The sequence below is a fragment of the Providencia sp. PROV255 genome (assembly GCF_028478065.1).
Classification (GTDB): domain Bacteria; phylum Pseudomonadota; class Gammaproteobacteria; order Enterobacterales; family Enterobacteriaceae; genus Providencia; species Providencia rettgeri.
The window spans coordinates 1-115,343 of sequence record NZ_JAMPMI010000005.1 but is presented as its reverse complement, the minus strand read 5'-3'; the positions used below and the strand labels follow the sequence as shown (position 1 = coordinate 115,343).

Below are 115,343 nucleotides of genomic sequence, written 5' to 3'. Positions count from 1 at the left end.
TCCCTAGCCACCAAGGGATGCAAAGCAGGCTCGTAGACTGGTAGTAATTTTGGCGTCTTCCCTCATTTTGTGGCTGACGCCAAACCTTGATTATTTTGCATCACTGCGCAGTATAACCACCATCAATAGGAATAAACGCCCCTGTTATAAAGCTACTCTCTTCTGATAACAAGAAAGCGACAACATTAGCAATTTCTTGCCGAGTAGCCATTCTACCCATTGGATGAGTTGAAGCCATCCATTGCTTCGTTTCCTGTGGTAATACGCTAATATTCGGTGTTTCTACATAGCCGGGGCCAACCGCATTGATACGAATACCTTTTTGAGCGTTTTCTAAGGCTGCTGAACGCGTTAACCCCAGTACCGCATGCTTTGCTGCGGTGTAAGGTGCTATGCCCGCTATCCCTGTTACCCCATTGCAAGCTGATAAATTCACGATAGCTCCCCCACCACTGCGCAAAATCGCAGGAATACTGTACTTCAAACCATGAAATGTTCCTGTTATATCGGTCTCGATCACCTCATGCCAAGCCTCTAAAGGATAATCTTCAATATTGACGCCATGAGGCCCAGTGATCCCTGCATTATTCACCAAGTAGTGCAATGCACCGTATTGTTGCTCAATTTTTTCAACTGTTGTTTTAAAGTCTTGTGCATTTGCGACATTCATTTTTATGGCATAGACACGTTGTCCTGTTGGGTCTATTTCTTTAGCGGCTTGTTGTAAAGCTGCCTCATTACGCCCCGTAATTACCGCTATTGCGCCAAGTGAATACAGCTTTTGTGCAATAGTGAAACCGACACCTGTCGATGCCCCTGTTATAAGCGCAACTCGCTGATTAAATTTACCCATAGCTCACCTCAATTATAATTAACTTTAGTTAACTATAATTAATTAACTAAAGTTAATCAACTGGTCGTCTTATTATTAAAATCAATATATACTCAACAGATTGAATATTACGGGATCGTCATAATGCCAAATTCTCTTGAAGATGCGCTTTCTCTACTGCAATGTACGCTAGTTGCACGCAGAGTTAGCTTTACCCCTGAACAAATAACTTGGGGCCAATATGATGTGCTAGAGATATTGAGATTAAAAGGAGACTTAACACCAAGCCAGTTAAGCCAAGCACTTGGCCTTTCTCGCCAAAATTTATCGAAGTTTCTTCGAGTTCTGAAATATTATGAATTTGTCGAGCAATATCAATCTGAAGAAGATAGACGGGAACTGATCACCCATTTAACCGACAAAGGGCATCATTTTTTGCAGCGTGCAGCCACAGGACGTGCTGAAAACGCGGCTAAGGTCAAAGCAGCATTAACCCCCCAAGAGCAAAAGTTATTTATTACTTTAAGCCAGAAGATTACTCACGCACTAGGGCACAATTAACCTCGCTTTAAAGGCTTTACTAGCCCTTCTAAGCCTTCTATTTTTAACCCTAGGGTCATCTCCATTAACTGCCCTAAACGTCCAGCAGGAAACTCTCCTTTCTTATAGAACCATAATAAATATTCTTCAGGTAAATCAATTAATACGCAGCCTTTATATTTACCAAATGGCATATAGGTATTGGCGATATCAATGAGATCTTGTTTTTCCATTATAAGTTCTCTTTTGTGTCAAAGCATAAAAAAACGGCGCTCATTTGAACGCCGTTTCTTAATTTAGCATGTTTTAGTGGATTACAAAACTAACCCGACAACGGCTGCAGATAAGAAGCTAACTAGGGTTGAACCGTACAGTAATTTCAAACCGAAGCGAGCCACGGTATTACCTTGTTTCTCATCTAAGCCTTTAATCGCACCCGCAATAATACCGATGGATGAGAAGTTAGCGAAAGAAACTAAGAATACAGATAAGATACCAACAGAGCGCTCAGATAACCCACCAGCAATCGCTTGTAAGCCGTCCATCGCAACGAATTCATTCGTCACCATTTTCACTGCCATAATTCCGCCAACCTGTAAGGCTTCATCGGCAGGAATACCGAGCATCCACGCAAACGGATAGAACACGTAACCTAACATGGTTTGGAAGTCGATACCGAATACGGCTGAGAAAATACCGTTAATCATCGCAATGAGGGCAATAAAACCAATTAACATTGCTGAAACGATAATTGCTACTTTAAACCCTGCAAGAATATATTCACCTAACATTTCAAAGAAGCTTTGCCCTTCATGCAGGTTGCTCATTTGAATATCTTCTTCACCTTCCGGTGGATACGGGTTAATCAGTGAGAGTACAACGAAAGTACCAAACATATTCAGAACCAATGCAGCGACCACGAAACGTGGCTCTAACATGGTCATGTATGCCCCAACGATAGACATAGATACCGTTGACATGGCTGTTGCGGCCATGGTGTACATTCTGCGGTCTGACATCCGGTTCAATTGGTCTTTATACGCAATAAAGTTTTCTGACTGACCCAATAACAATGAGCTGACTGCGTTAAATGACTCCAATTTCCCCATACCATTCACTTTCGATAGCACGGTACCGATGATACGGATCACGATAGGAAGAATTTTGACGTGCTGTAAGATCCCGATCAACGCAGAAATAAAGATGATTGGGCATAATACTTGTAAGAAGAAGAACGCTAAGTTGCCTTCAATCATACCGCCAAAAATAAATTTGGTCCCTTCTGCTGCATAGCCTAGCAAGTGGGTAAATACCCCTGCCACACCAAGAACAAATGATTCGCCAATATTCGATTTTAAGAACAGATAAGCTAATGCAATTTGAATAACCAGTAGTTGAACAACATAGCGAGGGCGGATCCCTCTACGGTTACTACTGGCTAAAATAGCAAGAGCAGCTATTACTACTAAAGATAAAACGAAATGCAGGATCGAGGTCATATGCGACTCCAACAAATTTAAGAATCAGTCTATGTGCATATTCTATGTAATAGACAACATTTAAATGAGACGGAGGTCACATTAATATGAAAGCTTACTAGGTGTATTTTGCAAAAAGAAGAAGGGGATCACGTTTCAACTATAACAAATCCTAGTATTCGCTTTTTTTGCACAGAAATTTTACTGAGAATTTAAGTTAAGACTTACAACAACCTGCGTACAAAATTGTTGCCTACAGAGATTGTAGGCAACTAAGCCAAATTGAATATAGTTCACTATTGAATATTCAGCAAACGAATCAATTCATTTTCATCTATAACACGTATGCCAAGTTCATTTGCTTTCGCTAATTTAGAACCTGCAGCCTCACCAGCAATCACCAAATCTGTTTTTTTAGAGACGCTTCCTGAAACCTTTGCACCTAAAGCGACTAATTTGTCTTTGGCTTCATCACGCGTCAAGATACTCATTGACCCTGTTAGCACTACCGTTTTACCTGCAAATGGGCTATCAATTTCTGCACTGTTGACGACTTTTACTTCAGGCCAATGAATATTTGCCTTAGTCAGTAAATCTTCAATCACCGCTTGGTTATGAGGTTCGCGGAAAAAATTGACCACATGCTTCGCGACCACATGACCAATATCTTGAACCGTTTTTAGTGACTCTTCATCTGCCGCCATCACGGCTTCAAGTGTGGTGTAATGCGCGGCTAAGTTTGCCGCCGTTGCTTCACCAACTTCACGAATTCCAAGGGCATAAATAAAACGAGCTAACGTCGTTTGTTTAGACTTATTGAGTGCATCAACCAGATTTTGTGCCGATTTCGGCCCCATTCTATCCAAGCCTGTTAAGATACCCGCACTTAATTGATATAAATCTGCCGGCGTTTTGACATACTCTTTTTCAACTAATTGGTCGATAATTTTATCGCCCATGCCATCGACGTCCATTGCTCTGCGTGAGACAAAATGTTTCAGTGCTTCTTTGCGTTGTGCCCCACAAATAAGCCCACCTGTACAGCGCGCTACCGCTTCGCCTTCGATTCGTTCGATATCAGAGCCACATACTGGGCAATGAGTTGGAAAAACAATTTCCCGGCTATCTGCAGGGCGGTTATCAACCACAACACTGACGATTTGCGGAATAACATCTCCGGCTCGACGAATAATAACCGTGTCACCAATATGCACACCAAGGCGTTCGATTTCATCGGCATTGTGTAAAGTCGCATTGCTGACAACGACGCCTGCAACTTGCACGGGCTCTAAACGCGCGACAGGCGTGATAGCCCCGGTACGCCCGACTTGAAATTCAACATCTTTTAATAATGTCACTTGTTCTTGCGCTGGAAATTTAAACGCGGTCGCCCAGCGAGGCGCTCGAGAAACAAACCCTAACTCTTCTTGAATCGCAATCGAGTTAACCTTAATAACCACACCATCGATATCAAAGCCAAGGTCAGGTCGAACTTGCTCAATTTCATGGTAAAAATCCAATACTGCCTGATGACCAACACGTAATTGAACATAATCACTAACCGGTAAACCCCATGCCTTGAATTGCATTAAACGGTCATAATGTGTATCTGGTAAAGAGCCTCCTTCCACAAGCCCCACACCATAACAATAAAAAGTAAGCGGCCTTTTAGCGGTAATACGTGGGTCTAATTGGCGTAAAGAACCTGCTGCTGCATTACGTGGGTTTGCAAAGACTTTGCCATCCGTTTTGCGTGCTTGCTCATTAAGCGCTTCAAAGCCTTTTTGGGGCATAAAAACTTCCCCACGGATCTCAACGCGATCAGGAATATTGCTTCCCGTTAAACGCAATGGGATAGCACGAATGGTTCGAACATTCGCAGTAATATTTTCGCCTACGGTTCCATCGCCCCGAGTCGCGGCCTGTACTAGCTCACCGTTTTCATACAGCAAACTGACCGCTAACCCATCTAACTTGAGCTCACAACAAAAAGTCAGTTCTTGATGATTTTTCAAGCGATCCCTGACTCGCTTATCAAACGCAAGATAGCTTTCTTCATCAAAAACGTTATCTAGCGACAACATAGGAATTTCATGGCGTACGGTATCAAACGCAGCTAATGGTGCAGCACCAACACGTTGAGTCGGTGAATCACTGGTGACAAGTTCAGGATGCTGCGCCTCTATCTCTTTTAGACGTTGCATTAACTTGTCATATTCCACGTCTGGAATTTCAGGCGCATCTAATACATGGTACTGATATTCATGATGACGTAACTGCTTTTTTAATTCGTCTATTTCTTGTTTGGTAGTCATGATTCACTCATACAGATAAAAAACCCCCAATTAATGGGGGTTTTGTTCAATGTTTACTTAACTTAGTGTGTTTCTAATTCGTGCATGATACACCTCTATTTTTTGAGGTGTCAGCATTTTGCGTTCGTCATCAAGAACAACCCCTCCCGTATCTGATGCGATACGTTGAGCCGCTTGCAACATCAGTTTGAAATTTTGCCCTGCATCACCGTAAGACGGTACCATCATAAACATGGAAACCCCTGGGGTGGTAAAGTCCGCCATTGTCTCAGGGTCAAATGAGCCCGGCTTTACCATGTTAGCTAAGCTAAACAGCACAGGCCCTGTACCAGACGGATTCACATGACGGTGGAATATTTTCATTTCCCCAAATTGGAAACCGGCTTGTAAAATACTCTGCAGTAACAATTCACCTTGAAGTTCTTGTCCTTGAAGAGCGGCTACGTGAAGTACCAGGACTGTCTCCTTGCTACTTGTTGTAGCAGAATTTTCCTGCGGCTCAGCTTTCTTCTCAATATGCTGCGTCTCTTGTTCATAGGTACTCGGCTGAGGCTCTTCGCTCAATTTAGTTGAATCAATATGCGGCTCAGCGGCAGTACCAATGACTGGCTGAGTACGAACTTCTGGCTCAATAGCCACTTCCTCACTCATATTAATGGTGAGTTGCTCAGGTACATGAACAGGTTCAGTACGTTGGTGCATCGTAGGCTCATTATGAACTGGCGATTTAGCCTCTGGCTCCATATTCATAATAATGCCAGGTTCAACCGATGCCTGTGGCTGTATATTAGGTTCAACTGGAGACTCATTTTTTACCGGATATACAGGCTCAGTCGCAGCGGGGTGAACAGGCGCTTGCTGAGTAGGTTGATTTTCAGTAAATAATGCGGAATCATCATATTCTGATGAATTCTCTTGCATATCGTTTTTTCTACGTTTTACGGGTCTATCGCGAAATAACTTTGAGCGCTCTTTACGGCTGGTCCATAAACCATGCAGTAATAAAGCGACAATCGCTATCGCACCTACGACCACTAATATCAGACGCAAATCCTGCATCGCTGCTATCTCTAGTTGATGAATGATAATGCCAATACGGCGGAAACTACCCTAAGATTATTTCTCAATTGCTCTAAGTGCAACCCCCAGAACGATTTTCTTACAAGAAAGAGAATATTCCGCTTTCATTTGCTGCTTTTTTAAGCGAATAATGGCTAGTCAGCCTAATTTCATATCTATATGATACATGGTCAACCGAAAAGGAGAGAACAAGAAGTATGACCCAATCGACATTTTCGACACAAAAAGACCATTCCGGTTTTTATTATTTTACACAAGGGTGGAGATTAATCACTCGTCCCGGTATTAAACGTTTTGTTATTTTGCCCCTATTAGCCAATATTTTATTCTTAGGCGGCGCATTTTGGTGGTTATATACCAAGCTTGGTGGCTGGATAAACCAAGTGATGAGTTACGTTCCTGACTGGCTACAATGGCTCGACTATGTTATTTGGCCAATCGCCGTTATCTCAATACTGCTCGTATTTACCTATTTCTTTAGTACGGTTGCTAATATTATCGCGGCGCCTTTTAACGGTTGGCTATCAGAGAAACTCGAAGCTGAGCTAACGGGTAAACCATCGCCAGATACGGGTGTGGCTGAGTTATTAAAAGATGTTCCTCGTATGATAAAACGCGAGTTTGTCCGAATCGGTTACTACTTGCCTCGCGCTATTGGGTTATTAATCCTATTTTTCATACCTGGTATTGGCCAAACTGTCGCTCCGGTACTGTGGTTTTTATTTGGTGCTTGGATGATGTCAATTCAATATTGCGATTATCCGTTTGATAACCATCGTGTTGGTTTCAGTGAAATGAAGCAAGCGCTTGCCAAAGAACGAATGAGAAATGTTCAATTTGGTGGTGTCGTTAGCCTGTTAATGATGGTGCCTTTTGTCAACTTAGTGATCATGCCTGTTGCTGTCTGTGGTGCAACATTGATGTGGGTTGACCGGTATCGTGAGCGTTACGCACGTTACTAATTTTATCAATAATTGGTATACAATAATTGCGCAGGCTTATCGCCTGCGCCTTTCTCTTATCGAATACTTCACTTCTTTTCAGCGAAATTTCTTAGAACAATTGGATCTAAAATAGCATTACGTTATAAGCTTATACTCAAATCATATTTGCATTAATTTGTTCTTAACGTATGTTGAATCCATCTCATTATTTTTTTATTAATACCGATTACATTACCGGCTAACCGATTTTAAGGATATCCCATGAGCAAAATTTATGATGATAACTCGTTGACCATTGGCCACACCCCTCTTGTCCGTTTAAAGCATTTTGGTAATGGCAATATTTTAGCAAAAGTGGAATCTCGCAACCCAAGCTTCAGTGTTAAGTGCCGTATTGGTGCGAACATGATTTGGGATGCAGAAAAAAAAGGTATCCTCAACAAAGATAAAGAATTAGTTGAGCCAACCAGTGGTAATACGGGTATCGCTTTAGCCTATGTGGCTGCGGCAAGAGGTTATAAATTGACGTTAACCATGCCTGAAACTATGAGCATTGAACGCCGTAAACTGCTCAAAGCATTGGGTGCCAACCTCGTTTTAACCGAGGGTGCAAAAGGCATGAAAGGTGCGATAGCTAAAGCTGAAGAGATAGTGAATAGTAACCCTAAAAAATACCTATTACTTCAACAGTTTAATAACCCAGCAAACCCTGAAATTCATGAAAAAACCACAGGGCCTGAAATTTGGGAAGATACCGATGGCAATGTAGATGTTGTAGTCGCAGGTGTCGGTACGGGTGGGACAATTACCGGTATTGCAAAGTATCTGAAAAATACCAAAGGTAAAGATGTGACTATCGTCGCTGTTGAACCCGAAACATCTCCTGTCATTACCCAAGCTTTGGCGGGCGAAGAAATTAAGCCGGGTCCTCACAAAATACAAGGGATCGGCGCTGGGTTTATTCCAGGTAACTTAGATTTAAAATTGCTTGATAAAGTCATTCAAATCAGTGATGACGAAGCGATTAAAACCGCACGCGAGCTGATGGAAAAAGAAGGTATTCTCGCAGGGATTTCATCAGGTGCAGCAATTGCTGCTGCCACTAAGATTGCCGCTGACCCTGCTTATAAAGGTAAAAATATTGTCGTTATTTTACCTTCTTCAGGTGAGCGTTATCTGTCAACTGTCCTGTTTGCTGACATTTCCGCTGAATAACATAATTTCGTTACAATATCGTTAAAAAAGCACCTAAATGGTGCTTTTTTTGTGGCATGGATCAAACTTTAGCACGGATGGAGATGATTTCTAATTCGGGGTTTAGTATTAAACATAGTAATTATTTTGCACCTCGAAATTAATCACTTTTTAGCCAACCTCTAGGCCAAGTAAAATAATTTGCCAACGAGAAAAAGTCACGAGTTCGCAAGAAAAGCAGAAAAAGGGTTGATACCGCACAAAGTAGGAAACCTTTTTTCAAGTTAATAATCTAACTTATACGCAAACCTAGTCTATTTCATCTACAATTGGCTGGGTAATTAAAAAAACGAAAGTTATTGAGGAAATACTATGTTTCAGCAAGAAGTTACTATTACGGCACCAAATGGTCTACATACTCGTCCTGCAGCTCAATTCGTAAAAGAAGCAAAAGCATTCTCTTCCGATATTTCTTTAATCTCTGGTGGTAAATCCGCTAGTGCGAAAAGTTTGTTTAAATTACAAACCTTAGGCCTAACACAAGGCACAGTAGTGACAATTTCAGCTGAAGGCGAAGATGAAAAAGAAGCCGTTGAGCATTTAGTTAAACTGATGGGCGAATTAGAATAATTTCGCACGAATATAGCGTTTACTGATTTCATTCAATGTCCCTGAGTGATCTCATTCGGGGACATTTGTATAATCAGCTATATTTATTGTCGTCTCTGCAACATCAGAACTCCCAGCACTAGCAGCAGTAAGGTAATATTATGATTTCAGGAATTTTAGTATCCCCGGGTTTTGCTTTTGGTCAGGCTTTAATCCTCAAAGAAGATCCTATCGTTGTTAGCACAAAGAAAATCGCTGACGATCAGGTTGATAAAGAAATCGCTCGTTTTATTGAGGGTCGTAACAAATCAGCCGAACAACTCAATTTGATTAAAGAGAAAGCCGAAAAAAATCTTGGAGCCGAAAAAGCTGAGATTTTTGAAGGTCATATCATGCTGCTGGAAGATGAAGAGCTGGAACAAGAAATTGTCTCTTTAATCAAAGGTGATAAAAAAACTGCTGATGCAGCTGCATATTCCGTTATTGAAGACCAAGCCCAAGCACTTGAATCTCTTGACGATGAATACCTTAAAGAGCGTGCCGCTGACGTACGCGATATTGGTAAACGTTTATTAAAAAACATCTTAAATATTCCTATCGTTGATTTAAGTGCAATCAGCGAAGAAGTTATTTTAGTCGCTGCGGATTTAACCCCTTCAGAAACCGCCCAGCTGAATTTAGATAAAGTATTAGGGTTTATTACTGATTTAGGTGGCCGTACATCGCATACCTCAATTATGGCGCGTTCCCTTGAGTTACCTGCCATTGTCGGTACGAGCGATGCCACCAGTAAAATTAAAAATGGCGATTTCATTGTGTTAGATGGTGTCAACAACACTATCCACTTGAACCCATCTGAAACCGAAATTGACAAACTGAAAGCCTTCCGTGATGAATATCTTCAAGAAAAAGAAGAGCTCGCAAAATTAAAAGATTTGCCAGCTATCACCCTTGATGGTCATCAAGTTGAAGTTTGTGCCAACATTGGTACCGTGCGTGATGTTGCCGGAGCAGAACGCAATGGCGCAGAAGGCGTTGGCCTCTATCGTACTGAATTTTTATTCATGGATAGAGACTCTCTTCCTACTGAAGAAGAACAATTCCAGGCATATAAAGCAGTTGCAGAAGCGATGGGCAGCCAAGCCGTTATTGTCCGCACTATGGATATCGGCGGTGATAAAGACCTGCCATACATGAATTTACCGAAAGAAGAGAACCCATTCCTCGGCTGGCGTGCAATTCGTATTTGTCTTGATCGCAAAGAAATCTTACACTCACAATTAAGAGCTATTTTAAGAGCCTCTAAATTTGGTAAACTGCGTATTATGTTCCCAATGGTCATTTCCGTTGAAGAAGTTCGTGAACTAAAAGCAGAGCTAGAAATGCTAAAAGCTCAGTTACGTGAAGAAGGTAAGGCTTTTGACGAGTCAATTGAAGTCGGTGTGATGGTTGAAACGCCAGCAGCTGCTGTTATTGCTCGCCATTTGGCAAAAGAAGTTGATTTCTTTAGTATTGGGACGAACGATCTCACTCAATACACTTTAGCGGTCGACCGTGGTAATGAACTGATTTCTCATCTTTACAACCCGATGTCACCTGCTGTCCTAAACTTAATTAAGCAAGTGATCGATGCATCACACGCTGAAGGTAAATGGACTGGGATGTGTGGGGAGTTAGCTGGAGATGAGCGTGCAACCTTATTGCTACTTGGCATGGGGCTGGATGAATTTAGTATGAGCGCAATTTCAATTCCACGTATCAAAAAGCTAATTCGCAATGCGAGCTTTACTGATACTCAAGCTTTGGCTGAACAAGCACTTGCTCAACCAACAGCGGATGAATTGATGAAACTTGTAGATACCTTTATCCAAGAAAAAACGTTATGCTAAGAACAGCACATTAGTTCGGTCCCATATAAAACGATTAGGAGAAGGTCCATGGGTCTGTTTGACAAACTGAAATCACTCGTTTCGGAAGACAAAAGTAGCAGTGGCAGTATTGAGATTATCGCGCCTTTATCGGGTGAAATAGTCAATATTGAAGATGTTCCAGACGTTGTGTTCGCAGAAAAAATTGTAGGTGACGGTATTGCGATTAAACCCGCAGGTAACAAAATCGTTGCCCCTGTAGACGGTACAATTGGTAAAATCTTTGAAACTAACCATGCGTTTTCTATTGAATCAGATGATGGCATAGAACTATTTGTTCACTTCGGTATTGATACTGTTGAGCTTAAAGGTGAGGGTTTTAAACGCATCGCCGAAGAAGGTCAAGCAGTGAAAAAAGGTGATTTAATCATTGAGTTTGATTTAGCACTATTAGAAGAGAAAGCAAAATCGGTTCTAACTCCGGTTGTCATTTCTAATATGGACGAAATCAAAGAGCTAAACAAACTGACGGGCTCAGTGACAGTGGGTGAAACTGTCGTCATGCGTATTAAGAAATAACTCAACTACCCATATTTAGTTTAAACCATCAGGCTTGCCTGATGGTTTTTCATTGATGGGGTACTTTATTGCACGCCAGTGGCAATTAAATTATCTCACTCATTAAATACACCTGTTGATAAATATCGGTCTCCTCGGTCGCAAATGACTGCCACAATCACCGCTCCTGGGTTAGCTTGAGCCACTTTTAAAGCACCGGCAACCGCTCCACCTGAGCTCACACCACAAAAGATACCTTCAACCTTCGCTAAGGCTCTCATGGTTTCTTCGGCTTCTTGCTGGTTGATGTCCAGTACGCTATCAACTAATGAGCTATCGAAGATGCCGGGCAAGTAACCCGGTGACCAGCGCCTAATACCCGGAATTTGGCTTTTTTCAGCAGGTTGTAAGCCAACAATGTGCACGTCCGCTGACTGGGATTTTAAATAGCGGCTAACCCCTGTAATGGTCCCCGTGGTTCCCATACTCGACACAAAATGGGTAATTGCGCCGTGAGTTTGCTGCCAAATTTCAGGACCCGTTGTTTTAAAATGGGCTAATGGGTTATCAGGGTTATTAAATTGGTCTAAAACTTTCCCCTCTCCTCGCTGCTCCATTTCTTTAGCAAGATCCCGTGCACCTTCCATACCGACAACCGTACTTACTAAGATAAGTTCTGCACCATAAGCTTGCATAGAGGCTTGTCGCTCTTTACTCATGTTATCTGGCATGAGTAATTTTAATTTGTAGCCTTTTACTGCGGCTATCATCGCGAGGGCGATACCGGTATTACCGCTAGTCGCTTCAATTAGCGTATCGCCTGGCTTAATTTCACCCCGTAATTGCGCTTCATTAATCATTGAAAATGCCGCACGATCTTTCACTGAACCCGCGGGGTTATTGCCTTCAAGTTTTACCCAAATTTCAGCTTCAATCCCTTGTGTTAAACGCTGAAGTTTTACTAATGGGGTATTACCGATAAACTGTTCCAGAGCCGACACTTTACCATCCTTATAATTTTTATATATAAATAAGAAAGAATAGAGATAAGATATTACCCCAATATTGAAATGTGAAAATTGAAATCTCTTCACATTAATATTAGAAAAATAGATTATCTTAATTACCATTTCTGATATAGCTAATTGATATATTATATTACAATAAGTTTATAGAATTGCCAGTTATATTTCCCATAAAAATACAATAATTAATTATTTGATATCAAATGGTTATGCAAAAATTAAACATAGAGAGATTAGACTTAATATTTTTAATATAAAGTCTAATCATCGGAAATATACCTAGAAAGTAATAGAGAAGGTAACACCAATAATATATTTATTAGTGTTATAAATTATTGAATTTTATATTCATGCACTTTCAGCGAGTTGTGGAAAAATTAACGCCTGATCACCTTGATAAATCTTTGCCTGCTGGCTACCTAAAAAATAACGTTCACCTCGAGTGGGTATTGTTTTCTCAGACTGCCAAATCACTGACAACGGCTCTTTCCCCCAACCTAACGGTTGAACGGTTAATTGCCAAAAATGCCCTCTTGGCCCCGATTCCGTGACCCTTACAGGTAAACGGTGCTGCTCATCCACTTCAGCTTGTAATGAGATATCCCAAGGACGTAAAAATACGTCGACTTCTCCTTGTTGAACACCAGTGTGGTTCAGTGGAAAGTCATAGCCACCGATATTTAATGTTGAACCTTTGATATGGGCAGAGATTTGGTTGACTTCCCCCATAAATTCAAGGACAAATCGTGTTTCTGGGCGCTGCCATATATCACTCGGTGTGCCAACTTGCTCGATATGACCTTGGCTCATCACCACCACTCTGTCTGCAACTTCCATGGCTTCTTCTTGGTCATGAGTCACAAAAACACTGGTAAATTTTAATTCATCATGTAATTGACGTAACCAACGGCGTAATTCAATACGTACTTGTGCGTCGAGCGCGCCAAAAGGTTCATCCAATAATAAAATTTGTGGATCAACGGCTAAAGCTCTTGCTAATGCCACTCGCTGTTTTTGCCCCCCTGAAAGTTGTGCAGGGTAACGTGAAGCTAAATGACCGAGTTGAACCATTTCTAGCAATTTTGTTACTTTATCTTTAATAGCCTGAGCGGATGGGCGCTGTTTTCTTGGTAAGACAGTTAAACCAAAGGCTACATTATCAAACACTGTCATGTGGCGAAATAGTGCATAGTGTTGAAATACAAAGCCAACATGCCTATCTTTAGCATGGATTTTACTGACATCGTGACCATGAAAACGTAATAGCCCCTGACTTTGTTGCTCAAGCCCTGCAATAATCCGCAATAAGGTTGTTTTTCCTGAACCGGAAGGCCCTAATAGGGCAACCATTTCACCCGATGCAATATCCAGTGAAATATCGTTAAGTACTTGGGTTTTACCAAATAATTTACCGATTTTTTCAATTTCAATACTCATGATTAATGGACTCCTGATTCAGATTGCTGGCGACTCAAATGCCACTGCAATGCACTTTTAAGAATTAAGGTGATAATTGCCATTAGTGCGAGGATCCCTGCGGCCGTAAATGCGCCCACCGTATTATAATCCTGATGCAACAATTCAACTTGCAATGGTAAGGTGTATGTTTCACCGCGAATAGCCCCTGAAACCACCGAAACCGCACCAAATTCACCGATCGCGCGAGCGTTAGTTAGAACAACCCCATACAACAATGCCCAGCGGATATTAGGTAATGTCACACGCCAAAACATCTTCCATCCTGAGGCCCCAAGTAAAACCGCCGCTTCATCTTCTTGGCTACCCTGACTTAACATTAGCGGGACTAACTCACGTACCACAAATGGGCAAGTGACAAAAATAGTCACCAATGCCATACCGGGCCATGAAAACATCAGTTGGATGTCAAAACCTTCAAGCCATCCACCAAACCAACTGTTTGAGCCATAAAAAAGTAAGTACAGCAAACCTGCAACAACAGGTGAAACCGCAAACGGAATATCAACTAGGGTTAGTAATAATTGGCGACCAGGAAACTGAAATCGCGTCACTAACCACGCCATCATGGTACCAAAGACTAAATTTACCGGAACCGTAATTAAAGCAATTAATACTGTTAAACCAATGGCATGTAGCATATCAGGGTCTGCCAAATTCAGTAAAACAGCATCTAACCCTTTTTGAAAAGCTGTAATAAATATCCAAACAATTGGAATAACTAATAGTAAAAGTGAAAACAATAAACCTATCGCTATTAATAGCCATTTCCCCCAGTTTATTTGGGTACGACTAGCAGTATGAATGGGGGTAATTTGCGCCATTACTTGCCTCCTAACCGTTTACCGAAGCGACTTTGTACTAAATTGACACTAAATAACAGTAACAATGAAACCGCTAAAATAACTGAGGCGACAGCACTGGCGGCCGGATAATCAAATTGTTGTAATTGACTAAAAATCATTAATGAAACAACCTCGGTTTGCCACGCAATATTACCCGCAATAAATATAATGGCGCCAAACTCGCCTAAACTACGTGTAAAGGATAAAACCGTTCCGGCTAATAAGGCTGGTGAAAGCTCCGGTAATACCACTCGACGAAAGGTTTGCCAACGGCTTGCACCTAGAGTCTGAGCAGCTTCTTCGTACTCAGGGCCGAGCTCTTCCAACACTGGTTGAACCGTACGCACAACAAACGGAATACTGGTGAATGCCATTGCAACCGCAATTCCCAGCCAAGTATTAACAACTTTAATATCAAACTGGTGCAGATATTGCCCATACCACCCTGAGGTTGCAAATAAGGTTGCTAATGTTAGCCCCGCCACAGCGGTAGGTAATGCAAAGGGTAAATCCACTAAACCATCTAAAAACAAACGCCCAGGAAAGCGATAACGCGTTAAAATCCAAGCTAATAGCATGCCAAATACCGCATTAAACAGACTTGCGACTAACGCTGACAGTAACGTCACTTTATACGCAGCAACCACTTGCGGGTAACTTATGACGGCCCAGTATTGCTGCCATGTCATTTCTGATAATTGAATCACCAATGCACTCATGGGTAATAGCAAAATCAAACACGTATAGAACAGACTGCTACCTAGCGTTAGCCCAAAACCCGGCAAAAAGCGCTTTCCTGAACGATTCATTAACGGCGCCCTTCTGCCATTAATTTGTCAAATTCCCCACCAGTGACGAAATGAACATCCATCACTTTTGGCCAGCTCTCAAATTGAGATTCAACCGTAAACAGCTGAGTTTCAGGAAATTTATCCTTATTCGCATTCATTACCGCTTTATCATTCACCCGATAATTATACTGAGTGATGATTTCTTGCGCCTGTGGGCTATAGAGATAATTTAAGTAAGCTTTAGCGACGTCTTCAGTCCCATTTTTTTGTACATTTTTGTTGACCCAAGCGACAGGGAATTCTGCTAAAATATCCACTGGTGGCACAATAACTTCATAGTCTGATTCACCATACTGAGAGCGAATATTATTCACTTCAGATTCAAAGCTAATCAGGACGTCACCAAGCTCTCGCTCAATAAATGACGTTGTTGCACCACGCCCTCCGGTATCAAATACCTCGACATTTTTCAAAAACTGTTTCATTTGCTCACGGGTTTTCGCTTTATCACCTTTATTTTCTTGATTAAAAGCCCCCCATGCAGCAAGGTAGGTATAACGGCCATTTCCGGAAGTTTTTGGATTTGGAAAGATTAATTTGACATCTTCGCGGACCAAATCATCCCACGTTTTAATTCCTTTCGGGTTTCCTTTACGAACTAAAAACGCCATTGTTGAATAATACGGTGAACTATTATTTGGCAAGCGAGCTTGCCAGTCTGCTGGGATCAAATTGCCTTTATCATGCAAAATTTGCACATCGGTGACTTGGTTGTAGGTCACCACATCTGCTTTTAACCCTTGTAAAATCGCTAAGGCTTGCTTTGATGAGCCTGCGTGTGATTGTTTAATCGTTAGTTTGTCGTCAGGGTGAGCCTCATTCCACTGTTTTTCAAATGATGGGTTCAACGCCACAAATAGTTCACGTGCAATATCATAAGAACTGTTAAGCAGTTCAGCTGCAATTAGTGGCGAGCTGCCGAGTAATGAGACTGTTGCCAAACTTGCGAGTGCCGTTTTTTTCAAAAATGATTTTTTCATTCCACACCTGTTCGTAACTAAACCCAAATGGCTGACATTGGAACCACTGTATATGTTTTGGTTATAACTGTGTAGCTATCAATCACCTTTTTATATATCAAATTAGAATAACAAAGAAATGAACGTCATAAGCAGGAAAATTAACTGATTTTTTAATTAGTTAGTGATATGAATATTACTCAATGGAGGAGCATTCTATAAGTTAAATCATTACTAGGTAGTAAGTAGGCATTAATGATAACGGGCTAATAATAATAGAATAAATACAAATCATTATGTTTAAATTGCTAAGTATAAACAGTTACTCTAAATAATTTGTGTTACAGCTAGGCGGCAAGGAAGATTAGCCCTAGGAGCATACATAGAGTATGTGACTAAGGCAATCTAGCCTACCTAACAGCACTGTAACGCAAAGTATGACGAGTAAACTTATAAAGACAGCAATGACTCTATTGATGGAGCATAGTAATAACTGCCCGATACCGCTTTCGTCATTCGCAACAAATCATCGTATTTGCCGTCTTTTTCACCAAACATACTTAATAATTGCTGTTCGATATTGTGTAATCTTGCACAATAAGCCACAAAGAATAAGCCGTGCTTACCGCTTGCTGTTCCATATGGCAAGCTGTGACGCATAACTTCAAGCTCTTCACCTTCTTCTTCAATAACCACACGGGAAACATGAGAGGTAACATTACGGGCATCTTCGTCCAGCTCAATACTGTCTTTTTTCGTCCGACCAATCATTTTTTCTTGTTCATGTTCCGAAAAACGATCCCATTTTCTTAAATCGTGTTCATAGCGTTGGACTAAAACATAGCTTCCGCCTTTATCTTCACCGTCTTCGATTAATGTGACCTCCGCAATTTCTTCCCCTTGCGGATTTTCGGTTCCATCAATAAAACCACTTAAATCTCTATCATCTACCCAACGGAAGCCATGGATTTCTTCAACCACAGAGATAGATTTACCAAATGCTTTTAAAGCCGCCTGTGCTAATGAAAAGTTAATATCGTGGCGCAGTGATTGAATATGAATAAACATATCCCGTTGAGTGGCAGGAGCGAGTCCTTTACCTAGCGTGCGAAATGGTTTCAATTCAGGGGCACTATTTGTCTTACCGAGCTGTTTCCAGATGTCAGAGCCAAACGCGATAACCGCGCCGAGGCGGTCATCTGGGTATTGGGCTTGTAATTTAGTTAAAGCCTCGACAAAGCTTTTACATCCAGACTTAATTTCATCCAGAGATCCCTCTTGCACTTGCGCTTCAATAAAAATACCAAAACGGCTATGTTCTTTCAAAATACCACTTTGAGAATGAGACATACGGTAAACCTCGTAAAATGAATATGTTATATAACCTATTTCTTATATAAAACGATATTAATATCCTATCTTATCGCCATGATGTTCACCTTGTTTTAACGCAAGGGAATATAGGTTTCAGGTCTATTATAAGAAAGAAAATTTAAGAAAGGGGAAATTTCTTTGAAAACAACGAAAAAGAAGTATTAGTGGGAAGATATCGCCAGTCTGAATAGGCCCGGCGATATCATTAATGAAATAAAACTATTTATGCCAAATAATTTGCGAGATTTGCCATGTTTTTAGGTCATCATCTGGAGGCATTAAATCTTCTGGCCCTTGCCATTTACCAGTAAAACGGTAAACCACTTTACTTGATTGTGGTGAATTACATTCAATAGTCGGAACGTCATTGACTCGTTCACCTAAGCCGCAAATACCGAAGGCTTTTTGGTAAATTTCGCTAAATTCAGTACCAATTTCAGGCCCCCATTCGGTGACGATATTTGGATCACTCACCGTAATACGTGAGACATAACCGTGCTCAGGGCCCACTATTTCTAATTTTACTTCATTGTCATCCATACCTTGGAAAACTGTGACCACATCCCCACTTTCCATTTGCATACCGCTGCGTAGTGTATAACGGTCATTAAGCTGTTTCTTAATGATATCCGCTTGCATTGGTGTAAAACTGGTCACTTGGCCAAGCCCTGAGCTAGAAACTACCAACGGGCCACTAAACCAAGTCGATGGCGAAAAAACCTTCACACCCGCACACCCTGATAACAAGGCTGCTCCACAGAGTAGAGAAACCTTCAACAACGGCGATAATCCATTATTACTGTTCAACTTTGCATGTTGGGACATATCATCCTCTTTTATGAGTCGCATAATGCATATTGTGACAATCTATTTACTAAAACATTCCCATAGAAAGTTAAATAAATAGTCAATTAACTTAAAAATCCGTTTCGTGCGTTAATTTTTTCGAATAAATCAAACGTTCAGGTTGTTCTTCTTCATACAACATTTTTTCAAACATACAAATAGCCGCATCAGACTCTTCACTCACTAATAACTCTATTCTTCCGCAGCCTCTGGCTATCAGTTTTTTTTCTAGTCGACTCACTAATGCATTAGCAATACCACGACCGCGATATTCAGGGTGAACAGCAAGATAAACAGCTGTGCCACGAATGCCATCGTAGCCCCCCATAATAGTACCGACAATTTCACCGGCAACTTCAGCCACTAAAAATAAGTCGGCCCCACACTGTAATTTGCGTTCAATATCGAGTTCAGGATCACCTGAAAATTCATTGAGAGCACAACGCTCCCATAAGGTCAGGACGTCTTCATAATCACTTTGCCGAAAGACTCGTATTTCCATCTCATTTGCCTACTTAAGCTAATCTTTCTGCCATTATCTCTGCTTTTGCAACACAATCAATATTCAATATGCCTTTCTTCGAGTAAAAGGGTATACTTTAACCATTATTTTTTTGCTATGGTTCTATTATAAAACAATGAATTACCCAGATATTGATCGCGTAAAAGCCTATTTGCAGAACTTGCAAGAGACTATTTGCCAAAAAATTACTGAGCTAGATGGTAAGCAAACTTTTCTAGAACAAACATGGGAACGAACTGAAGGTGGTGGCGGTCGTAGCCGAGTACTAACGAAAGGCGCATTATTTGAACAAGCTGGGGTTAACTTCTCACATATTAAAGGAGAAAAGTTGCCAGCATCAGCCTCTGCACATCGGCCCGAGCTTGCTGGCCGTAGCTACCAAGCAATGGGCGTCTCTCTTGTTATTCACCCTCTGAATCCTTACATTCCAACTACCCATGCTAATGTTCGTTTCTTTATCGCTGAAAAAGAAGGTTGTGAGCCCGTTTGGTGGTTTGGTGGCGGTTTTGATTTAACCCCTTTCTATGGTTTTCATGAAGATGTTATCCACTGGCATACCGTTGCTCGTGATCTATGTCGCCCTTATGGGACTGATGTATATCCTAAATATAAAAATTGGTGCGATGAATACTTTTTCCTGAAACATAGAAATGAACCTCGAGGTGTTGGTGGGCTATTTTATGATGACCTTAACCAAGGTGGTTTTGAGTCTTGTTTTAGCTTCACTCAAGCGGTGGGTAATGGTTTTTTAGATGCCTATGTCCCGATTGTTGAAAAACGCCGAGCTCATTCATGGGGTGAAAGAGAACGTCAATTCCAATTATATCGTCGTGGTCGCTACGTAGAATTTAATTTAGTATGGGATAGAGGTACATTATTTGGCTTACAAAGCGGAGGCCGCACAGAGTCAATTTTAATGTCAATGCCACCGCTTGTTCGCTGGGAATACGACTATCATCCAGAACCTAATAGCCCAGAAGCTGCCCTCTATACTGAATTTTTAGTCTTAAATAAAGAGTGGGTTTCGCCATAATTGATAACACTGGTTTATAAATTAAGGTAGAAAAATAACCGTTCTACCTTTCTAACATAAAATAATAATTATTGATTATAAATCTTAAATATCAAGTAGTTACAAATCAATCACGACAGATTATGATTCCATTTCACCCAACTGAATGGAGTTGTAATATGAATCAAATTTTAGGCCGTTCATTATTATCACCTTGTTTATTAGCAAGTTTAGTCACTAAATCAGGCCACACAGACTTAAAATCAACGCTCACGCATATCAATGATATTATGAGCCGAACCTATTCACATGAAGATGCATTACTCCACCGCAATAATCTTTCAGCATGCCCTATAGATATGATAGGAAAGCGCTATAATCGCTTTATTCGCGATGCTCAACGCCCTGTCCCACATAAAAAACACTGGCATTCCGACCTGCCAATTTGTGAACGTTCAGGACTTTCACCTGATAGCCATATGCCACATGATGACTACGCGGTGATTATGCGCGAAGAAGATACTCATGCGCCATCAGAACCAGCGGGGCAAGTATTTAATTCAATTGGCATTATCCGTACCTTTTTTAAGGAAAAATTAAATATTGACCAAATTTTTGGCTGTTCTGCTGATATTAATGCGGTTATCCATTATGGAACAAACTACGCTAATGCATTTTGGAATTCTCAAGCTATTTTCTTTGGTGACGGGGATGGAATCGTTTTTGGCCCATTCTATAATGACATCGATATAATCGCTCACGAGCTGGCTCACGGCTTTATTAGTTCAAAAGCTGATTTTAGATATACTTACCAATCTGGTGCGCTCAATGAGTCTGTCGCAGATGTACTTGGGATTATGGTGAAACAATATTTAAATAATGAAACAGCCGATACTTCTAATTGGCTACTAGGCGAAAATTTATTTATTGACCAAATAAATGCGCCGGCACTACGTTCTATGATAAACCCAGGGGATGCTTATTATCTTTCTGACGATGTTAGAGACCCGCAAGTTGGTCATATGTCTCAATATCAGGATTTACCTATTTTTATTGACAATGGCGGCGTACATATTAATTCAGGTATCCCAAATAGAGCCTTTTACCTATTAGCTAAGAGTCTTGGAGGTTATACATGGGACATCGCCGGTAAAATTTGGCTTGAAGCCGTGTCTGACAATAATGTGACAAAGAGAGCCAACTTCATCGAATTTGCTAATGCAACGATCCGTGCTGCTAAGAAATTATTTGATGATAATATCGCGCAAAAAACACAGCAAAGCTGGTTAGATGTTGGACTAGTTTTAAAACTGCAATAATTTATATAAACAGTTTTAAACTAATTTAAGATTAATTTTTCTGTAAAACATAAAGGCCGATAATAAAGAGCTCAAAACAACTCTTTTATTCAGCCTTATTAATCAAACCTGCACGTTAACGTTTTTTCTTTTTTCTACCTGGTTGTGTAAACTTTTTGCGTGTCGGGTTTTCTGGTTTTACTTTGGGTTTACTTGGCGAAGTCTGCTTTGTATTACTTTTGTTAGCAGAAGCTGACTTCTGTGGCTTCTTTACTTTTACGTCTGATTCAGATTTTTCCATCATATCAAATAATTCAATCAGTTCATCATCAGTTAAATCACGCCACTCCCCGACAGGAATGCCTGTTAACTTAACATTCATGATGCGAACACGTTCAAGCTTGGTGACCTCAAAGCCAAAATGCTCACACATACGACGAATTTGACGGTTTAGTCCTTGTACAAGTGTAATTCTAAAAACAAAAGGAGCCTCTTTCTTAACCTTACATTTTTTCGTCATTGTTCCAAGAATGGGTACTCCAGCCCCCATTCCACGAATAAAGTCATCCGTTACGGGTTTATTGACCGTGACTAAATACTCTTTTTCATGAGAATTGCCTGCCCGTAAAATTTTATTCACCAAATCCCCATGGTTGGTGAGAAAAATTAACCCTTGAGAGTCTTTATCTAAGCGGCCAATCGGGAAAATTCGGGTACTATGATTAACATAATCAACAATATTATCTTTTTCACCACTCTCTGTCGTACTAACAATACCGACAGGCTTATTGAGTGCGATTAATACTAAATCTTCTTCATTACGCGGCTCTATTAATTGCCCATTAACTTTTACCACGTCACCAGCAAAAACTTGGTCGCCAATTCCTGCACGCTTACCATTAATAAATACATTACCTTGTTCAATATAACGGTCAGCTTCACGCCTTGAGCAAATACCACTTTCACTAATATATTTGTTTAAACGTGTAGAAGAACGAGTGTCCATAATTTTCCTCAATCTTTGATTCTTACCCTTACGTTCATCATGATATATGCTAGTAACGTAAGGGCGATATTCATTCTTAAAGTATTATCCAGATAATATTAAAAAGCCGTAACATAATGACTTTGTTACGGCTTTTATGCGTTCAATAGGGCTAATTAAGCTTTCATCAGCGCCTTATTGACTAGCGTTTTTTCAAATGCTGCATTAAACGCTTACGCTTACGCAACTGGGTTGGCGTTAACTTATTTTTCTTATCTGCATAAGGGTTTTCTCCCTCTTTAAACAGAATTCGAATTGGCGTTCCCATCACTTGCAATGAACGGCGGAAGTAATTCATCAAATAACGCTTATAGCTATCTGGTAAATCAGAAACTTGGTTACCGTGGATCACCACAATTGGTGGATTGTGTCCCCCAGCATGGGCATACTTCATTTTAACACGACGACCACGAATAAGCGGTGGTTGGTGCTCATCTTCTGCCATCTTCATGATACGAGTTAATAATGCAGTACCTACTCGACGAGTTGCAGACTCATAAGCTTCTTGCACTGATTCAAATAAATTACCCACTCCACTACCATGCAGTGCAGAAATAAAGTGAATACGCGCGAAATCAACAAAACCAAGACGCAGTTCAAGCATGTCTTTTACGTGCTCGCGGTCTTCTGGCTTCATACCATCCCATTTATTGACTGCAATCACCAATGAGCGCCCCGCATTGAGGATAAAGCCAAGTAAAGATAAATCTTGGTCTGAAATACCTTCGCGTGCATCGATAACTAAGAGTACGACGTTCGCGTCTTCAATCGCTTGCAATGTTTTGATAACAGAGAATTTTTCCACTGTTTCTGTAACTTTTCCACGCTTACGCACACCGGCGGTATCGATTAAAATATACTCACGCTCATCGCGTTCCATTGGGATGTAAATGCTGTCACGTGTGGTTCCTGGCATATCAAACACCACAACACGTTCTTCACCTAAAATACGGTTGGTTAATGTCGATTTACCGACATTCGGACGGCCAACGATGGCTAATTTAATCGGTAATGTTGTTGGGTCAAAGTCATCTTCTTCGTCTTCATCAAGCTCACCTTGAGCTTCTAACTCAGCCCAATATGCCGCATTTTCTTCTTCCTCGGTCAACTCAACTTCTTCCTCGTCTTCTTCCACAAAAGGTTTCAACGACTGTTCAATTAACTGAGTAACACCGCGACCATGTGATGCCGCGATCGGATGAATTTCGCCTAGGCCAAGCGAGTAAAAATCTCCGATTGCCGTAGTTACATCAATTCCATCGGTTTTGTTCGCGACTAAATAGGTTTTTTTCTTGCGACTACGAAGGTGTTTGGCAATGCCTTCATCAGCGGGCATTAACCCGGCTCTTGCATCAACCATAAACAGAACAATGTCTGCCTCTTCAATTGCTTGCAAGGACTGTGCGGCCATGTGCGTCTCTACGCCTTCCTCAGTCCCATCGATACCACCCGTGTCTATAATAATGAACTCATGCCCTTCAACTTCAGCACGACCATATTTACGATCACGAGTCAGACCGGGAAAGTCCGCTACTAATGCGTCACGGGTACGGGTTAAACGGTTAAATAACGTGGATTTTCCTACGTTTGGACGCCCTACCAGCGCTACGACGGGTATCATTTTTAGATGCCTCACAACTTTTATTAACTAAAGGAATTCTGAGGCTTTAACTCAGAAAACAAAAAACGAAACGGCTCCTATCTTCAGGAACCGTTGATTTTATCGATAAATTGGCGGTTTGTCAGAAAATTAACGTGTTAACAGGTAAACTGTTCCGTTTTTTGTCTGAACCATTAGCTTATCACTTGCAACCACTGGACGACTGTGAATACCGGAGCTGTTTAATTTGTTTTGTGCTACAAACCCGCCCGTACTCATATCTAACCAATGCAGATAACCTTCTTTATCACCGACCACAAGATAGCCATTATACATTTCTGGCGCAGATAGCCCGCGGTTTAGCAGTTCTTCCTGTGTCCACAGCGTTACACCATCGCTTTTACGAACAGATAACACGCGATCATTTTGGTCGACAAGATACAGGTTTTCACCTGACATCACCATGTCATTGATTGAGCCAAGCTCGCGTTTCCACAGAATTTGACCTGAACGCATATCCAGTGCGGCTAAAGTACCATTATAAGCAATCGCATACACTTTACCGTCATCAATAATTGGTGTCATATCGACATCATTTAAACGGCCGATTTCTGTCGAACTTGTCACTTGAGAAATACGTTGTTGCCAAATTAACTGACCTTGAGACAATAGCACCGCACTGACACGGCCGTTATCCCCACCGACAATCGCAGCACCAAAAGCAACCGCAGGAGCAGATTCACCACGTAATGACAACGATGGTGTATCCATGTTAACGGTCCACTTGATTTCACCACTATTGACATCTAAAGCTTGTAGTTGACCATTACTGGTGTGAATAATAACAAAGTCGTTACTCACAACAGGTTTAGAAAGGGCTTCGCCTGCAACTTCGACATCCCAAGCAACTTGGCCATCTTCTTTGTTCAGAGCAATAACGGTTCCGCGCTCAGTACCCACAAAAATTTTATCACCATCAACGGTTAAACCACCTGATAGCAATGCCGATAAGTTAGCAGAAAGAAAACCCGTGCGTTTAGATAAATCGACTGACCACAGTTCTTTGCCACTATCGAGTTCAAAGGCTTTAACTAAACCTTTGCGGTCTGCTGCATAAACGGCTGAACCATCCCAAACAGGTGATAATTCAGAATAAAATTGTTCAACACCATTTCCAACCGATTTATCCCAAACAATTGATGGGGTGAATTGATTTTCAACCTGTGGAAGTGGCGCCATGATAATAGAATCAGTTTCGCTGGAACAACCGGCAAGTAAAGCTGAAGCGACTAGGCCAACTAAAAGTGTTTTGCGCAACTGCATGTTTGTCGTTTCCTTTCTTCTTATGAATTAGATACGTTGTTCAACTTCAGAGTCAAAATACCTCTAATAGATTGAGAGCCTTCACTTTCTAACCCCTGAGCATAAGCGGCTTTTGCACCAGCTTTATCGCCCTTATGGAGTAAAGCATCGCCACGGACATCCTGTGCCGTTGCTTGCCATGATTTACTTTTAATATTTGCAACTGACGCTATCGCGCCATCAGCATTACCTTGGGCTAATTGCACTCGCGCTAAACGCAAGTTAATTAAATCTTGCATATCCACGGTTTTTGCCTTGGCTAGTGCATTGGTCAATGCAGTTTGTGCATTAGCTAAATCGCCTTTATCCACCGCGATTTGTGCAAGCTCTAAGCCCATCATCGCACTGTATACATCGTCGGTTTCAGCCGCGAATTTTTGCGCTGCAACAATGCCTTGCTCTGAGCCTGAACGTAATTGGCTATTTACTGCTTCAAACTTTTGAGCGCTTTCCTGCAGTACATTCGTTTTATGAGACTGCCAGTAGTTCCAACCAAATACACCACCAACACCAATTACGAGGCCAACAACTAATGCCACGCCATTATTCGCAAAAAAGCGTTTAATCGCATCGACTTGATCATTTTCGTTTGTATAGACTTCCACTTGTCTCTCCTTAACCTAATAACTCGGCGATGCGTGACGCCATAAGTTGCTGCGAAATAGTTTCTTGTACGCCTGTGCGTAAATCTTTCAATGTGACTTGGCTATTTTTAATTTCATCTTCCCCCAAGATCAGTGCAATTTTAGCGCCTTGTTTGTCCGCTCTTGCTAACTGTTTCTTGAAGTTACCACCACCGTGGTTAGTCATTAACCGTAGTGTTGGTAGTGCATCACGTACTTTTTCGGCTACTAATATCGCTGCTTGTTGGCTATCTTCGCCAAAAGAAGCAAGATAAACATCAGCAACTGAAGCATCCGCTGTAAATTCTGGGTTCACTTCTTGGACTAACAACACCATCCGTTCCATACCCATGGCAAAACCAACCGCAGGTGTTGCACGACCGCCTAATTGTTCAACTAAGCCGTCATATCGACCGCCCGCGCAAACTGTGCCTTGTGAGCCCAGTGCCGTTGTTACCCATTCAAAAACGGTGCGGTTGTAGTAGTCAAGACCACGAACTAAGCGTTGATTAACGCGGTATTTAACCCCTGCTGCTTCTAATAACTTACATAAGCCATCAAAGTGCTCACGTGATTCGACATCAAGGTAATCAAACAGTTCAGGTGCATCATTCAATAAAGCCTGAATTTCTTGATTTTTAGAATCCAAAACACGTAGAGGATTTGTATACATACGACGCTTACAATCTTCATCCAGCTTGTCTTTATGCTGTTCTAAGAAAGCAACTAAAGCCTCACGGTAATTGGCACGCGCTTCTAATGAGCCAATCGAGTTCAGCTCTAAAGTCACATGCTCACTAATGCCTAACGCTTTCCACCAGCGTGCCGTCATTAAGATGACTTCAGCATCGATATCAGGACCCGCAAGACCAAAAACTTCAGCCCCTAACTGGTGAAATTGACGATAACGGCCTTTTTGTGGGCGCTCATAACGGAACATAGGTCCTAAATACCACAAACGCTGTTCCTGATTGTACAGCAAACCATGCTCAATACCGGCACGGACACAACCTGCGGTATTTTCAGGGCGTAATGTCAGACTTTCATCGTTACGGTCATTGAAAGTGTACATTTCTTTTTCAACGACATCCGTCACTTCACCAATCGCTCTGCGAAATAGCGGGGTCTGCTCTACAATCGGGGTACGAATTTCACTAAAACCATAACCCTGTAAAATATTTTTCAATGTTGCTTCGATTTTCTGCCATACACGCGTGTCAGCTGGTAAGTAATCATTCATACCGCGAATGGCTTGGATATTTTTTCCCACTTTATTTCTCTATTTTCAGAATTACATAAGTTTGATTATAAGAGCGAAATATCATCTGGTTCAATCAACAAACACCAATTACTGATACTAATCGGGATTTATCTGTCAATTTGTACGGTGAGCGACCGATTTTAGAAAAAAATGCGGATGATTGATAGAGTGTTTGTTCTAAACATGCCAAACGACTCGGTGAGCCGCTTAGCAGTAGAATACACAAAATTAGTCTTTTAAGTTGACTTCAATCCGCTTGCTTTCATCCATCATCGCCGCTTTGGCTCGAATTTTAGCCTCTAACTGGTCGATAATGTTGTCATTATCAAAACGCTCTTTTTGTCGTTTACCGTCTTCATAAAAACCGCTCTTGGTTTTTGCCCCTGCAACGCCTAGCGTAGAAACTTCCGCTTCACCAGGGCCATTAACCACACAGCCAATAATCGATACATCCATTGGTGTAATGATATCTTCTAAACGCTGTTCTAATTCATTCACGGTACCAATCACATCAAACTCTTGCCGTGAACAAGTTGGGCAAGCAATAAAATTAATACCACGTGAACGAATTCGCAGTGATTTTAAGATATCAAAACCCACTTTAACTTCTTCAACAGGGTCAGCAGCTAAAGAAATACGCAAGGTGTCACCGATACCTTCAGACAATAGCATTCCTAAGCCAATTGCAGATTTTACTGAACCTGCACGGGCACCACCGGCTTCGGTAATCCCTAAATGCAGTGGTTGATCGATTTTATTCGCTAATAAACGGTAAGAGCCGACAGCAAGAAATACATCTGATGCTTTTACACTAACCTTAAACTGATCAAAATTAAGCCTATCTAGGATGTCCACATGACGCATTGCCGACTCAACCAATGCTTCAGGTGTTGGCTCGCCGTACTTCTCTTGAATATCTTTTTCAAGGGAGCCACCATTAACCCCAATACGAATTGGAATATTGTAGTGGCGTGCGCAATCAACAACTTGGCGAATTCGTTCTTCGCTACCAATATTACCTGGGTTAATACGCAAGCAATCAACGCCGTATTCTGCCACTTTTAATGCAATACGATAGTCAAAATGGATATCCGCCACCAATGGAACGCTAACTTGCTGTTTAATCAATTTAAATGCTTCAGCGGCATCCATGGTAGGAACAGAAACACGCACAATATCAACACCCACACGCTCAAGGGATTTTATTTGGCGAACTGTGGCTTCGACATCAGTTGTACGGGTATTAGTCATTGACTGGACAGCGATAGGAGCGCCATCGCCTACGGGTACGCTACCTACATTAATACGGGTGGATTTACGTCTTTTTATCGGTGATTCATTATGCATTTTGGTTTAATTCTCCGAACGTCCATGTGCTCTTTGTTACCGTGGTACTCTTTATTACCGTGATATTCTTTGTTACCGCGATATAGTTTTAACGATTATTTTTATACGCTCAACTATACACAAGAAAGCAAACTATAGCCTATCAAAAAAGATGTTTTCGGATATAGTTTGCTTCTTTTTACCTGTCTGTTTTTAGGCTTCAGGTAACTTCAATTTTGCTGGACGTTTCGCTTTAATGAAGCGGCTTAAATCAACAGTATTGCCTTGAAACTGTACAGTGACATTCGCTGGTGCACCAATATTCAGGCGATAAGGTTGCGGCCCATCAAGTTCCAACTTATCACCATTATTTTTGGTGCCACTAAATAAGATTTTATTATTCGCATCACGAATTTCTAACCAGCACTGGCCAGTAAAATTCAATACTAGGGCTTGACTGCTTGCAGCAACAGGTTCAGCCGTTTCTGTATTTTGTGTTCTGTCTAATGCAACTGAAGATTGCGGTGCATTAGGTAATGGAATTGTTTTGACAGGCTCGGTAATAGGGTCAGTCGCTAATACGGGCTCTTGAGTTTGTAATTCAAGAGTATTTTCCGGTACAACAGGCGCCGTGTCAGTTGAGACGACCTCTGTTGATGTCAGTAATTCAACCGGTGTGGTGTTATTATCTTGCTGGGACAAAATCAAATCATTTTGATTTGCCATTGAAACTAGCTCATTTTTTTGAGCGTTATGATCCTGCCACCACCATATGCCAACCATTGCGATAAGAACAATCACAATCAACCAAGTCAGCTTCATTAACCAACCTTCGCGCTTTTTGCGTTTTTTCCCCAAAGAATAACTTTGCATAGGAGAAACTTTGGCTAACGTAACGGTTTCTTCCGTTTTCATATACGTTTTTAATTCGCTTTCGGGTATACCTACCATACGAGCGTAAAGACGAATATAGCCTCGTAAAAATGTTGGTTCCACGCCAGCGGGAGCAATATCTTGTTCTATCTCTTTTACCGTACTGATTTTAAGGCACAATCGTTCTGCAACAACATCTTGGGTTAGCCCCATGCGCTCACGTGCTTGCGTCAATAATTGTCCTACTGTGGTCGTAGCTTGTTCGGTATTATTTTCGATAGTCATTTGCTGGCAACACTATTTCCAAGTTTAAAAGATATAAAGCAAACATTGAGCAGCTTTATTCGTCAATAATTTATCATCATGTTGAAACAACAATTAAATTTTTCTTATTGCTTCAACTATTGTAGGTGAACAAAGGCGTTTTGCCTAACTCTAAAACGCCCTAAATCATCACCTAATTCACTGATTCAAGCCTATTTATAAATCAGACTGTTTTTACCTTGATAGGTTCCCCTGCTAAGCGTTTTTTCAACGTTCGTTTTGTTCTGTCGATCACGTCGCCAGCAAGTTGCCCACAGGCAGCATCAATATCATCACCGCGTGTTTTGCGCACTATCGTGGTAAAACCATATCCCATCAATACTTTACAAAAACGGTCAATACGACTATTCGAACTTCTACCGTATGGCGCCCCTGGGAACGGGTTCCATGGAATTAAGTTAATCTTACTCGGTGTATTTTTTAAACATTCCGCTAATTGATGTGCTTGCTCAACACTGTCGTTCACGTGATCTAACATCACATACTCAACAGTTACTCGCCCTGCATTAGCATTCGATTTCGTTAAATAACGATTCACACTGTTGAGGAAGGTTTCAATATTGTATTTTTTATTAATTGGAACGATATCGTCACGGATATCATCTGTTGGCGCATGCAATGAAATCGCTAACGCAACATCAATCATATCCCCTAGCTTATCCAGTGCAGGCACAACACCTGAAGTGGAAATCGTGACACGGCGCTTAGATAGACCAAAGCCGAAGTCATCTAACATAATTTCCATCGCAGGGACGACATTATTCAAATTCAGCAATGGTTCGCCCATTCCCATCATCACAACGTTGGTAATTGGACGACGTCCACTGGATTTCAGTGAACCAATAATTTTGGCAGCTCGCCAAACCTGACCAATAATTTCTGAAACACGTAAGTTACGGTTGAAGCCTTGTTGCGCCGTAGAGCAGAATTTACATTCCAATGCGCAACCCACTTGTGAAGAAACGCACAATGTTGCACGGTCTGCTTCTGGGATATACACCGTTTCAACCAGTTGGTCACCCACTTTGATTGCCCACTTAATGGTGCCATCTGATGAACGCTGTTCATCAGCGACTTCTGGTGCACGGATTTCCGCGACTTCTTTCAGTTTTGCTCTAAGGACTTTATTAATATCGGTCATTTGGTCAAAATCATCATAGCAATAATGATAAATCCATTTCATGACCTGATCCGCGCGGAACGGTTTTTCACCCATTTGAGCAAAGAACTCGCGCATTTGCTTGCGGTTTAAATCGAGTAAATTGGTTTTTTGGTTCGTTTTTTCTGGTGTGACAGAAATAGCGGAAGAAGTTGCACATTGTGCATCTGTCGTCATATCAGACATGGTGTATTGCCTCGTTGTTACACTTTCGGCAGTGCTAGTAGTGAGTATAGCACGACGTAATTTTTGCGGTCTTAAAAATATAATCGCCCCGCTAATCATAGCAGGGCGTCGCATTGTACAAACTTTATAACAATAATGCTAATGCATTAGTTAAAGAAGTCTTAGCGTGGGCAGATTTCATCAGCAGTGAAGAAATACGCGATTTCACGTGCAGCAGATTCTTCAGAGTCTGAACCGTGAGTTGCGTTTTCAGTGAAACTGTCTGCGTAGTCTGCACGTAAAGTACCCGCTAATGCGTTATCTGGGTTAGTTGCGCCCATCAGGTCACGGTGACGTTGGATTGCGTTTTCACCTTCTAACACTTGCAGCATGATAGGGCCTGAAGTCATGAATTCAACCAGACCTTCAAAAAAAGGACGGCCTTTGTGTTCAGCGTAGAAGCCTTCAGCTTGCTCACGAGTCAAATGCATCATTTTAGCAGCGATGATTGTGAAACCCGCGCTTTCAAAACGGTTGTAGATTGCACCAATAACGTTTTTCTTCACAGCGTTTGGTTTAATAATAGAAAATGTACGTTGAACAGTCATAAATAACCTCTTAGCGATTCATTAGGCCTTTATTCTTTATTCTTCCCTGTAACTTAGGATGCAAGAACTTAAAATAGGCATGTTGTAGTTTTTTATATTATTTCTAATTCTATTGTTAGGCCTTTAGACTTCAAAAGCAACCATATCTAGGAAAAAGAAAAATAAGGCGATGATTATAGGGGCTCTGATTACAATTTCCTACAGTCACAACAACATTTTGTTAAATTTTTTATAGCAAAAAACACTATTTTTTCGGGTAAGTCACGTTTTTCATCTATTACTTCACTCTAAACCTCATTGCCGTCACTTGGCCGCTTAAATCTAATACCGAAATTTGGTAGTTCCCACTTTTATCGAGTGTCAGCAAAATAGAACCGTTTTGCTCGGTTGTATTCACTTGTTCTCCGTTTAAAAACCACCATTTCTGCCCTTGCCCACCCTGCGTGACTAAACGTAAATCTAAGCTGGTTTTCCCGGGTAGACGCTGTAAAACCTCCCCATCACGGATACCAGAAATCAATAATGGCGGCATTTCTAGCTTCATCGGTGGACACGCTAAATCCGCTTTGGGTAAACGGTTCTCACGTTTTTCACTTGATGGCAACCAAGATTCGACGGTAATAGGCCATAAATGTACTTCTTTTTCTTGGGCATTTGGGCAATCTGCCGCGACTTGAAGCCCTTTGTCATTTACCCAGATTTTTTGTCTTAATCCTAATAGTGACTCTTGATCTCGCGCCATTAAAGTAGGCGGAATGGTATTATCCAAGATCCAACTAAGACGCCTTTGGCGGCAGTTATTATCGTCTTTCAGTAATGAAGTTCCTCCCGGCCAGCAGATCACCGCTTGGCTCACACTGGCAGGTTTTACATCTTTTGGTAGTGGTTCGTGGGATTGATAGATTTTGCTCAGTAACATGCCATTAATTTGGTTCATAATCGGAATGGCGGTTGCAAAGCCTAGTTGTCCCGCAACGGGTGTCGCATCAGGCCGCCCAACCCAAACGCCGATGGTATAACGTGGATTAACACCAATCGCCCACGCATCGCGATAACCATAACTGGTTCCCGTTTTCCATGCCAAATTGAGTTGCCCTGATAAATTAGCCTCAGGAACAGGGCGTGCTTCCCCCCCCATAATACGGCGTACTATCCATGCAGCTCCCGGTGACATCAACACTCTATCGCGAATTTCATCGGCTGGTTTAAAACGTAACGGTGACACATTACCTTTTCGCGCAAATGCGCTATAGGCAGAAACTAAATCTTCCATCCGTGTGGCTGTGCCGCCTAAAATCAGCGACAAGTTTGGTTCACTACCTAACGGAAAACGTAGCTCAGTCCCAACATTGCGCAGTTGAGCCGTAAATCGTTTGCTGCCATACACATCTAACAACTGAACCACCGGTAAATTCAATGAACGAACGAGCGCATCGCTAACACTCACTGGCCCATTAAAACCACTGTCAAAGTTCCCCGGACGATAATCATTAAAGCGCCGTGGAACATCTTGTAATAACGATTCCGCATGGATGAGCCCGTCATCCATAGCTAATGCGTATAAGAATGGTTTTAACGTTGAGCCTGGAGAGCGCCAAGCACTAATCATGTCCACATGACCAAAACGGCTATCATCCTGAAAATCAATTGAGCCAATATACGCTTTCACTGCCATATCTGTATGATCAACCACCAAAATTCCCAATGATGTTTGTTTTGGTAGTTGGTTTTTCCAATTCATGACCATGTCTTCCAGTTGCCTTTGCAAACTGGCATCGATAGTGGTTTCAATGATGGACTGTTGCGTATCTTTGGTCACCCTCCTTGCAAGCAAAGGGGCTGAATGCGGATTCTTTCGCGGTGCTAACCAAATTTGTTCTTGTTTAATATCGGCAACTTTTTCAGAGTTCCAGACTTGGTATTCTTCTAACCTATCCAATACTTTATCACGGGCGGCTTGTGCCCTTTGTGGATAACGGTCTGGCCTTAAACGGCTAGGGGCTTGAGGTAGAACAGCAAAGAGAGCCGCTTCACTCGCCGTCAATTTTGCCGGTGACTTATTCAAATATACCCAGCTAGCTGCGCCAATACCTTCAATGGTTCCGCCATACGGAGCACGGTTTAAATACATTTCTAAAATTTCATCTTTCGAATAGTGATATTCGAGTTGAGCCGTACGCCAAAGCTGTTTCAGCTTACCGCCCAATGTTCTTTCATGGGGGTCAATTAACCGTGCAACTTGCATCGAAATGGTACTTCCGCCCGACACAATACGCCCTGAACTCACAAACTGCCCCGCTGCCCTAACTAACGAAAACGGGTTTACCCCCGGGTGACGGTAAAAATGGCGGTCTTCATACGTTAATAACGCTTCGATAAAATCAGGAGAAACCTCTTCGAGTGTAACAGGAAAGCGCCAAATTCCTTCTTTGTCTGCAAAGCGCCACAATGGTGTACCATCAGCTGCAACCACGGTTCGTGCCATTTCAATTTGCTTAATCGGCAACGGCCAAATTTTATCAGCAGCTAAAAAAGCCAGTGGCAAAATAATGACCAACAGAACCAGTGTGATGCCTGTGCGACGTAACCATTTTTTCATTGATGGGAGTACCGAAAATAAATTAAAAAAGCCCTTATATCTGAGTATCAATATAAGGGCTTTAGAAGGTGATTAGCGAACGATTTCTAATTGGCCATCCGAGTAGCCAGTCGCACGCCAGTCAGGGACATACATTGATTCAACTTGTGGTACCGGAATACTATACACACCCGGCGTCACCGCTCGCGCTAAGTAGACTAAGGTCGTTGGGCGGTATTGCTGAACTTCAACCGCAGCCACAAAACGGTCATCACGGTATTCCATATGGCGTATTTGCGATTGCTGCATGTCATCAATTAATTCTTGCAGGTTCGGCGCGGACTCACTCAAATTAGCGCTACTGTTCGCTAAATTTTGGTTTTCCAGTTCTAAGCCTGCGGGCAGCAAGTCAACCACTAACGCATCTGGCACACTTTGGGATGCTTGAACTTCCAGTTTAACCACCACCATTTCACCGCTTCTTAATCTATCTAACGAAATGCGATTGCCTTTCATATCATAGTAGCTACGAGTGATACCTAATACATTCGAGCTTGGTTTTGGTGAATGTTGCGGATAACCCACCACATTTAAGCGTGTATACAGAGTATTCGTTCCGCTGTTTTCGATGCTATAACCTGTCTCCAATTGATCTTTACTCAGGAATTCACTTACAGGTTTATCTGAGACCATTGGGGGTTCTTGGCCATTAATCGTAGCTTTCCACGGTGCTTCACTTTCATTTAAGTAGAAACGACCTGCTAAATATAACGCATTGCTCTCTTGTGTTGAGAAATAACGTTGAGAAGTCAAATTATTAGATAAAGTTTGAAGTTTTTGGTCACGGGATTTTGGCATTAAATTATATTCATTTAATAGCGCAACAATCATCGCATCATCACGGATCACCGAACCGTAATCCCCAACATAGCTGTAGCGGTTACGTTGTTTTTTCAGTCCGTCAATCACTGCACTCTCACCACGTGATTTATCACCCATCAAGTTCAATGCAACTCCAAGCTGAACCAGAGGTAAGCCACTTGCTGCAGAGTTTCTTTGGTTATAAAGTTGACGTAATGTGCCTAACGGTGCTTTTTGCTGTGATGCTAACACTAAACCTGCATAGGCCTGAGTAGCAAAACGAGCGCCCTCTTGGTTTTCCGTATACGGGTAGTTGATTTGACTACCATCCTGTAAATAGCTCAGTAGACGCGTATTGGCGTTACTTATCGCCTCTTGCGGGACAGTAAAGCCACGTTGATTGGCTTTATTCAAGAAATCCGCCGCATACGCAGTTAACCAATACTCTTCGCGACCGTTCCTATCCCATAATGAAAAACCGCCATCATTACGTTGCATACTTAACAAATGTGGAATACCAATTTCAATCGCTTTATGGCGGTCCGCATCTGTTTGCGTTTTAATCCCTAACTTATTCAGTTCGGCTTGGGTTGAGAACAATGAAGGGTATAAACCACTGATAGTTTGCTCTAAACAACCGTATGGATAAGCAAATAACTCTCGAATATAACGTGAGATATCTAATGGCGGACGGCTGGTTAACAGAACTTGCCCTTCAATGGTATCCGGTTGCAGGCCTGCAATTTGGTTAGTTGGCAGTGCCCATGAAGTACCTGGCTCAATGGAAGTGGCAAAAGAAACCGTTTCTGCTGGCTGTGCCGGACGAACACCCACTTTCCAACTATTGCTGTAGTCTTTATTCGCTTCGCCTTGAATTTTCACACCATTAATGGTCATCGAAACTTCGCCTTCACCGAAGCCGTAGTCTGCTCTGACAGGTAAATTAATGGTGGTGCGTTTGCCTTTTGGTAACTCCAACTCTCGGCTGCTGACGCCATCAAGTTTCACCATTCCTGATGCCTTGAAATTAACAGTCACATTTTGTGTGTTATCCGTCATATTGGTCAAATCAAGCGCAAAGTAAGACTTATCACCGCCCGCCATAAAGCGAGGCATCGACATTTGTGTCACTAATGGTGCCGCGACAATCACTTTGCTATCCGCATGGCCGAACTCTTTTTCATTCCATGCTTGGGCCATCACACGTAATTCCCCGTTAAAATCAGGGATAGCAAGGCTAATTTCACCCTCACCGTCTTTATTTAATGTGACAGGTTTGGCTTGCTCCGCAATGATTTGTACTTCAGTGAGTGGCTTCATACCACCACGCTCTAATGCCGCATCCTCGCTGTCACCACCAAAGCGTAAGTTAGCAATCTTACCTTGTCCTTCAATTAAGTGGCCATAAACGTCATACTGATCAACGCCATAGCGCTTGCGGCCAAAAAAGGCGTCATACGGGTCTGGGGTTTTGAAATCCGTGATATTTAATACACCAGTATCAACTGCAGATAACAGCACATTCACTTTTTCAGGTAACGGTTTGCCATCTTGCGCTGTCGCTTTAATTTTTACCGTTAAGTCTTGATTAGGGCGCATTTTGTCTGGCGTCGTTAAGGCCAACGCAATCTTACGGTTTTCATCTGCAATTGGTAAATGCAACACACCCACCGCACGTTTCACCGTGGCTTCTTTAGAGTCATCACCTGGACGAACAACGACGGCAGAAACGTATAAGTCATGACGAGCCCACTCTTTATTGACTGGGATTTCAACGTCTAAGCCCTTTTCTGGTACATCAATTTCTTCCCACCACAGTGGGCCATTACTCGACTCGAGCAATATATAGCCTTTACCGGCTTTAGGGGATTCAATGCGAACTTTGGCTTTTTCACCTGGTAAATACGCAGGCTTATTCAGGCTGAGTTTCACTTGGTCAGGACGAACTGAACCGCTTCCCCCTGTGTTATCTTGCCATGAATACCCCGCCCAGAACTGGACGCTGGAAACGAGCTGATTCTCTGGGTTTAATACCTCTAAACGGAATGCCCCCCAATCCACAGGGAAGGAGACTTTCGCTGTACCGTCTTTGGCGATGGCAATATTTTCATTCGCCATAACAAGGTCTTTTTGGTCATAATTTGAAGACCAACCAGCACTTTCAGACCAACTCCAGTAATAATCACGGCGTTCATACACTAAACGCACGGTTAAGTTTTCTGCTGCCAGTTTATTACCCGCCGCATCCGCCATGACTAATTCAAATTCTGCGAGTGAATTTTCATCCACATTGTGGCGTTTGACATAACGATCTGTGCGGTAATCGTAAATTTCTTTTTTGGCAAATAATGGACGAATACCGACCAGTTTTTCCGCAGGCCAAATGGCTTGCTCAGCACGACGCGTCACTGGACGTCCGCCAGCTTCGAGTAAACTTGCTTGTAAAACTGCCGAAATTGGTGAACGTGTTGAGCTCCAATTACTGTTTGGAATTGAAATGACGGTTTCACCGTTGCTGTCCAGCGTCAAGTCAAACTCATCTAATTTACGAGGTAAGCCCTCTTCATTGACAGCGCCAAATTCAAAACCGGGTAATTTTGCTACCGCTTCACGATCTGCTTTTAAAACAATTTGGCCTTGCAGTTGGTTGTCTGCTGCAGGTGCTCCGTATAAATAACGGCCTTGAATATCAAAATCAACCGACTGGTCTGTTAAACGAGGAACATCACTGCCAACAATTTCCAGCGCCATGCGTTCTGGCATGAAATCTTCAACATTGAATTTGTAATAGCGTTGTGGTGAACCGTCACCTAAATCAAAACGTAACGACCAACCGCCCGTTTCTGCATTTTTAGGAATTTCAAATTGGTATTGATATAACCCATTTTGGTTTTCTTCCGGCTGCCACACGAAACTACGAACCACTTGCCCATCTGTTTTTAATACATCAACTTTAACCGGCTGAGTTTTAACTGGGTTACCATCGCCATCACGCAGTAAGCCATTCACCAGCAGCAGTTCACCCGGACGATATAAATCACGCGGCCCAAAGGTGAAAAATTGTTTTGCATAGCCTTCTGGCCCTGAAATATCAAATTCAGACAGGTCAAGTGCCGGCTGCGTGAGATCAATCATACTGGTTTGCCCTTCATGGGTTGCCAGTAATAATTTTCCACCCGCTAATTTATCTAATTGAGCGTGACCATCACCATCTGTGGTGCCTTTTGTCACTAACTGACCTTTTTCATCCAAAATACGTAGCTCAACGCCTTTAATGGCAGAGCCTTTCGCTAAGGATTGCGTGAAAATATCGACTCGGTCTTGGTAACTGTGTAGTGACACGCCAATATCACTTAATGTGAAGACGGTTGCAGGGAATTGATAGCTATAGCTGCCTGCTTTTTGCATGATGGCCAAATATACGCCATCTTGCTGTAATTCTTTGACATCTTTCAACGGAAGTAAAATAGTTTGGCGAGTATTTTTATCTGGATTTAAATCAAAACGGCCGGTATAAGCCAGCTCCACTTTGTCGAGAAACTCTTCTGAATACCAATACTCATAATTACTACGATACTGCCACTGCGCTAAAAATTGTGGCAGCTGCTTTTCATCCACACGGAAGAAATTAACATCAACCTTATCAACATTCAGCGCAATCACAGGTAAACCCTGTGCGACTTTACTCGGTAATAAAGAGCCTTTACTTGCAAAACCAACTGTTGGGATGATTTGCGCCGTGGTGAGTTTTTTCTCAAAACTTTCGGTCGTTGTACGCTCATTAACCGCTTTAATGCCCGGGTTAATGGTGAGGTTTAATTCTTTAGACGGTGGAAGGTGACGAAAACGTAATTCCATTTGGTTATCAGACAGTTCCCAAGCGCCATCTAACTTACCGGTTTTAACATCAATGAGGTTTATGTACTGGCCAAAATCTTGGTTTGCTTGTAATGGAACGGAGAATGTCACCACCATGGCACTCGCACCATCAAGCTGCAATTCAGACGCATCTAAAATGGTGAGATCTTTCCCTGCATATTTTTTTACCATTTCTTCAGTGGAAAGTTTCGGTGCTGCTTTTTTCTGCTCTGCAACTGGCGCTGTTTTAGTTTGATTTTCTGGCGCTGTCGTGGAAACATTTGGCTCATTTTTGGTTGCTTCTTCTGTATTATCACAACCGGCCAATGCCACGACAGATGCCAACGCAAGTGCTAAATAACGCTTTTTGGTTTTTAGACCCGCCAATGAAGCCCAACTAGATTGTTGTTTCATTACCGCCCGCCCTTTAATTAGTTAAAATTTATTCTGTTTTTTTAAGGTTTTAACAGGAGGTTAAAACCCACTATATACTTGGAAATGGCTAAAAACACACACAGATAAATACTGCTGATATTGTTTCAATTATCAATATAATTTAACAGAATGTGATTAGAACACCTATCAGACAAAACGGAAAAAATGATGGGCGAGAAAAACAGTGAAATGAAATAATATTTTTTAAATAGTAAGCAGAATATATATTTAATAAATGAGCAATATGCCTTTTATGAGTGAGAAAAACATTTTTCTCACTCTATACATGGAACTATTAGGTGTTTTTTACTGGGATTGTGTCTCGTAAGAAGCTACCAAGGCGACGCTGATAAAAAGGCTGAATATGTTGAGTAATAAAGTGGCTGACACCTTGCTCATTCTCATTTACCACACAAAAATCAATAGATTCGTCATCGGCTAAAAACTCACAAGCAAGTGTCCCCGCCTCATGAATAATGGAATCAATATTTTCTGTCCCTGCAGTAAACTCTAACGCTATCATTAATATTGGCGTTTCTTCAGCGTTATTACTCTCTACTGCGGAGACCATAAAACCGCGTCTCACGACTTTGTGTTGTTTAAAAAATTCGCTAAGCGCATCAACAATAGCCTGCGGCTGTTCTTCTAACACACTTAATTTAAGTGATGAGCCTTTCGGTACGGTTAACTCAGTAAATTGGATCTCAGTTTCTTGGGTGGAACTGTTATTATTCGATTGCTGCGACATTGCCAATCCCCTGCTATTAAAAAGAAGAGCTTATTATACTCGCAAATACATCAAGATAAAAAATAGGCACGAAAAGTTACCTTCCCGTGCCTGTTATTAATCAAACATTCACTACTTTGATTTACTGATTAATAAGTTTGCTAATGTTCTTACACCTGTACCCGTTGCGCCTTCTGCCCATAAGCTAACTGCAGATTTACGGTAAGTCGCGGAGCAGTCGATATGTACCCAATTTTGACGATAATTTTCGACAAAATGCGATAAAAATGCCGCAGCAGTGCTTGCGCCTGCAGTGTGCGATGGTGCCGCGATGTTGTTCAAATCCGCAAAGCCAGACGGTAATTGTTGGCGATGGAACTCTGCCAAAGGTAAACGCCAGAACAGTTCAAACTCAGCGTCTGAAGCGCTCATCAAGTCAGCAACTAATTTATCATCGAAGCTCAACACTGAATGGTAGTCATTGCCCACGGCGGTTTTCGCCGCACCCGTCAAGGTTGCAGCATCAATGATCAGCGTTGGTTTTTCTTTGCTCGCATCAATCAGGCCATCAGCTAACACAAGGCGGCCTTCAGCATCCGTATTCATAATTTCAACGGATTTACCATTACGGTAACGAATAATATCACCCAATTTGAATGCATTACCGCTAACCATATTGTCAGCAATACACAGGAACATTTTGACGCGTTTTTGTAAGCCACGAGAAATCGCCAATGCCAATGAACCCGCTAAGGTTGCAGCACCGCCCATATCCGCTTTCATTGAATTCATGGAAGACGATGGTTTGATGCTATAACCACCTGAATCGAAAGTAATACCTTTGCCGACTAACGCAGCAAAAACAGGGGCATTTGGGTTCGCACCTGGGTTGTAATCTAACGCTAAAAAGACAGGTGGGCGACTTGAACCACGACCGACCGTATGAATACCGGTATACCCCTGTTCTAATAAGTCATCGCCTTTAATAATGCGGTAGCTAATGTCTTGTGCGCCCACAGTGCAGAGTAAATCAATGGCGCGTTGTGCGAGTTGTTCTGGGCCTAACTCTTCTGCAGGTGCGTTAATGACATCACGTACCCAATCAATGGTACGAATACGGTTTTCTAATTCTTTGCGGTCTGCTTCAGGCAATACTGGCCATTCAATCGTTCTCGCCCCTTTTGGCGCACGAAAACCTTGCCAAAATGCCCAGCTTTTTTCTAAATCCCATCCTTCGCCAGCCAAAGCAACATTGCGGATCCCTTGACCATCTAATTTACGGCCAGCACTTTGTACTGCACATAATTTACCTGCATGTTTCAGGTGGATTGTCATCCCTTTATCACTAGAGCTTAACAATGCGCCTTCACCCCAACAAGGTGCAGCAGGCTCACAAGAAATCATTACTGGCATAATTTGTTTTGTCATCGTTTTTCTCACTTTGTCTATTTTTGCAGACAGTAAAAACCCATTGATTCTGTCGGCAGATAGCATTACCTTAACTGATAAATACCAATAGGGATATCATTATAGTGCTGATATAAAATAAAAAACCGAGCACTATTTCTGATAGTCACTCGGTTTTTAGGGTAAAACTCTACTTATTCGAACTCATCCAGCCAAACTAACAAAATGGCTTCTAGGATTTTCTCATTCGATTTTTGCGGGTCATCATCAAATTCTTCTAAATCGCAAATCCACTGGTGCATATCAGTAAAGCGCACCGTTTTAGGATCAACATCAGGAAATGCGTCGTACAGTGCTTCACCGATTTCGCGGCTATTTGACCATTTTAAACTCATTTTCTCTCACCAATTTGATTATTAAATGATTTTTACCATTGATGCTCTACGTTACAACGCCAAACATGCCGAGCATTTCAATTTTTTAAATAATTCACATTGTAGCTAGGCGGCGATTGAGCTAATCCCTAGGAGCATACAAAAGTATGTGATTCGAGTTAGCGAAAGAAGCCAACAACGCTACAGTATGAAGTATGACGAGCGTTTGTTTCTATTTTTTAAATAATTCACGTTGTAGCTAGGCGGCAAGTTGAGCTAATCCCTAGGAGCATACAAAAGTATGTGACTAGGGTTAGCGAAAGAAGCCAACAACGCTACAGCGTGAAGTATGACAAAAATCAGTGTTCGCGGGCGTGATTGATAGTATAACGAGGGATCTCTACCACTAAATCCTCATCCGTCACCAATGCTTGACAACTTAGACGGCTTTCAGGCTCTAACCCCCATGCTTTATCTAACATGTCATCTTCGAGTTCACTGCTTTCTTCCAGTGAATCGAAACCTTCACGAACAATACAATGACAGGTTGTACAAGCACAGGATTTTTCACAGGCGTGCTCAAGCTCAATACCGCTGCGTAGTGCAACATTTAAAATAGATTCGCCTTCTTGTGCTTCAACTACTGCACCGTCTGGACATAAATCACTATGAGGTAAAAAAACTATTTTAGGCATAATTATATCTCATCCACAGAATGGCCTGACAACGCTTGGCGAATGGAGGTATCCATGCGACGCGCTGCAAACTCCTGCGATTGCTTATCCAGTTGTTTAATGGCATTTTCAATTACGATTGGGTCTGTACCCTCAACCGCTTTAATTAACTCATTGACTGCATTATCAATTTCTGACTCTTCTTCTGGCGTCAGTAAATTGCCATCTTGGGCTAATGCGCTCGTTAAACTTTCAAGCACTCTTGCAGCTTCAACTTTTTGCTCCGCTAAGCGGCGCGCATTTAAATCATCTTGCGCGTTAGTCATTGAATCTTTAATCATGTTTGAAATTTCGTTATCCGTTAACCCATACGATGGCTTAACTTGAATCGATGCTTCTACACCTGTCGATTTTTCCATGGCGCTAACACTCAACAGCCCATCGGCATCGACTTGAAAAGTCACACGAATATGTGCCCCACCTGCGGCCATCGCTGGAATATCACGCAAGGTAAAGCGAGCTAATGAACGGCAATCTGCCACCATTTCGCGTTCACCTTGTACGACATGAACGCTCATCGCCGTTTGACCATCCTTAAAGGTGGTAAACTCTTGGGCTCGAGCAACAGGGATGGTGGTGTTACGCGGGATCACTTTTTCGACTAATCCACCCATCGTTTCCAAACCAAGAGAGAGTGGGATCACATCTAACAACAGCATCTCGCTATCAGGCTTGTTTCCGACTAAAATATCCGCTTGAATTGCAGCGCCAATGGCGACAACTTTATCTGGGTCGATGGATGTCAGTGGTGATTTACCAAAAAACTCCCCGACTTTTTGACGTACTAGTGGCACACGAGTCGAACCACCGACCATCACGACATTCAGAACATCTTCAGCCTCAACACCCGCATCTTTTAACGCACGGCGACAAGCCATCAGAGTGCGCTTTACGTAATTTTCAATTAACGTTTCAAACTGCTCACGACGAATTTCCCCTTGCCAGTTGGCAAGCTGAATAGTCACTGTTTCTGCATCACTAAGCGCAACTTTGGTTTCTGTCGCCACATTTAATAACTGACGATTTAAATGATGATCACCTTGTAATGAAACCCCTGCCTGCTCAGCAATCCACTGAGCCAATACTTGGTCAAAGTCATCACCACCAAGCGCGGTATCGCCGCCCGTTGCTAACACTTCAAAAACACCACGGCTCAGGCGTAAAATGGACACATCAAAAGTGCCACCACCGAGGTCATAAACAGCAATCACACCTTCTTGCCCAGAGTCTAATCCATAGGCAATCGCAGCCGCAGTCGGTTCATTCAGCAAACGCAATACATGTAAGCCTGCAAGGCGCGCTGCATCTTTGGTCCCTTGGCGTTGTGCATCATCAAAATAAGCCGGTACTGTGATCACTACGCCATCCATTTCCCCACCTAAGGTTTCTTCAGCACGTTTTGCTAGTGTTCTTAGAATGTCAGAAGAAACTTGGATTGGGTCAACTTGGCCAACCACGGTTTGAATAAACGGCAAACCATTTTCACTGGCAGTCAATTGATAAGGTAAGTCAGGGTAGCGTTTTTGAATATCGGCTAATGAACGCCCCATCATACGTTTCACTGAAATAATGGTATTGACCGGGTCTTGCTCGGCAAGCTGTTTCGCTTCCCATCCCACTAATTTGCTTTCGGGTTGATAATTAACAATCGATGGTAATAAAAAGCGCCCTTGGCTATCAGGCAAAGCTGCAGCTTCACCACTGCGCACTGTCGCAATCAAAGAGTGGGTGGTACCTAAATCAATGCCTGCAGCCAATTTGCGTTGATGCGGAGCTGCTGTCATACCGGGTTCGCTGATTTGTAGTAACGCCATAATCGTTTTCTCTTAAAATTCATCTAGTAATCGTTCTTCGAGTTGCTCTGCTTGCTGCTGAAGCTTGTCGAGAAAACGTAGTTTACGTACGGTATCAGCGGCTTTTTCCCACTGCATGGCATCTAGCTCTGTCACCATCAGTGCACTTCGTGCTTGCTGCATTTGTTTGACGCTCTGCATAAATTTAGCCAATAGATCAAGTGCGTCATCACTGTTCTCAATATTGTCTAACTCTTCGCGTAGCTCAAGTTGCTCCATCAAAAATGCCGTATCATGCATGGTATGTTGTTCGTTATTAATATCAAAACCATGCAATGAAAGCATATATTCCGCGCGTTTTAGCGGATGACGGAGGGCTTGATAAGCAGCATTAATGGTTGCTGCTTTTTGCAGTGCTTGCATTTTCTCCTGTTCAGAACAGGTTGCAAAACGGTCAGGATGGTATTGACGCTGTAAGTCTTGAAAACGTAACGTCAGTTGTTCGCTATCGATGGCATAGATGGGAGTCAACCCAAAAAGAGTAAAATAATCCATAAGTGCTCAGTTTCTCGAACCGGTTACCAATACCACTAATAAAATATAATTAGTAAGATTGGCCAAAAATTAGGCTTAATAAAACGCATTATACGTGAAAACTTTCACCGCATCCGCATTCACTATTGACGTTAGGGTTATTAAATTTAAACCCTTCGTTTAAGCCTTCTTTCACGAAATCCAGCTCAGTACCATCAAGATAAACAATGCTCTTGCCATCGATGATGACTTTCACACCTTTATCTTCAAAAACTGTGTCTTCTTCATTGATTGTATCAGCAAATTCAAGAACATAAGCCATTCCTGAACAACCTGAAGTTCTTACACCTAAACGCAAGCCTTCGCCTTTCCCACGATTTTGTAGAAAGGATTGAATACGCTGCGCAGCACTTTCTGTAAGAGAAATAGACATTGCAAACCTCACTTTAGAAACAAACAAGGCAGATGCTACTCATGAGTCGCATCCGCCTTCAAATTATTTTATACCCACCCTATTTCTAAACTAAGAAACTCAGCGATGTTTAGCCTAGACGCCGTGGGTATTGTTCCAGTTATAGGACGATAACTTGTTGTTATTTATTAATATGGGTTGCCCTATAGACTGATTAAAAACTTATTTGCTTTGGCGTTTGCTTTTGTAATCAGCAATAGCAGCTTTAATTGCATCTTCAGCCAGAATTGAACAGTGAATTTTCACTGGTGGTAATTCTAACTCTTCGGCAATCGCTGTATTTTTGATTGACTCCGCTTCGTCCAAACTTTTGCCTTTCATCCATTCAGTCACGAGTGAACTTGATGCAATTGCTGAACCACAACCATAAGTTTTAAAGCGTGCATCTTCAATAATGCCGTCATCATTTACTTTAATCTGTAATTTCATGACGTCACCACAGGCAGGTGCGCCTACCATACCGCTACCTACGCTTGGGTCGCTGTTATCAAACGAACCAACGTTGCGTGGGTTTTCATAATGATCGATAACTTTTTCACTGTAAGCCATTTTTAAACTCCTGAAACCGTCTGATTAATGGTGAGACCATTCGATGCTGTTAAGATCTACGCCGTCTTTGAACATTTCCCATAAAGGAGACAGCTCGCGTAAGTGGCCAATTGCGCCATGAATCATTTTGATTGCATAGTCAATTTCTTCTTCTGTCGTGAAACGACCTAAAGAGAAACGGATTGAGCTATGTGCCAGCTCATCATTCATCCCTAAAGCGCGCAGTACATAAGAAGGTTCTAGGCTTGCAGAAGTACATGCAGAACCTGAAGATACAGCCAAATCTTTTAATGACATCATCAGTGATTCACCTTCAACATAGTTGAAGCTGACGTTCAGAATGTGCGGCGCACCGTGTTCTAAATCACCATTGAGGTAAACTTCTTCGATATCTTTAATGCCATTCCACAAACGTAACCGTAAACCGCGTAAGCGTTCAGATTCCGCCGCCATTTCTTCTTTGGCAATACGGTAAGCTTCGCCCATACCCACGATTTGGTGTACAGGTAATGTCCCAGAACGCATACCGCGCTCATGACCACCGCCATGTTGCTGCGCTTCAAGGCGAATACGCGGTTTGCGGCGCACATATAACGCACCGATACCCATTGGCCCGTAAAGTTTGTGAGCAGAGAATGACATTAAATCCACTTTTAGCGCACTAAGGTCGATAGGTAATTTACCTACGCTTTGTGTTGCATCAACGTGGAAAATAATTCCTTTGCTACGGCATAATTCACCGATAGCTGCGATATCCTGCACAACCCCAATTTCGTTATTAACATGCATAATAGAAATTAAAATGGTGTCTTCACGGATAGCGTCTTGTAGGTCTTGCATAGCAATTAAACCATTGCTTTGTGGTGACAGATAAGTCACTTCAAAACCTTCACGCTCTAATTGGCGGCAAGTATCTAAAACGGCTTTGTGTTCCGTTTTACAGGTAATAATGTGGTTGCCTTTCTTTTTATAGAAATTAGCAGCGCCTTTAATCGCTAAGTTATCAGACTCAGTTGCGCCTGAGGTAAATACAATTTCACGTGGGTCAGCACCCACTAATTCGGCGATTTGATTGCGAGCAATATCCACCGCTTCTTCAGCTTGCCAGCCGAAACGATGAGAACGGGACGCTGGGTTACCAAAGTTCCCATCCATTGTTAAACATTGCATCATTTTTTCAGCCACACGCGGGTCAACCGGTGTTGTTGCTGAATAATCAAGATAAATTGGTAATTTCATTGCTCACTTACTCCAAAGGACAAGCTAACTTGCCTTTAATTTTTAAAGATACAAATGGCGGAAATTAGCTCTTCGTCTAATAACTCACCAAAATGTACCGACTGCAATTTTTTTAATATTTTTAAGCACGTACATTGATAATCGATTCAGGTGTAATCCCATTTGGCATGGTCTTACGCTGTTCGTTATCTTGTCTATCAGCAACAACCATGACTTCTTGGTTTTTAACCAGTTCATCAAGGCTAATGCTGCTAAGGAAACTTGTAATTCTATCGCTTAAATCGCGCCATAATGCGTGAGTTAAGCAGCGATCACCATTTTGGCAACCTTCTTTATTACCCTGACAACGGGTGGCGTCAACAGATTCATCTACCGCAGCGATTACTTCAGCAACAAAGATTTGGTCTGCGTCTCTACCAAGCAAATAACCGCCACCTGGACCGCGCACACTCGAAACTAACTCGTTTTTACGTAAACGAGAGAAAAGTTGCTCAAGATAAGAGAGGGAAATTCCCTGACGTTCAGAAATGTCAGCTAAAGGCACTGGACCTGACTGAGAGTGTAATGCGACATCTAACATCGCAGTTACTGCGTAACGCCCTTTGGAAGTGAGTCTCATAACATATTACTCCATGGTAAATTATGGTCAGATTGTGACATTCCTGAGTAATTTAGTCAACTATTTACCTGACTAATTTACTCAAGTATTATTCACCTGATTTTACCACGGATTTAACCTCACTTTTTCGCCCATTTTTCCATTGATGTTAAGATACCCCGCAGGATATGTAACTCTTGGGTTTCGATATGCGCTCGAGTGAATAAACGGCGTAATTTATTCATAATTAAGCCAGGGTGCGCTTTACGAATAAAACCTGATTCATTCAACACGCTCTCAAGATGGACATAAAAACGTTCAACATCTTCTGACGGTGGGTATTCTACCTCATCATCAGCGGAAATTACCGTATTTTTTTCATCCATTGAAAGATACGCCATGCGTATTTCATAACTCACCAATTGCACTGCCATCGCTAAATTCAAAGAACCGTATTCTGGGTTTGTGGGGATATATAAATGATATTGGCATTTTTGAAGTTCTTCGTTGGTTAAGCCCACTCGCTCACGGCCAAATACGATAGCAACAGGTGATTCTTTGGATTGCTCAACAGATTTAATGCCGCATTCACGTGGTTCAACCATTGGCCAAGATAAGGTGCGAGAACGTGCACTGGTACCGATCACTAACTTACAGCCTTCTAAAGCTTCATCGAGAGTTTTAACTATTGTCGCATTACCAATAACATCACTTGCCCCGGCAGAAAGCGCAATAGAGTGTGAATCAGGTTCAACGAGAGGATTAACGAGGTACAGATTAGAAAGCCCCATGGTTTTCATGGCACGAGCTGTTGAGCCCATATTACCAGTGTGTGAGGTTTCAACAAGAACAATACGGATGTTATCTAACATGATTTATACGTTTAATGAAAAAATTATTGCAATAGCTTAACACAAAATTGCTTATTGTGACGAACATCTATATACTTCGGCACTCAAGTTTTTCGTTCTTTAACATTCCAGTGGAAAAAGCCCATGCATCCGATGCTTAACATCGCCATACGTGCAGCACGTAAGGCCGGTAATCACATAGCTAAAAACTATGAAATGCCTAGCAATATTAAAGTCACTCAGAAAGGCACTAACGATTTCGTTACTAACGTTGACCAAGAATCTGAGCAACTGATTATTGAAATCATCCGCAAATCATATCCTGACCACACTATTATCACTGAAGAAAGTGGTGAACTAATTGGTAAAGATGATGATATTCAATGGGTAATCGATCCACTGGATGGCACTACCAACTTCACAAAACGTCTCCCCCATTTTTCTGTTTCTATCGCTGTGCGCGTTAAAGGCCGTACAGAAGTTGCTGTTGTTTATGACCCAATGCGTAATGAATTATTTAGCGCAGTACGTGGGCAAGGCGCTCAGCTTAACGGTTATCGTATTCGCATCGACGAAAAACGTGACCTTGATGGCGCTATCGTTGCGACAGGCTTCCCTTTCAAACAAAAACAACATGCACCTGTCTATATGAACATCATGACTGCGATGTTTAACAAATGTGCTGATTTGCGTCGTACCGGCTCCGCAGCATTAGATTTATGCTATGTGGCTTCTAGCCGTGTTGATGCTTTTTTTGAAATTGGTTTAAAACCGTGGGATTTCATGGGCGGTGAGCTGATCATGCGTGAAGCTGGCGGCATCATAACTGACTTTGTTGGCGGTCATAATTATTTAGCCTCAGGTAACTTAGTTGCTGGTAGCCCACGTGTTGTTAGAGACATACTGTCCGTCATGAAAGATGAGTTATCAGAAGCATTAAAGCGCTAACACATCCTTTCTAGAGACGAACTAAAAACAAAACCCACTTTATATTGTGGGTTTTTTTGTTGTTATTTAAAGATAAATTGTTATTTAAAATAAAATAACACCTTTAATTAATTCACGATTATTAATAACATCACTTTCATAAATATCACCAATGGTATTAAAATCAAATTGATGCGTTAGCATCATACCACTAGATAACTTACCTTCTGCCATTAACCTTGCAACTTTATTGAAATCTTCAGGAGTGGCATTTCGGCTTCCCATCATTGTTGTCTCTTTCTTATGAAAATCTGGATCTGGAAACGATAAATTACCTTTAAATAGCCCAACAAATACAATTAAGCCACCATGACGAATTAAATTCACCGCGGTGTTCATTGCGTGTTGATTCCCCGTTGCATCAATAACTTTCTCAGCAAGCATACCTGAAAAATGGTGTTCAATACTTGATAAGTAGTTTTCATCGGCTGGGTCACACGTTTTTAAGCCTAATACTTTTTCAACATGTTGACGACGTGCCTCGCTGGTATCAGCCACTAATACGTTAGCACCATCCGCTTTAGCAATAGCAGCAACACCTAGCCCTATAGGCCCTGCCCCTACAACTAAAACAGTATCTTGAGGTTTAACCTGCGCACGCCTGACGGCATGAGCACTGATTGAAAATGGTTCGATTAAGGCGCCATCAATATCTGTAACTGTATCTTCAATCGCTAATACATTTTTCTCTGGCACATTTAAATATTCACAAAAACCACCATCTTCGTGAACGCCAATAACTGAAATTTTTTCGCAGCAATTTGTTTTTCCTTCCTTACAAGCACCACATTCATAGCAGGCAACATAAGGCATTACAGCAACACGCTGACCGACTTTCCATTGTGTAACGTCAGGTGCAACATCACAAATAGTTCCAGAGATTTCATGTCCTAATACTCGTGGATATTGAAAAAAGGGCTGATTTCCTCCCCAAGCGTGGATATCCGTTCCACATATTCCAACCGCATGTATTTTTATTTTTACATGCCCAACTTGCACTGTAGGTTCAACGACTTGTTGATAGACTAATTTTTTAGGTTCCTGACAAATCAATTGTTTCATATTTTCCTCCGTCAATTAATCTGTCTTTTTTAATTTAAAAAACATAGACTAGATACTTAACAACCGAATTTTGTGATTAAATGTTTTTAAATCGGTTTTAAATCGGTCTTTAAAGAATAAAAATCAGATTAAGGAGTGTTTAAATGGTGAGGAGTAAAAATGTACGCTATGGGTCAATTAATGAATTTTTAGACGCTATACATAAAAATTTATTAACATCCCCCTTTCCCTCACAATCTTCTTTAGCTGAGATGTTTAATATCAGTCGAACCACAGTGAGACATACCCTCGAATATTTATTAGAAAAGAAAATCATTGAAAAACAAGGGAGTGAATATCATGTTATTCGCTATCCCAATAAAACTGATTTCTTTCCTGTTGAATCAAGTCTTCCTGATCAACAAATCGTCTTATTCGAAAAAGCGTTTTATCAAATGATTAAACGCAAAGAATTGATGCCTGGGGATACTTTTACTGAATTACAACTAGCAAAAAAAAGCCATGTAAGTTCTAGTATTGTTCGGGAGTTCTTAGTGGAGTTTTCTCGTTATGGGTTAATTAAAAACACCCACCGGGGGAACTGGCACATGATGAAATTTTCGCGTGAATATGCAGAAAAGCTTTTTGAGTTCAGGGAATTGCTAGAAACCAATGCTCTGACTCATTTTTTAAATTTACCACCAGATGACCACCGTTGGATTTTAGCGAAAGAGCTATTACTCAAACATAGGACACTACGGGAAACCGTTACTATCAATTACCGCGACTTTTCCCAACTAGATTATGAACTACATAGTCTTATTTTATCAGGTGCCAATAACCCGTTTTTTAATCAGTCTCTTGAAATCATCACTGTGATATTTCACTTTCAATATCAATGGGATGAGTCAGATTTAAAAGAAAGAAATGTACTGGCAATTGAAGAACATATGACCATTTTAAGTGCTTTGATTAGCCGTAATGATATTGTGGCGATGAATGAACTTCGACATCATTTAGATACCGCTAAAAGAACTATGATTAACTCCATACAGCAAACTTATGAATAAATAACATTAAGTTACAAGGCCAATGAATGGTCAACGATGACTTATTCTTTGGCTCGATAATATATACATCAAATAAAACCTGAATTTTTTAGTAAAAAAAACAACTTAATTATAAAATTACTATTAATCAAAATTATAAAAAATAAAAATATTACTATTTTTCATGCAATTAAAATACCAACTAACTAAATAGATTGAATTCATTTATAATTCCATCTGTTTTTAACTGATAAAAAACAGATTAAAAACATCAAAAAGCCATTCATTCCACAAAATTGATGCAATTAATAGTCCATAGAAAAAAATACTTCTAGTCTGAATCAACACCGGATGATTAATACACATAATAACTAGAGGAATGGTCATGGATTACTTAAATAGACAGTCAATGGCTAATAAGCAATACCCAGAGAGAATTTTGCAATTCGGAGAAGGTAATTTTCTACGTGCTTTTATCGACTGGATGGTTGACCAACTGAATGAAAAGACAGATTTCAATAGTGGCATTACGCTTGTCAGGCCAATTGACTCATCACATCCCTCAATCAATCAGCAAAATGGACTTTATACTGCCATCACCAGGGGAATTAATGAACAAAAACAAAGCGTTTCGAATATAAGAATTATTAATTCGGTTAACCGTGAAATACTGATTTATTCTGAATATGATAAGTTTCTAAAATGTGCAGAAAATCCCGAATTACAATGGATCTTCTCTAACACGACGGAAGCAGGGATCGTATATAAGTACGACGTACGCTTAGAAGATGCACCAGCAAGTAGTTTCCCTGCGAAACTTACTCAGTTTTTATTTCACCGCTTTCAACATTTTAATGGTGATAATAGCAAAGGGTTGTTCATCATCCCCTGTGAGTTAATTGACTATAATGGCGATAAGTTACAAGAGTTTGTGAATCAACATGCGCAAGACTGGCAACTCCCCGCAGATTTTATTGCTTGGCTAAATAGCAGTAATACGTTTTGTTCTACGTTAGTCGATAGGATCGTTACTGGCTACCCGAAAAATGAAATTGAGAAACTGGAAAAAGAATTAGGTTATAAAGACGATTTTCTCGTCACTGCTGAATATTTCTATTTATTTGTCATTCAAGGGCCAAAAATACTAGAGCAGAAGCTAAAACTGAATGAATTACCATTAAATATCAAAGTAGTCGATGACATAAAGCCCTACAAAGAGCGTAAAGTTGCAATCTTAAATGGTGCGCACACCGCGATGGTTCCTGTTGCTTACTTGGCAGGGATCAGAACTGTCCGTGATGTCACTAGCAACCCAATCTTTTTAGCTTTCATTAAAGATTTAATTGATAATGAAGTTATTCCTGTTTTATCTCAAAGCCCTTCGGAGCTCGCGGCTTTTGCCTCCGCAGTTATTGACCGCTTTAATAACCCATATATAGAACATGAATTAATTTCAATATCTCTAAACTCGTTAACTAAATTTAAAACTCGCCTATTACCTCAATTAATCTCTTATGTTAAGCAATACAATAAAATTCCTTATTGCATTTCATTTTCACTTGCTGCACTTATTGTTTTCTATCGAGGAAAACAGGCTGAACAACTCATTCCTTTAAATGATGATGATTATTTACTTGAACGCTTTAAAGCTTGGCATGAACTCTATGACTCAAATGTAAAACAACTTACTGAAAATGTGCTAGCAATGTCTGATTTATGGGGATTAAACCTCAACGAAATACCACAATTACAAGATGATGTGAGCCAAAAAATTACTGAAATTCTGAGTAGCGGTACAGAATCAATGCTACGCAGAAAATACATTGGTTAGAAAAAGAAAATAAATACTTAAAACAATAAATCCCCCTACAGGAGATACCTTTATGAAACTGAGCACATTAAACGGAAAAAAACTTCTTAGCTTAACACTCAGCACAATGCTATTAATGGGCAGCATGACAAATGCCGCATTTGCAGATGCTAAATATAAGTTAAAAGTCGCTTATGAAAATAACCCTGGAGAGCCTTTTGATTTAGCTATTCACGAATGGGCAAAAAAATTCAATGAAAAAACTAATGGTGAAGGTGAATTAATTCCTTATCCAAGCTCACAATTAGGCTCCAAAAAAGATGTCATCGAACAAATGAAGTTAGGTAGCCCACTAATTACCTTAGCAGATGGTGCCTTCTTTTCTGATTATGTACCTGATTACGGCATTATGTTTGGGCCGTATTTAGGACTATCTTATAAAGATATTTTTAAATTAAATGCCTCACCTTGGTATGGTTCCTTAGAACAACAGTTAGATAAAAAAGGCCTTCACGTGGTTTCTAAAGATTGGTTATATGGTTCACGCCATATCTTAGCCAATAAAATGATCCAAACTCCAGATGACCTAAAAGGTTTAAAAATTCGCGTCCCCAATAATAAAATTCAAATTAAAGGTTTAGAGGCAATGGGTGCCACACCAACACCATTACCTTTAGCAGAAGTTTATACTGCACTTAATCTTAAAATTATTGATGGCGCAGAAAACCCAATTCCTGTGCTATATGGGCAAAAACACCATGAAGCGGCCAAATTCTTGATTTTAACGGGTCATGTAGAGAACGTAACCAACCTAGTCATGGGCAGCAAAACCTACGCTAAATTACCTGAAAATATTCAGCAGGCTTTAGTTGAATCAGGAAATGAAGCTGGGCAATTCCTAACAGATTTAGTCTTACAACAAGAAAAAGAAATCATTGAGAAAATGAAAAATGAAGGTGTTACTGTTGTTGAAGTAGACAGAGCGCTCTTCAAAGAAAAATCTAAGCCTTTCTATAATGAATTCCCTGAATGGTCTGCGAATTTATATCAACAAACTCAAGATATTATTAATAAGTAACCCTATTACTTGGCGGTTAATACCGCCAATATTTTTACAATACAAATGGTTAACTATTATTCTCGCAAGGATCTTTTATGTTTAAATTTCTGGGGAAATTAAGTGATATAGTGGCTTCTCTTGCTGTTGCCGCTATTGTCATTATTACCATTCTTGCTGTATTCATGCGTTGGCTTCTTAATGACCCTTTAATGTGGAGTGAGGAAGTTTTAATCATTTGCTACATTTGGTTGGTGATGATTGGCGCAGCATCTGCGGCAGGCAAAAGAATGCATGTCAGTATTGATGCAATTACCTCTTTATTTCCTGAAAAAGTACAATTAGCTATTGCGGTCGTTACTCATATTATGGCCATTATTGCTTTATCAATTTTTGGTTATCTTGGATATGAACTCTCTATTATTGCAGAAGACAAAATAACACCAATTATTGGTGTCTCTTATTATTATATCGACCTTTCTGTACCCATTGGCGCATCCATCATGGTGTTATTTTCTATCCAACATTTACTGGAAGACATGAGTAAATTACTAAAAGGAGATAAACCATGTCAGTAATTATCGCCTGTATCGTATTAATATTCTGCTTTTTAATTAATGTTCCCATTTTTTTAAGTGTACTGATTGCATTACTCACCTACTTTTTCTCTGCGGGTGACATTTCTCCCCTCATTGCGGTACAACGCATTATTGGGGCTGGGGAAAATGTGACGTTACTTGCTATCCCTTTCTTCATTTTGTTAGGTAACCTTTTGAATTACACTGGTATTACTAGACGAATGTTGAAATTTACTGGTACTCTGTCTGGCCACTATCCAGGAGGACTTGCCCAATCTAACGTATTATTAAGTACAATGATGGGCGGACTTTCTGCATCTAACCTCGCTGACTGTGCAATGCTATCTAAAATGTTAGTGCCAGAAATGACAAAATTAGGTTATGGAAAAAGCTTCTCTGCCGCTGTCACTGCCGCAGGATCATTAATAACACCTATAATTCCACCGGGTATTGCATTAATCATCTATGGATTTGTCGCTGACGTCTCTATTGGTAAGATGTTTATGGCTGCAATCATTCCTGGATTAATGTGCTGCGTTGCTTTAATGGTTGCAATTTATCTGATTGCAAAAAAACGTGGATATAAGCCTGCTAGAGATAAAGCACCTACATTTGCTGAAGTTTACCAAACAGGTAAAGGAGCGATGTCTGCTTTCCTATTAGTTCTCGTTATTATTGGTGGAATTCGCTTTGGTATTTTTACACCAACAGAAGCTGGTGCTATTGCTGTACTTTACGTTATTGTAATTGGTACCTTCTTTTATCGTGAAATGAAGTTAAAAGACATTGCTGCCTCATTTTTAGAAACAGCCCGTTCAACAGCAAGTATCATGCTCATTATTATGACTTGTTCCGCATTAGCATGGGTATTGACGAACGAGCAAGTGGCGCAAGATGTTGCCAGAATGATGACCAATTTTTCTGATAACCCGTATGTCTTCTTAATGATTGTCAATGCGGTGTTGTTAATCCTAGGTATGTTTATTGAAGGAAATGCCGCAATTATTGTCCTTGTTCCATTATTAATGCCTACAGTAAAGCTATTAGGGATTGATCCTATCCATTTTGGCATTGTCATGATCCTTAATTTGGCCATCGGCTGCTTAACACCGCCAATGGGAACCGTCATGTTTGTAGCCACATCGATTACTGGTGTCCGTATTTCTGATTTTATTCGTGAAGTTATGCCCTTGTTCTTTGCATTAATTATCGTTTTACTCTTAGTCACCTTTATGCCTGTATTTACTACTTTCCTACCAAGCTTATAAGATATCTTTCAATGGCAAATCATTTTCTATGATTTGCCATTTTATTATCAATTTATTTTTTATAAATTAAATTTTATTTAATTCCATGAGTTAATATTACTTCTATTTATGATTAAGTTAATTGACCTTTGCCATTGTCATAATAACACTTACAACGAGAAGTATTCCAATAGACAAACCACTAACCACCAATAAACACACTTATTACGCGTTATTTTGAAACAATCAAAAAAATAATATTACATTAAATTCATATATATAAAAAACACACCAATCTCATTATTTGTTTTTTTAATTTTGAATTTGAAAAAAATGCACTTTATATCTAGCATAAAACAATACAGCTAATTTACATTCAGCTGTTAATCAAAGTTATATAACTTTATTTTATTTTTGACCTTATGGGGTTAATTATGTCTAGATATATACTACCTCTGTCTTTACTTTCTTTATCTTTTATATCAGGTTCAGCACTTGCAATAACGAATAGTGCTGGGGGAATTATTTCAATTTCTGGAGCAATAAGCGATACAACTTGTACCATTAATGGCGGAAATAGTGCCGATATGACTGTTGTTCTTGATCCAATAACCGTAACAGATGCAGGGACAACTGCCGCCACGGTTATTTCTAAAAATCAAAAACAATTTTCTTTAACTTTCTCTGATTGCGCACCCGCAAGCGTCCCTGTAAGTAATCTGAAATTACACTTCTATTCGTCAAGTAATATTTCTCCTTCCGGTTTGTATTTAGTGAATACTTCCGTGAATGAAAATGATGCTTCCGTTGCCAAAAACGTCGGATTTAGTTTATCTAAAACCAGTACTCCAACCACCGCAATTCCACTCAATGTGGCTTTTGATACTAACCTTACAGGAGCTGATACTGGTGGTGCGACAGGAGCTACCCTCAATTTAATTGCCAGTTATTATAAAACTAATGCAACTGCCGCCAAAGTCGGTCTTTTGCAATCAAACGTAATATATACAGTTTCCTATTTATAATTATGACTTAGCCAGGCTTTTATTAGCCTGGCTTTAAATGGATGCTATTATGAAAATTCTAGTTTTATTACTCACTATTTTATTTTCGAGCGCAACACTTTCTAATGTTATTATTACTGGCACTCGAATTATATATCCTGCTGACGCTGATAGTATTGCTGTACAATTAACCAATAACAGTAAAACATCGTCTCTTGTTCAGTCATGGATTGATAACGGTGATGAAAATTCCACGCCTGAGAATTCTGAAGCGCCTTTTTATTTATCCCCTCCTATTGTTAAAATTGAAGGTTTACAAGGTCAGCAACTAAAAATTAAAAAAATACCCGGAAAACTTCCTGAAAATGTTGAAAGCGTATTTTTCTTAAATGTTTTAGATATTCCTAAAACGCCAGAGTCTGCTAAAGGCAAAAATGCAATTCAGCTAGCCACACGTTCACGAATTAAAATTTTTTATCGTCCTATTGGGCTAACTGAATCTCCCGATGAGGTTATTAATAATGCAAGCTATCAGATTAAAAATAATAAAATATTAGTTAAAAATAATTCACAATACCATTTAACTATTGCAGCTATCGCACCATCTGACGATAAAAATAACTCATTAACTGATTCTGCGATGATTGCCCCTATGTCTGAAAAAGAATTACCTATTAAAGGAATAATGAAAAACCACGATCTTATTTTAATGTATGTGGATGACTATGGTGTTTTCAAATCTAAAAATATTAAACTTTAATAGAAGAAATCATCGTGAAAAAAGAAAATTATCTCTATCTCCTAATCTTAATAGGACTACAAAGTTATCAAAAGAACTCAATAGCGGACGAGTTTGAGACTTCCCTATTGGTAGGTAAATCTGCACAAGGAGATATTTCACGATTCTATACTGACAATAACATTCCATCAGGTAAACAATTAGCCGACCTTTATGTCAATAATAATTGGAAAGGTCAGTTTGAAATTGATATCAATAATGATGGTAAACTGATCAGCCTTGCTGCTGATGATGTGCAAAAATTAAATCTGAATTTGTCTTCTGAGGTAATTGAACAAACCAAACAACAGCCATTTATTCCTATAGATGATTTAGTACCCAATATAAAGTATAAATTTAATATCAACGACCTGCGGCTCGATATTATCGTCCCTCAAGTCGCTCTGAAACAAATCGAAGCTAACTATGTTGACCCCAGCCTCTGGAATTATGGCGAGCCTGCAATTATTTTTTCTTATAATACAAATTATTATAGTTACAAAGAGAAAAAAAACTCAAAAACCAGCAGTGACAATTTTTATGCGACCTTAAATTCAGGCATTAATTTGGGCGCCTGGCAATTTAGAGATGAGTCCAGCTATCGACATAGCTCTCATGGTAGCCAAAAATGGAAAAACAATACCCGTTATATTTATCGCCCCCTTAGTGCAATCAAATCCGGGTTGAAATTAGGTGATTTTTATACACCTGCAGCCCTATTTAATAGTATTCGAGTTCGAGGCATTGCATTGGCAACAGAAGCCAGTATGTTGCCAAATTCAAGTCAAAATTTTGTCCCCATTATACGCGGTGTCGCTCAAACAAATGCCTTAGTCAGCGTATACCAAAATAACAATCTGGTTTATCAAGAAAACGTTCCCCCTGGTGAGTTCGCATTTAATGACCTTCAGCCTAGTGCTGGTGGTGGTGACTTATTCGTCGTTGTCCAAGAAGCTGATGGAAGGCAAGAAACCTTTACTGTACCCTATTCTGCTGTACCTGATATGCTCAAACAAGGCGTTTACAATTACAGCCTCATTGCTGGGCAAACAAAAATCGACAATACCCATTATCAACCCAAATTTACTCAAGGTGAGTTTCACTATGGTTTAAATAATTTAGTGACACTTTATGCAGGAATGTTATTTAGCGAAAAATACTATTCCGGCGTTATTGGGAGTGGTTGGAATTTTAGTTTTGGGGCCATTTCAGCTGATATTACGCAAGCAAATACTAAATTAGATTCAGGCGATCATAGTGGTCAAAGCTATCGCTTGACTTATAACAAATATATTAACGCAACGTCGACCAATTTAACCTTGGCGTCATATCGTTATTCGACTAGTGGCTACTATAGTTTTATTGATGCCATTTATTCCCAAGACAATTATCGCGCTTGGAAAGTTTATCAAGACCAGCTATCAGAAAAACTCGGCAATAATATTCCACCTGAACTTTCACTCACTAATTATGACGCCTTACGCGGTTCACGTGCTAAAAACACATTTACATTGAATTTAAACCAACAATTAGCAGATGGTTATGGTTCGGTATTCATCTCGGGGACACATCGTGATTATTGGAATACAAACGGTAATAGCCGTGAATATCAAGCTGGTTATGCCAATAACTATAACGATATTTCCTATAGTGTGTCTGTTTCACGTGTTCGTAATTACGACAGCGAAGAAGAAACACGTATTTATGCCAACTTTAGTGTTCCTTTTTCTTTATTTGAAAAACGCGCCAATATTAGCATGGGAAGTTATTTCACTGACTCTCGTTACCAACAAACTACGCTAAGTGTCAGTGGTATTGCAGGTAAAAATGACCAAGTCAATTATACGTTAACTGCAACGAACCAAAACGGTGGGAATAACTTAGTTGGTGGCAACGTCAGCTATCAGCTTCCCTCTAGCACGCTTTCAGGATCTTACACAGAGGCCAATAATTACCGCCAAACTGGTTTAGGCGCCAAAGGAACTCTGGTTGCTATCCCTGGGCATATTGTTTTTTCAGGGGAAGCAGGACAAACCTATACCATCATTGATGCTCCAATGGCCAGTAACATGATGGTCAACGCCGATAAAACTACCTTAACCAACCAACAAGGTGTCGTTTTAGTTGCTAATTCCACACCGTATAGAACCAATACCTATACCTTGACGGATACAGAAAAAACCGCAGGTGCAGAGGTGCTCGGTAATATGGCCAATGTGAGTCCATATCAAGGAGCGGTGAATTACATCAAACTCGAAACCGATACACGACAAACTTATCTCATCCGAGGCGTGCTTGCTAATGGCGATAGCTTACCTTTTGGTACAGAAATCACAGATGCTAAACAGCAAAGTGTTGGTTATGTCGGTCAATCTGGCGTGATGTATATCAAAAGTGAGCAATTACCGATGGCATTGCACATAAAGCTTAAAGGGAAAAAGACATGTGTTATTGAGCCACTACTCAATACGATGGATAAGAATAAAAACCTCTGTCGATAAAGGAAAACATGATGAAAAAAATCACTTTAGCACTGATGCTTTCCAGTATATTGGCTTATAGCCAGTATTCCTCAGCACATTGTAGACAAACATCTACAGTGACGGCTCCCGCTCTTGCTTTTGATTTATCGACAGAACTTACCAGTACATCGACTCAAGTTAGTAAAAATAGCAGAACCATCTACCCTGGAACTTTTACCTGTACTGCAAGAGGATTGCTTTTTCCTAACTCTATCGGTATTGCATCCCCCTTCCAAGGCAGAACAGCCACTATTGGTTTTAATGGTGGAAAGCAGTTTGTCTCAATTACAGTCACTGCATTAGAAAAAGATAGAGTTGTCGGCCTTACGGAAGGTATACATCAAGGTAGTGAGCTCGATACAAATTTTACCGTTCAATTTAATTTGCTCACAGCCAAACCCGGAACCAACTATGTCGAAGTATCAGGAAGTACCGCCACAGTTACCCCTATTGTACTCGCCTCTGATGCATCCAGCTTGGGAATTCTACAGTGGTTATTAGATATTGTAGTCAAATTAGTCACTTTTCTGTTAACGCTACAATGGCCAACCAGTGCCGATGACATCTACTTACAACCAATGACCTTAACTTATAATCCCATTCTCACTACCTGTAATTTTGTTAACCAAGGTTTAGTCGTTGCGCTACCCCCAGTAAGTATCAATGCGGTGAAAACTGTAACCAGAGCAGGCTACACGCCATTCACGCTTAACTTTACCTGCCAAGACTTTTTAGCAGGCGGTAATGCTTCTCGTGATGTATCTATTTTTTTATCCAGTAGTAATTTACTCTCAAATGATAAAACAACCTTGAATAATACCATTAGCCAAGGTGCTAAAGGCGTTGGTTTCCGATTAGTTAGCGCAAGCAATCTCAATACACCGTTAGTACTTTCGGATAGCGTAGCAGCTAAAAATGGCGCGACAAATATTTTTACTGTCCTTAAAGGAAATCCGATTTCCCCTTCTTTTTCAGTAAACTTAGGTGCTTATTACCATGCATACAACCCAAGTAGTGTCACTCAAGGACAAGTCTCAAGTACTGCAACCGTGGTGATGTCATACAATTAGAAAGGAAAATATTATGGACGGAATAATTAAAATCACAGGGTTTGCTACGTTACTATTTTTTAGCGTCCAAGCATGTGCGAGCCTTGTTTTACAAGGAACACGAATTATTTTTCCTAGCGATAAAAAGGCCGTCGGGATTCAACTGACTAATTACAGTGAACAAGCCACATTGACTCAAAGTTGGGTGGATGAAGGTAACCTCGATTCAACACCAGAAACGACGAACGCGCCATTTATTGTGACCCCCCCCGTTACTAAAATCGCGGCAAATGACGGAGCTCAATTACAAATACGCTTTATTGGCGACAAACTCCCTACGAATAAAGAGTCTGTATTTTATTTAAATGTATTAGACATTGCGCCAAAGCCAAAACAAATAAATAGTGCAAATATGCTGCAGTTCGCCATTCAAACACGGATTAAAGTTTTTTATCGACCAATTGCGCTTATAAATAAACCAGATGATTTAATCAATAACATTAAATTCCATTTAGCTAAAGATGGCATTATCGTCAACAACCCAACCCCTTATTTTTTAAGTATTGCCAATATCTATCTAGCTAATAATGAAAGCCGTTCTATTACAAAAAGCTCGATGATTGCGCCATTTTCATCACAAATCTTCCCTTCAACCGCCGTCATTAATCACGGAGAAAATATAACAATGATTTATATTGACGATACAGGGAAACAAATTCAGTACCAAACCAAGCTATAAAAATAGGTTTAGCCCCTTTTATAGCTTGGTTGATAAATACTAGGATTGAGCTACAACTTTAGGGCGGATAAACACGGCAGGAATAGCAAGAAGCGCCATTAAATAGAAAACTACACCATGATGAGCAGGCACTCGCTCATAAATATACCCCACAATAATAGTCAGGACGGCTAACCCACCACCGGTTGCGAGGGCAGAGTAAACACCTTGTAATGGGATAATTTCATTTTCTTTTCTTGCGCTGATAAAGCGCATTGCCGCTAGATGACAAATCGTAAAAGTCCCACTGTGAAGAATTTGCACTACAATTAACACAGGTAATGCAGTAAACGCCCCCATCAGCCCCCAGCGGATAATTCCACAAAATGCGGATAACAGCAGTAAATTACGCGCACTCCAACGCCGGAACAAACGGTGACTTAACATAAATACAATGACTTCAGCAACCACCCCCAGCGACCATAAATTACCGATCACTAAATCTGAATAACCCGCCTCTTTCCAAAATAGGGAAGCAAAACCATAATAAGCTGCATGGGCCCCTTGTAATAAGGTCACACAAATTAAAAACCTAACGACGTTTTTATCAGCAATCAACTGTTTAAAAGTGACTTTATTGCCACCTTCAATTTTCGCCGCTCCCATTGGCATAATTGCCGGTTTCATCATTGCGCCTAGTAATAATGCTAAACAGCTTACTATCAACGCTACCATGATGGCTTTATTACCCCAAACACCTGCTAAATACCCCATCAATGAGGAGCCAATAATAAAAGCTATCGACCCCCAGACGCGAATTTTGCCATAGTCAAAGGTAAATTGTTTTTGCCATGTTCCTGCCAGTGAATCTCCTAACGGAACCATTGGCGCAAAAAATAAGTTAAAGCCTATCATTACAAATAGCAGCCATGCCCAATGAGAACCCAAAGCAAAACCAACAGAGAAAATGAGTGAAAGCCCTGCAAGTAAACGTAGTGCCGTAATCAGTTTCGAGGGCTCTTTAACTAAAGGAGTAATGAACATCGCGCCAAGGAAACGGGCTGCTAACCCTACCCCTAACAAAACACCAATCATTTCTGCATCAATTCCCTCACCTTGTAGCCAAACTGACCAAAATGGTAAGAAAATACTGTAGGCAAAAAAGTAGGTAAAATAATCAATGGCTAGCCAACGCGTTGATGGAATGACCATCATCCCTCCGTTTTTTCAATGCAAAAAACCCGCTCATACATACATGTAGAAGCGGGTTTTAATCACGAATTGTCGTTTAAATTATGCGTAAACTGGGTATTTCTTGCAAATTGCTAATACTTTTTGTTTTACGCTCTCAATGGTCGCTTCGTCATTGAGGTTGTCTAGGATATCACACATCCAGCCCGCTAGCTCACTCGCTTCTGCTTCTTTAAAGCCGCGGCGTGTAATTGCAGGAGAACCGATACGTACACCAGACGTTACGAATGGGCTCTTAGGATCGTTAGGTACACTGTTTTTGTTAACTGTGATATTCGCACGGCCCAGTGCAGCATCTGCATCTTTACCTGTGATATCTTTGTCTACTAAATCCACTAAGAACAAATGGTTTTCCGTTCCACCAGATACGACTTTATAGCCACGTTTTTGGAAAACGTCGACCATTGCTTTGGCATTTTTAGCCACTTGTTGTTGGTAAACTTTGAATTCTGGTTCCATCGCTTCTTTCAATGCAACCGCTTTACCTGCAATCACATGCATTAAAGGGCCACCTTGAGAACCTGGGAATACGGCTGAATTGATTTTTTTGTATAACTCTTCGTCACCACCTTTAGCTAAAATTAATCCACCACGTGGACCTGCTAAAGTTTTATGTGTTGTTGTCGTCACAACATGTGCGTGAGGCACTGGGTTTGGATAAACACCAGCAGCAATCAAACCTGCTACGTGAGCCATATCCACAAACAGATAAGCACCAATGCCATCTGCGATTTCACGCATTTTTGCCCAATCAACCACACCTGAATACGCAGAAAAACCACCGATAATCATTTTTGGTTTATGTTTTTCAGCTTGCGCTTTGATATCATCGTAGTCAATTTTACCGCTTTCATCGATGCCATAAGGAACGATGTTGTACAGTTTACCTGAGAAGTTAACTGGTGAACCGTGAGTTAAGTGACCACCATGTGCCAGATTCATCCCCAGAACAGTATCACCTGGCTGTAATAACGCCATGTAAACAGCAGCGTTAGCTTGTGAACCTGAGTGCGGTTGCACGTTCGCATAGTCAGCACCAAATAGTTCTTTCGCACGGTCAATCGCTAATTGTTCTACCACATCAACATACTCACAACCGCCATAGTAGCGTTTGCCTGGGTAGCCTTCTGCATATTTATTGGTTAGCTGAGAACCTTGAGCCTGCATGACTCGTGGACTGGTATAGTTTTCAGAAGCAATTAATTCAATGTGTTCTTCTTGACGTTGTACTTCTTGCTCCATTGCTTCCCATAATTTTGGATCGTAGTCAGCAATATTCATTTCACGCTTTAACATTCGCTTCTCCTGCCTCAGCAATTCAATAGGTTGAAAATCGATTCATCGCAATGACACACAGTGTAAACTCTTTTTCTCTCTTGAGATAGCCCTAAAGAAAAAATATACGCAAACGATTGCATTAATTTTTTTCACTTCATTTGCTTCTGAAGGCTCCACTATAAAATAGCTTAAATTTTAATTTTTAACGTAGAAACATCCAGATTTGCTAGCCCCTTCTCATTGTGTGCTTAATTCCGACATATTTTCCCAGTTTGAGTCTTTACATAAAACCTTAAATATTATAAGTTGTATTTAAAATACATGTTTATAAATAAACTTTATGTCTCTCAAAAAAGAGTGATTTATTGGGATGAAATATACTTATCCCAATGATGTAAAAGGATATGTTTGTACAAAACTAAAAACTGACGCCTTACGATCACTACGATGAGAACATGAAAATAATTCAGGAGCACCTGTATGCTAGATAGCCAAACCATCGCCATTGTTAAATCCACCATTCCTGCCATTGCTGAAACAGGGCCAAAACTAACCGCACATTTTTATGATCGGATGTTTAAACAACACCCTGAACTAAAAGATATTTTTAACATGACTCACCAAATGAATGGCGACCAACGTGAAGCTCTATTCAACGCTATTTGTGCTTATGCGGTAAATATTGAAACCCCTGAAGCACTGATTTCAGCGGTTGAAAAAATTGCCCAAAAACACGTTAGTTTAAATATCAAACCTGAGCATTACCCTATTGTTGGGGAAAATTTACTGGCGGCTATCGATGAACTACTTAGCCCAGGCCAAGAAGTACTTGATGCTTGGGGAAGAGCTTACGGGGTCTTAGCTGATATCTTTATTGGTCGTGAAGCAGTAATTTACCAAGAGAATGCAGATAAAATTGGGGGCTGGGAAGGTTTACGTGAATTTAAATTGAAACAAAAACAGCCCCAAAGTGATGTGATCACCAGTTTTGAATTCGTACCTGTCGATGGGAAACCTGTCGCGGATTACCGCCCAGGCCAATATATCACTATTTATGTGAACAACCAGGGATTTGAAAACCAAGAAATCCGCCAATACTCACTGACGACTGCGCCTAATGGCCGTAGCTACCGTATTGCAGTAAAACGTGAAGAACAAGGCTCAGTTTCTAATTTCTTACATCAACAATTAAATGAAGGTGACCATGTACTACTCGCCCCACCATGTGGTGATTTCTTCATTGATGTTGATGGCCAGACACCTGTTACCTTGATCTCTGCAGGCGTTGGTTTAACCCCAATGCTGAGTATGTTAAATCATCTAACAGAACAAGGTCACAATGCTCAAGTTAATTGGTTCCATGCCGCTGAAAATGGTGCTGTTCATGCCTTTAGGCACGAAATTCAACAACTATTAGCAAAACAACAAACCAGCCAATCTGCGATTTGGTTTAATCAACCAAGAGAGGAAGATCGTCTCGGGTTTGATTACCAATATGAAGGTTTAATGAATTTAGAATTGGTACGTGAATGGATTGAGCAACCGAACATGCAATTCTATTTCTGTGGCCCTGTTGGTTTTATGCAGCACGTAGGCAAACAGCTAATTGCAATGGGTGTCGATGCCGATGCTATTCACTATGAATGTTTTGGACCACATAAAGTATTACCCCTCAATTAATGGATAAAAAATGCTCTTCTGTTTAGAAGAGCATTCTCTGAAACATATTAACTGAAGAAAATGGTTTAAATGGTTAAGTGTTTGCCCTTTTTCTAAATTTAGCGGTAACGGACTCGCATAATAAATACGCAATTCTAATCCCATTCCTGTGTATTTTCCGTTACCGCTTTTTCACATAACGTAATTTATTAAATCGCTTCTTCATCTTGCTCACCAGTCCGAATACGGATCACTCGAGCTACATCATAAACAAAGATCTTCCCATCGCCAATTTTGCCCGTTTGGGCCGTTTGCATAATGGTTTCGACACAGTTTTCAACAATGTCATCAGGGACAACAATTTCAATTTTAACCTTAGGTAAAAAATCAACCATATACTCTGCACCACGGTAAAGCTCAGTATGCCCTTTTTGACGTCCAAAGCCTTTCACTTCAGTTACCGTCATTCCGGTAATACCCACTTCAGCCAATGCTTCACGAACATCATCAAGTTTGAATGGCTTTATAATTGCATCAATTTTTTTCATAAATAATTCCTGTTATGACCAGTTTTTACGGCCAAAACCTGAGGTGATCGGATAGCGGCGATCTTTACCGAAATTACGCATCGTAATACGTGGCCCAACAGGAGCCTGACGGCGTTTATATTCATTAATATCAACAAGACGTACAACTTTTCGTACCACGTCTTTATCAAAACCAAGTTTGATTAAATCATTAACTGACAAGTCTTTTTCCACGTAGCCTTCCAATAATGCATCTAACACATCATAAGGCGGCAAGCTGTCTTGATCTAATTGCCCTGGAGCAAGTTCTGCTGACGGTGGCCTATCAATCACACGTTGAGGAATTGCTGGAGATAATGTATTACGATATTTAGCTAACTCAAAAACAAGGGTTTTAGGCACATCTTTTAACACATCAAAACCACCTGCCATATCGCCATATAATGTTGAATAACCAACAGCAGATTCACTTTTATTACTGGTAGTCAACACTAAGCGACGACGTTTATTTGACATTGCCATTAAAATAACCGCTCGGCAACGTGCTTGTAAGTTTTCCTCAGTGGTATCAACCGCGGTTCCTTCAAACATCGGCGTTAACTGAGCCATAAAGGCATCAAACATCGGTTCGATGGATACGATATCGAATTCAACCCCAAGCAAATCAGCTTGCTCTTTAGCGTCGTGAATACTCATTTCAGAAGTATAGCGGAATGGCATCATGACAGCTTGCACATGCTCTTTCCCTATAGCATCAACCGCAATAGCCACCGTTAGCCCTGAGTCAATACCGCCTGATAGCCCTAAAATTGCACCATTAAAACCATTTTTATTGATGTAGTCACGAGTTGACATAACTAAAGCTTGGTATACCTGAGCAACTGGGTCATTCTCAATAAATACGCTACCTTCGCTCACCAATGCAAGTTCATCAAATTGAACTGTGATAACTTGCTCTTTAAATTCTGCCAATTTAAAGATTTGTTTACCTTTATTTGCAATGACTTTTGAGCCACCATCAAACACCAATTCATCTTGCCCACCCACTTGGTTGAGATACACAATTGGCATATGAGTGCGTTTGCAATGTTCGACTAATAAGTCGGTTCGAATATGTTCTTTATGAATATCATAAGGAGATGCATTGATGGTTAATAATATTTCAGCACCCGCCCCTTTGACTGCATCTACTGGCTCGTCATACCAAATATCTTCACAAATTAATAAACCGAGCTGATAACCTTTAAATTCAACAACACAGGATTTTTCATCTGCAGTGAAATAACGGGGTTCATCAAACACACCATAATTTGGCAACTCTTGTTTAAAATAGCGAGCGTGCAATTTGCCTTGATAGAAAAAGGACAGCGCATTATAGATATCATCCCCTTCATACCATGGGTGACCAACAATAATCGCCGTTTCTTGGCTGGCTTTTTGCAAACGGTCGAGTTGTACTAAACAGCGGTCCTCGAAATCAGCTCGGAAAATTAAATCTTCTGGTGGATACCCTGTCAAAGACAGCTCTGAAAACATGACAATATCTGTGTTTGGTGCTTGTTCACTCACAACTTGCAGCATGCGATCGCAGTTGCCTTCGATGTCACCGACTAACCAATTAAGTTGTGCTAGTGAAATATTAAGCTTACGGCTCATAAGGTATTTTTTCTCCCGGAGCGTGAATATGAATTGCCTTATTCCACATAATGTAATCGATAACAACCATGTGGTAAATAATACTTATTTATTCTTTAAAATCATTAGCTTCTAAATCATGACGGCCAAGTAATTTATAAAATTCTGTACGGTTTCGTCCTGCCATTCGGGCAGCTTGGGTAACATTTCCTTTCGTCATTTGTAATAACTTACGTAGATAATTCAATTCGAACTGATTGCGAGCTTCAACAAATGTTGGTAGCGCCGTATTTTCACCTTGAAGTGCTTGGCTAACCAGTGCTTCGCTTATAACAGGAGACGTCGTTAATGCAACACACTGTTCAATCACATTCACTAATTGACGGACATTGCCCGGCCAGCTCGCTGTTATTAAGCATTTCATTGCATCACTGGAAAAACTACGTACGAAAGGTTTATGACGTGATGCAGCTTCACGCAATAGATGATTAGCTAATAATGGAATATCTTCTGAACGTTCATTTAACGCAGGAATACGTAAGTTGACCACATTTAAACGATAGTAAAGATCCTCACGAAACTCATTTTTTTCCATTGCTTTTGGTAGGTTACGGTGAGTTGCAGACAGAATACGTACATCAATATCTAAATCACGGTTGCTACCTAAAGGACGAACTTTGCGCTCTTGCAATACCCGCAGTAATTTAACCTGCAATGGCATTGGCATATCACCAATTTCATCTAAAAATAACGTCCCACCACTGGCTGCAAAGAATAACCCTTCGCGATTACTAACTGCGCCAGTAAAGGCGCCTTTTGCATGCCCAAATAGTTCAGACTCTAATAATTGTTCAGGTAGTGCACCACAGTTAATGGCAATAAACGGCTTACGCGCCCTAGGGCTAGCTTTATGAATCGCCTGCGCTAAAACCTCTTTACCTGTACCACTTTGCCCGTTAATCAATACGCTAACATCAGATTGTGCCACCATATGCGCTTGTTCTAACAGGCGTATCATTAAGGGGCTACGTGTGACAATACCAGAGCTCCACTCTTCATCACTTATGGGTGTTGAAGAGAGCGCGAGTGCTTCATCAATCGCTTTATATAATGCGTCTTTGTCGACTGGCTTAGTTAAAAAACTAAATACGCCTCGTTGTGTTGCCGCGACGGCATCAGGAATCGAGCCATGAGCTGTTAATATAATGACAGGCATGTTTGGATGGGCTTTTTGTATCTCATCGAAAAGCGCCATGCCATCCATTTCATCCATACGTAAATCACTGATCACTAAATCTAATTTTTCTTTTTGTAAGATTTTTAGCGCTTCAGGGCCGCTCTCCGCGGTAGTGACTTTAAAGCCTTCACTACTCAAACGCATACCTAACAGTTTCAGAAGACTTGGGTCATCGTCAACTAGTAACAAATTTGCTGACTTACGATTCGTCATTTTTGTTCATTCTCCGATGAATTTTGCTCTACTGGAGAAGATGCGCTGCTATCAGGCTTTGGCACTTCAGAGGAAATAGGTTTATCTCCTTCAACCCCATTTTCTACCTCTTTTTCGGTTTCGTTCGTGCTTTTCTTACGAGAAGAAAGCTGACGTTCAATATCCGTTAAGTTTTCAAGCTTACGGGAGGTCGTATTCAGTTCGAAAGCCAATTTAGCATTATCTTCTTTCAAGCGGTCGAGCTTTGTATCCATTTCTTGTTGTAGGCGCTTATAACGAGCCCCCGCATCTGACAAGTTGATAATTTGCACCTGTTGCTCACGCCATAATTGCAATAATGGCCGTACTGCTGTTGGAAAATTCAAACTATACGTATTAATGCTATCCAGCATTTTGCGACGTTCAGCAATAGACGGATCTGCAGAATTCAACAAAATGTTCTGTTGAAATGCACTCGACCAGTTTGTTACCTCGATTTTACCTGCTTCCTCACGTGCTTGACTGGTTTCAGTACGATCGGCACAATCCATCATTCGCAACCAAAATAGCGCGTTTTCCCGTGCAGTAGGTTGGTCATTGTTCCAGATCGTTTCACATGATGTATACCGATAGTCCGTAACTTTTACCTCAGGCACAACGACTTGCGCTAGAGTTTCGAGCGGTGACTGGCCATTTTTAGCGACACATCCACTTAAGATTAGGGAAAATAAGACCGCCCCAAAATTGAGCCCTGTACGTCTCATCACATAAGGTACTCTTCGATTATTTTTACTTAACGATGCGTTACGGTAAAGTACCGCCCAAACACCTGTAGACCGATTTACCATTATTCATTCTCTGCGGTTAGAGGCAGTTCAATTCTAAAACAGACATCTGCTGATTTAGTGGGAACAAGAGAAAGCTCACCCCCCATTTGTTTAATACAATCTTGCGCAATACTTAGCCCTAGCCCACTTCCTTTAACAGCACCTTTTCTTTGTAATGAGCCTTGATAAAAAGGTTCAAAAATCATGCTTTGCTCAGATTCAGGAATTGGCGTACCCGTATTCGCAACTTCAATTAGCAATTTATTGCCTGTTTGTCGACTAGAGATCCAAATATTACCTGATTCGCCGCCATAGTGCACCGCATTGGAATAGATATTATCAATAACTCGCCCAAGAAGTGAGGGTTCAGCTAAACAGCTATCCACTTTTAAACGCACTTCTGTTTTGATGTTTTTAGCCCGTGCGGGTAAGTTATGTGCTTTGACGATATCTTCAATGAGCTTTTGTAAATCAACAATCTGTGCTTCTGGTGGGTCATCTACAAGCTTACGATTATAGTCAAGTAATTGCTCAATAAGTTGCTGAAGATGCTTACTACTGTGATCCAAAATTTCTACAACTTCTTTTTGAGACACCGTTAATGGTCCAGCTACCTCATCAGCAAGTAACTCCGTTCCTTCACGCATACTTGCAAGAGGTGTTTTTAATTCATGTGAAATATGGCGAAGAAATTCATGACGCTGTGATTCAAGCCATGCTAATCGCTCACTTAACCAAATAATACGCTGCGCAATTGTCCGTAATTCCCTAGGGCCTTTAAAGCGCTCAATATTATTGGCTATCGTGCGTCCAGTTCCAAGACGGTTAATCATTCGTTCGATAGCTTTAACTGGGCCAATAATCATCCTTGTGAATAATGCAACTAGTAAAGCGCTTAATAAGAATAAAATTAAGCTCTGCCAGCCAAATAATTGACCTTTATTCGCAATTGCTTTTTGTAACTGTTCTCCACGGCTAAAAATCACATCACGAGTTTCTTGCACTAATGAGGCATTTTCGGCAGAAAACTGTTCTAAAGCTCGTGTAATTTTTTCTGTCGGCTCATTGTTTTCACAAGCGACCGTTTTAAGTGCATCCAAAGTGTTAGTCAATGCGGAGGTGTCTGACGAAGTGGGTAAGATTGTTTTCTGACGCTCGAACATTTGCTGATAATCTGCAAACTGTTTCTGATATTGCGTTTGCAAGGTGGGATCTTGTAACACACAATATTGACGATAGCTCCGTTCCATTTCTAAGGCGAGACTACTCATCACTTCACTACGCCGTGCGTCAAGCAACGTGGTTTTATTGATATTGGCAGCTTGGTTACTAAGTTGCTCCAGACTTTGATATGCCTGGTAAGCGAGTACTAATAAAGGAAGTAGTACAAGCCAAAATGCCATCACAACGAGTTGGCGCAAGGAGCGCGGGAAAAAACGCCATTTACTCAATACATTCATCTCATACCCATTCAACGTATTGCAATGGTAGCAGAACTCTTTGTCATGCGAAAAGCACAATCCAAATTATGTGTCCCATAGCGTTAAAATCAGACTAAGTGTAACAACTAAAAGCAATGAACGTGCCAATTTAATTGGTAAAAAATGATAATTTTCAGATAGGTATGTTCATCGCTCCGGATGTTCCTTTTTCGCATAAACGAAAGCATAAAAGAATCGATAGGTCTTATTAAATGAATTCTTTCGTCTTTTCTTTAGTTTTTGCTTTAAAAATAAAACACTCAGCTATGCCCTAAATAATTCGGATTGCAGCTAGGCGCCAAGTGAAGATATCTCTATAAGTATGTGATTCGGGTAGACGAGAGCAGCCAACAACGCTGTGGTACAAAGTATGACGGGCATTATGGTGGGCATAAAATAGGAAGGCGGGATAAAGGACTTACCTTTACCCCGCCAGCGATAACAACTACTCTGATTCTGATGGTTGCTGCTTTTATATAATTATGTCTTTACATTAAAGATAATTATATAGGTGGTGCCTCACTCCACGTGTCGCCCTGTGTTTGATAAGGCCCGAAGGCGAATATCTGTGCTGTTGGACGGTAGGCACCTTACTTTGGCGTCATTCTTGGTTTATGTGGTATGTACCCAACTAATTTTGGACCTACATAAGAAGTTGAATGAGCAACTGAATATTATTATGCACATACCGTGCCAACTTTTCAATTTATTTTTTAACACATTAAAAAATAAGACAATTTATTTTTTACCGTCTATTCAGTGATTCTGGATACACTGAAACGGTTTATCTCTTTCTCAATATTGTCGCTAATTTAAGACACCCTAAACATCAAATTTATAAATCTATATTTATCAATAAGATAAATGTCTCCTTTTGGCGACACCCCAAAGTGGCGTCTGTCGCTATTTTTATACACCTTGTTTTTTGGTCATTTATTATTCAACATGAATAAGTTTGCGTGAAAATTTTACCCCAATAAAAAAATTGCTCGTCATTATGGATGAACAGCAGAATTTTACATTCTGCTGGTAGCTAATCTTTCTCGATATTGATATAAGATTTCCCAATACCCTACTCATCAAATTGATAAAAAATATGATAAAAATCGCTTTAGTTGATGACCACGTGGTTGTGCGTTCTGGTTTCGCTCAACTTTTAACACTGGAACCCGATATTTCTGTTGTTGGGCAATATGCGAATGCCCAAGAAGCTTGGCCTAATTTGCTTAATTTGGATATCGATGTCGCCATCATGGATATATCGATGCCAGATGAAAACGGTTTACAGCTTTTATCACGTTTACGTCAAAAAAAGCCTGATTTTCGCACCATTATATTGAGCATTTATGATACCCCAGCCTTTGTGCAAAGTGCTTTAGATGCGGGAGCCAGCGCGTATTTAACTAAACGTTGTGGCCCTGAAGAGTTAGTGCAAGCTGTTCGCTCTGTCCACCAAGGCGGCTGCTACTTATGTTCCGATGCTATGCGAGCACTACGCCACTCACCTCAACAACAGCAAAGCCTACATGAATTGACACCTCGGGAACGGGAAGTATTTGATTTATTAGTTGCTGGCTTGAGTGTAAAAGTGATCGCAGAGCAACTTGAATTAAGCCATAAAACCGTGCACGTTCACCGCGCAAATATATTAGGCAAATTGCAATGCGAAAATACCATCGACCTTGTTCACTACGCGCTAGAACATAATCTAATTTCACGGTAATTTAGGCATGAATAAAAGCTTACGGTTAACGCTGCAATCCATCTTCTTATTTTTTACTTATTCGCTGTTATGGATTGGGTTGTGGATCATCGGCTTTTATTTAAGTCAAAACAGTTTTCAGGCAACTTTATTTCTGCCGCAAGGCTTACGCCTAGCATTGATGATTATCCTTTGGCGACGCTACTGGCCAACACTGCTACTTAGCGAAGGGATATTAAATTTTTGGTTATCATCAGAGCAACTTCTCTTCCAACCTATTTTACTGTTATCACCGTTATTAAGTCTCGGTGTTGCTTTTGTTATTCAAAATATCTGGTGGCGTTATACGTTATATTGGCAGCGGTTATTATTATTACTCGCAGGCGTTGCGGCAAATAGTGTATTACATGCTTTATTATTCAGTGGGTTATCATCTTATTCCATTAGCCAATTATTCCTAACAACATTCACCGGAGGGATACTGCTTTCTCCTTTTGTTTACCTTATTTATGAATATCTACACGAACAGCACTACCAAATGCTCCTTGATTATGGGACGCCAGATAAGCAATTACGAACCTCTTTAATTGTTTGGTGTTTTCTATTTTGTGTCGTTGGGCTCAGCGCCCAAGTATTTTTTGCTCCCGAAATTGAACGGTTAATTGTCTTACTGGTGTTTATTCCTAACGTTTTTATGGCTTATCGTTATGGCTGGCAAGGTGGCGTACTTTCTGCATTATTAGGTAGTTTAATCATTACTTTTGCCCGGCAATTTCACGGTGCATTTGCTGATTTAGAAGAATTAGAAATGTTTCTCAGCACTCAAGCCTTAATTGGTATTGGCCTTGGGATAGCAATTAGCCGACAAAAACAGCTGGCGAGTAACCTACAACGTTATCGCCAACGCTTAGAAGAAGAACTAAAAACACGGCGCGACTTAATGTTGCAGCTCGTGCATACCGAAGAAGATATCAAAAAAGCGATTGCCCGTGAGCTGCATGATGAAATTGGGCAAAATATCACCGCGATTCAAATTCAGTCGATGTTAGTGAAAAAAACAGCAACAGATGACATCAGCCACCAAGCAGCAAGTCAAATAAATGAATTAGCGCAACAAATTCATCAATCTACGCGGCAATTATTGCGCCAGTTGCGCCCTCCTGTGTTAGATGAAATGTCGCTTGAAAATGCACTAACACACTTAATTGTTGAATTTTCTTTTCCACAGAATAATATTCAATGCCACTTTCATTATGGCTTACAAACAACACCGATCAATGAAACAGTGTTGTTTACGCTTTATCGCCTCGTCCAAGAGTTACTTAACAATATCAGTAAACATGCAAAAGCCACACAAATCCACATATCTCTTAAGCAAATAGGTGACTCGATCCAGCTTGTTGTTAATGATAATGGCGTCGGCATTCCATTTAGCAAACGCACTAGTGGCTTTGGGTTGCGCGGTATTGAGGAGCGAGTTCGAGCCTTAGGTGGTGATTGGACATTAACAACCCAAAACGGAACACAAATAAGTGTTAACTTGCCCACATTTTAAGATAAAACATCGCAAAACTAGGAATAATTCCTAGCCCTCTAATACCTTCTCTCATCCTTTTTGTTAAAAACTTGATTACATTTTCCTTAACAAGAGAAACCGCCCTATGACAGGTAAAGACACGTTGAGTCTGGATAACACGTATCGTTTTTGGCGTCGCCGCTTAATGCTATCAATGATTATTGGTTATGCCACTTTTTACCTCACACGAAAGAGTTTTAACTTCGTGATGCCTGTTATGCAAAACGAACTGTTTCTCGATAAAAGTGACATAGGTTGGATAGCGACGTCGTTTTATTTGACTTACGGAATCTCCAAGTTTCTTTCAGGGATTTTCCACGATATTACAGGATACCGTTGGTTTATGGGGGTTGGCTTAGTGATGACGGGGTTACTCAACATCATTTTTGCCTATTGCTTATCGTTTCCAGCGTTATTAATTGTTTGGACATTAAATGGCTTTTTCCAAGGTTGGGGTTGGCCGCCTTGTGCACGCATTCTAACGCATTGGTATTCACGTAATGAACGTGGCTTTTGGTGGGGATTATGGAATATCTCCATCAACCTTGGGGGAATGTTACTACCCTTGCTTACCGCATTATTGGCGACCCAATACAGTTGGCAAATGGCCTTAATTGTCCCTGGTGTTATTGGTGTCATTATTGGGCTGTGGTTATGTCGTCAATTACGTGGCACACCGCAAGAAGAGCAGCTTCCAAGCGTTGGGCAGTGGCGACACGATGTTTTGGAGTTGCGCCAAGAGCGCTTATCGCCGCCAATGCCAATGCTAGTGATATTAAAAGATGCCATCATTTTTAACCGTATGATTTGGTTACTGGGCTTCTCCTATATTTTGGTTTATCTCATTCGCATGGCGATAAATGATTGGGGAAATCTATGGTTAACAGAGAAACATGGCACCAATTTACTCAGTGCGAATGCAACATTATCGTTATTTGAGCTGGGCGGATTATTAGGGGCACTCTGCTCTGGTTGGGGCTCTGATATTCTGTTTCGTGGCCAACGAGCGCCTATGATCCTGCTGTTTTCATTGGGTCTTTGTGTCTCAGTAAGTGCCTTATGGTTAACGCCAATTCATCACTATGCTTTATTGGCTGCATGCTTCTTTGCGATTGGATTTTTTGTTTTTGGACCACAAATGTTAATCGGTCTAGCTGCAACAGAATATTGTCATAAAAAAGCAGCTGGAGCGGTAACAGGTTATCTCGGTTTGTACGCCTATTTAGGGGCGGCGATTGCCGGGTGGCCACTCTCTCAAGTCATTGCACATTATGGTTGGTCAGGCATGTTTTCCTTACTTGCCAGTGCCGCGGCTTTGATGGGATTACTGCTAATGCCTCTATTGATTGCCAATGTCAGCAAACGAGAGCATTTGGCGGGCACTGTTTCACCCTCTGATAATAAAACCTGAATAAAGGACTGACAATGAAACTGAAAACTCTCTCTACGCTTGTTGCTGCAGGCTTATCCCTTGCAGCTATTACTACTACTGCAAATGCTGCGGGCCGTTTAGTCGTTTACTGTAGCGCCACTAACGCCATGTGTGAAACTGAAACACAAGCTTTTGCTAAGAAATATGATGTCAAAACCACCTTTGTACGTAATGGTTCTGGCAGTACGTTAGCCAAAATCGAAGCTGAAAAACGAAACCCACAAGCTGACGTGTGGTACGGCGGTACATTAGACCCACATTCACAAGCAGGGGAAATGGATTTACTTGAACCATACAAATCGCCAAATCTGGCTGAAATCATGCCACAATTCCAAGACCCTGCAAAACGTAAAGGTAATTACTCTTCCGCAGTTTACATCGGTATTTTAGGGTTTGGCGTTAACAAAGACCGCCTAAAAGAGAAAGGGTTACCTATCCCAACTTGCTGGAAAGATTTAACCAAACCTGAATATAAAGGCGAAATTCAAATTGCAGACCCACAAAGTTCAGGAACCGCTTATACCGCATTAGCCACTTTCGACCAATTATGGGGTAATGAGCAAGCCTTTGATTACCTTAAAAAATTAAACTCAAATATCTCTCAATATACTAAGTCAGGTATTGCCCCAGCACGTAACGCCGCTCGCGGTGAGTCGGCCATTGGTATTGGCTTTTTACATGATTATTCATTAGAAGTGGAAAATGGCGCGCCATTAGAGCTTATCGCACCATGCGAAGGTACTGGCTATGAAATTGGCGGGATCAGTATCCTGAAAAATGCACGCAATATGGATAACGCGAAACTGTTTGTTGATTTCGTCTTATCGAAAGAAGCCCAAGAGTTAAGTTGGAAAGAAGGAAAATCTTACCAAATCTTAACCAATACGACAGCTGAGTCATCTCCTATTTCTTTAAAACTCAATGAGTTAAACCTAATTAATTACGATATGGACAAATACGGTGATGCTGATGTCCGTAAGAACCTTATCAATAAATGGGTAACAGAAGTCAAAATGAGCAAATAGCTATCTCGTGCGGTGGCCATCCACCGCACTGAGCTCTTACTAAACTAAAATAAAAATTAAATTTAATTAAGCTCTGAATAATTTGAGTTGTCGCCAGCGCCGCATGACGTTATCCCTAAACGCATACAAAAGTATGTGACTGGGGTAATGGAGTGAAGCCAACACTGTGACAGCGCAATATATGACGAGCTTAGGGGGAACTATGTCTCAAACCCTAACCTTATCGACCTCAACCAAAAAAGATAGCATATTTTTTTGGCTGCTGATTGCTTGGCTAGGTTTCGCGTTGCTGCCTTCTTGGAGCTTAGACTATGGCGTACTTGACTCAACACAAGACGAAATCATAGCGGCTTACGGTTGGAGCAACCTAAACATTAGCTGGCTCTGGTATTTATTGCCTTCTATTTTATTTATTCGCCCGTTAACACCAGCGGATCGTTACCATAAAACCCGCCATTATTTCGATATTGGCGTGGCGGTTGTCACCGCAGCCGTGGTGATCTTAACCTCCTATTTTGAAGGAAAAGGGTTAGGTTACTCAACTATTGTACTATTTATCGCCTTGGGTATGGTGATGACACTGGCGTTAACTCGACTTGAGTGGCTCGGTGGAGACCAATTCGTTATTGGCTCGCTAATCACCGTTGTTGCTTTGATAACCCTGTTTATTGTGTTCCCGAGTGTCGCTATTTTCATTCCGATGTTTACTGATGGAAATGGGGACTTTGCACCATTCGCCTTTGTGGCAATTTTGACGCAATCTCATATTGTCCAAGTTATTATTAACTCAGTATTTTTATCGTTAGCGGTAGGGGCTGGCTGTACTTTCTTTGGCTTAATTTTAGCCATTTATACGACGCGTATTGCTAAACGCTCTGCCATCATTGGCCGTGTTTTTTCTATTTTGCCTATCGTCACTCCGCCATTTGTGGTTGGCTTAGGGGTCACCTTGATGATGGGGCGTTCGGGCTATATTACTGAATTCCTTGCGACCTATATGGGTCTGGAAAATACCAACTGGTTATATGGCTTCACCGGTATTTGGTTGGCTCAAGTCCTCGCATTTACCCCTATGTCATTTATGATTTTAGATGGGGCAATTAAAACCATTCATCCATCATTAGAAGAAGCGTCGTACACACTGCGGGCAAACCGCTACCAAACGTTCTTTAATGTGTTTATGCCATTACTGAAACCTGCTTTGGCGAACGCATTTTTAATCGTCATTGTGCAATCGCTTGCTGACTTTAGTAACCCATTGGTTTTAGGCGGTAACTTCGACGTACTCGCAACGCAAATTTACTTTTATATCACCGGTTCACAGCTGGATTATCAAGCCGCCAGTACCTTGGGTGCATCACTATTAGTGTTCTCACTATTAGTCTTCTGCGTGCAGTATATGTGGATAGGTAAACGCTCCTATGTCACCGTATCAGGAAAATCTTACCGTGGTGATGTTCAGCCTTTACCAACGTCATTAATTGCCACTGTGACCACTTTCTTAGCGATTTGGGTTGCATTTAACGTATTGTTATACGGCAGTATTTTCTACGGTAGCTTTACCGTTAACTGGGGTGTTGATTACACCTTAACTTTCGATAACTTTATAAAATTATTCGGTCAAGGAATGAGCGATGGTGCGTGGCCATCATTGTTGGATACCCTTCTGTACGCCGGTATTGCCGCCCCCATCACCGCGATCCTCGGTTTATTAATTGCCTATATTGTGGTTCGCCAAGAGTTCCGCGGTAAAAAGACTATCGAATTTACCACGATGCTGTGCTTTGCCGTACCAGGAACAGTTGCGGGCGTGTCATACATCTTAGCCTTTAACGATTCCCCATTTTATTTAACGGGAACTGCCGCTATCGTCATTATATCAATGACCATGCGTAACGTTCCTGTCGGGATCCGTGCAGGTATTGCAGGCTTAGGGCAAATTGATAAATCGTTGGATGAAGCCTCTCTCAGCTTACGAGCGGGTTCAATGCGTACCATCTTCTTTATCTTACTGCCATTGTTGCGCCCAGCCATTTTATCAGCGCTGATCTATAGCTTTGTCCGTGCGATCACCACGGTCAGTGCGATTGTATTCTTGGTTACTCCTGATACTCGCGTCGCTACAGCCTATATTTTGAACCGTGTAGAAGACGGTGAATATGGCGTTGCCATTGCCTATGGCTCAATCCTGATTGTCGTAATGTTGGCAATTATTTTCTTATTTGACTATTTGATTGGCGAAGCCCGTGTTTCACGTTCCAAAGCCAAAAATGCAGAGTAATCACGGAGTAACTGACATGACACAACATAATTTTGTTGAACTAAAAAATGTGACTAAACGCTTTGGCAACAATACCGTCATCGATGATTTAAGTCTTTCTATTCCGCAAGGTAGCATGGTGACCCTACTCGGCCCATCCGGTTGCGGTAAAACTACCGTATTACGCCTAGTGGCGGGGTTAGAAAAACCCACTGAAGGCCGCATGTTTATTGATGGCGAAGATGTGACAGACCGTTCAATTCAACAGCGTGATATTTGTATGGTTTTCCAATCCTACGCCCTATTCCCACATATGTCGTTAGGGGATAATGTCGGTTATGGCTTAAAAATGTTAGGATTACCCAAAGCGGAAATTAAAAAACGAGTTGAAGAAGCATTAGAGTTAGTGGATTTGGCCGGTTTTTCTGACCGTTTTGTTGACCAAATTTCTGGAGGTCAGCAGCAGCGTGTAGCCTTAGCTCGTGCATTGATACTCAAGCCTAAAGTGCTATTATTTGATGAGCCATTAAGTAACTTGGATGCAAATTTGCGTCGTAGCATGCGTGAAAAAATTCGTGAGTTACAGCAACAGTTCAATATCACCTCTTTATATGTCACCCATGACCAAAGCGAGGCTTTTGCGGTTTCGGATATGGTTCTAGTGATGAATAAAGGGAAAATCATGCAGTTAGGTTCACCGCAAGCGCTATACCGCCAGCCAGCGTCAAAATTTATGGCGAGCTTTATGGGGGATGCAAATATTTTCCCTGCAACTCTTAGCGCTGACTCGGTGGATATTTTCAATTATCGTTTACCGCGTCCAGAGCGGTTTGTTACAGATAAAACTGCGGTGACTGTGGGGGTTCGTCCTGAAGCCATCACACTGAGTTTGCAAGGCGAAGATAGCCAATGCTGCACAGTTACTCACGTTGCTTATATGGGACCTCAATACGAGGTCACTGTTGATTGGCACGGTCAATCTATGTTACTGCAAATTAATGCGACGCAGTTGCAACCCACTATTGGGGAAAAACTTTATTTGCAGATCCACCCATACGGCATGTTTATCTTAACCGAAAAAGAATAATTTCTAATTCAATCACTTAAACCGTCACTTCATGGTGACGGTTTTTTTCGTTATTAAGTCCAATTAAAAAAGCAGAAAAGTTTCCCCTTCTGCTTTTCTTAACAAACCAATTAATTATAAAAATGCTTTATATGGTAATTCAGGTTCATTTTTGAAAATATCACTAAAGCCACGGAAATGTTGATAATGCATGCGGTCTTTATCTGTTGGATAAGTATATCTCCCACCCACTTGCCAGAAGAACGGGGCAAATTTATATTGCAAACGCTCTTTTTTCATATTCCACAACACTTCTATTTCACGCGGGTCATTTTGGAAGTTTGCCCAAATATCATGGTGGAATGGAATAACCCGCTCACAATCTAATGATTCTGCTGCACGTAAAATATCCGATGACGTCATTTTATCCGTCACACCACGTGGGTTTTCGCCAAAAGAAAGCAGTGCGACATCAATATTGTAACGGTTACCATGCGCCGCATAATAGTTTGAATAATGTGAATCGCCGGAATGATAAATAGAGCCGCCAGTTGTTTCTATCAAGTAGTTCACCGCACGAGAATCCATGCCATCTAAAATTTGCTTATCAGTGGAAGAAACACCCTGTGGCAATGTCACCAATGCTGTGCGGTCAAATGAATCTAACACACGGATTTTCATATCCCCTACTTCCAGTACATCGCCAACTTTGGCGACTACACAACACTCTACTGGTACGCCCCACTTAATCCATAAATCTACACAGGCTTGAGGACCAATAAATTTAACGTGGTCGCCGCAATTTTGCATTACCGCCGCCGCCACATTCACATCAATATGGTCAGCATGGTCATGAGACGCTAAAATCGCATCAACATTTTTAATGGCAAACGGGTCTAAAGGGAAAATCGCAGTGCGTAAGTTTGGTTGTAGCGCTTCAACTCCCCCCATGCGCATCATTTGGTGTTGCTTATTCATCAATGGATTTTTTTGTGTTTTTTTCCCTGTTCCACACCAAAAATCGATACAAACATTGGTATTTCCCTCACTTTTTAACCAAATCCCTGTGCATCCTAGCCACCACATTGAAAAGGTATTAGGTTCAACAACCGTTTTTTCAATTTCTTCATTTAGCCACGTTCCCCACTCAGGAAATGTACTTAAAATCCAAGATTCACGTGTGATTTCATTAACTTTGCTCATAGTCATAATACCTTTTTCAAGAATTTTAGATGTAGGGAGCCTGATGCCTTAATCGAGAAATTAAGGCATGAAGGCTGAATTGGTTTAAATGTTAAAAATTAGGTATACGACGGAATTAAACCAGTATCACTCGCGTGCCCTGTGCGGCAATCGCTTTGATAACCTCAGAGTTGGCATTTCTTCCAGTAATAAGAACATCTATCTTATTAGCTGGGCAAAATAACATTCCGGTTCGATGACCCACTTTGGAACTGTCTACAACAACAACTAATTTATCAATTTGGTCAAGCATTTGCTGCTCTGCAACCGCAGTCAGCATGTCAGCTTTATATAATCCAGCTTCCGTTAACCCTTTACCTGAAGTAAACATCCAGTTACCTGCATAGCCCATTAACGTGTTCAAAGCCGGATTCAAAAAAATGTTTTGTGCTTTGTTATACTGCCCACCGATTAGAATGACGTCATCATGGTCTTGATCAATCAAATAGCTCGCTAATGGAAAATAATTAGTCACAATTTGTACGTTTTTCCCGCATAATTGCTGCCCTAACATAAACGCGGTAGAACCACAGTTAATGACAGCGCTTTCCCCAGGAAGACAAAGCGCTGCCGCTTTAATTGCGATTTCAGATTTTTCTTCATAGTGCTCAGTACTGTTAATGTTTAACGGTGTCCACTTACGTTTTTTATTTTCAATACGTTCAGCACCATTACGGATTTTTCGCAATTTACCTTGCTCATCTAACTTTGAAATATCACGACGAGCTGTTGCAGGAGACACACTAAATTGTTCGGTAATATGAGAAACATTGATCACTCGATGTGTTTCCAATAACGACAATATTTCATTGTGTCTTTGCACTTCATTCATAATCATCGCCTTATTAGTTAATAATCACCTTGATGATGGATTATGATTCAAAATGATTATTGGTGATTGGTTTTGATTCTATTTATCTCACTTACTATTGTCAACCTTTGCTCAGGTAAAAAAACAACATTTGACAAATATAAATTTACTCTATTGATATATAAGATAATTTTAAATTTTACGTGATCAGGTCGCCATTTATTTATTTTTTTGCTGGTAAAAAAACGCACAAATGAGAACAATCAAAAAAGAGCAATTCATGATTACATATGATCACATTTGATTTTTGCGAGACTGATTAGTCGCTTTAAATGATTATATCGCAATAACACCAGATACGATCAATATGATTAATCTCTGACCCAGATAAATTACAAATACAATTTGATTAGAGGTAAAAATATGGATTTTTTATACGACGCTTTCTATATTTTTTACAGCCAAGTAATGACAAAAGCGCCTCTATTATTAGGCTTAGTCACATTTATCGGTTATTGGCTATTAAAGCGCGATGGCACGACAATCCTCAAAGGGACAATCAAAACGATTGTTGGTTTTATGCTAGTTGGCGTGGGTGCCAGTACCTTAGTGTCCAGTTTTAAACCCGTCATCGAAAAAATGTCTGAATACCATGGACTTACAGGGTCAGTTATTGACCCATATACATCAATGATGGCCACCATGGAAGCGATGGGAGATAACTATTCATGGGTGGGCTATACCGTGTTGTTAGCTCTCGCAATTAATATTCTTTTAGTCCTTTTCCGCCGCGTCACCGGTATTCGTACCATTATGCTGACAGGGCATATTATGTTTCAACAAGCAGGCTTGATCGCTGTTTTCTATTTTGTACTCGGGACGAGCATGTGGGAAACCATTATTTATTCTGCGGTATTAATGGCGCTGTATTGGGGGATTTCTTCCAATATTATGTTTAAACCGACGCAAGAAGTGACGGGTGGAGCCGGATTCTCAATTGGTCATCAGCAACAATTTGCCTCATGGATAGCAACCAAAGTTGCTCCGAAACTGGGCGATAAAAAAGACAGCGTAGATAATTTAAAACTGCCCAAATGGTTGCATATATTCCATGACAGCATTTCCGCCACCGCCATTGTGATGACCTTATTCTTTGGCGTTATTCTGATTTCTTTTGGCATTCCCAACCTACAAACCATGGCAGGTACCACTCACTGGACTATTTATATCATTGAAACGGGTTTAAAATTTGCCGTTGCCATCCAAATCATTGTTACCGGTGTACGCATGTTTGTCGCTGAATTATCTGAAGCTTTCAAAGGTATTTCAGAGCGCGTGATCCCCAATGCTGTTCTTGCGATTGACTGCGCCGCTATCTATGCATTCTCCCCTAATGCCATGGTATTTGGTTTTATGTGGGGTGCTATCGGGCAATTTGTTGCGGTACTCGGTATGTTGGCATTCAACTCCCCCATTATGATCATTCCAGGCTTTATCCCTATGTTCTTCTCGAACGCCACTATCGGTATTTTTGCCAACCATTTTGGGGGTTGGAAAGCCGTCATGAAAGTGTGTTTCGTGATGGGTATCATTGAAGTATTGGGTTCAGCTTGGGCAATCAGCTTAATTAATAGCCAAGGTACGGACTTTAGTGGTTGGATGGGTATGGCCGACTGGGCCCTCGCCTTCCCTGTCATTATGCAAGGTTTGTCCTTCTCTAAAATGTTCTTCTTTGTCGTTGTCGCCCTCTCCCTTGTCTATATGTATTTTGCTGCAAAGAAACTTCGCGCCGAAGAAGATGCACAAAACCCAATCGAAACTGAAATGGAAACCAATGAAGAAGTCGAAGCTGCATCTATTGAACATAATGGTACTAAGCCTGTACGTATCTTAGCGGTTTGCGGCAATGGACAAGGCTCGTCCATGATGATGAAAATGAAAATTGGCCAGTACCTCGAAAAGAAAGGCATTCCTCATGTAATGGATTCTTGTGCAGTCTCCGATTATAAATCGAAATTACCAGCAACTGATATTATCGTTTCCTCTAAACACCTTAGTGCAGAAATGGATCCGGGTGATGGTAAATTCATTCTTGGCGTACAAAATATGCTCAACCCCAACTCATTTGGTGATGAACTACTCGATATCATACATACCAATTTTATAGGGAATAAATAGCATCACTCATGGGTATAGATATCGCTCATAACGGTATCTATTCACTTAATGTATAAAAATAGGAAGGCAATGATGGGATTTAAACAATCATTAATCGACAATAATTCGATACAGCTACAAGCATCCGCTGATAACTGGCGTGATGCCATTAAGATAGGCACAGACTTGCTCATCGCTTCAGGTGCGATAAAACCTAGCTATCATAAAGCAATTATCAACAGTATTGAAAAACTTGGGCCTTATATTTGTATCGCACCTAATTTAGCGCTTCCTCACGCAAGGCCTGAAGACGGGGTACTAAAAACCGCTTTTGCTTTAGTCACACTGGAAAAACCGATTGTTTTTGATGGCGAAGATGAGCCTGTTGACGTACTTATCACCTTGGCAGGCAGTTCATCCGATGAACATATGGAAGGTCTGATGGAAGTCACTCGTGTTCTCGATGATGAAGACAGTGAAACCGGCGTTGATCTTGAAAAACTACGCCGTTGCCGCACGATTGATGATGTTTATCAGGTTATTGATCAAGCATTATGCTAATTTAATGAAAATAAAAGAAAATCATTAATTAGCGATAGAGGTAATCAACTATGTATAACGTATTAGCGCTTGATTTGGATGGAACGGCTTTAACTCAAGAACATACGATCCACCCTGCAGTCAAACAAGCCATTCAACAAGCAGCAAAACAATGCCACGTCATGATAGTCACTGGTCGCCACCATACTGCTGCCCGTCCCTACTATGATGAACTCGGGCTAACTACGCCGATTATTTGTTGCAATGGTACTTATATCTATGATTACCAAAATGAAAAAGTTATCACGCACAATGCCCTTACCAAAGAGAATGCACTGACATTCATCGAATTAGCACAGAACGATAAACTGAAAATGGTGATGTACATCACCGATGCCATGGTGTATTCAAAAATCGACCCTATCGATTACATGAGTGCAATGGAACAGTGGGCTAACGACCCAACCATGGCTCATCCACCGAAAATTTATCGCATTGATTCATTTGAAGAACAAGTCCAGCAGGCTGACTATATTTGGAAGTTCGTCGTCGAAGGTGAACCGTCTACGTTAGAACGTTTCTTAAATTCCCCTTGGATTAAACAAACTTTTAATGCCGAAAAATCATGGTCAAACCGTTTCGACTTTGCCGCAAAAGGCAATAACAAAGGAACGCGTTTAGCAGAATATCTTAACTCTCAGGGTTATAACTCAAACCAAGTTATCGCTGTTGGTGATAACCACAACGATATCTCCATGATTGAGCTAGCGGGCCTAGGCGTAGCAATGAAAAATGCCGATGACACGGTGAAATCCCATGCGAATGCTATCTGTGCTACAGATAATAACGGTGATGGCCTTGCGCGTCTAATCCATGAAAATATTTTAGGACAATCACAATGACAAAGCCTTTGATCCAAATTGCATTAGACCAAACCAACTTACCTGCCGCACTCGAAGTGGCTGAAAATGTACACACTTTCGTTGATATTATTGAGGTGGGTACAATTTTAGCGTTCGCTGATGGCATGAATGCGGTCTCTACTTTACGTCAAAAATACCCTAATCACATTCTGGTTTGCGATATGAAAACCACCGATGGGGGAGCCATTTTATCGAGAATGGCATTTGAAGCAGGAGCAGATTGGATCACAGTCTCAGCCGCGGCGCATATTGCCACTATTGCTGCCTGCAAAAAAGTTGCCGATGAGTTTAATCGTGAGATCCAAATTGAAATTTATGGTAATTGGACTTTTGAAGATGCCAAAAATTGGGTCGATTTAGGTATTTCCCAAGCGATTTACCACCGCTCCCGCGATGCTGAACTCGCCGGTATTGGCTGGACCAATGAAGATATCGAAAAAATGCGAAAACTGTCTGATTTAGGGCTAGAACTGTCCATTACTGGCGGTATCGTGCCGGAGGATATCCATTTATTTAACGGTATCAAGGCCAAAGCCTTTATTGCTGGCCGTGCATTAGTGGGCGATAAGGGTAAAAAAACGGCAGAAGCATTACGTGAGCAAATCAACCGTTTTTGGGCCTAAATGGCGCTAAATATGTTTCTTAGTTAAGCCCTAAAACCAACAAAAATTTTAGGGCTTTTAATTTTATTCAATCTTTTTATAAAGTTTAAAAAAAGCAACGTATTAATAGACTATTCTTTATAAACTTACCTTTTTGACAAAAAATTGTTCACAAGCTGAGTAGGTTGCCAATCACTATTTATTCTTTCAAAATCATGAGTCCCAACGCTGTTATATTCATCTTGTAATCGCATTTCAGCTAAAGTATTCACTAAATAATCAAGCTTTTGTGCTGTCGTATATTTTTGGGCACCCGGCAAGGAATTATGATGAATAACGACTGGTGCTTGATTATTTTTGTGCTGGATAAGAGTAACTTTATAACCGGACTCTGAACTGAACACATAGCGAGCCATTTCATTTTGGTTATCAGGTTCTAATATTTCTGGTGTTTTATTAAAGCTAATTAAGTGTATTGTGTCTTTATCACTATAGCGATGGATAACGCTTTCCCCTGTGAATTCCCCATTAACAATAAATGTATTCTCCCCTTTATTGTCACTTAACAATCCATTATGACCATTTGCAATAAGCACATCATTCCCAGCACCACCAAATAAATCAATATTTCCTTCGTCTGCATATAAAACATTATGACCAGCAGCATTGTGTGCCATAGATATACTGCCTATATTCATCTTTGCTTTAAATACTCGTCCATGTTGGCTTTCATCAGCTATTTTATATTGATTTTTTGTTAAATTTATAACTAACTGAGAAGGATTTGAATCCTCCGCAATATTAATTTCAGGTAAAGATAAATCTATTTTTGAGTGCTCTGTATTTTCAAAAAAATCTTTAAAAGCAAGCATCGGCTGCCATGGTAATAATGGATGTTCTCTTTTCCAGTACTGCTTGTGCTCAGCTAGATACCTTACCATATGGCTCATACTTTCTTTAACATCGTTAGGAATATTATCAGGAAGTTTGTCATAATGGTGAATGTGATTTCTATTTATTTCGTTAGACGATATTATCTTTATTTTCACCTCACGTAATGTTGAAATTGACTTAAACACCTGATACTTCATTCCATTTTCTTCTACTTCTTTATATTTTTTATTAAAATACATTAAGTGGATATCATTAATACCATTGGTATCATCAATAATTGTTGTTCCAGTACCTTTGGAACCATCAACAATATAGTGGTCATTACCATGATTGCCATTTAAAATATCATTACCTAAATCAGAAAGTAATAAATCCCCTTGCTTACCGCCATTAACTACATCATTCCCCTGCCCACCATATAAAACATTCATTCCCTTATAGGCTATCAGTTTGTCGTTACCATTACCGCCATTAGCAATCACACCTTTCTCACTATAATTATTAATTTCATCATCCCCACCTAGTGCATCAATAATAGCACCTTGATAGGATTCACCTCTTCTAAGATAGAATATATCCGATTGTTCAGTAAATAAACCGGTTGTCTTTTTAGTTACTATTTCATGCCCTTTGCTATTTAAATTAATCTTAATTAAATTATCATTTGCATCCTTAATATATATATGCTGAAAGTCCTTATTTTCATAACCGACAAATTTGATATCCAGTTTTCTATCATTAAACATATTGGTAAAATATATTGATTGACCGTCTGTATGTAACTGACCTCCATATTCATCAGGTGATTTTATAATAATGCTACTATCACGAGCATCCCTTCCCTCCAAATTACCTAGATTAATAGTCAATTCTGATTGAATAAGATCACTGGGTTTTAATTGATAAATATCATTCCCTTTTGTTGCTGTAATATAACTATTTCTATTAACCATTGTTAAATAATCATTACCGTCACCACCTCTATAAGTTAGGTTTTTAATATTTCCATTAAAATTGAAATAACCCCATGAAGGAGAACAGTACCCATGATTATTAATAATTATACTTTGCTTTTCTTGATTGATTTTGACTTTATCACTTTCATTACTTCTCTTAAGATAATCATTATCTTGAAGATAGGTAATCTCATAAAATTTTTCCGAATTTTTCTTATCACTATTATTATTTAAAATCGGATTTAAACAAAACCCATCATGTGTATAGAGCTGGTAATGATGCTTTAGTTTTTTCCCATTTAAAGTATCTTGATAAGCATTTTTTAATGTAATATTTAGTACTAAAACATCTGAGATTTTATATGGCGATTTTGCCTTTATTGTTAATACTAGATCATTACCTATGCATTTTACGTTAACTATTTCCTTTAAAGTATACCCTAAGTGAACATCACTCTGACCTTTTGTATTCTCAACAATTCTCGCATTTAATTTAGTTATACTTTTATTTTTAACATTCTTCCATTGAAAACGGCGTAAATAATAATTATCATCACCATCCCCACCTCTCGCAACACCCGACCTAAAAATAAGATGATCGTTCCCACCATATCCATTAATAGAAGCTTTCATTACACCCGCATCTAAAATATTATTGTTTTTATTCCCTTTTATAAATAAATTGGATTCTATTTCCCCTGAAAAAAACACATTATTAGTATATTCCAATTTGACTTCATGCCCTTTAGCTTCACCTAAATTAAGATTTCTCTTCATTAAGTTAATATATATTGGTCCTTTATTAAGATAATTAGAATCTACAACTATCTTTTCAAAATCAATAATTTCCTTCAATTTACTTATCGCATCCATATTAACTCCTATCAAAATTCATTTGAATATAAACTGCTGAGCCATTCATTGACTTAGTAGCATTTAACATTTAATAATTTAACATTTAATTTATCTTTTAATTAAGAAGTTAATCTGATATATCAATAAAATTATTCATAAAATAAATTTAAAATTAATTAATATTTAAATAATAAAAACAAACTCGCATTATTCATATCCATTCAAATATAGCTAAAGTAAAAACAAATGATAATTTGTAAAAATAACATAATAAAAAAGCACTCTATCGCTTTAGTTTTATCCCTGACGATAGAGTGCTTGTATTCAAATTAGCCCAGCGACTAATTTATTAAAATACTTATTAGCCTAATTGCTTACGTGCATTACGGAAAATCCGCATCCATGGGCTGTCCTCTCCCCAATTTTCAGGGTGCCATGAGTTGCTTACCGTACGGAAAACACGCTCAGGATGCGGCATCATAATCGTTGCACGGCCGTCTTTCGATGTCACCGAAGTAATTCCATTAACTGACCCGTTCGGGTTAGCTGGATATTGCTCTGTCACTTGGCCATAGTTATTCACGAAACGCATCGCCACCAGCCCGTTATCTTCTAATTGCTGTAAATGTGCCGCTGCACGTGTTTCCACTTGCCCTTCACCATGAGAAACAGCAATAGGCATACGAGAGCCTGCCATATTTTGCAGTAATAACGATGGGCTATTCGCAATTTCTACTAAACTAAAGCGCGCTTCAAAACGTTCTGAACGGTTACGTACAAAGCGAGGCCAGAATTCCGCACCTGGGATCAGCTCATGTAAGTTCGACATCATCTGGCAACCATTACACACCCCAAGAGATAAGGTATCTGGGCGGTTAAAGAACGTAGCAAATTCATCACGAACTTTATTATTGAATAAAATAGATTTTGCCCAACCTTCACCCGCACCTAATACGTCCCCATAAGAGAAACCACCACAAGCCACCAATGTTTGGAATTGTTCCAAAGACAAGTTACCTGCAAGTAAATCACTCATGTGCACATCAACCGCATCAAAACCAGCACGGTCAAAAGCGGCGGCCATTTCCACATGCGAGTTCACGCCTTGTTCGCGTAAAACAGCCACTTTAGGGCGCACGCCTGACAAAATAAACGGCGCTGCGATGTCTTCTTCAATGTCATACGTCAGTTTCACATTCAAACCAGGGTCCTGGTTATCCTGTTTCATCGCATGCTCTTCGTCTGCACACACTTCGTTATCACGTAAGCGTTGCATTTGCCAAGTAGTTTCAGCCCACCATTGACGCAATAAACTACGAGATTCACGATATACAACCGTATCTCGGCTATTAATAATCACGACATCATCATGTATTGCAGAACCTAAATAATGAACGCAACCTGCCAGCCCTGCTTGCTCAAAACATTCCGCTACATACGCTCTATCGGCTTCATTAATTTGAATGACTGCTCCTAGCTCTTCGTTAAATAACGCCGCAAGCGTGTCTTCATCAAAAGAGCTGATATCAACATTAATACCGCAATGACCCGCAAAAGCCATTTCCACTAAAGTGACGAATAAACCACCATCTGAGCGGTCATGGTAGGCTAGAAGTTTTTGCTCTGATAATAACTTCTGAATTGTATTAAAGAAGCCAAGTAAAACTTCAGGACTGCGTACATCAGGGGCTTTATTACCTAACTGACGATATACCTGTGCGAGCGCAGAGCCGCCCAACGCATTATTGCCTTGCCCAAGGTCAATTAATAACAAGGCATTATCATTAGTTACTTTTAATTCAGGTGTCACTGTCAAGCGAACATCTTCAACACGACCAAATGCACTAATCACCAAAGAAAGTGGCGAGGTCATTTCGCGTTCTTCGCCATCTTGCTGCCAACGCGTTTTCATTGACATGGAGTCTTTACCAACTGGGATAGTTAAACCTAATGCAGGGCAAAGTTCTTCTCCTACCGCTTTAACCGCTTCATATAGACCAGCATCTTCACCAGGGTGCCCCGCCGCTGCCATCCAGTTAGCCGACAATTTAACGCGTTTTAAATCTTGCACATAAGAACATGCGATATTAGTTAATGCTTCCCCAACTGCCATTCGTGCTGATGCAGCAAAGTCTACCAATGCTACTGGTGTTCTTTCACCTATTGACATGGATTCCCCATAGTAGCTATCTAAGCTAGCGGTGGTTACCGCGCAGTCAGCAACAGGAATTTGCCATGGGCCAACCATCTGATCACGTGCCACCATACCCGTCACTGTGCGGTCACCAATGGTGATTAAGAATGTTTTTTCAGCTACTGCAGGCAAATGTAGAACACGCTTCACCGCTTCATTTAAATTAATCGCTGTTCTATCTAATGAATCGGGCTCTGCCTTTAATGTTGTTACATCACGCAGCATTTTTGGTGTTTTACCAAGTAAAACATCCAAAGGCATATCTATAGGTTGGTTAGAAAAGTGTTCATCATTCAGTGTTAAATGTCGCTCTTCAGTCGCCTCCCCAATCACGGCAAATGGCGCACGTTCACGTTCACAAATCGCCGTAAAGACAGAAAGCTGCTCAGGTGAAACTGCCATCACATAGCGCTCTTGAGACTCATTACACCAAACTTCTAGCGGGCTCATGCCCGGTTCATCATTAAGAATTTTACGTAACTCAAAACGTCCACCGCGGCCACCATCACTCACCAGCTCAGGCATGGCATTCGATAAACCACCTGCGCCCACATCGTGGATAAATAAGATAGGGTTATCATCACCAAGCTGCCAGCAACGGTCGATAACTTCTTGGCAACGGCGTTCCATTTCGGCGTTATCACGTTGTACCGAAGCAAAATCGAGATCTGCGTCTGATTGGCCTGATGCCATTGATGATGCAGCCCCGCCACCTAACCCAATGTTCATTGAAGGGCCACCGAGTACAATCAGTTTTGCACCAACCGTAATATCGCCTTTTTGTACGTGATCTGCACGGATGTTTCCGATACCACCCGCTAACATAATAGGCTTATGGTAACCACGTAATTCTTCACCATTGTGGCTGTTAACTTTTTCTTCATACGTTCTGAAATAACCTAATAGCGCAGGACGACCAAATTCATTATTGAATGCCGCCCCACCTAATGGCCCTTCCATCATAATATCCAAAGCCGTCACAATGCGCTCTGGTTTACCAAAATCTTCTTCCCAAGGCTGTTCAAAACCGGGAATGCGTAAGTTAGAAACAGAAAAACCGACTAAACCAGCTTTTGGCTTCGCGCCGCGCCCTGTTGCGCCTTCATCACGAATTTCACCGCCAGAGCCTGTTGCTGCTCCCGGCCATGGTGAAATCGCTGTTGGGTGGTTATGAGTTTCCACCTTCATTAAGATATGAGCATCTTCTTGGTGGTAGCGGTATGTACGTCCTTCAGGTTCAGGAAAAAAGCGGCCAACAGACGAACCTTCCATAACGGCGGCATTATCTTTATAAGCAGATAAAACATGGTCAGGTGTTTTTTCAAACGTATTTTTAATCATTTTAAACAGTGATTTAGGCTGTTTTTCACCATCAATTACCCAGTCTGCATTAAAGATTTTATGGCGGCAATGTTCTGAGTTTGCTTGCGCAAACATATAGAGCTCAACATCCGTTGGATTACGTTTTAACCCAGTAAATGCCTCTAACAGGTAATCAATTTCGTCATCGGCTAACGCGAGCCCCATTTCCCTGTTAGCTGTTTCCAATGCAAGGCGGCCACCTGTAATCACATCAATGGATTTCATTGGTGCCGGCTGTTGCTGCACAAACAGTGCGCTCGCTTGTTCAAAAGAAGAAAAAATGCTTTCCATCATGCGATCATGCAAAATAGCGATCACTTCATGCCACTGTTCTTGGGTCAATGCATCACCTTGAACATAATAAGCAATCCCGCGTTCGATACGCTTTACTTGGCGAAGACCACAGTTATGTGCAATATCGGTGGCTTTTGAAGACCACGGAGAGATAGTTCCCGGACGAGGAGTGACTAAAATAAGCTTACCGAATGGCTCGTGCTCAGCCAGAGAAGGACCATACTTTAACAAACTGCTCAGTTTGCCTTGCTCACTATCACTCAACGGCGCTGATAATTCAGCAAAGTGCATATACTCAGCATAGATATCCGTGACAGGAAGCTGTTTTTCTGCAAACAGCGCCAAAAGGCGGGTAATACGAAATGCTGATAGAGCAGGTGAACCACGCAAAATTTCCATCGTCTTAATTTCTCTCTTTTAAACGCCAGCCCTGAACATGAAAGCAGGGAAACCGGAACACATTATAGAGCAATGTTCATCAATACGAAACCGTTTGCGTGATTAAAAATAAAGCGATTAGTTAAATATTATTCTGTGCTAAATACGATAATATAGGTTGCACCGTTCCTAAATGTTGAGCAAAATAGCCGACTACTGGAATTATAACCATTACTTAGCCATACTCTTTTATGGACATACAGCACCAGTCAATGCACGAGAAACTATTATTTGAATAACTTAAAAGTTAACTATTTAATTATCGTGGTCATCGCGCTACTAGCAACTATGGTCATCGGTTTTAACGTCCGCTGGCCCAATACGCAGAATTCACAAATTAATAAAATTATTTCTCAAGGTGAATTACGTATTAGTGCCGTTAGCTCGCCACTTATCTATATTGATGAGCAGAAACAGCTGCGTGGGTTCGACTACGAGCTGGCTCAAGGCTTTGCCTCATACTTAGGCGTTAAACTCAAGATAACCATCCGCCCAACATTCGAGCAAATATTTGATGACCTTGAAAATGGCGATGCCGATATCGCGGTTGCGGGTTTACTGTATAACAAAGACCGTTTAGCCAAAACAAAAACTGGTCCAAGTTATCTTAATGTCACTCAACAACTTGTCTATCGCAAAGGAACAAATCGCCCCAAAAACTTCAATGAAATAACGGGTAAATTATTGGTAACAGCGGGTACGGCGCATGCAAGTACCTTGAAGGAACTCGCCAAGGAATACCCAAACCTAAAGTGGGAAGAAACCTCAAAATACAATACCAATCAAATCCTTGAAATGGTTGCCGATGGTGAGGTTGACTACACATTAGAAGACTCTATTGCCGTTGCACTACAGCAACGTATTCACCCGCAATTAGCGGTTGCTTTTGATTTATTGGATGATCATGCTGTTACTTGGTATATGCGTCGTAGTAAAGAAAACAGTTTAGATGCTGCGTTGCTTGATTTCTTCAACATCAGCCATGAAAGCGAATTACTTGCACGTCTTAATGAAAAATATTTTAGCCATGTAGAGTCTTTCGATTATTTCGACACAATGGCATTTATTAAAGCCATTGATAATAAACTCCCCGAGTATCAACCTCTATTTGAAAAATATGCTCAGGTAATTGACTGGAAATTATTAGCGGCTATTGCATGGCAAGAGTCCCATTGGGATCCTTTAGCGACCTCACCTACGGGGGTACGCGGGCTAATGATGCTAACAAAGCCAACCGCAACAACAATGGGTATTGCAGATAGGTTAGACCCGGAAGAAAGCATAAAGGGCGGCGCCGCTTATATTGCTTATATTATGGAGCGTTTACCTGAAACCATCGAAGAGGATGACCGTATCTGGTTTGCCCTTTCCGCCTATAATATGGGGTATGGGCATATGCAGGATGTCCGTAAATTAACTGAAATGTTAGGCGGAGACCCTAACCGGTGGTTAGATGTAAAAGCCCGTTTACCTTTATTGACGCAGAAAAAATATTACTCACAACTCACTTATGGTTATGCACGTGGCCACGAAGCTTATCGTTACGTTGAGAATATTCGTCGTTATCATCAAAGTTTAGTGGGTTACTTACAAAGCCAAGAAAGAAAACAGCATGCTCTTGATATTGCCCAGAAGTCACTTATTTATTTGATTTCTCCTGAGAACCATAGCACTACTGAATCTCAAGCTATGCAAAATCAGTCCCCTATTTCTGAAAAAGTTAGTATGACGAATTTAGGGAAAATGAGTTCTGCGGCGCGGCCATCTAAAACTCTTGATGAAAAAAGGCTGCCATTAGGAAAATATTTACTTTCATTACACCCATCACAAAATACCGATGAGACCGATAATGAAACACCTATCTCGCCACCAGAAGCACCTGAAAACTCGCTATAAATCATGCTGAAATAAAATAAGTGCGCTAAATTTTACTGTGTTAGCGCTTTTGTTCTTTTTTTTGCGCTCTACGCAATTTAAAAAAAGCACTCAGCATTGAAGAACATTGCTCTTCTAGAACACCACCAGTCACATCCACATAATGGTTTAGCCCGGCTTGCCCCATAATATCTAGGTAGGAACCACAAGCGCCAGTTTTAAAATCCTTAGCACCATAAACGACACGATTAATACGGCTGTGGATCATTGCGCCTGCACACATAATGCAAGGCTCTAACGTTACATATAATGTGGTATCCAATAACCGATAATTTGACAGCACTTGCCCTGCTTGTTGCAGAGCCATAATTTCAGCATGTGCTGTTGGATTATGGTCAATAATCGAACGATTCCAGCCTGAAGCAATTAAACGATTGTCTTTAACTAAGACCGCACCAACAGGAATTTCGCCAAGATCTTGTGCTTTTAGCGCAAGTTCAATAGCTTGTTGCATCCAATACTCATCAATTTCAATTTGCGTCACTCTTACCTCTGGTCAATGCGTTTTACACGCGATTATCCTCAAATGTTAGAATGACCGCAATTAAAATGCTTTTGTCTCTGTAATAGCAACCTAATTTTAATTGCTAAAAATCGCTAATTTAGCTGCAAACCCCATAAAGAAAGCGCCTACCGTACAATTTCCAAGCTTTGCAAGGAGTTGCTTTTCACGCAAAAAACGCGCAATCAAATAGCCACTAAAAATCAATAAGCTCAGGTATAAAAAACTCACTAATTCTAAAATCGTCGCAAGTACAAGGTAAGGTACCCATGCATGTGAGTAATTAAAGTCAACAAATTGTATAAAGAAAGAAATATAAAATAAAATTGCTTTCGGGTTTGTTAAGCTCAGCACTAGAGCGCGAGTAAAGTGTTTTTCTGTTTTAATTGGGATAGCATCAATACCGTTTGGCTGCGATTTTTTATACATAAATGTGCTATATAAAATCTTACCGCCTAAATATAGTAGATAAGCCGCACCTAAATAGCGAACTATCATAAATAATGTCGGGGATGCTTTAATCACTGAAGCGACACCGATAAATGACAGGAAAATTAATATTGCATCTCCAGTAAATACCCCTAGAGCAGCCCGATAACCAAACCGAGTACCACTCGATGTACTTGTTTTTAATACATATAATGAGTTAGGTCCTGGTACAATAATGATTAAAACTAACCCTGCCAAATAAGTCCAGAAGTTAAGAACGCCAAGATTTTCGAACATATTTTTGACCCTTTATCTTTTTTATTATTTTTATCATAACTTTCACTCTTTGTGAATATTTATTCAATTAATTAGATATATGAAATGAACTGATAATAAAGATTATTTTAAATCAAACTTATTTATGATTACTAGGCTTATTCATTATTAACAACGGAAGGAATAAATATATGCTTATTATTAGAACCTTAGTATAAAATGGAGCATTCGAAGATTTCTATCCAACAAAGATGACCTTTAGTGCAGCTAAACGTAATTATTTTTTAGGGCACTCAAAAGATAAAACTTACGTTGTATACTCTATGGCAGATAATGGTAAAGTTGCCCCGAATGCTCCAGTACAAAAAGGAAAACTGAAATCCTACCTTAGTAACATTCAAGCATTCTATAATTCAGTAAAAAATAAACAATATTTATGTGGTTATAATTTAAATGAAAAAATTGTCGAATTGTACCAAATAGATGATAAAGCGGGTATACAGCCGATCAATATTGATAACTTCAACGTTAGAGATACCATTCAATCAGCAACACTTTATATCGCTAATGGTCTTATTCATATATATAGCCAAGCAGAAAAAATAAAAACTAGAAAATCCATAGCTATTCAATAGAGGAATAATAACACCGAATTATACTTCAGTTAAAATTCAAAATACATAAGGGTCAAGTATAAGGCCATTATTGATAATAATTAAACATACTTCCCATAATACCCGAAAAAGAATTTTTTATCATTAATTAATAAAAAATATCTTAATATTAAAACTTTTCAGTTAAAAACAGTTTCCTTTTCAAACTTTTTAAATCATAACTTTCCTATTAAAAATATAATCCAGTTTTAATTAATACTAAACCCATAACCAAACAGCAATAAAAAAATATTAGTAAAACCAAATAACTCACTTACATTCCATTAACCAAACCATTTTGATTTGAATATTCCTATTTTTCAGGGAAAAATAGCCATTCTGCATAACAATGAACTTAAAAAAATTACATTTAAATAATATGAAAAATAAGTATTGTAATTTAGTATTACTTTTTCAAGCTTTTCAATGTAAAATGGTTGCACAAAAACACAAGAATTGAATAGAAGTAACGAATAGGTGCAAGGTATAAGTTACTATTTTTTAACTTAGTCGAGTATAAGTCACTGATATGTCTTTATTAATTACAAAACGCTGTATCAATTGTGATATGTGTGAACCTGAATGCCCAAATGATGCAATTTTTATGGGTGACGAAATTTATGAGATTGACTCAAACCTATGCACTGAATGTGTAGGGCACTACGATAAGCCTACCTGCCAATCAGTATGTCCCATAAACAATACTATCATTATTGATCCCAATCATATCGAAAGCCAAGATCAGCTATGGGATAAATTTGTTATGATCCACCACGCAGACAAAATTTAAACCTCTATGATTACTTTAAGAATTCATCATTATAAAAAAAATAAACATAATAATATTTAGTAGTAGCTTACTTCCTATGATGAATTCTTATCAGTTTAAGCTTATATAAGTTTTCGCTTATACAATTTATTACCAAAGATTAATAAACATTATATTCTGATAATATTTATTACTATTACAATAAATATTTTCTGATACATTAACCCCTCGCATTTACCAATTTTCAAAGAGGGACATTATGACCAAATCAAGTGAAAGCGTTCAAAAAAGTAAATTTAATAATTATTACAGCACAAGTTTAGTTTATACTGTAAAAGACTATAATTACTTTATTGGTATAGCTAAGAACAAGTCTTTTGTTATTTATGAAATAACAAAAGATGGAAAAATAGATCTTAAAAATTTTGTACAAGATGGAGTGTTAGATACTTTCCATGATGACCTCCAAGTTGTTTATGAACCAAATCAAAACAAACAATTCCTTATATGTACAAACACCACTGAGTCTAAATTAGATATATTTACTATTTATGCAAATGGTTCTATAAAACTATTTGACTCTCTTGACTATAAAAGAAACTCTAAACAAGGAACAGCAATTTATGCTGAAAATGGATTTTTCTTCTTTTATGAACAATCTCAGCGAACTTTAGAGTGGGAAATTAGAAAATTTGTAAGAGAATAATATAATTTCACCATGGAAAATAGTTTTTAATTAAACTAATTACAAAGCGATGTATTATTAGCCAGTCAATTCTTTATTAACTGATTGAATGGCCATTTTATTTCATAGCGTTAAGCATAGATATTTAACTTAAAATAAGTATTGTATTCTATTTTCAGATAATATATCTTTTATATTAATAGGTTATTTATTGGCTAATCAAACAAGCAATAAATAACCTATATTTTTCTACTACTTAGAAAGACTTTAATTCTTCATAGTACTTTCAATTATCACAGTAGCTACCGCATAATGCCGCTCATCGGTAATCGAAACATGAAAGTGTGTTGCATGTATACAGTTAGCCAACGTTAATGCCTCATCACTTAAGCTCAATAAGGGTTTCCCAAGCTTGTCATTAGTGACTTCAAATTGATTAAACGCTAGACCATTGCGAATTCCCGTACCTAGTGCTTTTGCTGCAGCTTCTTTAACTGCAAAGCGTTTTGCTAAAAAGCGAGCTGGCTTTGATTGTTGTTGGTACTGGACTAACTCAGCCTCCGTTAAAATGCGTTTAGCAAGGCTGTCACCTGTACGTTCAATCATAGACTCAATACGAGCAATTTCCACAATATCTGTACCTAACCCTACAATTGCCATTATTTACGCGCTTCCAACAGAATTTTTTTCATATCAGCAACGGCTTGAGCTAACCCACTGAACAATGCTCGGCCAATAATTGCATGACCAATATTAAGCTCATAAATTTCAGGTAACTGAGCAATACGTTGAACGTTATGATAGGTTAAGCCATGACCTGCATTGACTTTAATTCCTTTACTCGCCGCATATATAACGCCATCATGAATACGGCGAAACTCAAGTTCTTGCTCCTGTTCTGTTTTAGCATCTGCATAGGCTCCTGTATGGATTTCAATAAACGGAGCACCACACTCTTGCGCAGCATCAATTTGTGCGTGGTCTGCATCAATAAACAATGAAACTAAAATACCCGCTTCTGTGAGGCGTTTAACAGCATCTGCAACTTTCTGTTTTTGCCCTGCGACATCTAAACCGCCTTCCGTGGTCACTTCCTCCCGTTTTTCAGGTACTAAACAGCAGAATGCAGGCTTAATACGACAAGCAATCTCTACCATTTCGTCCGTTACCGCCATTTCAAGATTCATTCGAGTTTGAATGGTTTCATTTAGCAATGTGACATCTCTATCTGTAATATGACGGCGGTCTTCACGTAAATGAATGGTGATACCATCAGCTCCCGCTTGTTCAGCAACGAACGCAGCTTGTACAGGATCTGGATATTGAGTTCCTCTTGCATTTCTAACCGTTGCAATATGGTCGATATTTACGCCTAACAAAAGCTCTGCCATTTTTTATTCCTCATTAGTAAACGCTAATAAACTTATCTGCCTACTATCCTACTGTAATTTCCTGTGCTGAGGGAATAAATCTCTCATCATTCGAAGTAAATTCCAATATACATACCCTATTTCAGTCGTTGTATTTAATTTTTGCGAAGCGCTTCGTAAGATTTTATATCGACAAAAAAATATATTGTTTGATAAAGCCAGTTCAGCTAAAAAGATACATGAGAAAGGGATATATAGAGGTATTAGGGGTATTAGCGGTATAACAAACTAGGTAAAAATAAAATTAAAAACAATTTCAACTCTGTTTGTTCTGCACAACTGGCGAATAAGTAAACTGGCGAAATAACTCTCGGCTTTTTAAAGGTTTTCCACCTAAATAAGGCTTTAAAGCAAGTCGAGTAAAACGTTTTGCTGCTTTAAGCGTATCTGCATCAGGAAATTCGCGACTTGCCAGTGCTTTAAGTTGTTTACCCGTAAAACTAAGCTGGTCAACAACCAAACTACCAATAAATCCTTTTTCTTCTCTATACCGGTAAGTCATTGTGTCAGAAACGGGCTCCCCGCTACCAGCACAATGTAAAAAATCAACACCATAACCAAGGTAAGAAAGCAAGGCTAGCTCAAAGCGACGCAAGGCAAATTCAGGAGTGTGCTCACTCGCAGCAAGAATTTGTAAACAGGAGAGATAATCAAAAAATAGTGCAGAATATGGTGTACCAAATTCTAATACACGCGCGGTTAATTCATTAAGATATAAACCGCTATATAGAACGGTTCCTGTTAAAGGGAGGGCTAAAGAAACCGGGTCTGCACTAATTAAGGTTTTGATTTCACCTTTGCCTCCCCAGCGGATTAGCAAAGGTGTGAAGGGCTGTAAGCAGCCCCTTAATGGTGAGCGATTACGGCGAGCGCCTTTTGCAAGTAAACGTATTTTTCCTTCGCCTTCAGTAAAAAAATCGAGTAATAAACTCGTCTCACTGTAAGGCCTTGAATGGAGTACAAACGCACGCTGCCAACCACTCACTTTGCCACCTACTATTTTAGGTCGTCAACATAACCCAGGCTACGTAATGCTCTTTCGTCATCAGCCCAGCCTGATTTAACTTTAACCCAAAGCTCAAGGTGCACCTTGTTATCAAACATTCTTTCCATATCGATACGCGCTTCGGTACCGATGGTTTTCAGTTTGCTACCTTTGTTACCAATAACCATTTTCTTTTGGCCTTCACGCTCAACAAGAATCAAGCCATTGATATGGTAAATACCCGCTTCTGTTACCTTAAATTGTTCAATTTCAACCGTCACCGAATATGGTAGTTCATCACCTAAGAAACGCATGAGCTTTTCACGGATAATCTCAGATGCCATAAAACGCTGAGAACGGTCAGTAATGTAATCTTCCGGAAAATGGTGTACTGCTTCAGGGATATGCTGTTTAACAATTTTAGCAATTGTATCCACACCAGTACCTTTTTCAGCACTAATCGGAACAACATCTAAAAAATTCATTTTCTGACTGATCATACTAATATGAGGCAATAGTATCGTTTTATCAGTCACATTATCAATTTTGTTAATTGCTAATATAACAGGGCAACGTAAGCTAGATAATTTAGTCAATACCATTTCATCATCAGCGGTCCAATTAGTCCCTTCAACGACAAAAATAACTAACTCAACATCACCAATTGAACTGGATGCAGCCCGGTTCATTAAACGGTTAATTGCACGTTTTTCTTCAATATGAAGTCCTGGGGTATCAACATAAATAATTTGGTAATTATCTTCTGTATGGATCCCCATAATACGATGGCGAGTCGTCTGTGGCTTTCTCGAAGTAATCGAAACTTTTTGCCCCAGTAATTGATTCAATAATGTCGATTTACCGACATTTGGCCGTCCAACTATGGCAACAAAACCACAGTGGGATTGTAATTCACTCATTCAAGCTCCAAAATTTTCAATGCTTGCTCTGCTGCTGCTTGCTCTGCTTTACGACGGCTTGAGCCAACACCATTAATCGGTTGGTCAATACCACTAACTTGGCAGTGGATCGTAAATTCTTGATCGTGAGCTTCACCTTTAACCTGAACAACCAAATAATTAGGTAGTGGCAAATGGCGCCCTTGCAGATATTCTTGTAACCTTGTTTTCGGGTCTTTTTGCTTATCACCCGGACTGATCTCAACCAGTCTACTTTGATACCAATCTAAAATAATTCTTTCGATCGTTTGGATATCACTATCTAAAAAAATACCACCGATCAGTGCTTCAACAGTATCAGCAAGGATAGATTCGCGACGAAAACCACCGCTTTTTAATTCCCCCGGCCCTAAACGTAAACACTCACCGAGTTCAAATTCACGTGCGATTTCTGCTAATGTATTTCCGCGTACAAGCGTTGCTCGCATACGACTCATATCACCCTCGTCCACTTTTGGAAAACGGTGGTATAAGTCATTTGCAATCACAAAACTCAAAATTGAGTCACCTAAAAACTCTAGACGCTCATTATGTTTGCTACTTGCACTTCTATGTGTCAATGCTTGGATTAATAACTCGTTCTGTTTGAATTGATAACCAAGCTTACGCTGTAATTTTTCTAATAAAGAGGGGTTCATGTGCGCCCAACCATTTTTTATTTGATAAAAAAGCACACGCAACAGACCTGTAAAATTCACCATTTTACAAAACTGTTGCGTTTGCACTGACTCCTTATGCTTCCATATATTTTACAGCTCAGTGGAACTAATTATAAAAATTCATTAGTTACAATAAGTTAAAATAGGAGAGTTAATAATTGGGGAGCCAATAATATTAATTAATCTATATTGTACACTGGGTAAAACAATAATGCTTCGGTTAATGCGGATTTTCAAATGAAAACCCGCATTTCCAACATTTGGCTAGACCCACTATTCAAATTATAGTGGACCAATTCGGCTAAAGCGAATACCTGTCGGCCATTCATTTTCTTGTTTATCAAGACTTAACCAAATAAATACTGCACGACCGACTAAATTTTCTTCTGGTACAAAGCCCCACATACGACTGTCAGAGCTATTATCTCTGTTGTCACCCATCATAAAGTAGTGCTTTTCAGGAACAATCCATTCGTTCTTCGGCATACCTGGTTGCAGATATTTAGCTTCAGTAATTGCTTGACGAATAATTAAAATTTGATGCTCAACCGTATCCAATTTTTCACTACGCTCATACTGGCGTAACGCATTCCTTGGTAGAGGTTGGTCTAATGGAATTTCATAATTCCCCTTTTGGTTATCAACAACAGAACCGATATCAAGGAACATGGTCCATTCACTCGGCGCCAGAGGACCATAAACAATAGGTAAGGTCTCTGTACATTTGTTATCTGCACAATTCGGGTAAATTGTTAATTCCTTTGCATCTGGGTTATAAATAATTTTATCACCCGGCATTCCAATAACTCGTTTTACAAAATCAACATTAGGATCTCTTGGGTATTTAAAAACTGCGATATCGCCACGTTTCGGTTTACCCGTTTCGATTAACGTCGTTTGTGTAATTGGGTCTTTTAAACCATAAGCAAATTTCTCAACCAACATAAAATCACCAACTAACAACGTTGGCATCATTGACCCTGAAGGTATTTGAAATGGCTCATAAATAAATGAACGCACAATCAGTACAATCGCCAACACAGGGAAAATAGACGACCCTGTTTCAAGCCACGATGGGCGGCGGACAGCATTTGCCACATCCGCTTCACTCACGGCGCCATTCGTTGCATCCTGTAACTGCTTGAGTTTTGCTTTACGCGCAGGTGCAAATTTAAACTTGTCTAAACACCATATAATCCCTGTGATTAATGTTGCCAGTGTTAGGATCAAGGCAAAGGTGTTAGCCATTGAGGCTCCTTGTAAACTTAGTCTTTACCAACATGCAATATAGCAAGGAACGCTTCTTGTGGTAGCTCAACGTTACCAACTTGCTTCATACGTTTCTTACCATCCTTTTGCTTCTGCAACAGTTTTTTCTTACGGCTAACGTCACCACCATAACACTTGGCAAGTACGTTTTTACGCAATTGTTTAACTGTAGAACGAGCAATAATATGGTTACCAATCGCTGCTTGAATCGCAATATCGAACTGCTGACGCGGGATTAGCTCTTTCATTTTTTCGACCAGTTCACGACCGCGATATTGAGAATTCGCACGGTGTGTGATCAAGGCCAAAGCATCAACACGTTCATTATTAATAAGAACATCGACACGCACCATATCTGATGCTTGGAAGCGTTTAAATGCATAATCTAAAGATGCATAGCCGCGAGACGTTGATTTTAAGCGATCGAAGAAATCCAATACTACTTCTGCCATTGGGATTTCATAAGTCAGCGATACTTGATTACCATGATAGACCATATTGGTCTGAACGCCACGTTTCTCAATACAAAGTGTAATAACGTTACCCAAATATTCTTTAGGCATCAGCATGTGACACTCTGCGATTGGTTCACGTAATTCTTCAATATTGTTCAATGCCGGTAGCTTAGATGGGCTATCGACATACACGATATCACCGTTAGTTTGCTGCACTTCATACACGACAGTCGGTGCAGTGGTAATCAAATCAAGATCATATTCACGTTCTAAACGTTCTTGAATGATTTCCATATGCAATAAACCAAGGAAACCACAACGGAAGCCGAAGCCTAACGCAGTCGAAGTTTCTGGTTCATAAAATAAAGATGCGTCATTTAGACTTAATTTACCTAATGCATCACGGAATGATTCATAGTCATCAGAACTGACGGGGAATAAGCCTGCATATACCTGTGGTTTAACTTTTTTAAACCCTGGTAACGCTTTATCTGCCGGGTTGCGAGCCCCAGTTAATGTATCCCCAACTGGGGCGCCAGTGATATCTTTAATCGCACAAACTAACCAGCCCACTTCACCGCAACTTAATACATCGCGGTCGATTTGCTTCGGTGTGAAAATCCCAAGGCGGTCTGCGTTATACACTTGCCCTGTGCTCATAACTTTAATTTTATCGCCTTTTCTCAATGTTCCGCTCTTAATACGGATCAAAGAAACCACGCCTAAATAGTTATCAAACCAAGAGTCAATAATCAGTGCTTGTAACGGAGCATCTGCATCACCAACAGGTGGTGGAATCTCTTTAACAAGACGTTCAATCACATCTTGAACACCAATACCGGTTTTTGCAGAGCAGCGAACTGCATCATGTGCGTCAAGGCCGACAATATCTTCGATTTCATCGGCAACACGTTCAGGATCAGCAGCTGGTAAATCAATTTTATTTAAGACCGGAACAACTTCTAAGTCCATCTCGATAGCGGTATAGCAATTTGCCAAAGTTTGAGCTTCAACACCTTGCCCTGCATCAACCACCAGCAAAGCCCCCTCACAGGCAGCTAATGAACGAGACACTTCATAAGAGAAGTCAACATGACCCGGTGTGTCAATGAAGTTTAATTGGTAAGTTTCACCATCTGAAGCTTTGTAATCAAGCGTTACGCTCTGTGCTTTAATAGTGATCCCACGCTCACGCTCTAAGTCCATCGAGTCTAAAACTTGTGCCGCCATTTCGCGGTCGGTTAAGCCACCACAAATTTGAATGATGCGATCTGACAAGGTCGACTTGCCATGGTCGATATGTGCAATGATGGAAAAGTTTCTTATATTATTGATTTTCAAGGTAATATCTTCTTTTAAATTGCCTTACAAAATCAGCTTTGTGCAAATATTGCAACAAAACTAAAATGCTATGATTATCACAAGATTGTTAATTAGCTGCATTTTACATATAAGAACCCGCTAACACAAAGATTCAATGTAAAACAACTGTAAACCTGCATCAGGTTATAGATTAGTTGCCGTAATTCATCATTAATACAACTCACGCCTACCACTTCTATAGCCATAGTCAATCTATTGTAATTTCTAACTCAAAACAGACAAAATAGGTTAATAACTTTGTTCGCCATAATACTATTTGTTTGTTAATTAACTCTAATCCACAAAAAGGGGAAACTTAAGTTTCCCCTTTCTATTGATAATATCAAATTAACCTTCTAACTCAATATATTGAAATTTAGCAATTAACTTGTACTGAAAGCTCACTTGGAGGTAGCCCTATCTGTAAAATAACAGGTTGAAAAGCTTCATCATCACGCCAATTTGAGGCTAGTCTACGCGCAATATAAAAGCCAATAATACCACCAATTACACCTGAAATCGCTATCCAGAACTGCTCAAAATCAAACGCCTGTGCTAAGCCTGCAAAAATAAATAACCCCAAAATAGGCGTTAAGTAAACTAATAGCGCTGAACGGATCAAACTTCCCTCCGGGATGCCCACTTCAATTTTTTGCCCTTCAACTAGCGGTTGTTCAATCGCAATTTCTAATTCATGTTCCGTATTTGGCCCTATTTTGCTTAAAGCATAAGAACCACAGGTTTTACGAGCACCACAACTACCACAGCCGGACGAAGAACCATAGCGCAATAAAGCTCTACCGTTTTGCCAACGGACTACTGTTGCCCACTCTTTTACCATAATTTACTCCCGAAACTGAATACTACCTGCTACCACTTGCGCTGTTGCTAACGGTAATTCACCAATGATAGTGATAACATTTTGCTTTTGCGTCATTGTGTAAATAGTACGACGCCCATTTTGAAGCGGTTGATCAAGTAACGGGCCTTTAGTCGATTTTGTCACGTTTACAGAAAAGGTAAATAAACCATCACTAAACATTGCGGTTTCTACTACGTCGTCTTCAGCTAATTTTCGCGAAGAACGAGATATTTCTTCAAAACCAGGAGGTAACATGCCAACTTGCCATTTAAAAGAAGGATTTCCATTTTTAGGGGAAATCAATAATGGTGGCATATTTACCTTACTTAATGCGAGTAATGAGTCTTTCACTGTTTGGCTATCTAGCACCGTCGAGATCACACGAAATTGTTCTAATGTTTGGCTATTATTATCAAGAAGGTCGATACGTAATGGCAATTTCGTTTCTTCATCGATTAATACTACATAGTTAAACCGAGAGTTGTCTTTCGATATTATGCGAATCACTAACGCAGGCCTATCACCAATATGGGTACGTCCCGCATCAATAAAATTATAATAAGGTTTAATTTGCTGATAATTGGCAAAAACTACTGATGGCAAATTATCAACTATATATTTGCCATTTAAGCTAAATGCATCAAAACCTGGTTCAAAATAACTAATACTATTACCTTTTTGAACAATTTCACGACGCGATGAGTCCATTTGGATCATTTGTGAAACAGGTTCACCATTAATGATTGCATGGCGATAACGTACAGGCGTTATTGATTGCGGGCTAAATGTCATATAAGACATTTCGTAAGAAAGGTTCTGGGCAGCATTCCCCATTTCTTTAAAAAGAACATCGGCATCTATTTCAGATGCCGAAGCTTGATTAGAAATAATCAGGCTGCCCGTCAGGCAGATGACGGATAACCATTTATTCATTATTGCAATTTAACTCCTGCTGAAGACGCAGGTTGTGCAGACTCTTGATATTGCTGGTTGAGCATCGAGCGTCTTTCAATTTCATACTGTTGTAGCATCGCATTAATGCGTTGATTTTGTTGTTCAACTTGTTGAAGTTGCTGCTCATTACCAAATAATTGGTTATCTGAGATATTCAAGCTAACTGGTGCCCCGCTGCCGACAGGAATGGTATTGAACATTGGCTCATCAACCGGTGAGTCAACCGCATTACTTTGGTTGTATTGTTGAACGCCAACAATTACAGCCAAAGACACACAGGCTGCAACACCAATTTGAGTTAACTGGCTCACCCAAGGACGAATTTTGCCCCAGAATGGGAAAGCCCCCCAAGTCGCAGGCTCTGGCTGCGATTCGACAACTACCTGAGGATTAATACGCACAGCTTCATTCTCTAATGCTGCCGCAACTTTACTTGCAATATCAAAATGCATGACTTCACTAGTATCGTTACGTAGAGTATCACGAATAAGATGATAGCTCTCCCAACGTTGTTTTAACGTTGAATCACGTGAAATAGCGCTGACCAGTTCTAAGTCTAGTACTTCGCCATCCATCATTGCGGAAAGTTTCTCTCTTTGCATGCCCAATTACCTTCAGTTAATTGCATCACAATTATGTTTAATTGACTGATTTAACATACTAATACTGTTGAATCAGTGGCTGAACTTTATTATCAATCGCTTCCCTTGCCCTAAAAATACGAGAACGTACGGTGCCGACTGGGCAATCCATTATTTCTGCGATTTCTTCATAGCTCAAACCATCTAACTCGCGGAGCGTAATTGCCATTCTAAGATCTTCAGGCAGCGATTCGATGGTCCGGAAAACAACTTTCTTTAATTCATCAGACAACATTAAGTTCTCTGGGTTCGAAATTTCTTTTAAGGCACTCGCGGTTTCAAAGTTTTCTGCATCACTCGCTTCCAAGTCCGACGCAGGTGGGCGCCTATCTTGGGCAACTAAATAATTTTTAGCTGTATTTACCGCAATCCGATAAAGCCAAGTATAAAATGCGCTGTCACCACGAAACGAACCAATGGCGCGATAAGCTTTTATAAATGACTCCTGCGCAACGTCAGGCACATCTGCTTGCGGTACATAGCGAGATACTAAGCTCGCGACTTTATGCTGATATTTTATCACCAATAAGTTGAAAGCTTGTTGATCGCCTTTTTGTACCTTTTCAACCAAAATCTGGTCGGTCAATTGCTCGCTCATTCCAGGAAGTATCTCCCGAATTCAGGCCGATAATATGTTAACTTGATCATGTTCTCCCTTCCTAAAGCAAGCACTACTTTGAGTAGTAGAACTCGTTGAAGTTCAATTTAATCTAAAAAAATAGTCAAAAATTTACAAAACTGATGAAAAAATTACTTGGTTGATCTTAAAGATCCTTATTAAAACAACTAACTACAAGATCCAGAAGACAGCATACAGATTTTAGGCACGAATGCGATAGCTATCACACTAAAACCATTTGAATACGTAAATAGCGCTAGGTCAATATACTGTACCTTAACAGCCATCCACTCATAGCAATAGGACACTCGATAGGCTAACATAAAAAACTCAATACATACTATTATATACATGCAAACACTTATGAACGAATCCACACAGCATTACACTGATATTTTAATCATTGGGAGTGGTGTCGCAGGACTTTCAGCTGCCTTGCGGCTCGCCCCCTTTCATCAAGTGACCATTCTTAGTAAAAGCAGCCTTAGCGAAGGAGCATCTTACTACGCACAAGGCGGTATTGCTGCAGTTTTTGATGACACTGACAGCATCGAATCTCATGTAGAAGATACACTAATTGCTGGTGCAGGTATCTGCCAGAAAGAAGCTGTTGAGTTTATTGCCTCCAATGCAAAACACTGCGTTCAATGGCTTATCGACCAAGGTGTTTTATTCGATACAGAGATTACCGAGAACGGCGAAACACAGTATCATTTGACCCGTGAAGGCGGCCATAGCCATCGACGAATTCTCCATCATGCTGATGCGACAGGAAAAGAAGTTGAAACCACGTTAGTCGACCTCGCTTTTGCTCACCCAAACATTCATATTAAAGAACGCTATAATGCCGTCGACCTAATCCTTTCTAGCACAGCTGAATCACCGCGAATTTTAGGTGCTTACGTTTGGAACCGCCAAAAAGAACAAGTTGAAACTATTCGAGCGAAAACGATTGTTCTGGCTACGGGCGGCGCGGCCAAAGTTTATCAATATACCACGAATCCAGATATTTCTTCTGGTGATGGGATTGCAATGGCATGGCGAGCTGGCTGTCGTGTTGCTAACCTTGAGTTTAATCAATTTCACCCAACTTGTTTATTTCATCCACAAGCACGTAATTTTTTATTAACTGAGGCATTACGTGGTGAGGGAGCTTACCTCAAGCGCCCTGATGGTAGCCGGTTTATGCCAGATCACGACGATCGTGGTGAACTTGCCCCTCGCGATGTTGTTGCACGTGCTATTGACCATGAAATGAAACGCCTTGGTGCTGATTGCATGTATTTGGATATTAGCCATAAGCCTAGCGATTTCGTTAAAAACCATTTCCCGACTATTTATGCGAAATTGATGACTTTAGGGTTAGACCTCACTCAAGAGCCCATCCCTATCGTACCAGCGGCCCATTACACATGCGGTGGTGTAATTGTCGATGAAACGGGTATGACTGATATCACGAATCTCTATGCAATTGGCGAAGTGAGCTACACCGGCTTACATGGTGCAAACCGTATGGCATCCAATTCGCTATTAGAATGCTTGGTATACGGCTGGGCGGCGGCTGAAAACATTAATAAAACGATCAAACAGATCGATGATATTCCCTATTTATCTGAATGGGATGAAAGCCGAGTACATAACTCAGATGAACAGGTGGTTATTCAACATAATTGGCATGAATTACGTCTATTTATGTGGGACTACATGGGGATCGTCAGAACGACTAAACGCCTTGAACGTGCATTACGCCGCATCCATTTACTTCAACAAGAGATTCACGATTATTACGCCAACTTTCGTATCTCAAATAATTTATTGGAACTACGAAACCTAGTTCAAGTTGCTGAATTAATGGTTCGTTGTGCATTAGAACGCAAAGAAAGCCGGGGATTACATTACACCTTAGATTACCCAGAACCACTTCCTAATTCAGGCCCCACTATTTTACAACCTGAATAACGTGAGCTAGGGCCGGCCTTAAGTGCCGGCTTTAGTATTTCACATAAAATGGCTGAATTAGTTTACGAAATTCATCAGTATACTCACCCTTTTCATCTTTGAGTGCCAGCGATGTCACTTGTGTTTGTGTCTCTTGCAGTTGAATGCCCAATAGCATGCGATGGTAGGCTGTTGTAGGTTTATCACTAACATTAACGCGAAAAGCAGTAAACCAGCCTGAATTCTCAGCCATCTTCTGCATTTTTTCACCGACCTCATAGGGCAGCACTAAACAAAATAGTCCATGAGATAGAAGACAGGATTTTGCACTTTCTAGTAATACATCATGAGTTAATGTCGCGGTATATCGCGCTTGGTCTCGTTTTTCATCCCGACACGCAACCGCAGGTTCGAAATACGGTGGGTTGCTCACAATCAAATCATACTGAACTGAATGCAACTGGCTGTAGCTGACAATATCTTGGTTGATAACATGCAAACGCTCAGCCCATGGCGATTCAGTAAAGTTTCCCTGCGCTTGCACTGCGGCATCACTATCTAATTCGACCGCATCAACACGTAACTTTGTATTTCTTTGCGCTAACATCAAGGCTATTAACCCACTACCACTTCCAATGTCTAATACAGATTGAACACCGTCCACTGGAGCCCAAGCCCCCAATAGCACGCCATCCGTCCCCACTTTCATCGCACATCGGTCATGAGCCACAAAAAACTGTTTAAATGTAAAACCGCCTTTACGGTAATTCTTTTTTTGCTCACACATGCAAACACTCTAATTGGCTAATACTTGTTCGAATATTCTCATTCTAAGCAAATAAAAGTCATAAATTAACCTATTTGCTACAATATAATTCTCATATTATGGGAATTATATTTGAGACGAAAAAAATTTACTGATAAGTTCGAAAAAAAGGAGATGCTATGAACAGTATAAATAGAACCTTAGACATCTTGTCTTACATCACAACTTGCGCATCTCCAGTGACGCCACAGTCTATCTCATCAGCGTTAGAGATCCCATTATCAACAGTCTATCGTTTACTAACAATTCTCATAGATTGGGAATTTGTATCTCACGCAAAACAATATGGCACATATTGTGTCGGCTCGCAGAGTATCAAAAATCAAGAAAAATACTATCACCACAGTTTATTGATGAGCGCATCTAAACAAGAACTGCAAACTTTAGCGAAAAAAACCCAAGAAACGGTGGCAATTATTACCTCAAATTTACGAGAGACCATTTGTGTCGACATGATTGAGAGTGAACAAGCGCTACGCTGTTCTTTTATTATTGGGCGAGGCAATACTTTAGTTAAGGGAGCAAGTGCGAAAACCTTGTTAGCTTTTCGTCATGAACTCTATCAAAACCAAGTACTTGAAGCTCATACAAAGCAGTTAACCACTGAACAACAAAAAATAAAGCTACAACAAGATTTACAACAGATACGCAAGCAAGGTTACGGCATGTCTGTGAGTGAAATCGATGAAGGCGTACTGGGGGTATCTGCACCGATTTTCAAAGGAAATGATGTGTTAGCTGTCGTTTCAGTTATGGCACCTGAATTCCGCTCTACACATCGCGTGGATGAATTTATCACGCACACCTGCCAAACAGCGCATAACATCACTAAATTAATTAACTTGGAGTAACTATGACACAACCTTTCCAATGGCAAGGGCGCACAGATGGTGAAACACAAGAGCATTTGCGCATCCATCAAGTCATTAATAAACACACACCTGCTGAATTTGCATTAATTGGTTTTGCTTCTGATGAGGGCGTTAGGCGCAATAAAGGCCGCCAAGGCGCTAAAGCAGGCCCAGATGCAATTCGCTATCAACTGGCTGGGTTACCTATTCATCAACCGCTTGCAATTAAAGATGTCGGTACAATTAGCTGTGATGATGGCAATCTGGAAGCCGCACAACGTCGTTTATCCGACCAGCTTATCGCACTGCTCGCTAAAAACCAAAAGCCGATTGTACTTGGCGGTGGCCATGAAGTCGCATTTGCAAGCTTCCAAGGCCTGTTTGACTATGTTGAACATTATCAAGCAGGTAAAACGATCGGTATTATTAACTTTGATGCGCATTTTGACTTACGCGAAGCCCCTATCGCGACTTCTGGTACCCCATTTTTACAATCTGCCATGTTGTGTCAGCAGCACCAACGCCCTTTTCAATATTTATGTTTAGGCATCGCAGACCATGGCAATACTAAAGTATTGTTCGATACCGCTGATTCATTAGGTTGCCAATATATCCGCGATAAAGAACTTGCTTATTCTAAGCTTCCTCAAGCAATTGAAAGAATTAAAAAATTTATTGACGGCGTAGACTATTTATATGTCACCGTTGATTTAGATGTGTTTTCTGCTGCCATTGCGCCGGGCGTTAGCGCACCAGCACCGAAAGGTATTTCCACTGAAGTTTTTGATGAACTGTTTGCCATTATCAAAAGTAGCCAAAAAATGGCTGTTTTTGATATCGCAGAATGCAACCCTGAATTTGATATTGACAACCATACCGCCAAACTCGCGGCTTATTTGATTTACCAATATTTATTCTAATAAAACAACACAACAATTCGACTGATAAATACACTGTTTCTCACGCTGTTAAGATAATTAATTTTCAAACACCACAATAAAAATAGCTTTGAAGTTGATTATCAAACTAGCCGTAGCACGATAAC

General features: G+C 40.4%; 99 protein-coding genes (1 of these 99 running past the window's edge). 38 read left to right on the top strand and 61 right to left on the bottom strand.

Annotated elements, in window-relative coordinates; translation table 11 throughout:
• Positions 1-44, top strand: the 3' portion of a protein-coding gene (locus tag PR725_RS04265) for an LLM class oxidoreductase (RefSeq protein WP_196718972.1). It extends 994 nt beyond the left edge of the window; only the last 44 of its 1,038 coding nucleotides appear in the window; its start codon lies off the left edge, out of view; the stop codon is at positions 42-44.
• A 56-nt stretch (positions 45-100) separates the two neighbouring features.
• Here the strand turns inward: PR725_RS04265 and PR725_RS04260 are convergent, their stop codons facing one another.
• Positions 101-853: an SDR family NAD(P)-dependent oxidoreductase gene (locus tag PR725_RS04260; RefSeq protein WP_109911495.1), complete on the bottom strand. Its 753-nt coding sequence runs from the start codon at positions 851-853 to the stop codon at positions 101-103.
• A 123-nt stretch (positions 854-976) separates the two neighbouring features.
• On the opposite strand from PR725_RS04260, the gene PR725_RS04255 reads away from it, so the two are divergent.
• The gene (locus PR725_RS04255; protein WP_109911494.1) at positions 977-1,393 is read left to right on the top strand and encodes a MarR family winged helix-turn-helix transcriptional regulator; all 417 of its coding nucleotides are present in this window, start codon (positions 977-979) and stop codon (positions 1,391-1,393) included.
• Here the strand turns inward: PR725_RS04255 and PR725_RS04250 are convergent.
• From PR725_RS04250 to zipA, 4 genes are all read right to left on the bottom strand, one after another.
• The gene (locus PR725_RS04250; protein ID WP_109911493.1) at positions 1,390-1,605 is read right to left on the bottom strand and encodes a DUF3820 family protein; all 216 of its coding nucleotides are present in this window, start codon (positions 1,603-1,605) and stop codon (positions 1,390-1,392) included. The genes PR725_RS04255 and PR725_RS04250 overlap by 4 nt on opposite strands.
• A gap of 81 nt (positions 1,606-1,686) precedes the next feature.
• Positions 1,687-2,871: a NupC/NupG family nucleoside CNT transporter gene (locus PR725_RS04245; protein WP_004264869.1), complete on the bottom strand. Its 1,185-nt coding sequence runs from the start codon at positions 2,869-2,871 to the stop codon at positions 1,687-1,689.
• Between the two features lie 275 nt (positions 2,872-3,146).
• Positions 3,147-5,165: an NAD-dependent DNA ligase LigA gene (gene ligA / locus PR725_RS04240; RefSeq protein ID WP_109911492.1), complete on the bottom strand. Its 2,019-nt coding sequence runs from the start codon at positions 5,163-5,165 to the stop codon at positions 3,147-3,149.
• 57 nt (positions 5,166-5,222) lie between these two features.
• Positions 5,223-6,224, bottom strand: coding sequence for a cell division protein ZipA (zipA, locus tag PR725_RS04235; RefSeq protein WP_272567730.1), 1,002 nt, complete (start codon positions 6,222-6,224; stop codon positions 5,223-5,225).
• A 218-nt stretch (positions 6,225-6,442) separates the two neighbouring features.
• Between zipA and cysZ the strand changes: the two genes are divergently transcribed.
• The 5 genes from cysZ (at position 6,443) to crr (ending at position 11,439) form a co-directional block, all read left to right on the top strand.
• Positions 6,443-7,207, top strand: a complete 765-nt coding sequence (gene cysZ, locus PR725_RS04230) for a sulfate transporter CysZ (protein ID WP_109911490.1) — start codon at positions 6,443-6,445, stop codon at positions 7,205-7,207.
• A gap of 243 nt (positions 7,208-7,450) precedes the next feature.
• Positions 7,451-8,404 carry a cysteine synthase A gene (gene cysK, locus PR725_RS04225; protein WP_004912592.1) on the top strand — a complete coding sequence of 318 codons (954 nt, stop codon included), beginning with the start codon at positions 7,451-7,453 and terminating at the stop codon, positions 8,402-8,404.
• 351 nt (positions 8,405-8,755) lie between these two features.
• Complete coding sequence (ptsH, locus tag PR725_RS04220) at positions 8,756-9,013, top strand: phosphocarrier protein Hpr (protein WP_004264876.1); 258 nt, start codon at positions 8,756-8,758, stop codon at positions 9,011-9,013.
• 140 nt (positions 9,014-9,153) lie between these two features.
• Positions 9,154-10,881 carry a phosphoenolpyruvate-protein phosphotransferase PtsI gene (ptsI, locus tag PR725_RS04215; protein WP_004912596.1) on the top strand — a complete coding sequence of 576 codons (1,728 nt, stop codon included), beginning with the start codon at positions 9,154-9,156 and terminating at the stop codon, positions 10,879-10,881.
• Positions 10,882-10,929: 48 nt separating this feature from the next.
• Positions 10,930-11,439 (top strand): PTS glucose transporter subunit IIA, encoded by a 510-nt coding sequence (crr, locus tag PR725_RS04210; RefSeq protein WP_004912598.1) that lies wholly within the window; start codon positions 10,930-10,932, stop codon positions 11,437-11,439.
• Between the two features lie 95 nt (positions 11,440-11,534).
• Here the strand turns inward: crr and cysM are convergent, their stop codons facing one another.
• The 8 genes from cysM to PR725_RS04170 form a co-directional block, all read right to left on the bottom strand.
• Positions 11,535-12,419 carry a cysteine synthase CysM gene (gene cysM, locus PR725_RS04205; RefSeq protein WP_109911489.1) on the bottom strand — a complete coding sequence of 295 codons (885 nt, stop codon included), beginning with the start codon at positions 12,417-12,419 and terminating at the stop codon, positions 11,535-11,537.
• Positions 12,420-12,791: 372 nt separating this feature from the next.
• Positions 12,792-13,880: a sulfate/thiosulfate ABC transporter ATP-binding protein CysA gene (cysA, locus tag PR725_RS04200; RefSeq protein WP_211889455.1), complete on the bottom strand. Its 1,089-nt coding sequence runs from the start codon at positions 13,878-13,880 to the stop codon at positions 12,792-12,794.
• A 2-nt stretch (positions 13,881-13,882) separates the two neighbouring features.
• Complete coding sequence (gene cysW, locus PR725_RS04195; protein WP_004912604.1) at positions 13,883-14,743, bottom strand: sulfate/thiosulfate ABC transporter permease CysW; 861 nt, start codon at positions 14,741-14,743, stop codon at positions 13,883-13,885.
• Positions 14,743-15,573 carry a sulfate/thiosulfate ABC transporter permease CysT gene (gene cysT / locus PR725_RS04190; protein WP_004912608.1) on the bottom strand — a complete coding sequence of 277 codons (831 nt, stop codon included), beginning with the start codon at positions 15,571-15,573 and terminating at the stop codon, positions 14,743-14,745. Before cysT ends, cysW begins: the two co-directional genes overlap by 1 nt.
• Positions 15,573-16,595, bottom strand: a complete 1,023-nt coding sequence (locus PR725_RS04185) for a sulfate ABC transporter substrate-binding protein (protein WP_272567720.1) — start codon at positions 16,593-16,595, stop codon at positions 15,573-15,575. The genes cysT and PR725_RS04185 overlap by 1 nt, the downstream gene beginning before the upstream one ends.
• Before the next feature lie 429 nt (positions 16,596-17,024).
• Positions 17,025-17,924 carry a Dyp-type peroxidase gene (locus PR725_RS04180; RefSeq protein WP_109911485.1) on the bottom strand — a complete coding sequence of 300 codons (900 nt, stop codon included), beginning with the start codon at positions 17,922-17,924 and terminating at the stop codon, positions 17,025-17,027.
• A gap of 243 nt (positions 17,925-18,167) precedes the next feature.
• Positions 18,168-18,773: an RpoE-regulated lipoprotein gene (locus tag PR725_RS04175; RefSeq protein ID WP_117162423.1), complete on the bottom strand. Its 606-nt coding sequence runs from the start codon at positions 18,771-18,773 to the stop codon at positions 18,168-18,170.
• Between the two features lie 91 nt (positions 18,774-18,864).
• Entirely contained in the window at positions 18,865-19,296 is a 432-nt protein-coding gene (locus tag PR725_RS04170) for a GNAT family acetyltransferase (RefSeq protein WP_109911483.1), read from the bottom strand.
• A gap of 136 nt (positions 19,297-19,432) precedes the next feature.
• On the opposite strand from PR725_RS04170, the gene hemF reads away from it, so the two are divergent.
• On the top strand, positions 19,433-20,350 hold the full coding sequence (hemF, locus tag PR725_RS04165) for an oxygen-dependent coproporphyrinogen oxidase (RefSeq protein WP_004912622.1): 918 nt from the start codon (positions 19,433-19,435) through the stop codon (positions 20,348-20,350).
• A gap of 158 nt (positions 20,351-20,508) precedes the next feature.
• Entirely contained in the window at positions 20,509-21,648 is a 1,140-nt protein-coding gene (locus PR725_RS04160; protein ID WP_181937047.1) for a M4 family metallopeptidase, read from the top strand.
• 115 nt (positions 21,649-21,763) lie between these two features.
• On the opposite strand, the gene rluF is transcribed toward PR725_RS04160, so the two are convergent.
• The 22 genes from rluF to trmJ all read right to left on the bottom strand — a co-directional run bounded on the left by rluF (position 21,764) and on the right by trmJ (position 49,004).
• Positions 21,764-22,633 carry a 23S rRNA pseudouridine(2604) synthase RluF gene (gene rluF, locus PR725_RS04155; protein ID WP_109911482.1) on the bottom strand — a complete coding sequence of 290 codons (870 nt, stop codon included), beginning with the start codon at positions 22,631-22,633 and terminating at the stop codon, positions 21,764-21,766.
• A gap of 181 nt (positions 22,634-22,814) precedes the next feature.
• Positions 22,815-24,293 carry a ribosome biogenesis GTPase Der gene (gene der, locus PR725_RS04150; protein WP_004912629.1) on the bottom strand — a complete coding sequence of 493 codons (1,479 nt, stop codon included), beginning with the start codon at positions 24,291-24,293 and terminating at the stop codon, positions 22,815-22,817.
• Positions 24,294-24,422: 129 nt separating this feature from the next.
• Entirely contained in the window at positions 24,423-25,595 is a 1,173-nt protein-coding gene (gene bamB / locus PR725_RS04145) for an outer membrane protein assembly factor BamB (protein ID WP_004912633.1), read from the bottom strand.
• Positions 25,596-25,615: 20 nt separating this feature from the next.
• A complete protein-coding gene (locus PR725_RS04140) occupies positions 25,616-26,239 on the bottom strand; it encodes a YfgM family protein (RefSeq protein ID WP_004912636.1) in 624 nt (207 codons plus the stop codon).
• A gap of 10 nt (positions 26,240-26,249) precedes the next feature.
• Positions 26,250-27,527, bottom strand: coding sequence for a histidine--tRNA ligase (gene hisS, locus PR725_RS04135; protein ID WP_109911481.1), 1,278 nt, complete (start codon positions 27,525-27,527; stop codon positions 26,250-26,252).
• 219 nt (positions 27,528-27,746) lie between these two features.
• Entirely contained in the window at positions 27,747-28,865 is a 1,119-nt protein-coding gene (gene ispG / locus PR725_RS04130) for a flavodoxin-dependent (E)-4-hydroxy-3-methylbut-2-enyl-diphosphate synthase (protein WP_004264895.1), read from the bottom strand.
• A 192-nt stretch (positions 28,866-29,057) separates the two neighbouring features.
• Positions 29,058-30,002 (bottom strand): cytoskeleton protein RodZ, encoded by a 945-nt coding sequence (rodZ, locus tag PR725_RS04125; protein WP_004912642.1) that lies wholly within the window; start codon positions 30,000-30,002, stop codon positions 29,058-29,060.
• Between the two features lie 202 nt (positions 30,003-30,204).
• Positions 30,205-31,386 carry a bifunctional tRNA (adenosine(37)-C2)-methyltransferase TrmG/ribosomal RNA large subunit methyltransferase RlmN gene (locus PR725_RS04120; protein ID WP_004912645.1) on the bottom strand — a complete coding sequence of 394 codons (1,182 nt, stop codon included), beginning with the start codon at positions 31,384-31,386 and terminating at the stop codon, positions 30,205-30,207.
• 161 nt (positions 31,387-31,547) lie between these two features.
• The gene (gene ndk, locus PR725_RS04115) at positions 31,548-31,973 is read right to left on the bottom strand and encodes a nucleoside-diphosphate kinase (protein WP_004264899.1); all 426 of its coding nucleotides are present in this window, start codon (positions 31,971-31,973) and stop codon (positions 31,548-31,550) included.
• A gap of 277 nt (positions 31,974-32,250) precedes the next feature.
• Positions 32,251-34,572 (bottom strand): peptidoglycan glycosyltransferase PbpC, encoded by a 2,322-nt coding sequence (gene pbpC, locus PR725_RS04110; RefSeq protein ID WP_272567711.1) that lies wholly within the window; start codon positions 34,570-34,572, stop codon positions 32,251-32,253.
• 72 nt (positions 34,573-34,644) lie between these two features.
• A complete protein-coding gene (locus tag PR725_RS04105; RefSeq protein ID WP_272567707.1) occupies positions 34,645-39,684 on the bottom strand; it encodes an alpha-2-macroglobulin family protein in 5,040 nt (1,679 codons plus the stop codon).
• A 316-nt stretch (positions 39,685-40,000) separates the two neighbouring features.
• Complete coding sequence (locus PR725_RS04100; RefSeq protein WP_272567703.1) at positions 40,001-40,453, bottom strand: enhanced serine sensitivity protein SseB C-terminal domain-containing protein; 453 nt, start codon at positions 40,451-40,453, stop codon at positions 40,001-40,003.
• Between the two features lie 111 nt (positions 40,454-40,564).
• Positions 40,565-41,860: an aminopeptidase PepB gene (pepB, locus tag PR725_RS04095; protein WP_036959049.1), complete on the bottom strand. Its 1,296-nt coding sequence runs from the start codon at positions 41,858-41,860 to the stop codon at positions 40,565-40,567.
• Between the two features lie 173 nt (positions 41,861-42,033).
• Positions 42,034-42,234, bottom strand: a complete 201-nt coding sequence (iscX, locus tag PR725_RS04090; protein ID WP_004912658.1) for a Fe-S cluster assembly protein IscX — start codon at positions 42,232-42,234, stop codon at positions 42,034-42,036.
• Between the two features lie 338 nt (positions 42,235-42,572).
• The gene (gene fdx / locus PR725_RS04085) at positions 42,573-42,908 is read right to left on the bottom strand and encodes an ISC system 2Fe-2S type ferredoxin (protein WP_004912660.1); all 336 of its coding nucleotides are present in this window, start codon (positions 42,906-42,908) and stop codon (positions 42,573-42,575) included.
• A gap of 2 nt (positions 42,909-42,910) precedes the next feature.
• Entirely contained in the window at positions 42,911-44,761 is a 1,851-nt protein-coding gene (hscA, locus tag PR725_RS04080; protein ID WP_123382556.1) for a Fe-S protein assembly chaperone HscA, read from the bottom strand.
• 12 nt (positions 44,762-44,773) lie between these two features.
• Positions 44,774-45,295 carry a co-chaperone HscB gene (gene hscB, locus PR725_RS04075; protein ID WP_004912668.1) on the bottom strand — a complete coding sequence of 174 codons (522 nt, stop codon included), beginning with the start codon at positions 45,293-45,295 and terminating at the stop codon, positions 44,774-44,776.
• 88 nt (positions 45,296-45,383) lie between these two features.
• Positions 45,384-45,707, bottom strand: a complete 324-nt coding sequence (gene iscA / locus PR725_RS04070) for an iron-sulfur cluster assembly protein IscA (protein ID WP_004912669.1) — start codon at positions 45,705-45,707, stop codon at positions 45,384-45,386.
• Between the two features lie 201 nt (positions 45,708-45,908).
• Positions 45,909-46,295, bottom strand: a complete 387-nt coding sequence (iscU, locus tag PR725_RS04065) for a Fe-S cluster assembly scaffold IscU (RefSeq protein ID WP_004264914.1) — start codon at positions 46,293-46,295, stop codon at positions 45,909-45,911.
• 24 nt (positions 46,296-46,319) lie between these two features.
• Entirely contained in the window at positions 46,320-47,534 is a 1,215-nt protein-coding gene (locus PR725_RS04060) for an IscS subfamily cysteine desulfurase (protein ID WP_004912674.1), read from the bottom strand.
• Positions 47,535-47,655: 121 nt separating this feature from the next.
• Positions 47,656-48,153 carry a Fe-S cluster assembly transcriptional regulator IscR gene (gene iscR, locus PR725_RS04055; protein WP_004264917.1) on the bottom strand — a complete coding sequence of 166 codons (498 nt, stop codon included), beginning with the start codon at positions 48,151-48,153 and terminating at the stop codon, positions 47,656-47,658.
• Between the two features lie 119 nt (positions 48,154-48,272).
• Entirely contained in the window at positions 48,273-49,004 is a 732-nt protein-coding gene (gene trmJ, locus PR725_RS04050; RefSeq protein ID WP_004912680.1) for a tRNA (cytosine(32)/uridine(32)-2'-O)-methyltransferase TrmJ, read from the bottom strand.
• Between the two features lie 123 nt (positions 49,005-49,127).
• Here trmJ and suhB point away from each other — a divergent pair, with 123 nt between their 5' ends.
• On the top strand, positions 49,128-49,931 hold the full coding sequence (suhB, locus tag PR725_RS04045; protein ID WP_109911478.1) for an inositol-1-monophosphatase: 804 nt from the start codon (positions 49,128-49,130) through the stop codon (positions 49,929-49,931).
• Positions 49,932-50,015: 84 nt separating this feature from the next.
• Here the strand turns inward: suhB and PR725_RS04040 are convergent, their stop codons facing one another.
• Positions 50,016-51,032, bottom strand: a complete 1,017-nt coding sequence (locus PR725_RS04040) for a zinc-binding alcohol dehydrogenase family protein (protein WP_110732031.1) — start codon at positions 51,030-51,032, stop codon at positions 50,016-50,018.
• Between the two features lie 143 nt (positions 51,033-51,175).
• On the opposite strand from PR725_RS04040, the gene PR725_RS04035 reads away from it, so the two are divergent.
• From PR725_RS04035 to PR725_RS03990, 10 genes are all read left to right on the top strand, one after another.
• A complete protein-coding gene (locus PR725_RS04035) occupies positions 51,176-52,081 on the top strand; it encodes a GntR family transcriptional regulator (RefSeq protein ID WP_004912686.1) in 906 nt (301 codons plus the stop codon).
• A gap of 364 nt (positions 52,082-52,445) precedes the next feature.
• Positions 52,446-53,891, top strand: coding sequence for a tagaturonate reductase (locus tag PR725_RS04030; protein ID WP_181937048.1), 1,446 nt, complete (start codon positions 52,446-52,448; stop codon positions 53,889-53,891).
• A 52-nt stretch (positions 53,892-53,943) separates the two neighbouring features.
• Positions 53,944-54,948 carry a C4-dicarboxylate TRAP transporter substrate-binding protein gene (locus PR725_RS04025; RefSeq protein WP_004912689.1) on the top strand — a complete coding sequence of 335 codons (1,005 nt, stop codon included), beginning with the start codon at positions 53,944-53,946 and terminating at the stop codon, positions 54,946-54,948.
• A 77-nt stretch (positions 54,949-55,025) separates the two neighbouring features.
• The gene (locus tag PR725_RS04020; protein ID WP_004912692.1) at positions 55,026-55,505 is read left to right on the top strand and encodes a TRAP transporter small permease; all 480 of its coding nucleotides are present in this window, start codon (positions 55,026-55,028) and stop codon (positions 55,503-55,505) included.
• Positions 55,496-56,773 carry a TRAP transporter large permease gene (locus PR725_RS04015; protein WP_109911474.1) on the top strand — a complete coding sequence of 426 codons (1,278 nt, stop codon included), beginning with the start codon at positions 55,496-55,498 and terminating at the stop codon, positions 56,771-56,773. The genes PR725_RS04020 and PR725_RS04015 overlap by 10 nt, the downstream gene beginning before the upstream one ends.
• Before the next feature lie 413 nt (positions 56,774-57,186).
• Positions 57,187-57,777, top strand: a complete 591-nt coding sequence (locus tag PR725_RS04010; protein WP_109911473.1) for a fimbrial protein — start codon at positions 57,187-57,189, stop codon at positions 57,775-57,777.
• 49 nt (positions 57,778-57,826) lie between these two features.
• Positions 57,827-58,516: a fimbrial biogenesis chaperone gene (locus PR725_RS04005; protein WP_109911472.1), complete on the top strand. Its 690-nt coding sequence runs from the start codon at positions 57,827-57,829 to the stop codon at positions 58,514-58,516.
• Between the two features lie 14 nt (positions 58,517-58,530).
• Entirely contained in the window at positions 58,531-61,035 is a 2,505-nt protein-coding gene (locus PR725_RS04000) for a fimbria/pilus outer membrane usher protein (protein WP_109911471.1), read from the top strand.
• An 11-nt stretch (positions 61,036-61,046) separates the two neighbouring features.
• The gene (locus PR725_RS03995) at positions 61,047-62,126 is read left to right on the top strand and encodes a fimbrial protein (RefSeq protein WP_109911470.1); all 1,080 of its coding nucleotides are present in this window, start codon (positions 61,047-61,049) and stop codon (positions 62,124-62,126) included.
• 13 nt (positions 62,127-62,139) lie between these two features.
• Complete coding sequence (locus tag PR725_RS03990) at positions 62,140-62,844, top strand: fimbrial biogenesis chaperone (RefSeq protein ID WP_109911469.1); 705 nt, start codon at positions 62,140-62,142, stop codon at positions 62,842-62,844.
• Between the two features lie 39 nt (positions 62,845-62,883).
• Here PR725_RS03990 and PR725_RS03985 read toward each other — a convergent pair whose 3' ends face one another.
• Together PR725_RS03985 and glyA are read right to left on the bottom strand one after the other, a co-directional pair.
• Positions 62,884-64,035, bottom strand: coding sequence for a 3-phenylpropionate MFS transporter (locus tag PR725_RS03985; protein WP_004912716.1), 1,152 nt, complete (start codon positions 64,033-64,035; stop codon positions 62,884-62,886).
• An 81-nt stretch (positions 64,036-64,116) separates the two neighbouring features.
• On the bottom strand, positions 64,117-65,370 hold the full coding sequence (gene glyA / locus PR725_RS03980) for a serine hydroxymethyltransferase (protein ID WP_004912718.1): 1,254 nt from the start codon (positions 65,368-65,370) through the stop codon (positions 64,117-64,119).
• A gap of 462 nt (positions 65,371-65,832) precedes the next feature.
• Between glyA and hmpA the strand changes: the two genes are divergently transcribed.
• Complete coding sequence (gene hmpA / locus PR725_RS03975; protein WP_004912719.1) at positions 65,833-67,032, top strand: NO-inducible flavohemoprotein; 1,200 nt, start codon at positions 65,833-65,835, stop codon at positions 67,030-67,032.
• 188 nt (positions 67,033-67,220) lie between these two features.
• Here hmpA and glnB read toward each other — a convergent pair whose 3' ends face one another.
• The 5 genes from glnB to PR725_RS03950 all read right to left on the bottom strand — a co-directional run bounded on the left by glnB (position 67,221) and on the right by PR725_RS03950 (position 72,889).
• Complete coding sequence (gene glnB, locus PR725_RS03970) at positions 67,221-67,559, bottom strand: nitrogen regulatory protein P-II (RefSeq protein WP_004912721.1); 339 nt, start codon at positions 67,557-67,559, stop codon at positions 67,221-67,223.
• 12 nt (positions 67,560-67,571) lie between these two features.
• Positions 67,572-69,194: an NAD+ synthase gene (locus PR725_RS03965; protein ID WP_004912723.1), complete on the bottom strand. Its 1,623-nt coding sequence runs from the start codon at positions 69,192-69,194 to the stop codon at positions 67,572-67,574.
• A gap of 88 nt (positions 69,195-69,282) precedes the next feature.
• Positions 69,283-70,623, bottom strand: coding sequence for a two-component system response regulator GlrR (gene glrR, locus PR725_RS03960; RefSeq protein ID WP_004912726.1), 1,341 nt, complete (start codon positions 70,621-70,623; stop codon positions 69,283-69,285).
• Positions 70,620-71,450: a two-component system QseEF-associated lipoprotein QseG gene (qseG, locus tag PR725_RS03955; RefSeq protein ID WP_196718980.1), complete on the bottom strand. Its 831-nt coding sequence runs from the start codon at positions 71,448-71,450 to the stop codon at positions 70,620-70,622. Before qseG ends, glrR begins: the two co-directional genes overlap by 4 nt.
• Positions 71,450-72,889 (bottom strand): sensor histidine kinase, encoded by a 1,440-nt coding sequence (locus tag PR725_RS03950; RefSeq protein WP_004912732.1) that lies wholly within the window; start codon positions 72,887-72,889, stop codon positions 71,450-71,452. Before PR725_RS03950 ends, qseG begins: the two co-directional genes overlap by 1 nt.
• Positions 72,890-74,006: 1,117 nt before the next feature.
• Here PR725_RS03950 and PR725_RS03945 point away from each other — a divergent pair.
• The 6 genes from PR725_RS03945 (at position 74,007) to fbpC (ending at position 81,992) form a co-directional block, all read left to right on the top strand.
• Positions 74,007-74,633, top strand: coding sequence for a response regulator transcription factor (locus tag PR725_RS03945; protein WP_109911466.1), 627 nt, complete (start codon positions 74,007-74,009; stop codon positions 74,631-74,633).
• A gap of 7 nt (positions 74,634-74,640) precedes the next feature.
• Positions 74,641-76,167: an MASE1 domain-containing sensor histidine kinase gene (locus tag PR725_RS03940; protein WP_272567672.1), complete on the top strand. Its 1,527-nt coding sequence runs from the start codon at positions 74,641-74,643 to the stop codon at positions 76,165-76,167.
• Positions 76,168-76,246: 79 nt separating this feature from the next.
• Positions 76,247-77,599 (top strand): MFS transporter family glucose-6-phosphate receptor UhpC, encoded by a 1,353-nt coding sequence (gene uhpC / locus PR725_RS03935; protein ID WP_226537939.1) that lies wholly within the window; start codon positions 76,247-76,249, stop codon positions 77,597-77,599.
• A 14-nt stretch (positions 77,600-77,613) separates the two neighbouring features.
• Positions 77,614-78,645 (top strand): ABC transporter substrate-binding protein, encoded by a 1,032-nt coding sequence (locus tag PR725_RS03930; protein WP_004912741.1) that lies wholly within the window; start codon positions 77,614-77,616, stop codon positions 78,643-78,645.
• 202 nt (positions 78,646-78,847) lie between these two features.
• Positions 78,848-80,926, top strand: a complete 2,079-nt coding sequence (locus PR725_RS03925) for an ABC transporter permease (RefSeq protein WP_109911463.1) — start codon at positions 78,848-78,850, stop codon at positions 80,924-80,926.
• A gap of 16 nt (positions 80,927-80,942) precedes the next feature.
• Entirely contained in the window at positions 80,943-81,992 is a 1,050-nt protein-coding gene (gene fbpC / locus PR725_RS03920) for a ferric ABC transporter ATP-binding protein (RefSeq protein ID WP_272567667.1), read from the top strand.
• Positions 81,993-82,106: 114 nt separating this feature from the next.
• Here the strand turns inward: fbpC and ulaG are convergent, their stop codons facing one another.
• Both ulaG and ulaR read right to left on the bottom strand, forming a co-directional pair.
• Positions 82,107-83,174 (bottom strand): L-ascorbate 6-phosphate lactonase, encoded by a 1,068-nt coding sequence (gene ulaG / locus PR725_RS03915; protein ID WP_272567664.1) that lies wholly within the window; start codon positions 83,172-83,174, stop codon positions 82,107-82,109.
• 115 nt (positions 83,175-83,289) lie between these two features.
• On the bottom strand, positions 83,290-84,045 hold the full coding sequence (ulaR, locus tag PR725_RS03910; protein ID WP_004912750.1) for an HTH-type transcriptional regulator UlaR: 756 nt from the start codon (positions 84,043-84,045) through the stop codon (positions 83,290-83,292).
• 402 nt (positions 84,046-84,447) lie between these two features.
• On the opposite strand from ulaR, the gene PR725_RS03905 reads away from it, so the two are divergent.
• The 4 genes from PR725_RS03905 to PR725_RS03890 all read left to right on the top strand — a co-directional run bounded on the left by PR725_RS03905 (position 84,448) and on the right by PR725_RS03890 (position 88,267).
• Positions 84,448-86,202 carry a PTS ascorbate-specific subunit IIBC gene (locus tag PR725_RS03905; RefSeq protein WP_109911459.1) on the top strand — a complete coding sequence of 585 codons (1,755 nt, stop codon included), beginning with the start codon at positions 84,448-84,450 and terminating at the stop codon, positions 86,200-86,202.
• Positions 86,203-86,274: 72 nt separating this feature from the next.
• Complete coding sequence (locus PR725_RS03900; protein ID WP_109911458.1) at positions 86,275-86,742, top strand: PTS sugar transporter subunit IIA; 468 nt, start codon at positions 86,275-86,277, stop codon at positions 86,740-86,742.
• A gap of 50 nt (positions 86,743-86,792) precedes the next feature.
• Positions 86,793-87,623 carry a Cof-type HAD-IIB family hydrolase gene (locus PR725_RS03895; RefSeq protein ID WP_109911457.1) on the top strand — a complete coding sequence of 277 codons (831 nt, stop codon included), beginning with the start codon at positions 86,793-86,795 and terminating at the stop codon, positions 87,621-87,623.
• The gene (locus PR725_RS03890) at positions 87,620-88,267 is read left to right on the top strand and encodes a 3-keto-L-gulonate-6-phosphate decarboxylase UlaD (RefSeq protein ID WP_109911456.1); all 648 of its coding nucleotides are present in this window, start codon (positions 87,620-87,622) and stop codon (positions 88,265-88,267) included. The genes PR725_RS03895 and PR725_RS03890 overlap by 4 nt, the downstream gene beginning before the upstream one ends.
• 125 nt (positions 88,268-88,392) lie before the next feature.
• Here the strand turns inward: PR725_RS03890 and PR725_RS03885 are convergent, their stop codons facing one another.
• Together PR725_RS03885 and purL are read right to left on the bottom strand one after the other, a co-directional pair.
• Positions 88,393-90,969 carry a calcium-binding protein gene (locus PR725_RS03885; protein WP_272567660.1) on the bottom strand — a complete coding sequence of 859 codons (2,577 nt, stop codon included), beginning with the start codon at positions 90,967-90,969 and terminating at the stop codon, positions 88,393-88,395.
• Between the two features lie 343 nt (positions 90,970-91,312).
• Positions 91,313-95,200 carry a phosphoribosylformylglycinamidine synthase gene (gene purL / locus PR725_RS03880; RefSeq protein ID WP_109911454.1) on the bottom strand — a complete coding sequence of 1,296 codons (3,888 nt, stop codon included), beginning with the start codon at positions 95,198-95,200 and terminating at the stop codon, positions 91,313-91,315.
• 270 nt (positions 95,201-95,470) lie between these two features.
• Between purL and mltF the strand changes: the two genes are divergently transcribed.
• Positions 95,471-97,135, top strand: coding sequence for a membrane-bound lytic murein transglycosylase MltF (gene mltF / locus PR725_RS03875; RefSeq protein ID WP_109911453.1), 1,665 nt, complete (start codon positions 95,471-95,473; stop codon positions 97,133-97,135).
• Positions 97,136-97,175: 40 nt separating this feature from the next.
• Here the strand turns inward: mltF and tadA are convergent, their stop codons facing one another.
• Positions 97,176-97,658: a tRNA adenosine(34) deaminase TadA gene (gene tadA, locus PR725_RS03870; protein ID WP_109911452.1), complete on the bottom strand. Its 483-nt coding sequence runs from the start codon at positions 97,656-97,658 to the stop codon at positions 97,176-97,178.
• A gap of 96 nt (positions 97,659-97,754) precedes the next feature.
• The gene (gene leuE / locus PR725_RS03865) at positions 97,755-98,402 is read right to left on the bottom strand and encodes a leucine efflux protein LeuE (protein WP_004912773.1); all 648 of its coding nucleotides are present in this window, start codon (positions 98,400-98,402) and stop codon (positions 97,755-97,757) included.
• A 230-nt stretch (positions 98,403-98,632) separates the two neighbouring features.
• Between leuE and PR725_RS03860 the strand changes: the two genes are divergently transcribed.
• The 3 genes from PR725_RS03860 (at position 98,633) to PR725_RS03850 (ending at position 100,509) form a co-directional block, all read left to right on the top strand.
• Positions 98,633-99,016 (top strand): XRE family transcriptional regulator, encoded by a 384-nt coding sequence (locus PR725_RS03860; protein WP_272567654.1) that lies wholly within the window; start codon positions 98,633-98,635, stop codon positions 99,014-99,016.
• Positions 99,017-99,563: 547 nt separating this feature from the next.
• A complete protein-coding gene (locus PR725_RS03855) occupies positions 99,564-99,824 on the top strand; it encodes a YfhL family 4Fe-4S dicluster ferredoxin (RefSeq protein ID WP_004912777.1) in 261 nt (86 codons plus the stop codon).
• Between the two features lie 238 nt (positions 99,825-100,062).
• Positions 100,063-100,509: a hypothetical protein gene (locus tag PR725_RS03850; RefSeq protein ID WP_004912779.1), complete on the top strand. Its 447-nt coding sequence runs from the start codon at positions 100,063-100,065 to the stop codon at positions 100,507-100,509.
• A gap of 246 nt (positions 100,510-100,755) precedes the next feature.
• On the opposite strand, the gene acpS is transcribed toward PR725_RS03850, so the two are convergent.
• The 11 genes from acpS to rpoE all read right to left on the bottom strand — a co-directional run bounded on the left by acpS (position 100,756) and on the right by rpoE (position 110,662).
• Complete coding sequence (gene acpS, locus PR725_RS03845) at positions 100,756-101,148, bottom strand: holo-ACP synthase (RefSeq protein WP_004912785.1); 393 nt, start codon at positions 101,146-101,148, stop codon at positions 100,756-100,758.
• Positions 101,148-101,879 (bottom strand): pyridoxine 5'-phosphate synthase, encoded by a 732-nt coding sequence (gene pdxJ, locus PR725_RS03840; protein ID WP_004912787.1) that lies wholly within the window; start codon positions 101,877-101,879, stop codon positions 101,148-101,150. Before pdxJ ends, acpS begins: the two co-directional genes overlap by 1 nt.
• Positions 101,880-102,174: 295 nt before the next feature.
• Positions 102,175-102,903, bottom strand: coding sequence for a DNA repair protein RecO (gene recO / locus PR725_RS03835; protein ID WP_004912788.1), 729 nt, complete (start codon positions 102,901-102,903; stop codon positions 102,175-102,177).
• An 11-nt stretch (positions 102,904-102,914) separates the two neighbouring features.
• Entirely contained in the window at positions 102,915-103,823 is a 909-nt protein-coding gene (gene era / locus PR725_RS03830; RefSeq protein ID WP_004912791.1) for a GTPase Era, read from the bottom strand.
• Positions 103,820-104,500, bottom strand: a complete 681-nt coding sequence (gene rnc / locus PR725_RS03825) for a ribonuclease III (protein ID WP_004912793.1) — start codon at positions 104,498-104,500, stop codon at positions 103,820-103,822. Before rnc ends, era begins: the two co-directional genes overlap by 4 nt.
• Positions 104,501-104,803: 303 nt before the next feature.
• On the bottom strand, positions 104,804-105,769 hold the full coding sequence (lepB, locus tag PR725_RS03820; protein WP_004912796.1) for a signal peptidase I: 966 nt from the start codon (positions 105,767-105,769) through the stop codon (positions 104,804-104,806).
• A gap of 17 nt (positions 105,770-105,786) precedes the next feature.
• The gene (gene lepA, locus PR725_RS03815; protein WP_042851876.1) at positions 105,787-107,580 is read right to left on the bottom strand and encodes a translation elongation factor 4; all 1,794 of its coding nucleotides are present in this window, start codon (positions 107,578-107,580) and stop codon (positions 105,787-105,789) included.
• 403 nt (positions 107,581-107,983) lie between these two features.
• The gene (gene rseC, locus PR725_RS03810) at positions 107,984-108,448 is read right to left on the bottom strand and encodes a SoxR-reducing system protein RseC (protein ID WP_164528609.1); all 465 of its coding nucleotides are present in this window, start codon (positions 108,446-108,448) and stop codon (positions 107,984-107,986) included.
• A 3-nt stretch (positions 108,449-108,451) separates the two neighbouring features.
• Positions 108,452-109,402 (bottom strand): sigma-E factor regulatory protein RseB, encoded by a 951-nt coding sequence (gene rseB / locus PR725_RS03805; RefSeq protein ID WP_004912804.1) that lies wholly within the window; start codon positions 109,400-109,402, stop codon positions 108,452-108,454.
• The gene (gene rseA, locus PR725_RS03800; protein WP_123382548.1) at positions 109,402-110,025 is read right to left on the bottom strand and encodes an anti-sigma-E factor RseA; all 624 of its coding nucleotides are present in this window, start codon (positions 110,023-110,025) and stop codon (positions 109,402-109,404) included. Before rseA ends, rseB begins: the two co-directional genes overlap by 1 nt.
• Positions 110,026-110,083: 58 nt before the next feature.
• Positions 110,084-110,662, bottom strand: a complete 579-nt coding sequence (rpoE, locus tag PR725_RS03795; protein ID WP_004912810.1) for an RNA polymerase sigma factor RpoE — start codon at positions 110,660-110,662, stop codon at positions 110,084-110,086.
• 384 nt (positions 110,663-111,046) lie between these two features.
• On the opposite strand from rpoE, the gene nadB reads away from it, so the two are divergent.
• Positions 111,047-112,642: an L-aspartate oxidase gene (nadB, locus tag PR725_RS03790; protein ID WP_196718987.1), complete on the top strand. Its 1,596-nt coding sequence runs from the start codon at positions 111,047-111,049 to the stop codon at positions 112,640-112,642.
• A gap of 31 nt (positions 112,643-112,673) precedes the next feature.
• Here the strand turns inward: nadB and trmN are convergent, their stop codons facing one another.
• Positions 112,674-113,408: a tRNA(1)(Val) (adenine(37)-N(6))-methyltransferase TrmN gene (trmN, locus tag PR725_RS03785; RefSeq protein ID WP_004912814.1), complete on the bottom strand. Its 735-nt coding sequence runs from the start codon at positions 113,406-113,408 to the stop codon at positions 112,674-112,676.
• Positions 113,409-113,566: 158 nt separating this feature from the next.
• Here trmN and PR725_RS03780 point away from each other — a divergent pair, with 158 nt between their 5' ends.
• Positions 113,567-114,298: an IclR family transcriptional regulator gene (locus PR725_RS03780; protein ID WP_004912819.1), complete on the top strand. Its 732-nt coding sequence runs from the start codon at positions 113,567-113,569 to the stop codon at positions 114,296-114,298.
• Positions 114,299-114,300: 2 nt separating this feature from the next.
• Entirely contained in the window at positions 114,301-115,218 is a 918-nt protein-coding gene (gene hutG / locus PR725_RS03775) for a formimidoylglutamase (RefSeq protein ID WP_109911446.1), read from the top strand.
• Positions 115,219-115,343: the final 125 nt, after the last annotated feature.

Coding starts and splice junctions, on each gene's coding strand:
- PR725_RS04260 (WP_109911495.1), bottom strand. CDS start 853: ATGGGTAAATTTAATCAGCGAGTTGCGCTTATAACAGGGGCATCGACA.
- PR725_RS04255 (WP_109911494.1), top strand. CDS start 977: ATGCCAAATTCTCTTGAAGATGCGCTTTCTCTACTGCAATGTACGCTA.
- PR725_RS04250 (WP_109911493.1), bottom strand. CDS start 1,605: ATGGAAAAACAAGATCTCATTGATATCGCCAATACCTATATGCCATTT.
- PR725_RS04245 (WP_004264869.1), bottom strand. CDS start 2,871: ATGACCTCGATCCTGCATTTCGTTTTATCTTTAGTAGTAATAGCTGCT.
- ligA (WP_109911492.1), bottom strand. CDS start 5,165: ATGACTACCAAACAAGAAATAGACGAATTAAAAAAGCAGTTACGTCAT.
- zipA (WP_272567730.1), bottom strand. CDS start 6,224: ATGCAGGATTTGCGTCTGATATTAGTGGTCGTAGGTGCGATAGCGATT.
- cysZ (WP_109911490.1), top strand. CDS start 6,443: ATGACCCAATCGACATTTTCGACACAAAAAGACCATTCCGGTTTTTAT.
- cysK (WP_004912592.1), top strand. CDS start 7,451: ATGAGCAAAATTTATGATGATAACTCGTTGACCATTGGCCACACCCCT.
- ptsH (WP_004264876.1), top strand. CDS start 8,756: ATGTTTCAGCAAGAAGTTACTATTACGGCACCAAATGGTCTACATACT.
- ptsI (WP_004912596.1), top strand. CDS start 9,154: ATGATTTCAGGAATTTTAGTATCCCCGGGTTTTGCTTTTGGTCAGGCT.
- crr (WP_004912598.1), top strand. CDS start 10,930: ATGGGTCTGTTTGACAAACTGAAATCACTCGTTTCGGAAGACAAAAGT.
- cysA (WP_211889455.1), bottom strand. CDS start 13,880: ATGAGTATTGAAATTGAAAAAATCGGTAAATTATTTGGTAAAACCCAA.
- cysW (WP_004912604.1), bottom strand. CDS start 14,743: ATGGCGCAAATTACCCCCATTCATACTGCTAGTCGTACCCAAATAAAC.
- cysT (WP_004912608.1), bottom strand. CDS start 15,573: ATGAATCGTTCAGGAAAGCGCTTTTTGCCGGGTTTTGGGCTAACGCTA.
- PR725_RS04185 (WP_272567720.1), bottom strand. CDS start 16,595: ATGAAAAAATCATTTTTGAAAAAAACGGCACTCGCAAGTTTGGCAACA.
- PR725_RS04180 (WP_109911485.1), bottom strand. CDS start 17,924: ATGTCTCATTCTCAAAGTGGTATTTTGAAAGAACATAGCCGTTTTGGT.
- PR725_RS04175 (WP_117162423.1), bottom strand. CDS start 18,773: ATGTCCCAACATGCAAAGTTGAACAGTAATAATGGATTATCGCCGTTG.
- PR725_RS04170 (WP_109911483.1), bottom strand. CDS start 19,296: ATGGAAATACGAGTCTTTCGGCAAAGTGATTATGAAGACGTCCTGACC.
- hemF (WP_004912622.1), top strand. CDS start 19,433: ATGAATTACCCAGATATTGATCGCGTAAAAGCCTATTTGCAGAACTTG.
- PR725_RS04160 (WP_181937047.1), top strand. CDS start 20,509: ATGAATCAAATTTTAGGCCGTTCATTATTATCACCTTGTTTATTAGCA.
- rluF (WP_109911482.1), bottom strand. CDS start 22,633: ATGGACACTCGTTCTTCTACACGTTTAAACAAATATATTAGTGAAAGT.
- der (WP_004912629.1), bottom strand. CDS start 24,293: ATGATACCCGTCGTAGCGCTGGTAGGGCGTCCAAACGTAGGAAAATCC.
- bamB (WP_004912633.1), bottom strand. CDS start 25,595: ATGCAGTTGCGCAAAACACTTTTAGTTGGCCTAGTCGCTTCAGCTTTA.
- ispG (WP_004264895.1), bottom strand. CDS start 28,865: ATGCATAATGAATCACCGATAAAAAGACGTAAATCCACCCGTATTAAT.
- rodZ (WP_004912642.1), bottom strand. CDS start 30,002: ATGACTATCGAAAATAATACCGAACAAGCTACGACCACAGTAGGACAA.
- PR725_RS04120 (WP_004912645.1), bottom strand. CDS start 31,386: ATGTCTGATATGACGACAGATGCACAATGTGCAACTTCTTCCGCTATT.
- ndk (WP_004264899.1), bottom strand. CDS start 31,973: ATGACTGTTCAACGTACATTTTCTATTATTAAACCAAACGCTGTGAAG.
- pbpC (WP_272567711.1), bottom strand. CDS start 34,572: ATGAAAAAATGGTTACGTCGCACAGGCATCACACTGGTTCTGTTGGTC.
- PR725_RS04105 (WP_272567707.1), bottom strand. CDS start 39,684: ATGAAACAACAATCTAGTTGGGCTTCATTGGCGGGTCTAAAAACCAAA.
- PR725_RS04100 (WP_272567703.1), bottom strand. CDS start 40,453: ATGTCGCAGCAATCGAATAATAACAGTTCCACCCAAGAAACTGAGATC.
- pepB (WP_036959049.1), bottom strand. CDS start 41,860: ATGACAAAACAAATTATGCCAGTAATGATTTCTTGTGAGCCTGCTGCA.
- iscX (WP_004912658.1), bottom strand. CDS start 42,234: ATGAGTTTAAAATGGTCAAATAGCCGCGAAATCGGTGAAGCACTGTAC.
- fdx (WP_004912660.1), bottom strand. CDS start 42,908: ATGCCTAAAATAGTTTTTTTACCTCATAGTGATTTATGTCCAGACGGT.
- hscA (WP_123382556.1), bottom strand. CDS start 44,761: ATGGCGTTACTACAAATCAGCGAACCCGGTATGACAGCAGCTCCGCAT.
- hscB (WP_004912668.1), bottom strand. CDS start 45,295: ATGGATTATTTTACTCTTTTTGGGTTGACTCCCATCTATGCCATCGAT.
- iscA (WP_004912669.1), bottom strand. CDS start 45,707: ATGTCTATTTCTCTTACAGAAAGTGCTGCGCAGCGTATTCAATCCTTT.
- iscU (WP_004264914.1), bottom strand. CDS start 46,295: ATGGCTTACAGTGAAAAAGTTATCGATCATTATGAAAACCCACGCAAC.
- PR725_RS04060 (WP_004912674.1), bottom strand. CDS start 47,534: ATGAAATTACCAATTTATCTTGATTATTCAGCAACAACACCGGTTGAC.
- iscR (WP_004264917.1), bottom strand. CDS start 48,153: ATGAGACTCACTTCCAAAGGGCGTTACGCAGTAACTGCGATGTTAGAT.
- trmJ (WP_004912680.1), bottom strand. CDS start 49,004: ATGTTAGATAACATCCGTATTGTTCTTGTTGAAACCTCACACACTGGT.
- suhB (WP_109911478.1), top strand. CDS start 49,128: ATGCATCCGATGCTTAACATCGCCATACGTGCAGCACGTAAGGCCGGT.
- PR725_RS04040 (WP_110732031.1), bottom strand. CDS start 51,032: ATGAAACAATTGATTTGTCAGGAACCTAAAAAATTAGTCTATCAACAA.
- PR725_RS04035 (WP_004912686.1), top strand. CDS start 51,176: ATGGTGAGGAGTAAAAATGTACGCTATGGGTCAATTAATGAATTTTTA.
- PR725_RS04030 (WP_181937048.1), top strand. CDS start 52,446: ATGGATTACTTAAATAGACAGTCAATGGCTAATAAGCAATACCCAGAG.
- PR725_RS04025 (WP_004912689.1), top strand. CDS start 53,944: ATGAAACTGAGCACATTAAACGGAAAAAAACTTCTTAGCTTAACACTC.
- PR725_RS04020 (WP_004912692.1), top strand. CDS start 55,026: ATGTTTAAATTTCTGGGGAAATTAAGTGATATAGTGGCTTCTCTTGCT.
- PR725_RS04015 (WP_109911474.1), top strand. CDS start 55,496: ATGTCAGTAATTATCGCCTGTATCGTATTAATATTCTGCTTTTTAATT.
- PR725_RS04010 (WP_109911473.1), top strand. CDS start 57,187: ATGTCTAGATATATACTACCTCTGTCTTTACTTTCTTTATCTTTTATA.
- PR725_RS04005 (WP_109911472.1), top strand. CDS start 57,827: ATGAAAATTCTAGTTTTATTACTCACTATTTTATTTTCGAGCGCAACA.
- PR725_RS03995 (WP_109911470.1), top strand. CDS start 61,047: ATGAAAAAAATCACTTTAGCACTGATGCTTTCCAGTATATTGGCTTAT.
- PR725_RS03990 (WP_109911469.1), top strand. CDS start 62,140: ATGGACGGAATAATTAAAATCACAGGGTTTGCTACGTTACTATTTTTT.
- PR725_RS03985 (WP_004912716.1), bottom strand. CDS start 64,035: ATGGTCATTCCATCAACGCGTTGGCTAGCCATTGATTATTTTACCTAC.
- glyA (WP_004912718.1), bottom strand. CDS start 65,370: ATGTTAAAGCGTGAAATGAATATTGCTGACTACGATCCAAAATTATGG.
- hmpA (WP_004912719.1), top strand. CDS start 65,833: ATGCTAGATAGCCAAACCATCGCCATTGTTAAATCCACCATTCCTGCC.
- glnB (WP_004912721.1), bottom strand. CDS start 67,559: ATGAAAAAAATTGATGCAATTATAAAGCCATTCAAACTTGATGATGTT.
- PR725_RS03965 (WP_004912723.1), bottom strand. CDS start 69,194: ATGAGCCGTAAGCTTAATATTTCACTAGCACAACTTAATTGGTTAGTC.
- glrR (WP_004912726.1), bottom strand. CDS start 70,623: ATGACGAATCGTAAGTCAGCAAATTTGTTACTAGTTGACGATGACCCA.
- qseG (WP_196718980.1), bottom strand. CDS start 71,450: ATGGTAAATCGGTCTACAGGTGTTTGGGCGGTACTTTACCGTAACGCA.
- PR725_RS03950 (WP_004912732.1), bottom strand. CDS start 72,889: ATGAATGTATTGAGTAAATGGCGTTTTTTCCCGCGCTCCTTGCGCCAA.
- PR725_RS03945 (WP_109911466.1), top strand. CDS start 74,007: ATGATAAAAATCGCTTTAGTTGATGACCACGTGGTTGTGCGTTCTGGT.
- PR725_RS03940 (WP_272567672.1), top strand. CDS start 74,641: ATGAATAAAAGCTTACGGTTAACGCTGCAATCCATCTTCTTATTTTTT.
- PR725_RS03930 (WP_004912741.1), top strand. CDS start 77,614: ATGAAACTGAAAACTCTCTCTACGCTTGTTGCTGCAGGCTTATCCCTT.
- PR725_RS03925 (WP_109911463.1), top strand. CDS start 78,848: ATGTCTCAAACCCTAACCTTATCGACCTCAACCAAAAAAGATAGCATA.
- fbpC (WP_272567667.1), top strand. CDS start 80,943: ATGACACAACATAATTTTGTTGAACTAAAAAATGTGACTAAACGCTTT.
- ulaG (WP_272567664.1), bottom strand. CDS start 83,174: ATGAGCAAAGTTAATGAAATCACACGTGAATCTTGGATTTTAAGTACA.
- ulaR (WP_004912750.1), bottom strand. CDS start 84,045: ATGAATGAAGTGCAAAGACACAATGAAATATTGTCGTTATTGGAAACA.
- PR725_RS03905 (WP_109911459.1), top strand. CDS start 84,448: ATGGATTTTTTATACGACGCTTTCTATATTTTTTACAGCCAAGTAATG.
- PR725_RS03900 (WP_109911458.1), top strand. CDS start 86,275: ATGGGATTTAAACAATCATTAATCGACAATAATTCGATACAGCTACAA.
- PR725_RS03895 (WP_109911457.1), top strand. CDS start 86,793: ATGTATAACGTATTAGCGCTTGATTTGGATGGAACGGCTTTAACTCAA.
- PR725_RS03890 (WP_109911456.1), top strand. CDS start 87,620: ATGACAAAGCCTTTGATCCAAATTGCATTAGACCAAACCAACTTACCT.
- PR725_RS03885 (WP_272567660.1), bottom strand. CDS start 90,969: ATGGATGCGATAAGTAAATTGAAGGAAATTATTGATTTTGAAAAGATA.
- purL (WP_109911454.1), bottom strand. CDS start 95,200: ATGGAAATTTTGCGTGGTTCACCTGCTCTATCAGCATTTCGTATTACC.
- leuE (WP_004912773.1), bottom strand. CDS start 98,402: ATGTTCGAAAATCTTGGCGTTCTTAACTTCTGGACTTATTTGGCAGGG.
- PR725_RS03860 (WP_272567654.1), top strand. CDS start 98,633: ATGACCTTTAGTGCAGCTAAACGTAATTATTTTTTAGGGCACTCAAAA.
- PR725_RS03855 (WP_004912777.1), top strand. CDS start 99,564: ATGTCTTTATTAATTACAAAACGCTGTATCAATTGTGATATGTGTGAA.
- PR725_RS03850 (WP_004912779.1), top strand. CDS start 100,063: ATGACCAAATCAAGTGAAAGCGTTCAAAAAAGTAAATTTAATAATTAT.
- acpS (WP_004912785.1), bottom strand. CDS start 101,148: ATGGCAATTGTAGGGTTAGGTACAGATATTGTGGAAATTGCTCGTATT.
- pdxJ (WP_004912787.1), bottom strand. CDS start 101,879: ATGGCAGAGCTTTTGTTAGGCGTAAATATCGACCATATTGCAACGGTT.
- era (WP_004912791.1), bottom strand. CDS start 103,823: ATGAGTGAATTACAATCCCACTGTGGTTTTGTTGCCATAGTTGGACGG.
- rnc (WP_004912793.1), bottom strand. CDS start 104,500: ATGAACCCCTCTTTATTAGAAAAATTACAGCGTAAGCTTGGTTATCAA.
- lepB (WP_004912796.1), bottom strand. CDS start 105,769: ATGGCTAACACCTTTGCCTTGATCCTAACACTGGCAACATTAATCACA.
- rseC (WP_164528609.1), bottom strand. CDS start 108,448: ATGGTAAAAGAGTGGGCAACAGTAGTCCGTTGGCAAAACGGTAGAGCT.
- rseB (WP_004912804.1), bottom strand. CDS start 109,402: ATGAATAAATGGTTATCCGTCATCTGCCTGACGGGCAGCCTGATTATT.
- rseA (WP_123382548.1), bottom strand. CDS start 110,025: ATGCAAAGAGAGAAACTTTCCGCAATGATGGATGGCGAAGTACTAGAC.
- rpoE (WP_004912810.1), bottom strand. CDS start 110,662: ATGAGCGAGCAATTGACCGACCAGATTTTGGTTGAAAAGGTACAAAAA.
- nadB (WP_196718987.1), top strand. CDS start 111,047: ATGAACGAATCCACACAGCATTACACTGATATTTTAATCATTGGGAGT.
- trmN (WP_004912814.1), bottom strand. CDS start 113,408: ATGTGTGAGCAAAAAAAGAATTACCGTAAAGGCGGTTTTACATTTAAA.
- PR725_RS03780 (WP_004912819.1), top strand. CDS start 113,567: ATGAACAGTATAAATAGAACCTTAGACATCTTGTCTTACATCACAACT.
- hutG (WP_109911446.1), top strand. CDS start 114,301: ATGACACAACCTTTCCAATGGCAAGGGCGCACAGATGGTGAAACACAA.